Source organism: Lactobacillus sp. ESL0785 (assembly GCF_029395455.1).
Lineage (GTDB): Bacteria > Bacillota > Bacilli > Lactobacillales > Lactobacillaceae > Lactobacillus.
Genome location: NZ_CP113916.1, coordinates 1,383,805 through 1,499,147, shown reverse-complemented (window position 1 = coordinate 1,499,147; position 115,343 = coordinate 1,383,805). Strand labels below are relative to the sequence as shown.

Here is a 115,343-nt window from a genome sequence, read left to right as displayed (position 1 = left end):
TTTCATCTGTATCGTTGCTAATCGGTAATTTAACAATGTTTCCTAGTTTAAAAAAGTACGTTGGTCGGCCTGACTTCAAGTCATTAGCTATTTTGCGCCACCTTAAGCCAGCCTTAGTATTATTTATTCCGCAAGTAGCTTCACAGATATATTGGGTATTGAATAAAACTATGCTGGGGTCATTAAAAAGTGTCCAGGCAGCAGGTTACTTTGATCAGTCAGACAAAATTGTAAAGATGCTTTTAGGAATTGTTACGGCAACGGGAACCGTGATGTTACCGCATGTTGCTAATGCCTTTGCCAATAAAAATTATCACAAAACAAAAGAATACTTATATAAAAGTTTTTCATTTGTTTCCGTAATCTCAGTACCAATGACGTTTGGATTGTTAATAATTGCGCATAAGCTTATTCCGTTATTTTTAACGGCCCAGTTTTCTGATGTAATACCAATTATGATGGTTGAATCTTTTGTGATTTTGCCAATTGCCTGGAGTAATGTGCTTGGTAATCAGTATTTATTGCCAACTAATCAAAATAAAAATTATACTGTTTCGGTTATTTTGGGAGCAATTGTCAACGTGCTTTGCAATATTGTCTTAATAATTTCAAATGGTGCAGTGGGTGCTGCACTGGCAACAGTTATTTCGGAAACGGCAATAACCGGCTATCAACTTTGGGTAATTCGAAGACAAGTGAGTTTTCGTGAGTTATTCTATGAATTTGATAAATATTTACTTGCAGGACTAATTATGTATTTATGTGTCTTAGGGCTTGATCGCGTGGTTGCTACTAGTTGGTCAATGTTAATAGTAGAAGTTATAGTGGGACTTGTTGTTTATTTAACAGTATTATTTGTTTTAAAAGCTTCAATATTGGTAGTCCTTAAAAAGTTAGTTAATTAGATCGTTTAGAAAATAATTTAGCAGCGATTATGATTAACAAGTAGCCAATAATGAAGCCTAAACCATTGGCAATCACGTCATTGATGTCAACCCAGCGGGATGCTAGTGATAAATTGTCTAAAATAAATTGGGTTATTTCAATGAGGCAGCCAATTACAATACCAGTGATCGTTATTAACTTTAATCGCCACTGGTATTTTGTGATTACTGCAATAATTATCCCTAAAGGAACTGTCATTAGAATGTTTAACCAAAATCCTAATTGACCAATTTCTTGAAAGGGAACGTAGGCTACGGGAGCTTTACCGACCATAATATAGGAAATTTGATGACTACCAGCGGGCAGACTAACAGGTAAATTGGGTGAAAAGCATAGATACCCTACTGTTCCTATCAGGATAAGTAGTAGCAGCCAAGCTGCTGTGTAGAAGTACTTTTTCATAAATTTAATCCTTAGATATACATATTATTTATTGTAAAATTTTAACCGTAATATTTTGTTTCTAAACTAAAAACGACTTCCTGTGAGAAGTCGTTTTCTTGATGTGAGAAATTTTACTTTCTATATATAGTTATATTATTTGTTCTACCGAGTTGCAAGCTTTATTTAAAATTATTTAGGTAGAATGTTATTTAAGCTAACAAAACGGCATCGTCTTTTAATTCCGTACCAACGTGTTTTTGGAATAAAGCCATTAACCGTGGCACAGTCATTTTTTTCTTTTCTTCTCCAGCAAGGTTTAAGGCGATTCGTCCTTGATGGAGCATGATTAGACGATTACCGTAGTGAATCGCGTCTTCCATATTGTGAGTTACCATGAAAGCCGTTAGTTTTTGCTCGCTGATTAATTTTTCTGTTAATTGCATAACGATAATTGAAGTCTGCGGGTCAAGAGCCGCCGTATGTTCGTCAAGCAAAATTAGATCAGGACGTTTAAGAGTGGCCATGAGTAATGTAATAGCTTGGCGCTGACCGCCAGAGAGCAGGCCAATTTCAGTTTTTAGGCGATTTTCTAAATTTAGGTCAAGCTGGGCAAGTTGCTTTTTGAAGAATTGTCGATCTTGCTTTTTAACACCAGCGCGAAAAGTGCGATGCTGACCGCGTTTCATTGCGAGAGCGAGATTTTCTTCAACACTCAAACGAACAGCTGTCCCCATTTTGGGGTCTTGAAAAACACGGCTAATACTTTTGGCTCTTTTAGTTACAGATAATTTAGTGATATCTTTTCCATTTAGGATAATTTGTCCTTCCTGAATTGGTAAAGTGCCTGCAATGCTATTGAGTAAAGTTGATTTCCCAGCACCATTACTGCCGATAATAGTAACGAAGTCACCAGCAGCTAGTTTAAGATCAACGCCGCGTAAGACGCGATTTTCATTAACTGTGCCTTGTTCAAAAGTTTGGTGAAGATTTTTAATTTCTAGTACGGGTGACATTTTTGGTTCCTCCATGATGGTGATGTAATAAGTGAAAATTAGGTAGCGCAAGGCAGATAACTAATACCAAAGCTGAGGCCAGCTTAGCGTCAGAAGGCTGAACGTTCATTTGAAAGACTAGGGCTAAAATAATCCGGTAAACAATCGCCCCAAGAACTAAAGTGAGTAAGCGAGCACTAATTCCTAAATTATGTAATAGTACTTCTGCAATGATAATTGAGGCTAGGCCGACAACCAAAGTCCCGACACCAGAGTTCAGGTCAGCAAATCCGTTATTTTGGGCAAGTAAAGCACCAGAAAGAGCAATACAGCCATTAGAAATCATATAACCACAAATTTTCATACTTTGAGTTTTAATCCCATTAGCAGCACTCATCTCAGGATTATCACCAGTTGCTCGCATTGCTAAGCCGATTTCCGTTTTGAAGAAGGCAACCAAAATAATAATTACTAATAAGGCGATAATGAGCCCCATTACAATGACAGCGTTAGTGCGGGCTAAGCCCCAATTTTGGGCAATAGTAAAGATCGTATCTTTGCCTAATAATGAAACATTGGCGGCGTTTTGCATTACACGTGAGGTAATTGAATATAGTCCAGTCATGGTTACAATTCCGGCTAATAAGTCTGGAATTTTCAATTTAGTATTTAGAACGCCCGTAATTAATCCAGCAATCATTCCACCACCAAAAGCCGCAGCTGTAGCTAAAATTGGGTTAATTCCTTTAATTAAGCACATTGTTGTAATTGCTCCGCCAAGTGGAAAACTGCCCTCAGCAGTCATATCTGCGAGGTCTAAAATCCTAAATGTTAGGTATACACCAATGGCCATTAGGGACCAGAGTAGACCCTGTGAAGTTGCTGAAATAAGTAAATCCCCAAAAGTATTCATCATGTTTTACTATCCCCTTTATTTTTTAAATTATTTAGGTGCTTTAATCGCATTCGGATTAATGCCTAATGCTTTGGCCATTTTTTTATTAACTACTAATTTTAAGTTAGCGGCTTTTTCGACAGCCATATCTTCTGGTTTAGCCTGCCCAGCTAAAATTTTAGCGGCCATTTTACCAGTTTGTCTGCCAAGGGCCTCGTAATCAATGCCGATAGTAGCCAAGCCACCAGTTTTGACTTGGTCAACTGAGCCTGCCACTAGCGGAATCTTCTTGTCTTTAACGACCTTGCCAACAAGTGAAGCTGCCGAAGCAAAAGTATTGTCTGTTGGTACGTATATTCCTTGAACCCTATCTGCTAAAGTTTCGGTAACTTGTTGAACGTCATTGGTGGTATTAGCCGTCTTAACGACTGCTTTAATGCCAGCCTTTTTAAGTGCGGCAACTGCGAGGTCAGCTTGGATTTTAGAATTAGCTTCACCGGCATTGTACATAATGCCAATGGTCTTAGCTTTCGGAGTGATTGATAGCAGTAACTTGATTTGTTTATCAATTGAAACCATATCAGTTGTTCCCGTGACATTTCTACCGGGTTTAGCTTGCGAATTAACAAGTTTAGCAGCTTTAAGATCGGTAACGGCTGTTACCACAATGGGAATTTTAGTTGTCGCATTTGCTAAACTTTGTGCGGCTGGTGTGGCAATGCCTAACAACAAGTCAGATTTTTCATTAATTAATTTGTCACTCATACTCTTTAAATTGTCTTGACTGTTTTGGGCGTTTTGATAATCAATTTTAAGGTTTTTGCCTTCAACGTAGCCACCATCTTTGAGTCCTTCTTTAAAACCTTGATAGGCTTTGTCAAGCGAAGGGTGCTGGACAACTTGTAGGACACCAACGTGCTTGACGGCGGTTTTACTAGTTTTATTTTGACTGCAGCCGCCTAGTAATAGTAGACCAGCTAGACTAACGCCCATAATTAATTTTTTAAGATGATAATGCATGATAATTTCCTCCAATAAAAAAATACCCACTTATTTCTAAGCGGGTATCCCAAAATCATCATAAAAATTAATTGCTGCGATTAGCCACTTAGAAGTATGTGACTAATTGCAACCAAATTGCTTTAGCCATCATAGATAAATTCAAACTTGCGTTCCGTTTGAATCCATCTAGATGAATCCAAACACTATCTATAATAGCTAAAGTAAAAACGAGTATTTAACTGTAATCTGTAACATTCTAGTGTGTTCATCAGAATTACCTCCAACTCTCAATGTTAAAATTATAAAATACTTAAAAAATAAAGTCAATATAATTAAGAAATTAGTTTAAAAAATTAGTGTGAATGATTTGCTCGAACTCAGCTAGTCGTTGGTCAAAGGTAGTAAAGGCAGCTTCTAAATAATCCGGCTTAGTCATATCGACACCAGCGTGTTTCATAATTTCGGTAGGATAGTCACTGGATCCAGACTTAAGATAACCAAGATAAGCTTCACGTTGCTTATTTGTACCATGAACAACGTTGTTAGCTAGAGCTGTCGCAGCCGCAAAGCCAGTGGCATATTGATAAACGTAGAAATCATAGTAAAAATGCGGGATTCGAGCCCATTCTTTGGCGATGTCACCACCGGATGCAACACTATCACCGTAATAACGTTGGTTTAATTGACCATAGAATTCGTTAAGGTGGTCAGCAGTCAGAGGTTTACCTTGAGCATCCTGTTCGTGCAACCACTGCTCGAATTCTGCAAATTGGGTTTGTCTGAAAAGTGTTCCTTTGAAAGAATCAAGATAATAGTTGAGGACAAAGGCACGCGTCTTAGGATCAGTAATGTGGTCTAAAAAGTATTCTGTTAGAATATTTTCATTAGTTGTTGAGGCAATTTCGGCAACAAAAATTGGATAATCACCATAAACATAAGGCTGAGTTTCACGGGTGTACATACTATGGACAGAGTGACCAGTTTCGTGAACTAAGGTATAGAGCGAATCGATATTGTCTTCCCAATTAAGCAGTTCATAGGGATCAGTATCGTATGAACCACCAGAGTATGCGCCAGTAACTTTATTTTGCGATTCGACTACGTCAATCACGCGATTGTTAAAAATATAATCAACATGTTTTAAGTAATCACTGCCTAATGGTGCTAGTGCCTGTTTAGCTTCTTGTTTAGCTTCAGCAAAAGTATATGAGATTGCTGGTTTACCGGTTAGAGGCACGTACATGTCCCACATTTGTAATTTATCTAACCCTAAAATTTGTTTTCGGAGGTCAACGTAGCGATGAAGTAAGTCAAGATGAGTGTCAACTTCCTTAATTAAAGTATCGTAAACAACAGTAGGAACGCCATTTTCATGTAAGGCACTGCTGCGAGCAGAATCATAATGATGCACCTTAGCAGTATAGTTGTGTTCTTTGACAACCCCAGAAAGTGTTGAAGCTAGTGAATTTTCAAATTGGCCGTAGGTGGCATACATGACATCAAAAGCATTTTGTCGCACCGAGCGATTTTGCGATTGAATTAACAATGAATATAGACCATCAGAAAGTTGAACCATTTCACCAGCGTCATTTTGGACATAACCGTATTCCATATCGGAATTAGTCAATACGTTAAAGGTGTTTTCTGAAATTCCCATTGCATCACCAGCATCGGCAACTAGCTTTTCTTCTTGGGCTGACAAGGTATGCGTCCGCATTTGGTTAATTTGGTCAAGCCAGTGGCTGTATGCTGTTAATCGCGGCTCTTCTTGCTTAAACTCGGTTAATTTTTCTTCAGAAATACTTAAAATTGCGGGATTAATAAAGGCTGTTGCAGCCGCAAATTGACTAGCTAAAGCTTGAGCCTGAGCAACATAACCTAAATAATGAGCATCTTTTGTATCAACATCACTAGACATGGTTGCATAGACGTAGAGTTTTTCTAGCTTACGGCCAACTGCTAAAATCTGCGTTAAACCAGCATATAACTTTTGACCGGATGTAACAAAGTCTGCTACTAAATTGCTTAAAGTTTGTATTTCATTTTTAACTGTTGTATATTCATGTTCCCAGTCAAGATCAGATTTGAAAACGCGGGTTAAGTCCCATTTTAAATGATCAGGGACATCAGTTCTTTTTGGAATTGCCATTGTAAAATCTCCTTTTATGTATCTAATTAATGTTAATAATGATTATGCGGAAAAGCAAAAAATAAGATATTATTAATTATATTTGATAATATTTTAATTCAAGTTTAAAAGTGTTAAAAATACATTTGGACAGTTATTGAAGGGAATAATTAATAGGAATGAATCCAGATTCTAAACGTAGAGAAACTTACCGTAGAAAACGGTCTTCTGCAAATCTTCATCGTAATCATGCCTTTGCCGCGCCGGCTGCGGCGCTAAAAGGAAATGTTTTTGCCCGCATTTGTGGGATTGTGGCTGTTTTGTGTGTAAGCTTTGGACTTGCTTGGGCAGCACACATGTATTTTGCCTTGCACAGTGCTCTTGATGGTGAAGGGGGCAATTTTGCTACTTCAGCACGGATTGCTAATAAGGAGCCAATTTCGGTTTTGATTTTAGGTGTTGACCAAGGAATTGAAGGACGCCATGATCAGGGTAATTCTGATACTTTGATTTTAGCAACAGCTAATCCTGGTAAAAACAGGGCAACAATGACGTCAATTCCGCGGGATACTTTGGCTAATATTTTAGGTGATCCTAATAATAAATATAATATGTTTCGGGTAAATTCAGCTTATGGTGTTGGTGGCAGCAAAGCATCAATTAAAACAGTGACTGCATTAGTAAATGTACCAATTCATTATTATATTGAGGTAAATATGAAGGCACTTAAGAGTCTTGTTGACGCAGTTGGTGGTGTTGATGTTAAGGTGCCTTTCAGTTTTTCATATGATTGGTGTAATTTTCATAAAGGTAAGCAACACCTAAATGGTCGCCATGCAGTGGCATATGTGCGGATGCGTCATGATGATCCACGGGGAGATTATGGTCGGCAAATGCGGCAGCGACAAATAATTACGTCAGTTGCCCATAAGGCAATGTCAGTTAATACAATTGCTAACTACCATAAATTGGTTAAAATTTTTGATAAATATGTTAAAACCAATCTAACTTTTAATGATATGTTGGCTTTGGCTTTGAATTATCGCGGCTGCATGGATGATCTTGACAGTGGCTATATTCAGGGCCATGATGCCTGGATCAACGGCGCATCAATTCAAGTAGCATCAACTGCTCAGCTGCAAAAAGCTTCAGATTTAATGCGGACAAACTTAGGCTTAGATAAAGAAGTTCTAGATAATGATGAAACTAGACTAAATAAGCTTAATGATGAGCGGAATAATATTAAGTGGAAAGACCCGAATGCATTTACTAATTATCAAATCTATTCGTCAGTAGTTGCGGATGATCCTGGCAGTTCAGATACTACTACTAATTCGACTAATAATAGCAATTAAAAAGAAGGAGGCCAAACGATGCATAAAAAATCACTTTTTCCCATTATTTATGGCATGCTTTCTGCATTAATAGCGTTTATCGCGGTCTTTTTTATCTGCTTGCGCAGTTTTCGCTGGTCGCTGCCAAGTGCAATTTTAGCTGGGGGATTATTTGCTATCTGTTTCTTTGTTCTGTCATGGTTTCGCGGTCATGCTTCAGTAGAAATTAAGCGAATTACCCAGGAATATCATCTATCTGATCAAGATTTGGCTCGTATTACAGGGATGAAAGCAAGTGACTTTCCGGTTTATCAAGATAAATTACAATTGATTTTACCTAAGCGTTATTGGCCTAAAATCTTGGAAGCCTTGCAAAAATACGAGCGTGAGCGTAAACAAGTAGAATTGTAATAATAAATAAAGGTATCTGATTTTTCAGATACCTTTTTTGTTTGTAAAAAAGATAGTTAAATTTATAATTGAATAAATTGTGGGAAAGGTTATCATTGATAATAAAAGGTATTTTTATTATAGGAGGAATTTACTTTGAATTATAGGGGTAGAAAGCAATTAATTAAAGTGTTTTTGAAGAATAAGAAGGCAAGTCGTAATCTACTTGTTGGAACTGCAGCTCTTGGTGGTATCCTTGGCGGCTTGAATATGGCTAATAATCAGGTTCATGCGGCAACTCAAAAAACAACACAAATAAGTGTCCAAAGTGTTAAAGTTGTCGCAAAAGCAGCTAAATTAACAAAAAAATCTTACGTTTATAATGGTAAAGGTAAGAAAATCGGTAAAAAGGCTTTAAAAAAGAATAAGAATATCAAGGTTTACGGTACTAAAACTATCAAGGGTCAAGCTTACTATAATTTAGGTAATGGTAAGTATCTTCCCGCTAAAAAAGTTAAGTTAGCAACGATAGTTATGACGCTTGAGAAGACCAATATTTACAATAGTCAGGGTAAGCTAACTGGTAAAAAGACGTTTAAAAAGGGTAGTAAAATTAAAACTTATGGCATTAAGACAATTAAAGGGAGAACTTATTACAGTTTAGGTAATGGTAAGTATATTTTGGCTAAAAGCATTACACCTGCTGTTCAAAAACCAGCTGCCAATAAAACAAAGACACCTGCAGCTGGATCGGATACCAATAATGCAGGATCGGTAAGTTCTAGTGCGCCAAATAATTCTGCTTCAATGAGCAAGCCAGGTAAGCCAAATTCTGGTAGTCAGGCATCAGCAGGTAATAGTGGTACATCAGTACCAGGTCAAGTGCCGACAAATAACAATAACTCAGCGAATAATTCAAAGCCTAATAAGCCGCATAAACCAACTAATAGTGGTTCTTCAAATGCAGCAACTGGCAATGGAACAGGTTCATCTAATACTTCAAGTGGTTCTGGTTCAACTGCTGATAGTAATCCAGGTACTCCAGTAACGCCGCCGGCAGATAATAGCGGCTCCTCGAGCAGTACTGCGTCTAGTGTGCAAAAGGCAGCAATAAAAATGCCAGCAGGATATAAGCGTGCTGAATTATTAGATGCATATAAGGGACATCCAAGTGCTGACTTTATTGAAGCTTGTAAGCAAGGGATGAAAGATAACGCCTTTGATAAGTCAGATAACGTTGATAGTGCTGGTGATGATACAACAAAAGTCGACCCAACTAATTTAACGTCTGAGCAAGAAAAAGAAATTAGCAGTTTTACTTTGCGCTTAATTAATGAAGCGCGAACAGCCTTAGGTTTAAAACCATGGATTCAAAGTACAGGTACGCAAAAATTGGCTGATGATGTAGCTGCTGAATATACCGAAAACGATAAATCTGGTTTTGAAGGTCACTACGTTGATGGAATTGTTCGTGCGGCTAGAAAAAATGGTTTGAATATTGCTGGACAATATATTGAGGATATGTTTACCGTGTCCGGCTATGATAAACAGATGACGTTGTCTGACCTTAAAAAAGTTATCTATTGTGGTTTAACTGACATGCTTTTTGGTGGGGTTGATGATTCGACTTCTGTTGCTAATTTAGGTAATAGTGAATGGAAACATGCTGGTAATTTGTTAGGTACAGAAACGTATAGTGATGGTACTACTGTTAATGAGGATAATGATGAAGATTACTTTGGCATTAGTAGTACATATGTAAATGGTAAATTTTCAATCCATTATATTCACGTATCTTCTTACTATATCAATGGGGCTTATGGTCAACAACATAATTGTATGTTTGATCCGGGAAAAGATGCTACAGGAGCTGACATTGTTGTACCTAATGCTGGTGATAGTGTTGCAAAAGAATTCTCGCTTAAAGATTTTAAAACAGAAATTTTTAAGGATCTAAATAATGATCGTACAGATAAAGGCTTAGCAGTAATACCTAGGAGTAAAGCCTATAATCAGGCTGTACAACAGTTTGTTAAACAATATACTAATTCGACGGATCAACCTGAACATGATTTGTCATATTATTATGATCAAGCTGGTCTTAAATGGAATGGCTATGCAATGTATACAGGTACTATGGGGACTTCGACAATAGAATTTGCAGATAGAGTATTTGCCAATCTTAAAAATTATATTGCATCCAATGTCACACATGTTGGTATTGGTGCTCAAGTGCTATCTGATGGCGAAATTCTTGTTTATCTAGTCTATACTTGTTAATTACAAAAATTTAATGAATAAATGGCACTTTAAGCGATTATACTTGAAGTGTTTTTTAGAATAGCTTATTTGGTAGCTATTCTAATTCTGCTAATTAAATTAAATATAGCCTATATAGACATGATTTTACAGTTGGACTTGCTTAATTAAACAGCTGAGTTTTGTATTCCTTTAATTGTTCACAATATCCGGCTTAAAATATGTTGATAATTTAAAAGCTTATATTGCATTTTTTAATAAATATTTAAATTAATTATTATTTATGGCTAAAAACTTATATATAGTTAGCTGAAATAATTAAAATATGTCTTCCTGTTGTAAGCGCACTCTTGATTTGTACATAATTAGTATTATCATATAATACATAAGTTTGTATGGTATTTATTATTATTATGGAGGTTTGTAAAAGTGGATTTTAATAATAAACGTAAATTACAAAAAGATGTTGCCAAAGCATTAAAAAATGAGCAGTTTCATAAGACTACTCGTAACTTATTGGTAACAACAATTGCTGCTGGTAGTGTTCTAAGTGGACTAACATTGGTTTCTAAGGTTAATCCTAATCTAACTAGCTCAGTTGTTGAAGCAAGAGCAGTCAACAAAAAGATTGTTAAAGTGCATGCTGAGTCAGCTAGAGTTAAGAAGAATGCAGCTGTTTATAATAAGAATGGCAAGAAAATTGGTTCGTCTCTTAAAAAGGGTAAGGCAATTAAGGTCTATGGTACTAAGATTATTAAGGGTAAAAAGTACTATAATTTAAGTCGTGGCAGATATGTTCTAGTTGCAAACATAACTGTGGCTAAAATTATAACGCTCACGAATAAATCGTATATTTATAATAGTAAGTGTGAACTTGTAAGTAAGAAGCCACTTAATAAAGGTGAAAAAATTAAGGTCTATGGTATTAAAACCATTAAAGGTAAGAAATACTATAATTTAGGAAATGGCAAGTATGTTCCTGTCTTGAAGACAAAGGCACCTGAATCAACAACGCCAAGTAAGCCAAGTAATAGCAATTCAGGTAGTGCAAATAATAGTGGTGCAGCAACGCCAAGTAAGCCAAGTAACAGCAATTCAGGTAGTGCAAATAATAGTGGTGGTGCAACAGCGCCAAGTGCTCCAAGTACTGGTAATTCAGGAAGTACAGGCAATGGTGGTGCAGCAGCGCCAAGTAAGCCAAGTACTGGTAATTCTGACAATACCAACAATAGTGGTGCAACGCCAAGTAAGCCTAATAATGGTAACTCTGACAGTAGTACAACCCCAAGTGAACCGGGTAAAGTCTCTAGAGATATAGCTTCTGTTTTAAAAGCTGTTTATCCAGGAATAAAAAAAGTTAACGATGGTTTAAACAGCTTAGGCGGTAAAATTACTGATCCTAAATATGTACAATTGCAAGCTGATATTGAGCAAACTCTGAAGGATATCAAAGTTTTAGCATCTTATACTGATGTAATTGATTTTCAGAAAAAGCTTGTACCAGTTCATAACGATATGGCTAGGATTAACCAAGAATTAGCAGGAATAGATATTGATCCTGATTTAGTAACTGTTTGGGATGGTATCCGTTCAATAGGTGATAGTCTTAATGATGAGCAAGTTGCTAATTTAAAAGAAATTTATAATACTTTTAGCAATTATAGTGGTGACGATGTCACTTTGAATGAAATTAAAGATCTTATTACTTGTGTGCAGCCGGGAATGCAAAAAATTTGCCTTGCTTTAACTAGTTTAAGTGCTGACTTGAAGACAGGTGAATATGATGCAATTGAGAACGATATTAATACTTTTTTAAATAATCAAGATATAAATAAGCTGCCTGCTATCTATGAAAATTTTTATAAAGATATTCAAGACCTTGCTAACACTGAGAACGGCAAGCATGTTAGTGCGGATATATCAGATCTGTTAGCGGGTATTGCCCTTACTGGACAAAGCTTTGGTACTAATGGTTCTACACAAATTAGTGAGCTTCAAGATATTTATGGTAAATTAGCAGGTTTGAAGGGTAATTCAGATCCAAACTTAGCTGCAATTGGTGACCTTATTCAATTACTGCAACCAGACTTTTTAGCGATTAATCATAGCATTGAAACTATTAAAGCTGATGCAGGTAAGTTACAGATCCCTGAAGAAACAATTCAAGCCAAGATAGATGATATTTTACAAAAAATTAGAAATTTGCCAATTGATGATCCTCAAAATATTATCTCTCATAAAGGAGATTTAGAAGCTATTTATCAAGATCTAGTTGGTATTGTCGCTCCGTTTGAAGATTCAGATATTAAGAATCAACTTGCTAGTATCTTAGGTAGTATTCAAAGTATAAATAATAAACTAACGCCAGATGAGATTGCAAAATTTAAGACTATTTATCTAGCATTAGAGAATAATCAATATACTTGGTTAAATAACATAAAGTAAGGTCTGTGAACTATTAATAGTTGCTAATTTGGACTAAAAAATAGTGCTGGTATAAAAAGCTAGCACTATTTTTTATGCTTTTTTAAAAGCAAATTTGCAACTGCTTTAATCTAAATTAACTTGTCTTCAACTAAGCATTCAGCAATTTCAACCGTGTTCCAGGCTGCACCTTTAAGTAAGTTATCAGCCACAATCCACATATTAAAGGCACCTGGATTTTCCTCATCAGCGCGAATGCGACCAACGTAAGTTGCTCTCTTACCAGCAGCAGTTAATGGTTGTGGATAAAGCTGCTGTTTCGGATCATCTTGAACAATAATTCCAGGCATCTTACTTAATTTTTGGCGTAAGTCAACAGTTGTTGCTTGTTGGTCATTAACTGTAAAGTAGACGGACTCACCATGTCCTAATTCAACGGGAACACGAACGCAAGTTGCCGTTACTTTAATATCAGAACTGTCCATATCATTAAGTAAAATCTTTTTCGTTTCATGAATCATTTTCCATTCTTCATGAGTGTAGCCATTATCTTCAAAAACATCAATTTGTGGCAATAAATTAAAGGCTAATGGGTAGTGGTGGTCAGCGCCTTTAACAGGAGTAATTGCTGCGGTCATTGGTTCGTCATTTAGTCGTTGCTGTGCTTGCTCAAGCATTTCATTCCAAGCAGCTTGTCCAGCTCCAGAAACTGCTTGATAAGTTGAAACGATTACTTGCTTTAACCCAAAAGCATGATAAATTGGCGCTAATGCCATAACCATTTGGATGGTGGAGCAGTTAGGGTTAGCGATGATGCCATGGTGCTGCTTAAGTTGAGCGCGATTAACTTCAGGAATTACTAAGGGTACCTCGGGATCCATTCGAAAAGCGCTAGTATTATCAACACAAACTGCTCCCTCGTTTACAGCAATTGGTAAAAATTTTTGTGAAACACTGCCACCAGCTGAAGCTAAAACTAAGTCGATGTTTTTGAATGAAGCAGGTGTTGTTTCTTCAACTGTTAGTTGTTGGCCGTTAAACGATAAAGTCTTGCCAGCAGATCTTTTAGAAGCCAGCAGCTTTAAGTTCTTCACGGGAATATTTGCTTGTGCCAGCTCACTAATTAAGCGTCCGCCTACGGCACCAGTTGCACCTAAAATTGCGACATTATAACCATTCATTATTATTACTTCCTTTATTTATTTAAAAATTCGGCAATTCTTGAAAGTGCCTCTTGAATATTTGCTTGACTAGCTGCATAAGAAAAGCGAACATGTCCTTCACCGCCAGCACCGAAGGCACTGCCGGGAATACAACCGACACGGGCATCATGAGCTAACAATTGTGCAAATTTAACGTCATCATTACCATATTGACTAGGAATTTTAGCAAATAGATAAAATGCCCCTTCTGGAGGAATGACTTTAAATCCGAGTTTAGTTAGACCAGCACTAATGATTTTTTGCCGTTCAGCGTAAATCTTAACGGCTTCTTTAGGATCGTGATCACCGTGTACAGATAAGGCTTCGGCAGCAGCAGCTTGTGTCATATTAGGTACAGCAGTTACAAGCAATGCGTGAGTAGTCGTAATTGGCTTGATAACTGCTTGTGGTGCTGCAAGGTAGCCTACCCGATAACCAGTCATAGCGTGGGATTTGGATAGACCACTAATTAAAATTGTTCGCTCTGGTAAACACCGCGCAATCGAATAATGCGTTTGACCGTAAATTAATTCACTGTAAATTTCGTCGGATAAGACATAGAGTTGATATTCTTTGAGAATTGCTGCCAACTTCTTAATTAAAGGTTCAGAATATTCTCGTCCTGTTGGGTTGTTGGGATAGTTTAAAATAATGCCTTTTGCTTGTGGATGTTCAGCTAAGGTTTGCTTTAAGCTTTCAGGGGTTAACAAAAAGTTGGTTGCTGCTGTGTTAATCGTAATTGCTTTAATTCCGAAGAGATGCAAGAGTGAAAAGTAGAGTGCGAAAGTTGGGGTTGGAACGATAACTTCATCACCAGGATTAAATAAGGAAACAATTGTGGCTGCAATTGCTTCGGTTGCGCCAACAGTAACAATAATTTCTGTTTCAGGATTATAATCTAAATCTTGTTTCCGCTTTAAATACGTGCTAATTGCTTGGCACAAGCGAGGATCACCCATTTGGCGGCCGTAGTGAGATTCATTATTTGTAATACTTTCAACAGCTGCTTGTTTAACATGTTCGGGAGTATCTAAGTCAGGTTCACCTAAGGTTAACTTAATAATTCCGGGAACTCCGGAAATTTCTTGATCGAATTTTCGAATTGCTGATGGCGTAGTGGTTAATAAGCGTTCGTTTTCAATTTCTTTTAAAGCAGAAAATAATTTTGGCATAAGATGTTCTCCTTATTAAATAATATTTTCTAGGCCAACAACTAGATGGTCTAAGTGTTTAACTTTGGTTAAAGCTAATTTGACGCCGTGCATGAAGGAATCACGGTCAAAGGAATCTTGTCTGATAGTTAGTGCTTCACCAGGACTGCCGAATAAAACTTGTTCATGGGCAAGATAGCCGGGAAGGCGAACAGAATGGACAGGAATACCGTAGCAATCTGCGCCACGGGCAGGATTGTGATTGAAATTGGCATTGATTTTAGACTGACGATTTTGAGCGATTGTTTGTGCTGTTTTAATTGCGGTTCCTGACGGCGCATCTTTTTTATCGGCATGATGCATTTCAATGATTTCTGCATTAGGAAAATAAGCTGCAGCTATTTGCGCAAATTTCATTAGTAAAACCGCTGAAAGTCCGAAGTTAGGGGCGATGATTCCACCGACTTGCTCTTTTTGAGCTAATTTTTGTAATTCTTGGGTCTGCTCATCTGTTAATCCAGAAGTACCAATTACAGGTTGAATTTTGTGAGTGATAGCAAATTTGGTATTAGCGTAAACGGCACTTGGAATAGTAAAATCGAGCCAAATATCATAGTGACCATCAATTTCTTCTAGATTAGTAAAAAGCTTAACGGTTGCATCAAGGTGATAATCACTTGGCCTTAGACTAGATAGGTGGGGTGATAAAACTGCAGCGAGTTGGTAGTCTGGCATTTGGTTGACTAGCTTTACTGCTTTTTTGCCCATGGCGCCGTTAAAACCGGCAATTAATACTTTAAACATGATTTTCTCCTAACTGTAAACTGATGGGCTGACTTAAATCATCATTTGGTAGTGCTAATTGATGTGCCAGCTGCCTTTTTTCATCATCATTTAAGTTGACAATTGGCAGGCGACAATTGCCTGTGTGAAAGCCTTGGGCATTTAAAAGTGCCTTAACTCCAGATGGTGAAGGAAACATGAATAAGGCTGCCATTTTAGGTGTAAGTTTGCGTTGCCATGCGCCAGCTGTGGTGACTTGACCAGCATCTAGAGCAGCATACATTTGTTGCATCTGATCGCCATAAATATGTGAAGCAACCGAAATAATTCCTTGAGCGCCGACTGTCTTAGCTGCTAAACTTTGGGCATCTTCACCACTGAATACTAAGAAATCCTGTGGTGCGTGTTCAACTAAATATTCTAAGTCACTGACTGTTGTACATTGCTTAACGCCGATGATTTGCGGGTTTTTTGCTAGCTCTAAAATCGTTGCGTTGCTCATGGTGACACCTGTTCGTCCGGGGATGTTATAAATAATAATTGGCAAGTTAGTTTGCTGGGCAATTGCAGTAAAGTGGGCCAGCATCCCGCGTTGATTAGGTTTATTATAGTAGGGAACTACAACCAATTGGGCCGTAATTCCCTTAATTTGACCGACTTTTTGACTAAAATTAATTGTGGCCTGCGTATTATTAGAACCAGTGCCTACAATGATTGGCACTCGACCAGCAACAATTGCGACAAACTTACGGTACAATGCTAACTTTTCATTAGCTGTTAGCGTAGCAACTTCACCGGTTGTCCCACCGACGACGAAGCCTTGACTACCGTGTGCAAGTAAGTGATTAATGAGTTCTTCAAGTCCTGAGTAATTGATGGTGCCACCTTCATTAAAGGGAGTAACAATTGCTGTTAAAATTTCTGCATCTTTGAGTAACATATTTATCCTTTCTTAATTAATTTGTTTGCATTCTGGTTTTTAAAAAATCGCTGACAGTTTGGACACCGACCATAATTGCCTGTTCATCGGGGTTGAAAGTGGCTGAATGCAATGATCCATGATCTCCGACCCCCAGCCAAAACATCGCCCCCGGAATTTTGTTGACTAAATAGCCAAAGTCTTCACCGGTCATTGCTGGTGCGGTTTGGACGTAATTAATTTGTGGTGCTTGCTGGAGAAAAGTAATCAGGCTTGCAGTTAATTCTGGATTGTTTTCAACGGGAAAATAACCGCCCTGATTAAAATTTATTTTTACTTGTGCATGATAACTGGTAGCAATGCCAGAAGCAACTTCTTGTAGGCGCTGTTTAATTAACGTAATCATTGGTTGCGTTAAGCCGCGAATAGTTCCTTCAAGGTGAGCTTGCCCGGCAATAGCGTTGCGTACATTGCCAGCTGTCATTTTGCCTAAAGTAATTACGCCGGCCTGCAAAGGATCAATACTGCGTGAAATAATAGTTTGTACTTGTGTAATGAAAGCAGCAGCCGCAACGATCATATCATTGGCTTTTTGTGGGTAAGCTGCATGTCCATCTTGACCATAAAAGTCAACATTAATTTCGGTAGTACCAGCAAAAAGTGTGCCTTGTCTGGTACCAATTGTTCCAACTGGCAGTTCTGGAGTATCATGCAGAGCATAAATTTCAGTTAATGCAAATTGTCCTTGAAATAACTGGTGATCGTAGGCAATTTTAGCGCCACTTTGACTTTCTTCAGCTGGTTGAAAGAAAAAGACTAAATTATCTTGTGGTTGATGAGTTGCAAAGTAACTTAAAACACCAAGTGCCACTGTCATGTGCACGTCATGACCACAAGCATGCATGATACCGGGATGCTTTGATTTGTAAGGCAGATTATTCTTTTCTGCAACTGGTAAGCCGTCAATGTCGGCACGGTAGCCGATTGTTTTGTGTGGTTCGCTACCTTGGACGTGAACCATGATTGCTGTTGGCAGTTCGGAGAAAGTTTTAATTGTTAAGTATTGTGTCGGTAGGCTAGTAATCAACTTGAGCAGCAATTTTTGTGTTGCAAACTCTTGCAGTGCCAACTCAGGAATTTGATGTAATTGTCGCCTGATTGTAATCAGCTCTTGGTTAGTGAAATTCATTGGCTCACAACTTTCGCAAGCTGGCTTCTAGACCAGTTTTACTTTTGGTTTTTTCATCAACTTGCTTGATTACTTTGGCAGGCACACCAGCGACTACAGTATTGGACGCAACATCATTTGTCACAACTGCGCCCGCACCGATTACAGCGCCACTACCAATATGGACACCTTCTAAGACTGCGGCACCAGCACCAATTAGAACATGATCGTCGATTTGTACTGGCTTAGCAGATGCGGGTTCAATGACTCCAGCAATTACGGCATTGGCACCAACATGGACATTTTGACCAATAAGTGCCCGACCCCCGATAATTGTGCCCATGTCAATCATGGTATTAGCACCAATGACGGCCCCGATATTAATCACAGCCCCCATCATAATGACGGCATGCGGACCAATTTTTACTTGATCACGAATAATGGCACCGGGTTCGATCCGAGCATCAATTTGCGTGTAATCAAGCAAAGGTACGGCAGAGTTGCGGGCATTGTTTTCAAGGTGATAGCTGGTAATTTGCGCTTGCTGGGCCTGTAAAAATGGTTGGATATCTGCTAGGTCACCGAACAAAATACCGATTTTGTCATCTAAAAAAGCTTGGATATTTTGTGGTACCTCTAAGTTAGTTAAAGTCCCCTGAAGGTAAACCTTAACGGGGGTCTTTTTTTCTGCATTGCTAATAAAATCAATAATTTCTTGTGCGTTTTGCTTCATTGGTTTTCTCCTTGCTACTTAAGATAATTGAGGTCGAGTCTGGTTAAATCGGCGGTGGTTTCGCGTTTGACAACCAGCTTGGCTTTGCCGTTTTCAGCAAAAACCACAGCAGGTCGGGGTACGCGATTGTAGTTAGACGCCATTGAATACCCATAAGCGCCAGTTGCTAAAACTGCCAAGACATCGCCGGGATTACTGCTTGGTAATGGTTGGTCTTTGACCAGCACATCACCAGATTCGCAATAGCGTCCAGCAATGGTGACTGTTTCTTGTGGTGCAGCTAACGGGTTTTGGGCAAGTACTGCTTGATAATCTGCTTGATAGAGTGCGGGGCGAATGTTGTCGCCCATGCCGCCATCAACGCTAATGTAGGTGCGAACATGAGGGATTTCTTTGCGGGCACCAATTGTGTATAAGCTGTAGCCGCCTTGACCGACGATTGACCGCCCCGGTTCAAGCCAAATTTCAGGCACGGATAATTTAGTTGCTGCAATTTCTTTTTTCAGAGTTGCAACCATGTCTTGTACAAAGACTTGGGGGTCAAGTGGGTGATCAGCATCCGTATATTTAATTCCAAAACCACCGCCGAAATTTAAAACTTGTGGTTCGTAATGATATTTATTTTGCCAAGTTGCTGCTAACTGCACCATTTTTTTAACGAGGGCAGTAAACCCTGCTACTGCCATGATTTGTGAACCAATGTGGGCATGATAGCCTAAAAGATTTAGCTGCGGATTTTTGCGGACTAATTGTAATGCTCTTTCAGCTTGCCCAGATTGGACATCAAAGCCAAATTTACTATCGACTTGACCAGTTTGAATGTAGCGGTGGGTATGAGCAGAAATGCCGGGAGCAATTCGTAACATGACGTTCACTTGGCCTGCTTGCTTAGCCAGTAGCTGATTAAGCAAGTCTAATTCGTAAAAATTGTCGATGATGATGGTGCCAACATGATTATCAAGGGCTAATTTTAATTCTGCCAGTGACTTGTTATTGCCGTGAAAACTAACATCAGCCATAGGAAAGCCCGCTTGTAAGGCGGTTAATAATTCACCTGCAGACACAACATCAAGGTGACCGTGCTCTTGAGCGATAACTTGGTCAATAGCTCTGATAGCAAAAGCTTTGCTAGCATAACTAATCGCATATTTAATTCCAGTATTTTTAAAAGCGTGGTGAAATTGCCGCATTTGCTGTCTAATCTGTCCAACATCGTAGACATACAGCGGTGTTCCAAAGTCGGCTGCGAGTGTAAGTGCGTCACAATCACCAATTGTTAAATGTCCTTGCGAATTTACGTTAACCAAGTCGATCCCTCCAAAAATTAGCTAACAAAAAAGGTTCTTTTGTTTGCGCTGAAACAAAAGAACCTGAATTAATATCTGGTATCAAATTGTCGGAAGCGCTCCGTAGAATTTCTACGACAGTCCATAACTTATTTAGTTATGTCCCAGCTATTAATCCGTACTTACGAATTAATGCTTCGGCAATTTCTCCTTTCAATTAGCTTCATAGTTCAAGTAAAACTCAACTAATTTACTGATAGCAATTGCAACCTCTTCGATTGCATAAATATTATATTATTTTTAGAATTATGTCAATGATTTTAATATAAAAAATAATTTAGATGCCAATATAAAAAATATTTTTCTTGCAGATTACGAAATAAATGCTAGAATTGCAAATAATCTTTCTAAAATTTAAGTTGTATTTTTATTAAAAAAGGATTAACAAAAATGAAAGTAGTGAAGTTTGGCGGCAGCTCATTAGCAGATGGTCCGCATTTTGAGAAGATTATTAAGATTATTATGGCAGACTCAGAGCGTCAGGTAGTAGTCACATCAGCTCCGGGGAAAAGATTTGCAAATGACGATAAAGTCACAGATTTATTGATTGAATACGCAAATAGAGTATTACAACAGCAAGATGTTCAGTCAATTCAGCAGCAAATTTGGACACGGTACCAACAAATTGGTACTTATTTTGAAGTCACAAATACTAAATTAAACCAGCTAAAACAAATTTTAATAGAATTACCAACAAAAACATATAAAAATAATAGTTATTTATTAGCAGCATTTAAAGCACATGGTGAAATATTAAATGCCATGTTATTGACTATGGTTTTACAAAAACTAAACATAAATGCTCACTTTGCTAGCAGTGGTGAACTCGGATTAGTGGTATCTGCTGCACCTCAAGATGCGCAGATTTTGCCGGTCAGTTATCAAAATTTAACTAATTACCAATTACCAAAAGGCCGGTTGATTGTGCCGGGCTTTTATGGCTTAACTAAACAGGGTCAGATTGCTACTTTTTCTCGTGGTGGTTCTGATATTACTGGTGCCGTATTAGCAAATGGTTTTCATGCGCGAGTATATGAAAACTTTACTGATGTTGATGCAATTTATGCTGCTAATCCGGCAATTGTGTCTAATCCCAGACCGATTGCTAAAATGACATATCGGGAGTTGCGGGAATTATCTTATGCTGGCTTTTCGGTCTTTCATGACGAAGCAATTTTACCAGCAATTGCTGGTCAGATTCCGATTAATGTGAGGAACACTAATAAGCCAGAATTAGCGGGTACGATGATTGTCCCCGCTAAAAACTTTCATGCAGATAATGTGATTACTGGTGTCGCAACGTCTGATCATTTTGCGGCACTTTACTTGCATCGTTATTTGTTAAACCGCGAAGTTGGTTTTACTTTGAAATTATTGCATATTTTTTATAAATATCATATTTCTTATGAACATATGCCTTCCGGAATTGATGACTTAACTGTGATTTTTGATAAGCGACAATTTACTAAGGGCGTCAGAGAAAAAATGTGCCAAGACATTCGCTTGCAGCTGCATCCAGATAGTCTAGAGTGGATTGATGATTATGCCATTATCATGGTTGTTGGTGAAGGAATGCGTAACAAAATTGGCGTGATGGAGAAGATTATTGCTCCGTTAGCAGCCCAAAATATTGGGGTGCATATGATTAATCAAGGGGCATCACGAATTTCGATTATGTTGGGGACCAAGAAGAAGGATGCGCCAGCAGCTGTTCGACAAATCTATCATAATTTTTTCATAGCGGGAGATTAAAAATAATGGTGAATATAGAAAAAGTTCATGGCTCACAAAACAGCTTCTTTTTACTTGATCAAACAGAACTAGCAAGACCACTTACAATTAGTGAATTACAACGTTTAGCAGTTGAAATTGCGGATCCGCAAACAGGCTTGCTAGGAGGCAGTGATGGCTTGCTGGTTGTGCAGCCAGCAGACAATACACAAGCATTAGCACAGATGCGTATTTTTAACAAAGATGGTTCGCAAGCATTAATGTGTGGTAACGGGTTACGTACAGTTGCACGTTATCTAGCAGAAAAATATCACCAGCATGAATTCTGGGTACAAACAGCTGCTGCTAACTTGCGCGTTAAGCAATATCCTGCTCTAGGTGCTGGTGTTCCTGCCTTTAGTGTCGAGATTGCGCCAGTGTCGTTTACGCAAGCTTCTGTTGGTTGGCAGCATTTACAGACAAGCAAAATTATTAACCAAAAATTACCACAGTTAAGTGCTGACTTAAAGTTCACTGCCGTTGCTGTACCTAATCCGCATTTGATTAGCTTTGTTACTAATATTCACGCTGCGCATCCAAGTTTGGCATATTTGGGGCGTAAGTTAAATGAGGTTAATCCTTATTTTCCTAATGGAGTGAATGTTAGTTTTGCTCAAATTTTGGGGCCGAATAAATTGTTTGTTGAAACTTATGAACGCGGTGTTGGCTTCACTAATGCTTGTGGAACAGGTATGTCGGCTGCTAGTCTTGCAGGATATCTGGCAGCTCCTGAACAAGTAACTGTGGATAAGTTGTTAACAATTTATAATCCGGGGGGCTTTGTTAAAACTAAAATTCACCATACTAAGACAGATTATTGGTTGGAATTGATTGGCAATGCAACAGTAATAGCAAAGCTGCAAGTACCGGAAGAACTTTTGCACCAAGCACGGTTTAAACAGGAACAGATTAAAGTTATGCCGACAGATGAGCAGGAAGCGTATTTAAAGTTGATTGCCGCTAAGTAATAGTAAATTGCGGTATATTTGCATATAAAAAGTAGCAGCTTAATATTCACTAGAATATTAGGCTGCTACTAAGATAGCTTTAAATTTCGTCGTTAAATTTTGCAGGATTATTGTTATAACCAGCTGCTTGTTCAACGGTAACCGCACTGTCTTCTAGTAGACGAGGATCAGCTGCGCCAGGAAGATGAAAGTCAGCATTATCTGGTGGTATGACTGCTTTAGGTACTTCTTTGGTTACTTGCGGTACCCATTCGTAAGGAATGCGGTAAGCACGGAAGATTAATCCATCACCAAGATTGGGATAGACGTATTCCCAAACGATTTCTTTAGTTGGTGTTACTTCTAAGAAGCGTCCTTCAGTCCCTTCATCAATTAGCGTGTTACCGTTAGGTAATCGTTGGGCGCTGCTAACAAGCGGTGAGTAGAAGTGGTGACGGTGAAAGGGTGTATGACTGTTTGCAATATCAGTTGCGCCAAATGACCAGACAACTTCTAGGGTCACAGGATTAAATTCAATTACACGTGAAGTATCAATCCGACTTGTTTTCATACCAGTTGGTGAAGTTTGATCTGGGGCACCGTAACCTGCCCAGCCGCCGTTATTAAAGACTAAAATATTGCCAGCTCCAGGTAATCCTTGGGGAATCATGTGGGTATGATGCATGCCAATTAGTGGTCCTAACTTTTGTAAAGCAGTACTTGTGGTATAATCTGGGCCAATTTGCCAAACAATTTTGCCAGTTTGATGATCAATAATCCACATGATGTTAGCTTCGCGGGAATCCATGATAATGTTGTCAGGTTTGAAACGCTCATCACCTTCATCGTACCAATGATTTTGTCCTAAGTAACTGGCACAATTAACGTGGAATAGGTCACCTTCACCAGCACCATTGAAGCTGTCTTCATGGGTGTTAGGATCACGAAAAATAGCATTTTTTTGCAGATTAGACAGATTAAATTCGTTAAAATGATCTGTAATATGCCATGACCAGAGTTTTTTTCCGCTACGGTCAACTTCAAGCAAGACTTCTTCAAGTAAAGGCTGTGGTGAAATTCGCGGTTTTTTAAGATTATTATGGGTTAGTAGCAGCACTTTGTTAAAATCGTCTTTGGTAGTTTGTCCGGGTGCAAAATAGCCAACAGGATTACCTGCGATTTGGTAATCATGGTGTTGGCGGGCAACCCAAGTTTTGCCATAATCGCGATCAATTACTTCTTGATTGTGGTTAAAACTCCAGACAATCTGACCATCCCAGTCAACTTCAGTAATGTCAGCGTAATCTTGGTAAGCATCTAGGCGTTTGCGGCATCTAAGTGAACCAAAAATTTTACCGCCGGGAATCATTTTATTAGGAAAGCCTTGCAGTCCACGCCATTGGTGGACGACTTTTCCTGACATATCAATTAAAATCGCACCAACGCCACCAGCATTAAACATGGTGTAGCCACTCCATGTTTTAGCAGGATTATAGGTCACTGTTCCTGTTGGAAAAATATTTCTACCCATTTAAAAATTCTCCTTAAAATTATTATTGTTTATTTATTTTCAAATTTGTTTAGTAATGCCATTGATAGTGGTAAAACAATAAAGCCAACTATCATCATCGCAATTGCGTACCAGTTAATGCCGACAACTTTACCATTAATAATCACGCCAAATTGCACTTTCCAGTTGTATTCGATTAGTAAAAAGCCAACAAGAATAATTGAAATTATCGGAATAACAACATCAGTCCAAACATTCTTAGGAGCGTTTAGGACTTTTTCTTTGTTAGTACCCCGGTAAAACCGGATTACGGCAAGGGGGACAACAACAAATTCAACGAAACTGACCATTGCAGTTAACGTAATTAGGTTGGTCATGTTAAATTGAAAAGCCATCGGAATTAAAATTACCAAAATAATTGAAATAAAAAAACTTCTAATTGGAAAGTTTCGAGCTGTTCTTTTAGTCAGCTTCTTAGATAATTGGCCTTCTTTGGCCATCGCCTCTAAAACCCGCGGAATACTAAAACTTTCAGCGATGTTAACCCCAAGCATTGAAATGAGAGCACCAACAAGAATAAGGTCACGGAGGATATCATTTTTAAAAATTGCACTGATTGCAACAACTTGCTTAGTAGTCATTAAGGCCTTCGGATCAAGCTTTAATGCAACTGCAATAATGCCCATATAGATAAAAGCAATGATAAAAATTGATAGCGGGATTGCCCGCGGTAAATTCTTTTCTGGTTGCTCCATGTCTTCAGCTCCTGAAGCAACTGATTCAAAGCCCATAAAAGAGTAAAAGGCAGAAACAACTGCCATTGCTAAACCGCTAGTAGTTAATGCTGGCACGATTTTATGACCGTTTTGGCGAATTTGGTCAACCTCTGCTAGATGATGAGTTGCTCCCGTGGTAATCATGAGGATAATTGCAGCTACAATAATTAAAATAAGAGCTGCAAGTTTGCCAATGGTGGCCAAGTTCATAACGTATTTGACGACTTTTTGACCAAAAAGGTTGATGATGGTGATGAGGACAACCAGCAGTAAAAGGCCAATTGTTAAGGAAGTGGTGTTATTGGGATTGCCACCGAAAATAGAAATCGTGGATTTGACAACTCCTGTAGCCATAACCGACCAAGTAACGCTAGCCGCAAAGTACCGTAAAATCCCCATGTAAAAGCCTAACTTGTCACCAAAGGCAGCTTTAGAGTAAGCATAAGAAGCCCCAGATTTAACGACATACTTGGCCGCTGATGCTGATGAAATGCCAAAAGCTGCTGCACAAATAGCTGCAATTAGATAAACCCATAATGACATACTGCCGGCTTGATTGACAACACTAGCAGGGGTTAAAAAGATACCCGAGCCAATCGTTGTGTTGATTGCTAAAAAGACAATAGACCAAAAGTCCAATTTATCTCCTAAATTTTTATTTTTCATTTTTCTTCCTCTCAATTTAATTATTAAAAAATGGGCATGCTAGATTAAAAACCTAACATGTCCATTTTGGAACTTGTTATATAGAACATCACAATGTTAATGCACACTTGCTAGGTATTAATCTAGCAGGTTGCAATTAGGCGAGCTAGATACGGTTCATCTTGGTCCGTATCTATGATTAACGGACGTTATTTACCATAATAGGTATAAAAAACGCCTGCATAATATCGCTTAATTGTTGGTAGTAAGTGTTGCATAGTGATTAGTCCTTTCTCTTAATGATATATCAATTAAAGCACAATTTATTTAGCTGTTCAATGTAAAATTGCAAAATCATTAAATTAAAATGAACAATAACTACAATTTAACTTATTACTGGTGCATTATTTTAAAAAGAAGCCTATCTTTTTATCAAGGTCAATGATGCAATCAAAACTAAATAATAGCGAATTTTTAAAACTTTTTTTCAAAAGTTAACTGATATTGATAAAATTATTTACACATTAAACTATGCAATATAAAATTTGAATATAATAAAAATAGATCGATGAATATTCGTGATGATGCATTCTATATTTCGAAGTAGTAATCGTTGTTATCGCTTTCTATAATGTGTAAAATAATGGCGATAAATGAAAATATATTTATAGTTGGAGGTAGCGAAAATGACCCAAGATGTTATTCTTCCTGAATTAATAAGTCTAATTTATTTAATTGAACAGGATGATATTCAAATTAACTTGTGCGATAATCAGGGACCGATTAAGAGATTGGATCAAGATCAGATGGCAGCTTTTCGTGATTATGAAAAACAGGAACGGGAAAATCTGTAATAAAACTAAAATTATTTTTTGATCTATTTATTGTTTTCACGAGTAGCAACTGTTTTTAATTCATAACCACAGACAAAATAAATTAAGCACTAGTCATTAAAATTCTAATTGTTTTTACAAGAAGGGACTCATTTTGAGTTCTTTTTGCTTTGCTGACAATTTTTTACTTGAGCTAAAAAATAAACTTTATTATATACTAGAACAAGTTGTTTTGCGTGAAAGGGATGGACAATGAGTTTATTAACGGTTAAAAATCTGGGACAGAGTTTTGTTGATAAGACTTTATATGAAGATGCAAATTTTGTCCTTAATAAAGAAGATCATATGGGAGTCACGGGACAAAATGGGGTTGGTAAGTCAACGCTGATTAAAATCTTAACGGGAGAAATGCTGCCGGATGAAGGTCAAGTTAAGTGGCAGAATAAAGTTGATGTTGGTTATCTTGATCAGTATGCCAAATTGACGCCTGGTGAAACGATTCGTGGCTTTTTGCGGACAGCATTTGCATCGCTCTATCAAAAAGAGCAAGAATTAAATAAGCTTTACGCCCAATATGCTGAAAGTGGAGCTGATGAGCTATTAGAAAAGGCTGGTAAAGTTCAAACTTACTTAGAAGAGAATAATTTTTATGGTATTGATACTGAAATTGAACGGGTTGCGTCTGGTTTGGGTTTAGCAGAATTAGGTTATGATCATGATGTTGCCCAGCTTTCAGGTGGTCAGCGGTCAAAAATTATTTTAGCTAAATTGTTGCTGCAAAATCCAGATGTTTTGCTGCTTGATGAGCCTACTAATTATCTTGATGTATCTCACATTGATTGGCTAGTTGATTACTTAAATGCATTTACAGGAGCATTTATTGTTGTCAGTCACGATTATGATTTTTTAGGTCGGATTACCAATTGTATTATTGATGTTGATGTCGGTACAATCACGCGCTATACAGGAACGTTAAAGCAGGCAATGCGGCAAAAGGCAGCTAATCGTGAAACCTACCTTAAGGCTTATGCTAATCAACAGCGTAAAATTGCCAAAACTGAAGCATATATTCGTAAAAATAAGGCAGGAACACGGTCTAAGAGTGCTAAATCACGGGAAAAGCAGTTGGCACACATGGAGGTACTTAATCCACCTAAAGCTAATCGACGGGCGCGGTTTGAATTTCCGTATGTTGCGACGGCTTCTAACTTACTGTTGCAGACCCAAGATTTGGTAATTGGGTATGACCATGCCTTAGTCAAGGAAGCCTTTAATTTCTCGGTTGGTGGCAATGAAAAAGTAGCGATTACTGGTTTTAATGGTATTGGTAAGTCGACTTTACTTAAAACTTTACTAAGTCAGCTCAAGCCGATTTTTGGTAATTTTGAGTTATCGACAACGGCTAAGCTTGCTTATTTTAAGCAGGATTTAACTTGGCCCAATAACAATATGACACCACTACAATTTTTGCAGGAAGAATTTGAGCGCCAGAAGCCAAAAGAATTACGTGGTGCGTTAGCCCGATTAGGTGTCACGGCGCAGCAGGCGATGAGTCCGCTGAAGAAACTATCTGGTGGCGAGCAAGAAAAAGTTAAGCTGGCGAAGATGCAGTTTGAGCCAGCCAATTTATTATTTTTGGATGAACCGACTAACCACTTAGATCGTGATACTAAGGATGCTTTGCGGAAGGCAATTATTAACTTTCCCGGTGGCGTGATTATTGTTAGTCATGAGCGAGATTTCTTTCAAGGTGATTGGGTTGATAAGACAATCGATATTGAAACAATGAATCAATAAAAGTTAGATCAGGAAGACTGATCTTTTTTATTAGTTTAAAATTGACCTATGGTCATTTTTGAGTAATAATATTATCTATTAGAGGTAATTATGACAAATATTCACACAACACAACAAAAACAAGAAAAGCGGCAGTTAATTATGCAAGTTGCAATGCAGCTGTTTGCTAAACAAAGCTATATGCAAATTACGATGAAGCAAATTGCTGCTGCTGCTGGAGTCGCTAAAGGAACGATTTTTAATTATTTTACGTCCAAAGAAGACTTATTTATGAGTATTTTGCTTGAAAAATATTGTTCTTTTTTTAATAAGATCATGACAAATATTAACCAAGAGCCAATTATTACGCGACAAGATTTTACTAATTTAATGATTGGGTGGACGCATGAACTAATTACTGATCATGCTGAATTAGTTCGGCTAAATGCTATTCGCGGCCCAATTCTAGAGGGCAAAGCTAATATGGTTGAAACAATTAAGTGGCGTGATCAATTGTATGTAATTAGTTCTGAATTAGGAAAGTTACTAGAAGAAAAAAGCCAGCATTTGTTGACTCAGGGGCAGTTTAGTCACTTATTTATTATTCAAAGCGGGATAATCAGTGGTTTGATGAATATGTCTGCACTTACAAGTTTTAACCACCAGCAAGTAGCCTTAACTTATCCCGATTTTACGATTGATTTGACAAGAGAGGCTGAACAGCAAATCCGTTATTACTTAAACGGTTTTTTTGAGGAGAAGGAGCATCATGAAGCAAGCACAAATTCGTAATTTTGCAATTATTGCCCATATTGATCATGGTAAGTCAACGTTAGCGGATCAGATTATGGCATTAACGCAGACAGTCAGTAAGCGTCAGCAAAGTGCGCAAATGTTGGATGATATGGCAGTGGAGCAGGAACATGGAGTTACGGTTAAAGCGCGGACAGTCCGTAACTTTTATCAAGCTCAAGATGGCAGTGAGTACGAATATAATTTAATTGATACTCCCGGACACGTTGATTTTAATTATGAGGTTGCTAAAAGTCTAGCCGCTGCTGAAGGTGCGCTGCTTTTAGTTGATGCCACACAAGGCGTTCAAGCACAAACGATTGCTAATTATCGTATTGCCAAGAAAAATAATTTAGCATTAATTCCAGTAATTAATAAAGTAGATATTGCTTCAGCTGATGTTGAACGTACTCAGCAGCAGTTGCTAGAACTTGATCAGTCTTTTAAGCCGGAGCAAACGTTATTGATTTCCGCTAAAAGTGGGCAGGGTGTCCCTGAATTACTTGAAGCAATTAAAACTAGGATTCCAGCTCCTACTGGTAATAATGCACAGCCGCTCAAAGCACTGGTCTTTGATTCGGTTTATGATCCTTATCAAGGTGTAATTGTTGCGGTGCGCTTATTTGCAGGCAAGTTAACGGCGACTACTACCTTGCAATTTATGCAAGCTAATTTAACGGTTCGTCCCAAAGAAATTGGTGTATTAACACCTAAGATGCATAGCCAAAAGGAACTACAAGCAGGTGAGGTTGGCTATCTAGTGACGGGTATCAAGGATCCTAAGGAAATTCGGGTTGGTGATACGGTTACAACTAAAGATGCGCCAACTAAAGAGCCATTATCAGGTTATCAACCGGCCAAACAAATGGTGTTTGCGGGAATTTATCCTAAGAATAATGATTTTCTTACGTTAAAGCGGGCAATTAATAAGTTAAGTTTAAATGATACTTCGTTTTCGTTTGCAGAAGAGAAGTCAGAAGCTTTGGGACAAGGTTTTCGTTGTGGCTTTTTAGGCACTTTTCATTTAGAAATTATTCGCGAGCGGCTGCAGGATGAATACGGTATTGCGGTATTGACAACCGCGCCGAATGTGACGTATTTTGTTTACCTTAAAAATGGTCAAAAAATGAAGATTAATAATCCTGCACAATATCCTGCTTTTGGGCTGATTGACCATGTAGTAGAACCGTTTATTAAAGCCGAAATTATGACACCCAATGATACTTTAAACGCTGTTTTAAAATTAATTGAGCAACATAAGGGTACTTTATTAGATTTGGATAATAATGATGCTCAGCTTGTGGTAACTGCAAAAATGCCGTTATCAGAAGTGGCATATCATTTCTTTTCTGAATTAAAATCGGTTTCCCATGGTTATGCGACATTGAATACAGAGTTTTTGGATTATGAAGACGCTGATTTGGTTAAAATTGAAGTAGACATTAATTATGCGTCGGTTGATTCGTTGTCATTTGTAGTTCATCGAGTTGACGCCCCGCAAATGACACAAAAATTGGTAAAAAAACTTAAATATACAGTGCCGCGGCATTTATATCCTACTCCTGTGCAGGCAGTGGTTGAGGGGAAAGCCATTGCTCGAGTTGACGTACCACCATTACGAAAGAATGCAGCTGTTGACGGCAAACAGCATAGTGTTTCTAAAAAAGCTGCTTTGCTAAGGCGGCAAAGTTTGAATAAAAGACGTGCGGCACAAGGAGAAATCAAGTTGCCGCAAGAGGTATTCAATGTCATTTTAGAATTGTAATTAATGATTAAGGGCTGCTTGTTGAAGTTTAACTAGATATTTCTAAGTTGTACTTAATTTTCTAAACCTGTATAATGAAAATTACGAGCCGACAAAAAACGCGAGATGCGTAATTTTGTTATGAGGACACCCGCCTTAACTAGCAGACACGGGAAGTGTTGGCGTTTAGTCTACCTGATGTGAACAGAAGTAACTAACTGTTTTTATGAAAAGCAGCCTCGACTTAAAAGAGCAAGTTCTTAAATGAACTTGCTCTTTTTTTGTTATTTTAGGTATAATGCCTGTTTACCTTGTTGATTATAACTACGTTCCAGATGCCGCCAAGGAATTTTTTCATTTTTGTAACCGAAGGGATCATTAACATATATAATCCGCTCTTTTTTGTTAAAGCCAGTGATAACGCAGGCATGGGATGAAGGGGTCACGTGAACTTTGCCTTGCGCTGTTTGCCAAGTTTGCATGTCATGTACCCGGTTAAAAGTGGTTGTGGTAATAATCATAACCGGATGACCGGTTGAAACTAGCTTCATAACTTGGATAAAATCGTGTCCGGTAAAATTTTGAATTCGATTAGTATACTTTTTAGCCACTCGTTCGAGGGGCTCATTATAAACGCACCAGCCAGCATTGGCTAAACTCATGTAGCCGACAAAGCCAACGTGTGGATTACCACGATCTTGACCATTGTCAGTAAAAGAAGCAACATGGTCAATTTTTTGTGATAAATCAAGTTTGGTTACTTTAATACCAGAATATCGCAGAAGCATACTTAATGAGGTTACTTCACAACCATTAGGCAATTCAGGGTATTGGTTTTCTAAAGGAACATTTAATTTTTGCTCAGATTTTAGGGTAAGCCAATCAAATTGGTCAATTATTTTTTGAGAATTACAGCTGTAAGTTAAGATTCCGATTGCTAGAACGCCAATTAAGAGATATAGCCAAGGATTGCTAAATATTTTTTTCTTATTCATAAGGGTTATTTAATCACAAAAAAACTTTTATAACTAAAAAAGCGCTCATTACGAGCGCTTTTAAAGCAAATTAATTATCAATAATGAGGATTAGTGACGACTTGCACCAGAGAAGACGTCCATCGTGTGATCTTCGCCCTTAACAGCCATACCTTCAACGTCCATACCTGGGCAATAAACTTCGTCCATTGGAACACCTTTTTCTTCAGCAAATGCTTTAGTTAAAGTTTCCATGTCCATCAAATGATATTTCTTGTCTGGATCCTTAGGATCAACAATTTGAATTTGTGCCATCATACCAGCATCTTCGTGTTCAATGATGTGGCAGTGGTACATGAAGACACCAGTGTTTTGGAAGTAAACCTTAATCCGTACAGTTTCCTGAGGAGCAACTTCAACAGTATCCTTGTAAACGCCACGTTCGTTTGGATATGGATCATGACCGTCACGTGATACAACTAAGAAGTGAGCACCGTGAACGTGGAATGGGTGAAGCATACCATTGGTCTTATCATTGGTATTGGTTACATCCCAGTATTCTGCGCTCATCAAAGGTTGCTTCATGTCAATTCTTTGCATTTCGAATTGCTTACCATTGATCTCGTTATGGTTATCCATCGTAACCTTAGGAATTGGTGCATTTGGATTAACAACTGGATCATATGGCTTGAATAAAGTATCAGGGATGACACTGTCATCTTTTTCATACTTATGAATTCTAAATTCAACCAACTTAAAGTCATCAGTGTAAAGGTTAACAACGTCACCTTCCTTGTAGTCGCCGAAGTCAACAACTACTTGTTGCCGTTCACCAGGCCCGATTAAGACTTTAGTTAACTTAACTGGATGTTCCAAGAATGAATCATCACCAGCGATTTGAGTCATTACCAAATCATTTTCAAAGTGTAATCTCCATTCACGACGGTTAGAACCACCTAAGAAGATCAAACGTACTTTTTGGGTAGTAACATCAACGTAAGGTTTGATGACACCATTGATTACAGGGTTATCGCCGTAAACACCCATTGCGTTGTAGTCAGCCTTGTAATCGAATTGGTTATCTTCATGGAATGTCCGGTCTTGCAAGATAAGTGGAAATTCATCTTTACCATAAGTCTTAGGAATTGGTAACTTAGCTTCATTAGCATCAGTAACTACAACACCCATGGCAAGTCCCATCCAAACTTGAGCAGCAGTTGATGGACATGGGTGAGCATGAAGCCAAGTAAGAGCTGCTGGTTGGTTAACGATGAAGTCAATGTGCTTTTCTTCGCCTGGGTAAACTGGTGAGTGACATGCACCATCGTTACCAGGTCCTGAAACTTCCAAACCATGCCAGTGATAAGTAGTCAATTCTGGCAGGCTGTTCTTCAAAGTAACGTGAACGTGTTGACCCTTGGTAAAGACTATGGTCTTACCAAGTACTGGGAAGTTGTAGCCCCAGGTATGAGTCTTCTTGCCTGGTAAATATTGGAATTCACCTTCCTGTGATTCAATTGTGTACCAAACATCGTTGTTTTCGACCTTATCTGGTTCCAAAACTGGTGGAACAATTAATGGTTGGGCTTCAACATTATCAGGGATTGTGAGTTTCTTGTAACCCATACCATGATTCTTGTCAAAGTCATCTGAATTATAGAAATAATCTGTGTAAACTTTATCTGACATATTCGTCTACCTTTCAGTTTAAAATTTTTAATAAAAAATTTGTTACTACTTAAATTTATACTTGTTGAAAACGCTTGTAAAGTGGGTAAACTCATAATTTTGACCCGGGATTATAAAACTTGCCGTTTTTATTTAAATACAGGAATAAATGTTATTTAATTCGAATTTTAAATCGACCTAATGATGCGTGATTAAGCAAAAATGATTAGTATTTTTAAATATAACTTTTGTTTTTTTAAAATAAATGTTTTTTAAAAAATAAAATAAAAAAATTGTTTTTAGATTTATTTTTGAGTATCTTATAGGAAACTGGTAAACTGGTTCTTAATAAAATTGAATGAAAAAGGAATTTTTGGTTTGAAAATTAACTTACAAGATTTAACTAAAAAAATTGAACAAGAAGATTATTTACAAGATTTGATAACCGTTAAGTATGCTGAAATTAGCAAGTCAAAAGCTAAACTAAAAGAAGCAGCATCGAAGATGGTTAAGGAAACTGCCGCGGCAATCAAACATCATTCTCTAAGTCATATTGCTTTAGAAATAACGGGCCAGCGACCGGTTACCTTTGCCTTGGAAACTAATATTATTAATTTGCCGTATAGTAACTACAAAAAAGTGGCTAATTTCTTTGATAATGACAAGGATTATCCTGTATATATTTATTTTGAAACAATTTCAAATTATCTAAATGCCTCTGGTTTTCGTATTGATCAGCTAGCCACTGAAGGGGAAATAGTACAAGATGAAGCTGCAGTAGTCACTAAGTTGCTGGCAGAGCTAGCTGCAAAAATCAAGCAAGTTAGGGAATATGAAAAGCCAGCACCAGCGCCAGTTAAAAAAGCAGCTAAGAAGCCGGCAGCTAAAAAGGTAACTAAGAAAAAAGCAACTAAAGCTGGTAATACCAAAAAGAAGTAACTAAAAATGCAAATTGAATATGAACGTTCAGGGTGTAAACAATTTTTAAAAAAACATAAAAATGAAGTTCAGCTAATTAAGTCCTTGATTGCGAAAGCTTTGACAACCCAGATAAAGACAGGGATGGCTAAAGTTAAGCGAGCTGCAAGTGAGAGAATTAGCGGCCATTGTGTTTACGAATGTCGTGTCAATTTGAAAAAAATGGGGTCGGTTAGAGTTGCGTTTGTTATCATCAGTGATCAACAGGTCATGGTACTGTATTTATCGTCCACACTGCAAAAAGATGAATTTACTCATTTGCTTGAGCATAATTTGAAGGAAAATCGTTATTCTGCTACTTAAAAAGATTGGCACTAGTCAGTCTTTTTTTACTGGAAAACTATTCAAAAGTAATTTTTTACAATATAATGGAATCAATTACAGGAGGGCTTTTATGTTTAGCTGGAATTTACTTGGTGTCTTATTATGGGTCATCATTATTCTTTACTTTGTCTTTGTAATTCAAAATATTCGTAAGCGGCGAATTACGATGATTATTAAAAAACATCAGCGATTTAGCTGGCCTAATTTTTTAGTGGATATTGTGGAAGTTATCTTGCTATTGGTTAGTATTGTTTGGCTCTTTGATAAGACAATGCTGGATAATCCAGATTTAGAAGATACAAGCAAAATTTCATCAAGTGTTGTTTATCAACCATTAGTTATGAATACGGGCACTGGCAATTCAAGCTACGTTACTATTAATTCAAAGAAGAAAAAGATAGGTACGCAGACGTATACTTATTATCGTGCAGGTAAAAAAGTTCAGGTTTCCAGTGGTTTTGCAACGGTTACTTATGGTCGCAATCCATTGGATTTGAATGCAGAACGAATTCCGTATAATGTTCACGAGCTGCAGAAGATGGATAAAAAGTATCAACGGGCCTATGTGGCAATTTATACGGCAACATATAAAAAAATTTGGCAGAACGGAATTGGGATGCATGCTGGTCACACAGCCGTCAACTATTATTTAATTCGAATTCCAGATGCGTCATTTATTAGACAAAAATAGTACTTAAAAGGGCAGCAGTTTCTAAAAGAAGCTACTGCCTTTTTGTATGGTTTTAGTAATGTGTTTGTGTGTGAATTTGACTTAACAAGTTACCCTCAATAAAGGCTAGAATCAAACTAGCAGTTAAAAAATCGAGGACATTGCCCGATGAAAAGGCAGCAAGTAAAACAAATATGCTGGATAACATTAACGAGCTAATCAAATAGGTACGTGCAGCCTTGTATTTGAGCCATTGGTAGCCAGCATAAATTAGAATAGCTAGATAGGGTCCAACAAAGAGCAGCATTCCCAGCCAGCCTAGAGCGTAAATTTGGGCAGCAAAATCACGTTCGAGGTTAAAGATGTTATTTTCACGAGTATACGAAATGCCAAAAAACTTATCTAAATGATTATGATTAGCTTGAACAACTCGCTTAAGCATTGCTTGCTCGATGTGCCGGTTTTGCATTCGCGTTTGTCCGGGTTCATGCATGATTTGCAACCAAAATTCCGGATCATATTGGTAAGGATAGCTTTTGAAGACAAATTTAGGATTGAGGGCATAAGCTTGATAATTGTTTTTGATAAAATCACGTAAAAAATCAGCGCGCTGCTTGCCGTGAGGATATTTTTTAAGGCCAGATGCCAGTTGCCGCTTTTCAGTAGTTAAATCGTGATCGGATTGCTGGGCAAGGTAAATTTCATAATGATAGCGTTGCACAGCTGGGCCAAAAGGTAGAATGATTAGAGCACCAAACTCAATTAAGATGGCAGTAAGAAGAGCTGGGCCACCTTTTTTAACATCTTTAATAAAGTATTTGTGCATTGCAAAGAGCAAGATGCCAATAATAATCCCACCAATTAGACCAATCGCGGCAACTTTGGTGCCAATTTCAATCATGGCTAAAGCTTGGATAACATTTAGCATACCTGTCTGCCAACTAAATTGGGTGAATAAATAATAGAGCATTAATGGCAGTAACATAAACAAGACTGCAGAAATCATGTTAGTAAAGTTAAAGAAACCTTTGGAAGCCATGTGTGAATAACCGATATTGGCATTATTGAACCACATGAAAATATTGGCACTAATCGTTCCGGTTTCATAAGATTTAAGTGAAACGACAAATAAATTAGAGAGGACAATTGTTCCAGAAAAAAGTGCAGAAACTCCTTCAATAACTTGGCGCAGCTGCTTTTGTCCTAATGTAATTTCATTAGTTAGAAATAAAACTGCTAGAGGCAAAGCCATTCTAATTAAATAGAAGATCTCACTGGTAGTAGAATAGCTGTAACCAGTAGGATTGACACTGGTAAAATTTCGAACGTGGATAAGGTGCAAAGCAGAGTAAATAATGAGTAGGAGTAAATAAAAGATTAACCATTTACGCTGCTGTAATTTTTGCCATGATTTTTTTTGACTGAAATAAAGACCTAACAAAGCGCCAATAGCCAAGATACGAATAACTGTCGGTAAAGTAAAAGGGAAAATATTGGCAAGTGTGCCGTGGTAAAACCAATATAAGTCTAAAAATGGTTGGATGAGAATGAACCAGAATAAAATGGTTCTTGCTTTAGCTTTCAATTTCTTTCTCCGTTAAAATAATTATTTTGTTAGTCTAATTTTAGGCAAAAAAGGTGCAAAAAAAAAGAGCGGTAGATTAATCTAACCGCTTCTTAAACAAAAAAATAATTTTTATTTAGCTTTCTTAGCAATATCTTCTTGAGCATCTGTGTTTTCTTGAGCAATTTTTTCAATTTTGACATCGCTTTTTGCTAAGGCTTGAATTTCTTTAACTTTTCGTTTAGGTGCTGCCTTGATGTTTTTGAAGTTAACGACAATTTTTTGATTAAGATCACCAACAGCGGTCTTATCAACTTGGTCGAAATCAATGATGGTTAACATGGCAGAATTTTCGTAGAGCTTTTCAACTTTGCCAATAAAAGGCTGGGTAAGTTCTTCTTCAGATTTTGCGCTGACAATGTCATCTAATTTCACATCTGCTTTTTTCAAAATGATGCTTCCTCTCTCCCACGTTTAGTTTTTAGTTATAATAGAAAGATATTATTATAAAAATCAATTGTTTTCAAGTAAAGGGAGCCTAGATTTTGCAAAAATTAATTTTAATTGCTGGACCAAGTGGTGCGGGCAAGACAACAATTTCAGAATATTTAACTAAAAAGTTTGGCATTCCACGGGTAGTGACGCATACAACCAGGCCAATGCGTGCAAGTGAAAAGCAGCATGAATCTTATCATTTTGAAGATGATGTTTCTTTTAATAAGTTGCATTTTTTTGAGCATGTTAAATATGGCTCATATCAGTATGGTTCTAGTCGTGAGGCTCTTGATGAAGCCTGGCAGAAAAGTGCCGTGGCGTCATTAATTGTTGATATTCATGGTGCGGCATTGTATCTTAAGCAGCTGCAAGACCAAATATATTTTTTGTATGTTACAACAAGTACAAAAGCTGAGCTCAAGCAGCGATTAATTAAGCGTGGGGATGATCTGCGTAAAATTAACGAACGGTTGAGTGGAGATGAATTAAATCTGCTACCTGCAAAGCTGCAACAAGCTGCTCATATTTTGGTTAACGATGATTGGCAGCAAACAGAAAAGCAGTTAAATCTAATTGTTGCCAAGCTATTAGCTAAGTAAGTTGCTTTTTTGACAAAAAAGCAACGGCTGTTAAACTAATTCTTACTGTTTTGTAGTTCATTTGACACAAATGTGTAATATTCAATGGGTATGATAGATGATGTCAGTTACAGGAAACTGAGAATCTTAGAATTATTCATGAAAAATTTACAAGAAATTTGCACAAGGGAGAGCAAGAGCTTTGAGACACAGACATAGTTTAATTAAGTTAATAACAGTTATTTCGTTGTTTTTTGTTGGCAGTAGTACAGTTGTTCAAGTAGCTGCGCCAACTGAAGTTAAGGCTAGTACAGTATCTAAGAAGCGTAATGCAATTGCTAAGCTTGCTAAAATGCAAGTTGGCAAAAGCTATGTTTATGGTGCAACTGGTCCTTATGCGTTTGACTGTTCTGGCTTAGTGCAATATATCTACCGCAAGGCTGGCAAAAAAGTTTTACCAAGGACAACTTACTCCCAAGTGTTAGTTGGTAAAAGAGTTTCAATGGATAAATTGAAAAAGGGTGATCTCCTTTTTTGGGGACCAGCTTCAGCACCATACCATGTTGGCGTTTGTGTTGGTCATAATAAGTTTGTTCATGCTGCGACTCCTGATCAAGGGGTTAAAGAACAGACCATTAGTCCGTATTTCTATCCTTCTGCTGCAAAACGAATTCTTGAATAATTCTCCTGTAAATTAGCAATATTTCTTAATTATTATTTACCATCTTAATTTAAGCCGTTCTGAAATTATAGTTCTTTGGAAGGGCTTTTTTACATACTGGTATTATTTCTGTAACATTTTTGTAACAAAGTGCGAGTAAAATCTATTTTGTAATATAGAAGTAGAAATGTGGCATTGGTTTTTCCACAACCACTTGGTGTAATATTGGGAGAATTTGATTTTGAAGATTAAGAGTAACTTACTTAAATTAACAACAGCTGCAGCTTTAGCTGTAACTGGTGTAACGGCTGTTGGTGCTGCTAAGACAAATTCTACAACTTCCCACGTTGAAGCTGCGACAATTAAAGTTAAAGTTAATTACGTGCCCGGCTATGGCATTAATGTGTGGAATAATTATGAGAACTCTGGCTTTACTGGTAAAAAAATACAGCATGGTACAACAGTTAAGGTTTTGGATACTAAAGTTGATACTAAGGGTAATACTTGGTACAAGGTAGGTAATAAGAAGTGGATTGAAGCTAAATATACTATTAGAGCTTCTAAGGTTTCTAAACCAGTTGCTGTTAAACATGTTAAAAGTGTTGCTAAGCAGGCTAAGAGGATTGTGAAGCTTGCTAAGGCTGAAGTAGGTAAGCCTTATGTTTGGGGTGCAACGGGTCCATCAGCATTTGACTGTTCTGGTTTGGCACAATATGTTTATAGCCAAGCTACTGGTAAAGATATTACGCGGACGACTTATACACAGGTCAAACAAGGTAAGACAGTGTCAATTCAAGACTTAAAGCCTGGAGATTTATTATTCTGGGGATCAGCTAGTGCACCATCACATGTTGGTATTTGGATTGGGAACAATCAGTTCATTCATGCTGCAACTCCTTCACAAGGCGTAATTAAAGGTACTCTGAGTTCATACTTCTATCCGTCAGTTGCTAAGCGCATTCTTGATTAAGAATAATTTTAAAAAAGGCACTTTGAAGAATTTCTTCAGGGTGTCTTTTTAAATAGCCATAGTCTTACTTGATAAAAATTCTCAGGCGACTAAAATAAGATTAAACGTAATTTTTTAATTACTTTTCGCTACCAAAAGGAGAACAATTTGATGAGACGTAATTTCTTTAAAATGGGACTGGCAGCAGCGTTAACACTGACAGGCATTGCTGTAGTTGCGCCACAAAAGCCGGTTAATGCAGCAACAACGAAGGCGCCAATTAAGCGCGTGCAGATTAATTATTTGTCGGGTAAAAGTGTTAAAATTTGGACAAATTATGAGGGTGGCCAATTAATAGCTTTCCGTGCTAAAAATAACACTAAGTGGAATGTAGCAGCAACAGCCGTTGATAGCAAAGGTAATTTGTGGTACAAAGTAGGAATTAATGAATGGCTTGAGGCTAAATATACAGTTGATTTAACTGGCAATACAGCAGCTAAAAAAAGCAAGGTACAACTGAGAACTTTAGTTAAGAAACCTAAAAAATCTTCCCAAATTAGGATTTTAAAGCATAAGCCTACTAAAGCAAAGTCAATTGCTAAGCCTAAGCCAGCTGCAGAAGCCGCTGTACCGGTTAATAGCGGCAATAAGCAAAAAGAACAAGCGGTAGTGGGTCTAGCAAAAAATCAAGTTGGCAAAAGCTATGCATGGGGCAGCAATGGCCCAGATACGTTTGATTGTTCAGGCTTAGTACAATATGTTTATCAACAAGCTGGCGGTGTTAATTTACCGCGAGTTACAACCGATCAGGTTAAAGTGGGGACAACCGTTCAAATGAGTCAATTACAACCAGGTGATTTGCTCTTTTGGGGTTCAACAGCTGCTCCATATCACGTGGCAATCTATGTTGGTAATAAGCAATATGTAAGTGCAGCAACTCCAGATCAAGGCGTAGTGTTGCAGACTCTTAGCTCGTATTTTTATCCTTGTGTTGCTAAACGTGTTTTATAATAATTTTGCAGTCAAAAAACGGTTATTTGATTATTAATCAAGTAGCCGTTTTTAAGTTTGTAAATTTAATTGTTAAATAACATATTGCTGAAAGCGTGCTTGAAGTGCTGGCTCAAGATGTCCTGACACATGAATGCCATCAGTTTGATAACTTTCTTGATTTATTTGTGCATGTTCATGAAGGTAGGCTATTTCCTTGCCAGCAGTTAGTGGCAGTAATAGTTTAACTTCTTCATAATTAGCAAAAATACGTTTGGTAATCAGTTTAGCAAGCATTTCAATTGATACGGGATCAGTAGCTGAATATAAGATATCACTGCCTTCGATTTGGGGGTATTTGCGCTCAGTCTTATCAGCTTTGTTATAGGCTGTTAACATCGGAATATTTTTGACACCAATTTCGGCTAATACATTTTGGGTAGTACGAATCATTTGAATCATATTTGGATCAGCAGCATCAACAACGTTGATTAATAAGTCAGCATCCTTGGCTTCTTGTAATGTTGCCTTAAATGATTCCACTAAATTGTGGGGTAATTTAGAAATAAAGCCAACAGTGTCTGAGAGGATAAAACTAAAGTTATTACCAAGATCAATTCGACGCACACTAGTATCTAGTGTCGCAAACAACATATCTTTAACAAAAACCTGCTTGTCCTTATTTTCAGCAGTGAATTCTTGTAATAAACCGTTCATCGTTGTTGACTTACCGGCATTGGTGTAGCCGACTAGTGCAACCTTCGGAATATGATTTTGATTACGGCGCTTTGCCTTGATTTCCTCTTGCCCAGCAATTGCTTTTAGTTCTTTTTTTATTGCAGAAATTTGTTTACCAATAGTTCTACGATTTATTTCTAGTTTAGATTCACCGGCGCCACGGTTGGCAAACCCACCGCTAGTTGAGCCACCATTACCGCGTTGCTGGTCAAGGTTGTTTTCTGAAGGGTGTAATCTGGGCAGCTCATATTGCAACTGGGCGAGTTGTACTTGTAATTTTGCTTGTTTGGAGCGGGCTCTACTGGCAAAAATTTCTAAAATCAGTTCAGTTCTATCGATAACCCGTAACTTGGTTAACTTTTCTAAATTACGGATCTGGACTGGCGATAATTCATCGTTGATGATGAGCACTTTTGCCTTTAGTCCATGTGCCATGTCCTTAATTTCGTTAATCTTGCCAAGACCAAAGTAAGTTCCAGCAACAACTTGGACTGCATTTTGGTGGGTTTGGCCAACGACTTCCATATTGTTAGCCTGTGTTAGGTTGGCTAATTCAGTCATGTAGTAGTCAAAATTGGGGTCATTTAAGTTAACGCCTGCCAAGTAGGCCTTAATAGTTTGCGGTGTGTTATCAATCATCATAATTTCTTTCTATCTCTAATTTAGTAATTAGCTTAATTGTAGTACAAATAGTGATTGCTGCGAAAGAAACTAATTTATGAAGCATTCAATTTTTAGGATGCTTTTTTGATTTGAAATATTGTAAATTGAATTAGCATAAATTAGGTGTATAATTTGCTTTCATAAGGTACCTAACTAAAATCAACAAGTTGAAAGGATTTGTGAATAAATGACACAGAATTTAAGTTATCAAGCTGATCACAAAGTCCAGCAAAATCGATGGTGGATCCTTGTGGCAGTGGGACTGTTTACCTTCATGTCAACACTAGATGGTACAATTGTTAATATTGCTTTGCCTGTTATTAGTAACGACTTGCGAATTTCAATGAGCCAATCTGAATGGGTCGTATCGCTTTACTTAATTGTAGTTTGTAGTTTTATTCTCTTCTTTGGAAAATTAAGTGACTTACACGGCAAAATTAAAATTTTTCGTTGTGGTGCAATTTTCTTTATTGCTGGATCGCTATTATCTGGTTTTAAAGTTAATTTACTCTTTCTGTTAGTTGCTCGGGCCGTGCAGGCTTTTGGTGCAGCTATGACTATGGCTACTAACAATGGGATTATTACAGAAATTTTTCCACAAACTGAGCGTGGTAAGGCTTTAGGGACAATCGGTTCTTTTGTTGCTTTAGGTTCAATTGCTGGACCGGGACTAGGTGGTGTAATTTTAGCTCGCTTATCTTGGTCGTATATTTTTTGGCTGAATGTGCCGGTTGGGATTATTGCGGCAATTATTGGTGCTATTTTCTTACCGCAAGATATTACTTTTACGCGAGCCCCACTTGATCGTCGTGGCTCTTTTGCCTTTGCTCTTGGTATGATTACGCTATTTGGCGGTATTTTTTTAGGTCAGCAGTTAGGCTTTACTGCCGTACCTGTCTTAGTAATGCTAATTATCGGAGTTATAAGTTTTGTTTGCTTTGTTTTGATTGAAAGGCAAGCTGCTAATCCGTTGCTGCAATTTAGTTTATTTAAAAATCCAGACTTTTCGGTTAGCTTATTGTGTGCATTGTTAATTTTTATTACTAACTTTTTCTTTAATGTGGTAACACCATTTTATTTAGAAAATGCACGGCATCTTGCAACTAGTCAAACGGGACTATTGTTGATGATTTTACCAATTGTGCAACTGTTTACGGCTCCTGTTGCGGGAACAATTTCTGACAAAATTGGTCCTAAATTAATTACCTTTATTGGTTTAGTCTTGTTGCTAATTAGTCAGATTGGCTATTATTTATGTAATTTAAATTCACCTCTGTGGTTGTTTATTGGCAGCATTGCCATTATGGGTTTAGGTAGTGGGATCTTCAGCTCACCAAATAATTCGCTTGTGATGAGTTCTGTCAAGCAAAAGGATCTTGGTGTAGCTGGCAGTATTAATTCACTTTCGCGTAATTTAGGTATGGTTATTGGTATTTCAAGTGCCACGACAATTTTATTTGCGGCTATGAGTGCCAAAAAGGGTGCACACGTAACTGGTTATTTGCCGCAGCAGCCAGAAATCTTTATTTATGGGATGCATTTTGTCTTTTTAATTTCAATTATTATTTGTCTGGTAACCGTGCTTTTAAGTGGCTGGCGTTTATTTAAGAAACAAGCATAATCTTTGATTTTAAGTTGTCTACTATTTTATAAATAACATAAAAATTATTATATAGTTTTGATATCAAGTTCTTAGAAAGTAAATAATACATGATAGGAAAATAATTATTGCGAATGCTGTTGGTGAGTTATGGACAAATGGCTAGGGCTGCTTTAGGTAGTGCAGAATTGAGTATCATTAAGCTAGATAATGGGCTTAGACCAGGGTCCTGATGAGCAAGGCTTAAATAAGCTGCAATTAATTGCGATGGCAAAAGATGGCATTGCAGATGTTAATGAAAGATTAAAATAGTTCGAAAACGACATCAAAAATTAACTAGTGAAGCCGATCATTAATCCGCCGACTTCGACATAAAAAGCACATAGGCCTTTGACTGAACGAATGTTAATCTTGCTGTTAGGATACTTAGCAAGAATATTTTGTTTAAGTGTCGCTGCATCTTTTAAGTTGTTAAAATGGTCAATAATTACTTCACCACCATGAAATCCTGCTTCTTCCATTCGTTTGATTGTATCTTTGAGTGCGCGCTTCATTCCGCGAATTTTGTCAATTGGTTCAAGTTTACCCTCATTACTTGCTTTGGCAACAACATTAATCTTTAGCATTTTAGCAACTTTAGCAATTGCTGGACTAATTCGCCCATTTAATGAGAGATTATGCAAAGATTGCAAAATTGCCAGCAGGTGGGTTTGAGTTTGAAAGTGCGCAATTTTTTGCTCAAAATCGACAAACCGCACATGCTGCTTGGTTAAGCGCTCAATTTCATGCAGAATGAGTGCTAATTCAGGACCGGCTGATTTGGAATCAATCACAATCACGCGGCTTGTTGGGTGCCGCTCTTCGTATATCTTTTTAGCTTGGTAAGCTGAAGAAAAACTACCGCTTAATCTACTGGTTACAGTTAATAAAATTGCCCGTTCACTGCCTGCAAGGGCATTAAGCCAAGCATCAATACTTGGACAAGCTGTTTTGCCCGTTTCTGTATTTGCAGCCATGTTTTTACTTAATTCATTTAAGTCGAGCGTTTCATCATCGACAAAATTTTTTTGATTGATAGTAATAGTTAATGGAACAATTTCAATATTTTTTGCTTTATCTGGCAATTCATTTGAACTGGAATCCAAAATTAATTTAATTTTATTCATAAAAATATTCCTTATTAAAATAATGATAATAAACCCAAAATTTGTTATAGCGAATATTACTCCCTTTTTAGCACAAAAGCTATATTTTTTTAACAAAATATAGCTTTGAATCAAGTGAACTCGTACGATGATTACAAAATCCAATTATTAAATGGCAGTAACTTGTTTAGTTAACTAGGTTTACTCAGGTCTTAAGTGGTGCAATAATTAGGTGTTAACAGAGCAGATTTTTGCTTAAAAATATGATTTAGTTGGCCGGATATTTGTCTAACAGCCTTCTTTGCCCCATAAGAGAGTGTGGAATTAAATGACGAAGATTACCAAAATTGAACAAGAATTAATTAGTCTACCATTGAAAACGCCGTTTACAACAGCAAGACATACGGTAACAGCTGCTCAAGCTGTTAAAGTAAAAATTACTTTAGCTAATGGGCTAGTTGGCATTGGCACGGGAACACCTAATGAAGTTGTTACGGGTGATACATTAGCTAGTTGTCAAGCCGTTTTAAAGGATGTCTTGTTTCCTAGTTTAATTGGCTGTGAATTTGAAAATTGGGAAGAAACTCTGACGACGCTAAAAGATGCTGTTCAATATAATCAACCGGCAAAGGCTGCATTAGAATTTGCCTTGTATGATTTGCGCTGTCAAACTTATCATACAAGTTTAGTCCAGTTGCTTGGTGGTCAAACAGCTGCAGTTACAACGGATATGACTTTAGGAATTAAGCCACTTGAGCAAATGATTAAAGAAGCTAAAGAATTTGTTAAGCAAGGCTTTAGAACCCTGAAGATTAAAGTTGGCTCTAATGGTGTTGTAAATGATATCAATCTAATTAAGGCAATTAGTGAAGCCGTTGGTCCTGAAATTAGTTTGCGACTTGATGCTAATCAAGGTTGGAGCCGCATGGAGGCTGTTCAAGCATTACGGGCACTTGTTGCATCAAAGTTACCAGTGGAATTTATTGAACAACCATTAGTCGCTAATGATCTCGCTGGTTTAAAGGAACTAACACAACTGCATATGTTACCGATTATGGCTGATGAAAGTGCAGTTTCTTATCAAGATGTTATTACTTTATGTAGTAACCATGCAGTTGATTATGTTAATATTAAATTGATGAAAACTGGTGGCTTATCTGAAGCAGAAAAAATCAATGATATCTGTACTGCATCAGGAATTGGTTGCATGATTGGCTGTATGATTGAACCAACTAATAGTATTCAAGCGGCAATTGCATTTGCCAGTGCTCATCAGAATGTGAAATTTGCAGATTTAGATTCAGTTTATATGACTAAAGAGGTACCAGCAGGCTTGGCACTTGTCGGTCCAGAATTGCGGGTAAAGTAGTAATGGTTGATTTTGAACAAGAATTAAATAAATTACAGCCGGATATTGATTTTCAATTATATTTAAATAGCTCTTGGGGACTGCATTATGAAGTTAATACTGACCAAATGTGGGCTACAGCTAGTTTAATTAAATTGGGTATTGCAGCCTATGGGCAACAGTTATTTAGTAAACAACCTAATTTGCTTGAGCAAGAAGTTGTGTTACAGCCGGAAGATATCGTTGCTGGCGCGGGTACATTGCATTTGCTTAGTCCGCGTAAATATGCAATTAAAGACCTATTGCAGTTAATGTTAATCCAATCTGATAATACGGCTACAAATGCTTTATTGACGACTTGGGGCTTGAAAAATATTAATTCTTGGCTGAAGAGAAATTATCCGCACGTATTATTGCAGCGGCGGTTAATGACACCGCCAATAAATGGTGAAAATTTGGCAAATGCTAATAGTTTAGGCCAATTATTAGCTGCTAGTTTTGAAAATGACGACCAATATGCACAGACTGTTCAGTTAAGTTTGCATCAGCAAATGTGTCATGATCGACTTGTTTGGCCAGTAGAAATAGGTTCATATAGTCAAATAAAAACCTATAATAAAACAGGTGAACTGCTCGGATATGATCATGATGCTGCTCGTTTTCAATTGGGGAACAGATGGCTTGATTGTGTTGCAATGACTAAATATGGTGCAAATGAAAGGCCCCAAGCAATCAATTTTTTACAAAATTTGGGTCAATTGTTATGTCAAATATTAATGCAGCAAAGTAAATAAAAAAACTTCCAGAAATATTTTGGCAGGAATTTTTACTCAATTTTTCTTAGCATAAATAGATTATTTCTCACATAAAAATCCCTCAATTCAATTTCGAATTGGGGGATTTTTTGCTTGTTTTATTTAACGTTTAACATGTCTTCTTTGGCATGGATTAAGTTGGTAATGCAGGCACAATACGGTGTTGGCACGCTATACTTTAATCCTTTACGGTAAACAGCACCATTGATGTAATCAATTTCTGTTAGTCGGTGGTTGACAACTAAGTCTTGATACATTGATGGATAGTGATCCATTGTCCAAGTACTTTCAACATGAGCAACTACTTCTTTGCGATCAAGATAAATCCCTTCACGTTCAGCAACATCGGCAAATTCATCAACGATTGTTCGGGTAATGTGATCAGCATTTTTAGCTTTGCCAAAATCAACAGTTGTTCCTTCTAGAAGAGCACAAACTGAGTTAACAACGCCGTTAACACATGCTTTACGCCAGATAGAGTAGAGAACATTTTCACTGTAAACAGTTGCAATTTTAGCTTTATTAAAGACGTCAACAATCTTTTGCACTTCTTCTTGGCCGCTGGCATTGAGACACTGCAGTTCGGTTTGACCATTGCCATCAAATTTAGTTTCTCCGGGGTGTGGCATGCTTGCGGCATTCATTGTGACGCCCATGACGATATGATCTTCGGCAACGTATTTTTTAAGTACATCTTCATGACCTAAGCCGTTAAGCAAACAAAGAATGTAAGTATTTTTACTGATAACTGAGCTAATATTTTTGAGCATTGCTTCTAATCCCATTGATTTGGTAAAGACAATTACTAAATCTGCTTTTTCTACTTGGTTAGAAACTTCATTTGTGTTATAAATTGGTATTTTGGTGTTAATTATTTGGCCGTCAATTTCAGCTTTGACGCCGTCTTGTCTAACAGCGGCGATATTTTTATCCCAACCATCAACTAAAGTAACATCGTTACCTCCAAGTTTGAGTAATAAGCCGAATCGTAAACCCATTGCGCCAGAACCAGCAATCACGATTTTCATTATAAATTCCTCCTAAATGATATGTAATACTTTACCAATTATAATTCTTTTGAATAGTAGGAGCAATTGCCATTAAATAATGATAAAATAATTTAAATTGAAATTAAAAAAGTCATAAATTCATGAGCTATTTTGTCATTTTGGGTATATTATGATATTAAGTACCAGTGTAAAATCAAGGAGGATTCTTAATGGATCATAAAATTGTAACTTATCCGGCAATTTTTAGGCCGCTCGAAAATGACGTCTATGTCATTAGCTTTCCAGATGTTAAAGGCGCGATTACTGAGGGTGAAGGCTTACGGGAATCGCTAAAGATGGCTGCTGATACACTTGCTAGTCGTTTATATAATAAAGAAGTATTACCGGCTGTCAGCAATGAAAATGAAATTGAATTGGCCGATGATGGTTCTTTTGTTGCACCAGTTTCAGCTGACTTGACGGAAGCTTCACGTGATCGGATTAATTACGAAATTTAGCCAAAAAAGGCACCCCAATTTCTTGGAGTGCGCTTTTTTATTAACTTGTTCCAAAAACTAATTTTATTATTCTTGGAAACAAATTTATTATATGTTACTGAACCTAAGATTGCTAATAATATTCAACATTTTTCTTAAGTAATGGTTAAAAGTATGAAGAAATAGAGTTTGGCTTTTAAGTAAAGCGACTGTTTCTTCCATATAATATAATTTATAGAATTTTTTAGTAAATATGTTGGTAAGGCTAGACAGATAAAGTTAAATTGACATGGTGGTTGTTTAAGTGCTATTTTCTAAGAGGGAGAAAGTTTGGAGTGAACTATGCAAACAATTGAAAATTCGCTTTTACGAGTTACTATTGATGAGAAGGGTGCACGAATGGTTAATTTTGTGGCTCAAAATGATCAAGTTGATTATCTCAAAAATAGTACTGATCAGAAGCAGTTAGCAGTTACCTTTAAGAAGGCAGATCAAGAAGAAAATTGGGCAACGCTGTTACCTTGGACAGTGGTTGACAAGGGAGATACAAGAGTCAGCTTAGCTTTGATTGACGATGCGGTCAGCTATAAGAAATTTCCATATCATTTTGAAATTATTTTAACGTATGCACTAGAAGGAAATCGTATAGATATTAAATGTTACGTTAAGAACAATTCACATAAGGAAATGCCATTTTCATTATCACTTACGTTACCTATTTTAGATGAATGGATTAGCAGTGAAAATGTCAATGAAGTTGAATTGACAGATCGTAAAGCAAAACTAAAATTGACTTCAACTAATTTTGCTTTGGCACTTAAGAATGAACAAGTAATCGCTTCAGTTAATGATGTAAAGTTAGCAAGCGATAGCGATGATGAATTTCTAGTAACTATGACACTTAATTAGAGATAGTAATGATTTTAATAAGAAGTTGTGAGCAAACCAGCATTGGTTTGCTTTTTTTGCTATAATACATTCATTGTTGATTAATATTTGGGTAATAGAATTATGGAGCACAATAACAATCACCCGCGTGCAAGTCGGGTCGAATTACATGCAAAAGACTATAAAAAGAAGCGACGGTTGGTAACTTGGCTGTTAAGCATTATGGCGCTGATTGTTACAGCAGCCGTTATTTATTCTGCTTACGTTTTTTATCGTACTAAGACGACAATTGACAATGCATATGATCAGAATAACCAAGTGCAAATTCATGCCGGTGAGTTTAATGGTAAAAAGAAATTTGCCGTTTTATTATTAGGGACTGATACTGGGGCACTTGATCGTACCGAAAAGTTTGGTAATACCGACACAATTATTTTAGCGCTGGTTAATCCGCAGAAGAAGCGGTATACATTGATGTCAATTCCACGGGATACAATGGCGCAAATGGTTGGTACGTCGCAATTTAAGACTGAAAAGATTAACGCAGCCTATTCTTTGGGTGGTGCCAAAATGACGATGGCCAGTGTTGCACAATTGATTAATGTGCCGATTAAATATTATGCACTAGTTAATATGCGCGGTATTATGCGGCTGGTTCGTTATGTTGGCGGAATTTATCTTCGACCAACGCTCAGTTTTGAATACGGCGGCTATGTTTTTAAGAAAAATCAATTAACCCATATGGGTGGCGGTGGTGCTCTTGCTTATTCTAGAATGCGCTATGATGATCCTCAAGGTGACTACGGTCGGCAAAAGCGTCAGCGTCAGGTAATTACTACTTTAATTAAGCGTTCAGTGTCATTAAATACTTTGGCTAAGCTAAATTCGGTTTTAACAGCAATTTCGGGTAATGTTAAGACTAATTTGACCTTCAAGGCTTTAGAAGAAATTGCGCTTAATTATCGAAGTTCAACTAAAACCGTTGAAAACGATTATTTACATGGTCATAACGCGACAATTGATGATGCTTCTTATCAAGTACAATCGACTAAGGAATTACAGCGAGTGTCAGATTACGTACGTGGAGAACTAGGATTATCACTTGAGCCAATTAATAATAATGAAACTTATCAAAATAAACAAAATACGGCACAAGGTTTTAATTTTATGGATCCAGCAACACAAAATTATACAATTGATCCCAATTATCAAAGTCAAAGTTCACAGGAGGAAGATGATAATTAATGGCACGATTGTGGGCACTTTTAATCGGTTATGGTTTAGGCAATTTTTTATTTGCACTAATAATTGGGCATTTTATCTTGCATCAAGATCCGACTAAAGTCGGTTCCGGTAATCCGGGGACTGCTAATGTAGGTGCTGTTTTTGGTAAAAAATGGGGTATAATAACTTGCGCGGGCGACTTAGGCAAAACCGCTGTTGCGCTGCTGGTTGTTCATTATTTTTTACCAGGGGCAATTAATTTGCTTTATGCTGGCTTAGGGTTAACTCTGGGACATTGCTTTCCTTGTTGGAATAATTTTCAAGGTGGTAAAGGAGTAACTGTAGCAGCTCTTTTAGCTGTAATTTATGACTTACGTGCTGGTGCGCTGACTTTACTTCTGGCATTAATTGTTATGATTTTATTACAGAATTTGACGATTCCGCCGTTAGTATTTATGATAATATTTAGTCTGTATGAGTTAATTCGAGTTAGAGAAGCTGGAATATTGTTGTTAGCGATGACGCTGATTATGGCTTTTAAGTTTAGATTTGATCTCCAAGATTTTTTTGCTGGTAAAGGTAAAAAGGTTGATGTTTTATACACGATTAAGCGAAAATTGGGTATAAATATGAAGTAATGGAGAATATTTTTTAGTGAGGATATACTAGAAACATGAGTAAAAATAAGAAAACGTTAAAAGCTGTACAGATTATTTGTCTGTTAGTTGCGACTTTCTTGATGTTAGTTCAGATGTTTAATTTAAAGGGAATAGCGTCTAGAACGCCTTATTCATTTATACGGTTTGTGCCTAATATGCTGAATAATGCGACGATGATTATTGTTCCCATGATCTTTGGGGCGGTTTATAGCAAGAAAAAAGAGCATGCGAGTGAAAGCTTTAAGTTTTGGCTGTTGGGAGTTACAACATTAATTATTTATTACCTGTTGTTTTTCTTTAAGTCACCAGGCAGCTTCAATATGTGGCGTGTTTGGGGAATGCTATTCCCAATTATCACTAGTACATCAGTGCTGTTTGCTGGCTTGTTTTTTAGTTTATTGGTGCAGCCATATTTGTATGATTTGCAGCACAAATTAACTAATAAGCAAAATCTGCTAGTACTGAGTATCATGACACTACTTGGTTTTGCATTAAGTGCCGGAAGTTTGTTGTTCCAATATTCGGTTTACGGTATTTATTTGATTTTATTTTTTGCCTGGGGAATGTTTTTGGCAAATATTACAATTAGTCGCAAAACTTTGCTTTGGTCATTAGTTGCAGGTTTGGTATCATTTTTTGTTGTCTTGATTGGGGTACCAGGTTTTGATGCCGTTTATTGGTCGCAAATAATTTCTGGTAATAATAGTGGTTATTGGAATAGAGAATTTCTGAATAATCAAACATCACCGTTTATGTTTTTGATGGTGTTAGCAGTTTTCTTACTATTCAAAAAGATAATTGTATCCTTTAGCAGCCGGGAGATGTACTACTTTATTCCAGTAATTATGTTTATGGATGCACCGATTTCACATCATTTCATGAACTCATTCAAGATTACTGAATCTTCAACCATCAATAAGTTAATCATGCTTGTAGTGATGATGGTTATTGCTGTTTTGTGGTACCTTCTTTTGGATCGCTACTTGTTTAAGTTTAAGCCAGCAGTACGGGTTATTAATTACTTAGATCATGAGACTAATTTAGCCAAAATTTGTGAAAAGATGTGGGCAGTTGTTACTAGGTGGGTTGTTACTAATAAAATCAACTTACTTACTTGGACATGGTTCTATATCTTAAGTTTTGCTTCTTTCTTAATTGAATCCGATAATTTACGTATTCAAATTAGTACGGCGAAAAATATTAATGCAATTGTTTATTTGCTTGGAACCAAGTTTTTTGCAATTATATTAACGACAATTTTCCTCGATGCGTTATTCTCAGTTCTATACTTTATTACAACGCGTTATTGGACCTCTAATGTTCTAGTTAGTGTAATTGCGATTGGTTGGGCTGTTGCCAACAAGATTAAGTTAACTTTACGTGGTGAGCCAATTTATCCAACTGAGCTAAGTGAAATCGTCAACTGGAAGACGTTATTGCCAATGGTCGGTAAGAACATGGTTATTGCGATTTTAATTGCCCTAGTTCTTGTGATTCTCATTGATGTCTTTTTAGAACGTAAACATCCGATTAAGAAGCGGGGATCATGGAAACGTCGTGGTATCTGGGCACTACTTAGTTTAGTCTTGTTCATGACACCACTACGGTTTAATCACGATGGTGGCTTTATTTCACATGTTAGTCACGGCTTTGATAATAAGCAGAAGTTCAGTAGTCCTGAGCGTGATATTCAGGTTAACGGTCCAGTATTAAACTTTTTGAATTATATTGATTTACAAATTATGAATCAACCAACGGGTTATTCATCTTCAACGATTAATCAATTAGATAAGAAGTATACTAAGGTTGCTGCTAAGATTAATAAGACGCGGAAGAACGATGTAAATAAGCAGACAATTATCTTTAACTTAAGTGAAAGTTTTGTTGATCCGTATACTTTTCCAACAATTAAGATTGATCGCTCGGCACCAAATCCAGTTAAGTTTATTCAATCAATGAAGTCCCGTTCAACGTATGGTACGATGCTTAGTGCTGGTTATGGTGGTGGTACTGCCAATATGGAATGGGAAACTCTAACAGGTTTGAACATGGGGATGTTTAAGTCTAACTTGACACCATATGTTCAGGTTGTGCCAAATTATAGTTTCTATCCAACAATTGGGATGAACTTTGATTACAAATCTGCAATTCACCCATTTATTGGTACTTACTACTCAAGAATGGAAGATTACCATAGATTTAAGTTTGATAAATTTGTTTATCTCGGTTCGGGGTACAAGATTATTGACCAAAAGAAGTTAGGTAGAAGTGGCTATAATTCTGACTTTACAACCTATGCAAATGGCTTAAAACAAGTTAAGGCCCGTAAAGGTGGCCAATTCATTAATTTGATTTCAATTCAAAACCATATGCCGTACAATAACTGGTACCCGAAGAATGAGTACATGGGTAAAATTACCGGTGACTTATTTAAGTCAGCTGCTGATCGTGAGCAGATGGCAACATATGTTAAGGGGACACAGTATACTGATAAGGCTGTGAAGAAGTTTATTCGACAGATTGATAAGATTAGGAAGCCAATTACGTTAGTCTTCTATGGTGATCACTATCCAAGTATTCTGTCACAAAGCTATACGGATAAATATCCAGTGCAAATGCATTCTACACGCTACTTTATTTACTCAAATAAGTATGCACGTGATCATGGTGCTAAGACTAGATTGTCCCGTAAAGCTAATAATTACGTCAATACCAGTGACTTTATTGCAATGATGTTGCAACAGACTGATTCTAAAGTTACGCCATATCAAGCATTATTGACAGAAGTACATAAGAAGTTACCAGCAATTACTATTAACTTTAGTGGTGATAAGGGCTTTAACTTGGTTAACCGTCAAGGTAAAATGGTTGATCCTAAGAAATTGACGAAGAAGCAACAGAAGTTGTTAGCTGATTATGAAATGATTCAGTATGATATGACATCTGGTAAAGCTTATGGCTTAAAAGCACCTGGTTTTTATAAATAATAAAAAACATTGACTAATTAAAAATAAATTAGTATTATCATTTATAATAAAGATTAAGTAGCACTTCGATTCAGTGTTCAGAGAACTAGCGGTTGGTGTAAGCTAGACAGGTCGAAGATTTTTAGCGAAATACGAGTTGGGTGGTTCCCGTAAAGACCATAAAGGTGTTTAATTAGCACAAACGTGGGTGGTACCACGGCTAGAAAATAATTTAGTCGTCCCTAGGTTCTGATGAACCTAGGGACGTTTTTTGTTGGAGGAATAACAATGGCAAATTTTGATATTTTAGAAGATTTGAAATGGCGTGGTGCCATTAATCAAGAAACAGATGAAGCAGGTTTACGGCAATATTTAAAAGATCATGATGACTTGGCTTTGTATTGTGGTACTGACCCAACGGGTGATTCTCTGCATATTGGACATCTCATTCCTTTTATGATCTTGAAGAGATTTCAACTTGCTGGTTATCATCCTGTAATTGTTATTGGTGGTGGTACTGGGACAATTGGTGATCCTTCTGGTCGTAAGTCTGAGCGGACTTTATTAAGTGCAAAGAAGTTACATGAAAATGAAGTTTCATTAACTAAGCAAATGGAGAATTTGTTTGGTACAGAAAACTTTGAAATTGTGAACAACGCTGAATGGCTAGACAAGCTGAGTTTGATTGATTTCTTGCGTGATTATGGTAAGCATTTCCAAGTTAATAACATGTTAAACAAAGATGTTGTTGCTAGTCGGTTAGAAAATGGGATCTCCTTTACTGAATTTTCTTATCAAATTTTGCAAGCCATTGATTTTTATCATCTAAATAAGGACCATGGTGTGCAGATGCAGATTGGTGGTAGTGATCAATGGGGGAATATTACAGCTGGTATTGATCTCATTCATAAGCTGGAAGGCCAAGATAAGCAAGCTTTTGGCTTAACTATTCCGCTAATGCTGAAGGCTGATGGCACTAAGTTTGGTAAGTCTGCTGGTGGTGCTGTGTGGCTTGATCCTGAAAAGACCAGTCCATACGAGTTCTACCAATTCTGGATTAATCAAGATGACCGTGATGTTGTTAAATATTTGAAGTACTTTACTTTCCTCAGTCATGAAGAAATTGATGCTTTGGCTGAAGCAACAGAAAAAGAGCCATGGAAACGGGCAGCACAAAAGAAGCTGGCTGAAGAAGTAACGAAGTTCGTTCATGGTGAAACTGGATTAAAAGAAGCACAAATGATTACTGATGCGCTATTTTCTGGTGACATTAAGAACTTGTCAGTTAAGCAAATTGAAGAAGGTCTAAAGAGTGCACCAGCTGCTGAAGCAGGTTCTGAAAGTAAGAATATTGTTGACTTTTTGGTTGATACTAAGGTTGAGCCTTCTAAGCGGCAAGCTCGTGAAGACATTAAGAATGGCGCAATTTACATTAATGGTGATCGTGAGCAATCGGTTGACTTTGATGTTGATCCAAACAAAGCTTTCGCTGGCAAATATGTCATTGTCCGTAAAGGTAAGAAGAAGTATACTTTAGTGACAATTAAATAATAATTTGTTTTTACTTTATATGGTATTCGTAATTGCCTTGGTAGTCGTCACGGTTAATTAAAAAAGCCCATAATAAATTTTCTAAATATATTTAAAATCTTCAGCTGATAATATATACTTAAAATATATTAGAATATATTTTAGAAGATAATTAATGAGTACAAAGCAAATTTTAGTAACAACGACTGAAAGAATTCCGAATCAGGACTATGAAGTTTTAGGCGAAGTCTTTGGGATGACAACTCAGTCCAAAAATATGTTTAAGGATTTAGGAGCTGGCTTAAAGTCAATGGTTGGCGGTGAAATCCGTAGTTATACTAAAATGTTAGAAAAAGCACGAATCCAAGCATTAGACCGTTTGCGAACAGCAGCCGAAGAAAAAGGAGCTAATGCAGTCGTCATGATGAGGTTTGATTCAGGCTCAATTGGTAGCGATATGCAATCAGTAGTTGCTTATGGTACAGCCGTTAAGTTTTGTTAGATATTAATTCTTTAAAAGCATTCGATCATAACGAATGCTTTTTTGGTACAATAGACTTGCCACTTTAGCTCAGGAGGTAGAGCACCGCCGTGGTAAGGAGGAGGTCCCCAGTTCAAATCTGGGAAGTGGCTTAATATTGAAATTAATAGAAAGGACACTCAAATTGGAGATAACTGAGGTAATCAATTTTGTTAGGAAACAGCTTAAAGATGAAAAAACTGGTCACGACTTTTATCATGGTCAGCGAGTAGCTCACTTAGCTAAAAAAATGTACTTGCAGGATAATTCTAATGCGCACCAAGATAGTCGCATAGTGGCAATTATTGAAGCAGCTGGGTATTTACATGACACAATTGATGAAAAAATTTGTCCGGATCCAGAAATTGTCTTGACCAATATCCAAAAAATTTTGTCACAAGTTGGTTTTACGTCTTTAGAAATGAAGGACATTTTGTTTACGATGCAGCATATGTCATTTTCTAAAAATATTGAACACCATTATCAGTTACCTGTTTCGGGACAATATGTTCAAGATGCTGATCGGATTGAAAGCCTGGGTGCAATTGGAATTGCGCGTGCTTTTACTTATGGTGGTGCTCATGGTAATGTGATTTATGATCCAACAATTAAGCCGCAAAAATTAGTCAGCCATGATCAATATCGTCAGCATCAGGAGACGACAATTAATCACTTTTATGAAAAATTATTTCAGCTTGAAGATTTAATGAATACGGCTGGCGGTAAAAAAGAAGCTCATATTAGAACTGAATATATGCATAATTTTGTTAAAGAATTTATTCAAGAATGGGATGTGTAAGTTGCGAGCTAGGGTTGTGATTTATAATTGCCAAACATAAGCTGTATTACTAATTTACCGTTTAAAGAATGGTTGTGATTATTGGGTGGTCCCAGTTGGCGATGCTAAGGAGCAAGAGTGGTCAAGTTTAGTGAATGTCTGTACTAATTTGGGTAAAATTTAGTAAATTGCCATGGCTTAATTTAATGTCACCACAGGCAAAGTCAAAAATAAGTGAATATTTCAAAAATTAGGTATCAGTCTTGCTGGTGCTTTTTTGTTTTAATTATGATTAATACTGTACAAAATTATTATTAAACTAATATATTATGTTGTATGAATAAAAAGATAGTTAAATAGCTTGAAAAATAATGATGTTGCAATTAATAAAGGGAATTTAAATGCAGCGGTTTAGACAGCTGTTTAAAAGCAGTGTACGCAAATTATTGCTAGATAAGTTAAGGTCTCTCATTCAGTAAACTAATTTTATTAAACGCAAAAAGTATCTATTTCTTTGGTTAATTTTACATAAGTCGATAAATTTCAAAAAATTTTCAAATTCTGCTTTGAAGCATACAAAAATAATGGTGTGACTGTCTTGGGACATGTTCTAGACCAATTATAAGAATCTTGATAAATCAACACTTTATCTTGTGGTGAGCCTTTGACATAACCACTAAATATTGATATTTTAGTAACTGAAAAGATGTTTAGGAGGTTACAACATGAGCATAAAGTTTAAGAAAATTTGGTCAACAGCAGCACTGGTCTTTACAGCCGGTATGGTGTTAACAGCATGTTCTGGTAAAAAGCAGGGTGGCAGTGGTAATAGTAGTGATAGTTCTAAACACTCCATTGCTTTGGTAACAACAGCAGCTGGAGTTAATGATAATTCGTTTAACCAATCAGCGTGGAATGGGTTCAAGGCATATGGCAAGCAACATAATTTACAGCGTGGCAAGAATGGTTACCAGTATTTCCAATCAAGCAGTGATGCTGATTTTGTTCCTAACTTTGATCAGGCCAGTAAAGCCGGGTATCAAACAATTTTTGGCATTGGTTATAACCTAAAAGATGCTGTCAGTGCAGCAGCTAAGAAGAATCCTAAAAAGAACTACGTTATTGTGGATGAGGTAATCAACGGACAAAAGAATGTTGCTTCGGCTAACTTTAAGAGTGAGCAAGCAGCTTACTTAGCAGGAGTTGTCGCTGCTGCTGAAACTAAGACAAACGTAATTGGGTTTATTGGTGGCGTTCACGGCAATATTATTGACCTGTTTGATGCTGGCTTTACTAAGGGCGTTAACGATGAAGCCAAAAGACTGCATAAAAAAGTAACACTTTTAAATCAATATGCTGGTAGTTTTACCAGTGCAGACAAGGGTAAAGCAATTGCCCAATCGATGTATGCGAAAAAAGCAGATATTATCTTCCATGCCTCTGGCTCTACTGGCGATGGACTATTTCAAGAGGCTAAGTCCATTAACCAAAATCGGCCTGCTTCTAAGCGTGTCTGGGCTATCGGTGTTGATGTCGACCAGTCTTACTTGGGTAATTACAAGTCAAAGGATGGTAAAAAAGCGAACTTTGTCTTAACTTCAGTGATCACTGGCGTTAATATTGCTACCCAAGATATCGCTAATCGGGCATATAACGGTAAGTTTCCTGGCGGACAACATCTTGTTTACGGCTTAAAGACCAATGGTGTCTCAATTAAGCGGGGCCAAATTACACCTACTGCTTGGAAAATTGCTCAAGAGGCGCGGTCGCAAATTATTGCTGGGTCAATTAAGGTGCCGATTCACCCAGCTAAATAGTTCGCTATTTAGCGCACGCAAAACTGCTTTAGCCAATAATAAAAAATAATACTGTTGCAATTGCGTATTTTTAAGATAAAATAGATATAAATAGTTCGTTATTTATGGAGGGCAGAAAATTGCAGCGTAAATTTAGTAAGTTATTGGCTTTAGGCACAGTTGTGGCATCAGTTGGTTTGGTTTTGAGTGCGTGCTCTGGCAAAAAGCAAAGTTCGGGAAGTCAAAATAGTAAAGGCAGTGTAGCTTTAATTACTGATAGTAATGGGGTTGATGACCAATCGTTTAATCAAGCTGCTTGGCAGGGCTTTAAGGCGTATGGTAAAGAACACGGGTTTACTCGGGGTAAAGGCTACCAATATTTTCAATCAGATAGTGCATCAGACTTTACTCCTAACTTTAATCAAGCTGCTAAGTCTGGCTACCAAACAATTATTGGTGTTGGCTATATGTTAACGGATTCAGTTAAAGCAGCAGCTAAAAAGAATCCCAAAAAGAATTTTGTCATTATTGATGATGTAGTTACGGGACAAAAGAATGTTGCTTCAGTTACATTCGAAAGTAATCAATCCTCTTATTTGGGTGGGTTAGCAGCAGCTTATACAACCAAGACAAATAAAGTAGGCTTTATCGGAGGTGCTAAATCCAGCATAATTGATAAGTTTGAAGCTGGTTTTAAGCAAGGAGTACAAGACGGAGCTAAGGCACTGCACAAGCAAATTAAGGTTTCAACTGAATATGTTGGCAATTTTTCTTCAACTGACAAGGCTAAGTCAATGGCGCAGTCAATGTATGCTAATAAGACCGATATTATTTTTCAAACGGCAGGTGCTGCTGGTAATGGGGTCTTTCAGGAAGCCAAGGATCGTAATCAAGCACGACCAGCCAATCAAAAAGTTTGGGTAATGGGTGTTGATGTTGATCAAACCAACTTGGGTAATTACAAGGCTAAAGATGGTAAAAAGGGCAACTTTACTTTGACCTCGGTTTTGAAGGGATTAGATGTTGCCTCAAAGTCATTAGCTGATGATGCCTATCATGGTAAATTTCCAGGTGGCAAGCACTTAGTTTATACCTTAAAAGGCAACGGTGTTTCATTGACACACGGTAACTTGTCTGCTAAGACTTGGACCGCAGTCAATCGGGCTAAAGCACAAATTATTGCTGGTAAAATCAAGGTTCAAGAAACGACTAAATAATTAATAATTGAAAACTCTTTGTGTAAACAAAGAGTTTTTTAACAAAAAGGAAATTAATAAGCAAAATGGAAAATGTGACGAACGTAATTGAGATGCGCCATATTGTTAAGGATTTCAACGGCTTTAAGGCTAATGATGATATTAATTTGGTCTTGCATCATGGTGAAATCTTAGCTTTACTTGGTGAAAATGGTGCTGGTAAGTCGACTTTGATGAGTATTTTATCGGGATTGCTAGCACCAACGGCTGGTGAAATCCTGGTGCGTGGTCACCAAGTTGATGTTAAAAATCCAACAGTAGCTAAAGACTTAGGCATTGGGATGGTGCACCAGCACTTTATGTTAATGGATTCATTTACCGTTTTAGAAAATATTATTTTGGGTCACGAGACAACTAAGGGTCCTAAGTTAGATTTAAAAAAGGCCAAGACTCAAGTTGAAGAACTGTCTAAACGTTATGGCCTGAATGTCGACCCTAACAAAAAGGTCGGCGATATTACTGTGGCTCAGCAACAGCGGGTAGAAATCTTAAAAGTGCTGTACCGCGGTGCGGATATTTTGATTTTTGATGAGCCAACGGCAGTGCTGACGCCGCAAGAAATTACAGAATTTATCGAGATTCTTAAGGAACTGGCCAAAGAAGGCAAATCAATTATTTTGATTACACATAAGTTAGAAGAAATCAAAAGAGCAGCTGACCGCGTGACTGTTATTCGCGCTGGTAAAAGTGTCGGCACTTTTAATGTAGCCGATGTTACTGATAATAACTTAGCGGAATTAATGGTTGGTCGCCACGTTGATATGCGACTAACTAAGCCAGCAGTAGAGTTGGGCAAGACTATTCTTGAGGTAATTAATCTTCAGGTTAGAAATAAGCAGGGAGTTGCCGCGCTCAAGGGTCTATCCTTTAACCTGCGTGGCGGTGAGATTTTGGGTGTAGCCGGAATTGACGGCAACGGTCAAGATGAACTAGTAGAAGCAATAACGGGTTTGCGGCACGTTAACGCGGGCAAAATTATGATTAATGATCGCGATTTGACTAACCAGAAGGTACGTAAAATTACGCAAGGCGGCGTAGCTCATATTCCCGCTGACCGCCAAAAATATGGCTTAATTTTGCCATTTTCAGTTGCGGATAACTTAGCTTTGCAGGATTATTATCAAGAACCATTTTCGCGACATCATATCTTGCACCGTGATGTTATTAATCAGCACGCGCAACAGCTGGTGAAAAAGTTTGATATTCGCACCACTGGCATTAATTTACCAGTTAGCGACTTGTCCGGTGGTAACCAACAAAAGGTAATTATTGCTCGGGAACTAGACCGTGACAGCAATTTAATTATTGCGTTTCAACCGACACGGGGACTGGATGTCGGAGCAATTGAATATATTCATAAGCAACTATTAGAGGAGCGAGCAAAGGGCAAGGCTATTTTGCTAGTTTCTTATGAACTAGATGAAATTATGCAATTATCTGACCGAATTATCGTGCTTCACGATGGTAATATTTCTGGTGAAGTTAAACCAGAGGAAACTAGTGATGAAGAATTAGGTCTGTTGATGACCGGAATTAAGAAAGAAGGTACTGCTCTTGCTTAAAGTAACATCTAGAACCAAAAGAATTTTAGTACCAATTATTTCCATTCTTGCTGGCTTTTTAATCGGTGCAGTAATTATGTTAATTTGGAATTATAATCCAATTCAGGCTTATTCCTCAATGTTTGCTAGTGCTCTTGGCAATATGAATGGTATTGGCGAGACTATTCGGGAGGCAACACCGCTAATTTTTACAGCGATTGGCTTTGCGATTGCTTCCAGTGCTGGCTTTTTCAATATTGGCTTACCTGGTCAGGCACAAGCTGGTTGGTTAGCTTCAATTTGGGTCGTGTTAGCTAATCCTAATTTACCCAAAGTTGTCTTACTACCGCTGGCAATAATTACTGGAATTGTTGCTGGAGCAATTGTTGCAGGGATTGCTGGCTGGCTGCGGGCTCAATTTGGGACGAATGAAGTTATTACTACGATTATGCTTAATTATGTAGTGCTTTATTCGTGTCAATATTTAATGCAGCAGGTTATGCCTGGTAGTTTGCGGCTAGATACAGATACGACTAAGACGATTGCCGCTAATGGCAGTTTGAAAATTGGTTGGTTGAGTTCTTTCTTTGGCGATTCGCGGATTAATGCTGGGATATTTCTAGCATTAATTGCAGTTGTGGTCTACTGGTATTTAATGAAGAAGACGACTACTGGCTTTGAAATTCGGTCGGTTGGGACTAACCCTTATGCTAGTCGTTATGCTGGAATGTCTACCAAGAAAAATATAATGTTATCAATGCTTTTGTCAGGAGGATTTGCCGGACTGGGCGGTGTTGTTCAAGGCTTAGGAACCTACCAAAATTACTTTACTCAGACTACGAGTTTGGATATTGGTTGGGACGGGCTATCTGTTGCCTTATTGGGTGGCAGCACAGCTGTTGGTATTTTGCTGGCTGCACTGTTGTTCTCAATTTTAAAAATTGGTGGCTTGGGAATGCAGACAATTGCTGGTATTCCTTATGAAATCGTTTCAATTGTGATTGCCGCAATTATTTTCTTTATTGCTATTCAGTATGTGATTGGTCGCTTGTTTAAAGACAAGCAGAAGCCTGACTTAGCAGCTGCGAAAATAAAAAATCAGGTAGATAACGGGGGGCAAAAATAATGAGTTTGGTAGCGATTCTATCTTTACTAGTGTCATCGACTTTTGTCTATTCGGCACCGCTAATTTTTACCGCATTAGGCGGGGTTTATAGTGAGAACTCTGGTATCACTAACATTGGTCTTGAGGGAATTATGACGATGGGCGCCTTTTCGTCAATTGTGTTTAACCTGACCTTTGCTGGTACTTTGGGAAAGATAACGCCATGGCTAGGTGCCTTAGTTGGCGGAATTGTTGGACTGATCTTTTCACTACTCCATGCAGTAGCGACAATTAATTTTCATGCTGATCATATTATCAGCGGCACGGTACTCAATTTAATGGCACCACCGCTCGGTGTTTTCTTAATTAAGGCTATTTATGATAAAGGCCAAACAGAAAATATCAATCAGAGTTTTGGCTATTTTTCTTTTCCAGGTTTAGCTAATATTCCAGTGATTGGTCCGATTTTCTTTCAAAATACTTCAGCACCAGCTTGGGTAGCAATTATTATGACCATTATTCTTTGGTGGGTTTTATATAAGACACGCTTTGGTTTGCGGTTGCGTTCTTGTGGTGAAAATCCTCAAGCTGCTGATACATTGGGGATTAATGTTTATGGGATGCGTTATGCTGGTGTCTTAATTTCCGGATTTCTTGGCGGCATTGGTGGTGCCGTTTTTGCGGAAGCAATTTCCGGTAACTTTTCTGTTTCCACAATCGTTGGTCAGGGCTTTATGGCTTTGGCAGCGGTAATTTTTGGTAAGTGGAATCCGCTTGGAGCAATGCTAGCCTCATTGTTCTTTGGCTTTGCGCAGAGTATCAGTATTATTGGTAATCAATTGCCATTTTTCAATCATATTCCTGCTGTTTACATGCAGATTGCACCGTATGTGATTACAATTGTAGTGTTAGTATTGTTCTTTGGTAAATCAGTTGCGCCAGCTGCTGATGGTCAAAATTATATCAAGTCAAAATAAGGAGAAAGTATGAAACAAATTTATTTTAACCATGATGGGAACATTGACGATCTGGTCTCGTATTTACTGCTTTTGCAGGCACCTGATATTAAATTATTAGGGGTAGGGGCGATTGATGCTGATGGTTATGTTGATCCAGCAGTTGAGGTTTGTCGGAAGATGACCGACCGCTTTAATCTGCGTGGTGACAAGTTAGAAATCGCCAAGTCAGATTCGCGAGCAGTCAATCAGTTTCCTCAAGAATGGCGGACGGCTTCGTATTCTTTCAATTATTTGCCGCTTCTAAATGAATCTGGCAAAATGGTAACCAAACAGGCAGAGCTGCCAGCTCATTTAGACATGATTGCCAAGCTTAAAAGTGCAACAGAGCCAATTACCTTAGTAATGACAGGACCATTGACAGATTTGGCACGGGCACTTGATGAAGATCCAGCAATTGAAAGAAAAATTTCTAAACTTTATTGGATGGGTGGTTCACTTGATGGCCATGGCAATGTAGTGATGGTTAATGCTGATGGCAGCCAGGAGTGGAATGCCTTTTGGGATCCACAGGCTGTTAGTCGTGTGTTAGCATCGCACATTCCCATGCAAATTGTGGGGCTTGAAAGTAGTGAAGAATTACCGTTGACTGATGAATTACGGATGCATTGGGCAAGCTTACGCAAGTATCCAGCAATGGACTTGGTGGGGCAAGGGTACAGCTTGTTGGTTAATCCACCGGTGCAAACAGCGCAACTATATTTCTGGGATGTTTTGACTACAATTAGTGCTTTATATCCTGAAGTCGTTTCTGAAGTTGAGCAGCGTAAAGTTCGAGTGATTACTTCAGGAATTGCCCAAGGACGAATGGAAGACGCTCCAAATGGCCGTGAAATTACCTTAGTTACTAAAGCCAACAAGGAATTATTCTTCAAGCGGTTTGATGAATTGTTGGAGCAAAGTAAATAGTGCACAGGTCAAGACTTATTGCCTCAATTATGGCAATTGGATTACTTAGTTTCTTAGGAATTGTAATTGAAACTTCGCTGAACATTGCCTTTCCAATGTTAATGCGTGAGTTCAATTTGTCAGCTGGTACAGTCCAATGGTTAACGACTGGTTACATGTTGGTAGCGACAATTTTGATCCCATTTGGTTCTTTTTTGCGTCGTCGCTTTCGCTCACTTAACATTTTTCGCGTAGCAGTAGTTAGTTTCCTATTAGGGACAATATGTGCAAGTCTAGCAGCAGATTTTTCAATGATATTATTTGGTCGTCTACTAGAAGGAATTGCAGATGGGCTTTGTCTGCCTTTAATGTTTTCAATTATTTTAGAACAAGCTCCAAAAAAAGCTGTTGGCACCTTTATGGGAATTGGTAGTTTGGTTATTGCTTTTGCGCCTGCGGTTGGTCCAGTATATGGTGGTCTGGTACTAAAATATTGGTCATGGCACCAGCTGTTTTGGCTAATCATGCCAGTAATCATTTTGACGTGGCTGCTGGGCGAGTTAAGCATTACTCAAGTTAAAAAACCAGAACAGATTCAGTTTGACTTGCAAGGCGGATTACTATTGGCCGTTTTATTAACTGCTACATTATTGTTAGTGGTCAGTGTAACTTCAAACGGATCAAATTGGTTATGGCAATTAGTGCTGTTAATCATTGCGATAATTAGTTTGATTTTGTTTATAAAATGTGAACAGCACAAATCAATTAAGCTGCTAGATTTATCATTATTCCAAAAGAAAAATTTTGTAACTTTTTTGAGTGCATTCTTTTTACTTCAGCTGTTGTCATTGGCGATGTCTTACCTAATACCGAATGTTTTGCAACTGGCGTTTAAAGAATCAACGGCTACAACTGGACTGCTAGTTTTGCCGGCTGCGGTCACTGATGCAGTGATGTCAGCGATTGCTGGTCTTATTTATGATCATATTAGTCATAAGTTACCAATAATTATTGGTACGGGAATGATCGTTTTAATTTTTGGAGTGGCTAATTTGTTAATTCCTAGTGTTACATTGCTGGCAGCGATGTATATTATATTTATGATCGGCTTGGGGTTAAGTTACAGTAATATTATGACCTTAAGTTTAGCCCAGTTGTCAGAATCGGTGGTGGATGATGGCAATGCTATTTATATGACAGCTCAAAGTTATTCAGGAGCAGTTGGTACGGCACTTGCGGCTTCGCTGTTGGCTGTAATGCAAAAAGGGAATACAGTAATTGTAGTGGGGACACTGCAGGGACTGAAACTTAATTTAGTGGTCTTTCTAGCATTGGCACTAATTGCATTTTTCATGTGTAGTTGGTCATTATCTAAATTGAAAAATTAAATCAATAAAAAACGAGGTTCGCTTTTCGAATCTCGTTTTTTAAGTATATTAAAGCTAAAATTGCGTTTTAAGCTAAAGTATCCCAAACTGGCAGATCAGTGGTTGGACCTTCAGCCAAAGCAACTTGTTCAGGTGTTAGGTACTTCTTGTGGACAACAACTTCATAAGTATATTGCTTAAACCAGTCGTTAGTCATTACGAAGAAGCCCTTGTAGCCGTTCTTTTCACCCCAGGAATTTTCAACTTTCCATTGGCGAATATGACCGTTATCTTCATCAACACCAACTAAAGTCATGGCATGGGTTGAAGCGGCAGTGCCAGTACGCAGCTGATCGGCCTTAGACATCTTAGAGTTAATGCCAAACAAGTCATCTAATTGATACAGGTTGGTATCGAGATAACCTTGTTTACGGTCACTTTGCTCGCCAACATCGTTACCAAACCAAACAGCTTCGCCATCTTTTAATTGAGCAACAGCGGCTTGCTCAAGATATTCCATTGGTACGTTCAAGAATTTAACCCGATAGGAACCTTCAACATTGTCTTCAAATGGTAGTCCGTATAATTTGTCATACTCATGGTCAGGAGCATTAGTTAAGACGACATAGTCATCAAAGTCAACATCATCAAGATATTTATGTAAAAATTCAAGTGGCGTTAAATCTTTGTCCAAGTGATACTTCTTATCATCATCACGGTATTCCAAGTCAAATTTTTTAGGTGGTTCACCGACAGCGATTGCTGTCATTTGGTACACTTCACTTAAAAATTGTTGCCGTGTTTCCTCAATTTTTTTATCCTTGCCAGTCTGCTTTAATTCTCGCAATACTAATGCGTCCTTGCGCATTTTATCGCCCAAGGCTTTTGCAAAAGCATTCGTATTATTGGTGTTGAAATTTTCTGGCATGGCGTAAGTTGGCACAACCCCATATTTTGCAACTAAGGCTGCTGCCATGTGGAATTGACCGCCATCTTCGCCGGCATCGCGCAAATATGCTCTGACAGTCCGTGAGTCAAGTGGCTCATCGGCACTAGCTAAAATATTGTCGTAAAAAATATTGGCGCGTTCAATTTTATCCCAGAAAAAGTTGTAACTTTGTGAGAAGGTAAAGTTTTTAACATGGTATTTTTGTCCAAAATTGTGTCGCAAAATGTTTAACGTTGCAAATTCCCAGCAGCGACCAGATTGTTGCTGGTTAGTAACGTTTTCTGTGTCTAATTCTGTTGAAAAAACGCGTGTCAATTCACCTTGTACACGTTCATTATATGAAGCCATAAGAACACCGCTCTTTTGAGCAGCTCGAGCAACAACTTGATTTTGGGGATTCTCGTTAAACTTGTCAGCGAACTGTTCAAGTTCTTGTACGGTTAATTTGTGTCCCATATCGTATCTCCTTTTTAATCTTTTTTGAATTACTCTCTAATTTTAAGCTAAAAGAAAACCGAGTTCAATTACTGAACTCGGTTTTTTTATTGCTAGCCTAATGGATCCCAAACGGGTAAATCTTCAGCAATTGGACCTTCAGCTAAGGCAACTTGCTCTGGTGTCAAATATTTTTTATGAACGGCAACTTCGTAAACATAGTCGTTGAACCAATCATTGCTCATGACGAAGTAACCATTTTCTCCAACTTGATCGCCCCAGGAATTTTCAACTTTCCAGCGGCGAACTTGACCACGATCTTCATCAACACCAACTAAAGTCATAGCGTGTGAAAAGTTGGCCTCGCCTGTTCGTAAACGGTCAGCTTTGGACATTTTTAGGTCAACATCAAACAAGCTATCCATTTGGTATAAATTAGAATCAAGATAGCCTTTAGGTCGGTCAAGTTGCTGGAGCACATCGTTACCAAACCAAACGGCTTCGCCGTCTTTTAACTGTTTGATTGCAGCAGTGGTTAAGTATTCCATTGGTACGTTGAGTAGTTTAATTTCACAAAGTCCGGCAATGTTGTTGTCAGCAGAATAGCCATAAAGTTTACCATATTCATGGTTAGGTGAATTGGTTAAAACAACATAATCATTTACATCAAGGTCACCCAGATATTTGTGCAAGAAAGTTTGCGGCGTTAACTCTTTATCTAAATAATATTTGCCATGATCATCGCGGAATTCAAGATCAAATTTCTTAGGTGGTTCGCCAACGGCAATAGCGGTCATACGGTAAATCTCACTCAAAAATTGTTCTTGAGCTTGAGCAACTTCATCGTCTTGACCAGCCTGCTTTAATTTACGTAAAACGAGGGCATCCTTACGCATCTTTTTACCAAGAGCCATTTGTAAACCATCAGTATTATTAGCGTTAAAACTTTCTGGCATGGCATAACTTGGTACCACACCATATTTTTGAACAAGTGCTGCGGCTAATTGCCAGTGTCCACCATCTTGACCAGCACTAGCAAGATATTTGCGAACTGTACGTGAATCTAGTGATTGGTCGGCAGTTGCGATGATATGGTTATAAAAAATGTTGGCCCGCTCAATTTTATCCCAGAAAAAATTATAACTTTGTGAAAAAGTAAAATCCTTAATCTGATACTTGCGGGCAAAATAATGCCGTAGAACATTCAATGCTGCAAATTCCCAGCAACGTCCTGAATGTTTCTGTGCTGTGACTTTACCGATATTTAATTCAGTTGAAAAGACACGGTTTAAATCGTTAGCAACTTGCTGGTCGTTATATGAAGCAGCAAAAATACCACTTTTTTGGGTTGCTCGGGCAATAACTTGATTTTTAGGTTCTTGATTGAAAGCAGCAGCATATTTTTCTAATTCTTGAGTTGTAAGTTGATGACTCATTGCGTAATTCTCCCTTTTTAATTTTTGTTTAATAAATATTTTATCCCAAAAGAAAAACGAGTTCAATAGCTGAACTCGTTTTAGAGAATTACTTGTATTGGCAACTTATCTGAGACTTCCTGCAAGTATAATAATAAGTTAATCGATTTGAATCGAGTTATCACTGGTCTTAGCAGTTTGCTTTGGCAGAGTGATAGTCAATACACCATTATCATACTTTGCATGAATCTCACTTGCAACTACATTTGGTAATCTAAAGCTGCGGGAAATGTGACCTACACTTCTTTCACGGTGGATAATGCTGCTATCTTTTGATAAATCTTTAAATGATTTTCTTGAGCCGGAAACGCTCAAAACCCCATTATTATAGTTTAAATTAATCTTTTCTTTATCCATGCCAGGCATATCAACCTTGACAACATAGTTCTTGTCGTTTTCAACAACATCAGCCTGCATTAATTTTGCCATTTCGTTATTATCAAAAAATTTCTGTGGAAGGTCAAACCAATCATTCATTGCGTCAAATAAGTCATTACGACGATTCGTTAAATCTTGTGCCATAGTAAAAACTTCCTTTCAAAAATTAAATTATTTGTAGAGAAGACTTTCATTTCTTCCTTACACTGATTATTATAGTAGGCATATTTGAAAAAATAAAATATTTAGCACTCTTAATTTTAGAGTGCTAATTTAGAGAAGAAAATGTTGCTGTTATCAGTGATTTTGCTTGTGGATAATTTTAGCAAAAAATATGAGGGAGACAATTAACGATGGTTTATTATCAAAAAATGACACCAAAAGGTTATCAGAAAATTAAGGATGAAATTGCACAATTGAAAAAAGAGCGCCCGCGGCGAATTAAAATTTTGCAGGAAGCACGAAGTATGGGTGATTTATCTGAGAATACCGAGTATACAGAGGCCAAACGTGATTTGGGTCATTTACAAAGTCGCTTGCGTTATCTTGATAAGCAATTAAAGTATGCGGAAATTGTTAAAAAGCAGGATGACGGCAAGGTCGACTTAGGCAACCGAGTGACATTGAAGTTTGCCGATGATGAGATAACTGAAGAATATCAGATTGTTGGCCGAATGGAAGCTGATTTGGCAAGAGGCAAGGTAGCGTTTGATTCTCCATTAGGACAAGCAATTATGAAAAAGCAGGTTGGAACTCAAGTCACGGTGGCAGCTCCTGCAGGTAATTATCAGGTAACAATTATTAAAATTGAATAATCAGTGAAGCAATATGCAAGTGCTGATAAATCCGCAAAAAATATTGCTTGTGCGCCAAAATAGTTAAATTTAGATATTCTCAATCTTTTGCAAGTGCTATCGTTAAATCTAAAATAAGAGAGGAGAATTATTTATGCTTAAATGGATTTTAGCGCGACCAGATTCAGATAAACGGGTACCGCAAGAAAAAATTGCCAGTACTTATAAATGGCGGCAATTAGGTGTTTTGCTTGCAACATGTATTGGCTATATTGGGTATTACATTATTAGGCTAGTGTTTACAACTGAGCAAAACGATATTATGAAAGCTTACCACTTTACCACTGCTGACGTTGGCTTGATTTTGTCCTGCTTTGGCATAGGATATGGTGTTGCCAAACTATTTATGGGTGCATTGGCTGATAAGTGTGATGCTAACCGTTATCTGATGTTAGGCTTGTTACTATCGGCAATTTTAAATATCTTTTTGGGCAGTAGCCGTAATTTATATATTATGATGCTGTTGATGTTTTTGATTGCCGTAACTCAAGGAATGGGTGCTGCTGCCTGTCAACGGATGATCCAGTTATGGTGGGGGCCTAGAATGCGGGGCACCATGTATTCAATTTGGTCTTCAGCACATAATGCAGGTTCGTTTATCTGTGTTGCAGTAGTTCAGTTAGCGAGTTTTTTGTTTGCTGGCTCATTAGCAGCTGTCTTTTATACAGCTTCGGTAGTGTCCTTTATTATTTGCGTTTTGATCTTATTGTTAGGTGCTGATCGTCCAGCAGTTGTTGGGCTGCCTGATATTTCAACTTATACTGGTGATAAGGTAGTCTTGGATAATGGTCAGACAGTGACTTCTGATTCAACGCAGTTAAGTATCATGCAAATCTTCGTTAAGTATATTTTAAAAAATAAACTTGTTTGGGCTGTTACCTTAACGTCGATGTCACTATATTTAGTACGTTATGGTATTCAAAGTTGGATTCCATCATATTTAGTTCAAACTAAGGGTTTTGATCCTAGTGTTGCTAAGTGGGTAATCGGAATTTTTGAATTAGCGTCTGTTCCGGGAGTAATCATCATCGGGGCAATCTCTGATTTGCTTAAAGGCCGGCGGGCTCAAGTTTCAATTGCTTGTGTTATCGGTGTACTGCTATGTTTGACAGTTTATTTCTTTACTAATAATCATACTTTGATTATTACGGCCTTGATTATTATGGGTAATTTGATTTATGCGCCACTGACTTTAGTGGGATTAATGATTAATGAAGTTGTACCAAAGTTTGCAGTTGGTGCCTCAACTGGGTTTATGGGCTTTTTCCAATATATCTTTGGTGAAACACTGGCAACAGCTCTTATTGGGGTTTTGGTTAACCAGTTTGGTTGGATTGCCAGCAATACAATCTTGTACTTAGCTTCAGGCTTGGCCATTATCTTTTTACTTTATACGGCAAGAAGTGAAAAAAAGATGCGGCAAGAAGCGGTAGCTAAGTTATAAGGTAGTGTCAATTGCTTTAACTGATATTAGGATGGTAGAAATAGATTAGAAAAAATTTGTTGATGTTTCATAAAATTGCTTTTTTTTGCTATAATATGGGATTTGTAGGGTATACAAATAGATAGAGGTAATTTGTCGTGAATACACCAGCATCAAGAGAGGGCAACCTAATCCGCTACATCATCTACTTTATTGCATATTTAATGGTTGCCGGCGTGGTTAAATTGGTAACCATTAATTCACCAATTCATATCTGGGATTTGATTTTATTTGCATTAATTTCTTTGATGGTTTTACTATTTTTTATTTATCGGTTTAATCGTGAGCAGCGCTTTTTTGATCGCAGCTTTTCTGGCTCGTGGCTTGGTAATTTTGGCCTGACTATTGGCTTGACTTTGGTTGTTACCGCCTTACGGATTAGTGTTTCTTGGCTGCAAGCTTATGGTAAGGTGCGAATGTATGGTTTTCAAACGGTTTATCTGCATCATGAGTCTAATTCGACTTACTGGTTTTTGCTGATTGCGCTGGGGATAGTTTTGCCAGTCCTGCAAGAATTTCTGATTACTGGCTTTTTATTCAACTATACTTTTCGGCGTAATACAATGTTTACCGCTGTTTTGGGTATAATGACGTCGGGTATCCTGTTTAGTATCTTGAATTGGCAGAGTTCAATACCGCTTCTCGTAATTAATGCACTATTTGGAATGTTGTTTGCCTGGTCGTATCTCTACACACAGACATTGTGGATGCCAATTTATTTGGCGATTGTTAACGGTGTGATTTTGTTAATTATGACGTAAAAATAAAAAGAGCAATGATTGAAAAATCATTGCTCTTTTTTATTAAAGCGGATAGCGTGAATCGAACCCGCATCTTCAGCTTGGGAAGCTAACATTCTACCGTTAAACTATACCCGCATTACTAAAACAGTTTATCATGTTTTGTTGATAAAACCAAGTATTGATTAAAAATAATTACTGTAATATTATTTATGTAAGCGTTTATATAATAATGAAGGAGTAAACAATGGTAAGACAGATAAAAAAATGGTTATTAGCCTTGATTACTGTGACAGTAGTTATTGGCCTTGCAGCTACGCAATCAGTTCAAGCTAAATCAAGTAAGAAATTTGAATTAGGAATTGAAGTCCTAATGAAGCAAAAGCAAGGATTATTAAAAGGTAAGAGAGTAGGGTTAGTTACTAATCCAACAGGAGTTGACCAGCAGCTACGTAGTGATGTTGACTTGTTATACAATGATCCTAAAATTAATCTAACGGCATTGTACGGTCCTGAACATGGGGTAAGAGGAAGTTCACCAGCAGGTGGGTATGTTGAATCATATACTGATCCTGAAACAAAATTGCCAGTTTATAGTCTTTATGGCAAAACACAAAAGCCAACAGCAGATATGCTGAAGAATGTTGATGTATTATTGTTTGATATTCAAGATGCTGGTGTAACATATTATACATATGTATGGACATTGTATTACGTTTTACAGGCAGCAGCTGAAAATCATAAGCAGGTAATTGTTTTAGATCGTCCTAATCCCTTAGGTGGTACTAGAGTTGAAGGACCAGTAACCGTTGAAGCGGGTAATTCATCCTTTGTTGGATTAAAAGATTTAGCACTAGTTCACGGAATGACTTTTGGGGAAATCGCGGAATATTTTAATAAAGAATATAATTTAAATGCTGATTTATCAGTGATTAAAATGAAAAATTATGATCGGCGTAAACGTTATGCTGATTTGAAAATTCCGTTTGTTATGCCATCACCTAATATGCCAACAACAGATACGATTAATGTTTATCCAATGACTGGTTTTTATGAAACTTTTGCGAATGTTTCAGAAGGTAGAGGTACAACCAAGCCATTTCAGCTAGTAGGTGCAGATTTTGTTGATGGTACTGCTTATGCTAAACAATTAAATGATTTACACTTAACTGGAGTTAAATTTAGAGCAGCAGCCTTTACACCTGATCCAGGTCAAAAAGATGCCGGCAAATTAACTCAAGGAGTAGAGGTTTACGTTACCGATCCAAATAAGTATGATCCAATTTATGATGGCTTATCAATGATGAAAGTTCTCAATGATGACTATAGTGATAAGGTTGAGTGGCGAAAAGATAATTGGCTGGCTAAGTTAACAGGTAAATCTTATATTGAAAAAGATTTGCGTGCAGGAGTTCCAGTAAAACAAATTGTTGCCAAGTGGCAGCCTGAATTGAAGAAATTCAAGCAAGTGAGAAAACATTATTTGCTGTATAAAATTCCTGGCAAAAAATAGTTCAATATTAAAAAACGTTAGTTGTAAAATGCTAACGTTTTTTATGTTAGCTTTATTTTCTTTCCGGCATCTTAGTAGCCGTCAGGGGCATCTGGCTGCGGTCAATTAAGCTGGAAAAGTTTTGAAAAAGCCAGCGGCGTAATTCACTAGATGCAATAACTAGCGGCATCCGGTCGTGAATTGGAGCCATAACTGGGTTGGGCTTAGTAGTCACCATTGAAAAATGGTCATCTTGATAAATATCAGCAATTAAAGTTAATGGCGCATTGGGATTATGAAAAGAATAACGTTCATGATATTTGTGACCATTGGCAGAATAGGTGTTGCATCCTGATTCAAAAAAATTTCGTACGATAATCAGACACCGTGAACGTGCAAATGAAGTATCCCACATTGAATTCTTTTGTTCATAAAAGCGTTCAATGCGGGCATTGAAAATCACTTTTTTGCTGTCAATTGGGCTGGGATAGCCCCAAGACTTCGGTAATAGTTGCAATTGTTTCTTATGATAAAGTAAAACTGGTGCTTGACCTTTAGGGAAGACATTTTGATTTTGCGGTAAGTTATTTGCTGGTTCAATTAGGGGCAAGTTGAGGTCACTAACAAGGTATTGTTTAATTTCTGCTAAAGTAGGCAGTTGGAATTGATTGCACATTGTTCCTCCAGGTTTAATCATTGCTTAATTTTTGGTAAAATTAAGTATTCAATACTGCATAAATAGGATTTTTATTTTTAAAGAAGGCAAAAGATAAATGGAAAAGAAAGTTATTTTAACAGGTGATCGACCAACAGGTAAGTTGCACATTGGTCATTATATTGGTTCGTTGAAAAACCGTGTTAAGCTGCAGAATTCAGGCGCGTATCACCCATTCATCATGATTGCGGACACGCAGGCATTAACCGACAATGCTCGTAATCCAGAAAAGATTCGCAATAGTCTAATTCAAGTGGCGCTTGACTATTTGGCTGTTGGCATTGATCCGCAAATTTCCACGATTTTTGTACAATCACAAATTCCCGCCTTGTTTGAATTGACGGCTTATTACATGGACTTAGTTACAGTTAGTCGGTTGGAGCGTAATCCAACAGTTAAAACTGAGATTAAGCAAAAGGGATTTAACGATTCGCTTCCAGTGGGCTTTTTAAATTATCCTGTTTCGCAGGCTGCTGATATTACAGCATTTAAGGCAACATTGGTTCCAGCAGGTGACGATCAAGAGCCGATGATTGAGCAGGCACGTGAAATTGTGCGTACCTTTAATCGCGTTTATGATTGCGATGTGCTGGTTGAGCCTCAAGGTTACTTTCCTGAAGAGGGGAGTGGTCGTTTACCCGGACTTGACGGTAACGCTAAAATGTCGAAATCGCTGGGCAACGCTATTTATTTGGCTGATGATGCCAAAACTGTCCAAAAGAAAGTCATGTCAATGTATACTGATCCTAATCACATTCATGTTGAAGATCCAGGTAAAATTGAGGGGAATACCGTTTTTACCTACCTTGATGTTTTTGATCCTAATAAAGATAAGGTAGCAGAATTAAAGGCAAATTACCAAAAAGGTGGCTTAGGTGATGTCAAAATTAAACGTTACTTGAATCAGGTTTTGGAAGCAGAATTAGCGCCAATTCGACAGCGCCGTGAAAAATTTGCTCAAGATGAAGATGCAGTTTATGAAATGCTTCAAGAAGGTTCCAAGAAGGCTAATGAAGTTGCTAATGAAACCTTGCGTGAAGTGCGGGCAGCAATTGGCTTGAACTACTTTGACAAGAGGTAAAAAATGCGTGATCGAATTCCGTGGAAGCAATATTTTATGATGCAAGCTTTAGTTATTGCACAGAGATCTACTTGTGATCGGGCTCTTGTTGGTAATGTCCTAGTTAAGGATAATCGCATTATCGGGACAGGCTATAATGGTTCAGTTACGGGGGCATCACACTGCGATGATGTTGGCCACCAATTGGTTGATGGCCATTGTGTGCGCACAATTCATTCCGAAATGAATTCGCTGATTCAATGCGCTAAAAATGGCGTTTCAACTGATAATACGGAAATTTATGTAACGCATTTTCCTTGTTATAATTGTGCTAAGGCGTTAGTTCAAGCTGGAGTTAAGAAAATTAATTATTACTTTGATTATCATGATAATCCACTGGTAATTGCACTTTTTGAAGATTGTGGGGTTCCCTATGAGCAAATTAAGATTGACCGTAAATACGTCGAACAATTGGCACATAAATTGGAGGATGCTGAAAACTAAGTTGGTACTGATTGCCAGTTTGTGTGGGTTATTTTGGACAATGACAGGGATGACAAATCCTAATATTCAAGATAATAGTCATTTGTTAGACCACGAGACTAATAAATTAATTATTGCCAAAAATGATCGTTATTGGCAGACGGGTGAACAGCCACAGATTATTGTCCGAACGATTAATCGCATTGAACAACTAACACCTAAAAATTTGAGTAAAGCTAAGCATACTGTGTATATCATTGTTGGAACTAAAGGAAAAAAACATAATGTGCAGATCTATTCAAGTAAAGATTTGCATGCGGCATTCACAGCCGATATCCGCAGTAATATTATTCGCTCACAGTCAGATAAATTGCGTAGTAGTAGTAAAAAGCAATTTAATCAGGGATTGCGTTTTGTATTTAGAGCTTGTGCAACAACAATTGACCAGCAATACCAATATTCGTTTGACAAGTATGACTTAACTAATGATGAACGGTCGCAGATTGTGCACCCACACCGTTTAGCTTTGCCAATTGCACTAGCATTAGTAATTGTAGTTGCTGGCTTGTATTACTTTTTCAAACGTAATTTACAGCTCCGAAGTGCAAATAAAAATAAGTAAATTGGTTGACTTGGTGTGTGGTTATGGATTACACTCACCATGTAATTAAATAAAACAAAACAAATAAACTGTTAGGTGAGACTCCTACGTGAACACACGCTATCGCCCAGAAACATCTAGAGATGCCAACGAGTTAAATAGGTGTCGTCGATTTAAGGCGAGATCCAGATAGCTAGCATGTGCTTACGTCACGTAGTGTTAAAGCTGAACGACGAGTATATTATTTATGATACCTTGTTTAAAAAGGTCGCCTGCAGCTTTTGCATGCGGCCTTTTTTGGTTTGTTTGAGTTTTTTTAAAATAAGGAGTGGTGAGAATGCTGAAAAAACCAAGTGATCAAACTGAAAGCAAGGACCTGCAGCTAGTCAGGACAATTGCTAAGGAATCACGAGCCGAAACATTGGCACGGTTGCATGCCAGCAGCAACGGTTTGTCAACTAAGCAAGCAAAAAAGAACCGAGAAGAGTATGGTTCAAATAAAATTGCCTCAAACAAACATGATTCGAAGTTACGCTTTTTAGCCGAAGCGTTTATCACGCCATTCACATTAGTTCTGTTGGTACTAGCGACTTTGTCTTTGTGTACTGATTATCTTTTTGTTCCCGCTGGGCAAAAGGATCTGAGTACAGTAATCATCATGCTGACAATGGTCATAATTTCTGGTATTACTAGTTTTGTGCAAAATGTTAAGTCATCAAATGCAGTTAATTCTCTGCTAAAGATGGTGTCGGTTACAACTGATATTATCCGTGACGGTAAGGATCAAGAAATTGCTACTGACAAGGTAGTTGTTGGCGATGTAATCAGACTAGCAGCTGGTGATATGGTGCCGGCTGATATGCGGCTGCTTTCTAGTAAAGACCTTTTTTGTTCGTCAAGTTCACTCAATGGTGAATCAAGTCCAGTGGAAAAAATGGCGACAAAAAAGCCCGGAATTGGTCAAGATCGTGATTATTTGGATTACCCAAATATTTTATATGAAGGGACAACGATTGTTTCTGGTGCGGGTTTAGGCGTTGTCTTTGCAACAGGCTCTCATACCATGTTTGGTAAATTAGCTCACGATATTGCTAGAAATGATGTTAAGAATACCACTTTCGATGTGGGCATTAAAAATATTTCTAAGCTGTTAATTACTATGACTGCAATTATTGCACCATTAGTATTTATTATCAATGGGTTGACTAAAGGTAATTGGGTTGATGCGTTAATCTTTGCCATCGCAACAGCCGTCGGCTTAACTCCAGAAATGTTACCAGTAATTGTTACAACGAACTTAGTTAAAGGTTCAGTTGAAATGTCAAAGCATGGCACAATTGTAAAGAAGATGAATTCCATTCAGAATTTTGGCTCGGCTGATGTTCTTTGTACAGATAAGACAGGAACACTAACGCAGGATAAAGTTGTGCTTGAGCGTCATTACGACTTAAATTTACGTGAAACTTCTAAAATTTTGGAATTAGGCTATCTTAATTCTTATTACCAAACAGGGATGAAGAACCTGATTGATAAGGCAATTATTGAAGCTGCTGGTGATGAGCTTGATGTTAATGAAATCCAGCGTGATTACAATAAAATTGATGAAATTCCGTTTGATTTTTCTAGACGGCGCATGAGTGTTGTAGTTGAAAATTCTGACCGTGAACACGGCGAGCATCTGTTGGTAACTAAGGGAGCTGCTGAGGAAATGTTAGCCGTGTCTACTAAAGTTGAGGTGGATGGGCAGATTTTACCATTAACGCCAGAACGCAGGCAGAAAGTGCTGGCTAAAATTAATGATATGAACGATGATGGCTTGCGCGTAATTATGCTTGGTTATAAGCGGAATCCTGCTCCTGTCGGGGAATTTTCGGCTAAGGATGAAAGTGATTTGATCTTATGTGGCTTTTTAGCTTTTCTTGATCCACCGAAGGAAAGTGCGAAGAATGCTTTGGCTAAGCTAGCGCGTGATGGTATCACTGTTAAAATCTTGACAGGAGATAATGAAGCCGTTACAAGAACCGTTGGTTTACAAGTAGGGTTGAATGTTGATAATGTCTATTCTGGCTCTGACTTAGATGGTAAGAGTCCAGAAGAATTAGCTAAGATGGTTGAAGAATGTAATATCTTTGTAAAACTTTCACCAGAAGATAAGACTAAAATTATTAATCTTTTGAAGCAAAATGGTCATACTGTCGGTTACATGGGCGATGGCATTAATGATGCGCCAGCAATGAAAGCAGCCGATGTCTCGATTTCAGTGGATACTGCAGTGGATATTGCTAAGGAATCAGCTGACATTATTTTGCTGCACAAGGACTTAAATGTCCTCGAAAAGGGTGTCAGAATTGGCCGGAAAGTCTTTGGCAATACGATGAAGTATATTAAAATTACCTTATCGTCAAACTTTGGTAATATTTTATCAATTTTGGTTGCCTCATCATTTTTGCCATTTTTGCCAATGCTGCCGCTGCAATTACTGATTCTAGATTTACTTTACGGGACAAGTTGTCTATCGTTACCATTTGATACGATGTCAGACAGTTATTTGAAACAGCCACGGACATGGTCAACGAAAAAATTACCGAAGTTTATGTTTTACTTTGGGCCAACTTCATCGGTATTTGATATTGTTACCTTTGGTTTGTTATACTTTCTAATTTGTCCGCATTTGGTTGGTGGTGCATACAATGCCATTTCACCAGCACAAAAGGTAGCGTTTGTAGCCTTGTTCCACACTGGTTGGTTTATTGAGTCACTGTGGACGCAAGAAATGGTTATCCATGCTTTGCGTGACCGGCATTTGCCATTTATCAAGCAGCATGCAACTTATGCGGTTATCTTGGCAACCTTTGGTGCAGGAATTATTGGTACTTTACTACCGTTCTCTTTTGCTGCAGGTGCGTTGAAGTTTGGTCCGATGCCGCTTGACTATATGTGGGTAATACTCGGAATTTTAATTCTGTATATTTTATTGACAACAGTGGTTAAGCACTTTTACTTAAAGCAAGAAAAATTTTTGATTTAAATATTAATGCAAAAATTATCTGAGAAAAATAGGCTTCTTAGACACTCAAAAATAGATCAAGTATTCCTGTTGGGAAAACTTGATCTATATTTTTTTGCTTGACACGGTTATCTTATGCTGCAATCTGGTTTTTGTTAACAAAGTTGTGAAAGCTCGGGCGAATAATTAAATCGAGTGGCTAATAGACAGGTATATAATTGTTACTAATAAAAATATTTAATATAAGTCTTTTTGAGGTAAATGATAAAATAAAAAATCGAAAATTAGTGTTGTTATTTGCAGTAGTTACATTTGCTGTCGCACCAACATAAACTTATTATATTTTTTACTGCAAAATGTATCTATAATAATAACAATGTTTAGCTTTTACTGAGATAAAAATTAAAATATCAAGCAAAAATCCTCATAATGCAATTTTTACGCTCTTTTAGTGTAGTATAATGAACTGAAAACAGTAAAATCCTAAGGAGAAACAAATATGGCTGATAAAAAAACTTTTTATGTTACAACACCAATCTATTATCCATCCGGCCGTTTAACGATCGGGAATGCGTATACTACAATTGCGGCTGATACCATTGCGCGTTACAAGCGCAGCCAAGGTTATGATACCTTCTTTTTAACCGGGACTGACGAGCACGGCTTAAAAATTGAACAAAAGGCTGAGAAGCAAGGCATCAAGCCGCAAGAGTTTGTAGACAAGATGGTTGTGATGTATAAGAAATTATGGAAGAGCCTTGATATTTCTTATGACAAATTTATCCGGACAACGGACGAGGAGCACGTTAAGAGTGTACAGAAGATTTTTGAAAAGTTATTAAAGCAAGGCGACATTTACCTTGGTGAATACACTGGTTGGTATTCAGTTGAAGATGAAGAATACTTTACTGAGTCACAGCTTGCTGAAGTCTATAAGGACGATGCTGGTAACGTAATCGGCGGCAAGGCTCCATCCGGTCATGAAGTGCAGTTAGTTAAGGAGCCGTCATACTTCTTCAAGATGAGTAAGTACGCTGACCGTTTGCAGCAATACTACAAGGATCATCCTGACTTTATCTTGCCGCACTCTCGGGAAAAAGAAATGGTTAATAACTTCTTAAAGCCAGGTCTTGAAGACTTATCAGTTACACGGACAACGGTTTCTTGGGGGATTCCTGTGCCAAGTGATCCTAAACACGTGGTTTATGTCTGGATTGACGCTTTATCAAACTATATTACAGCACTAGGTTATGGCTCTGACGATGATTCCTTATTTAAGAAATACTGGCCAGCTGATGTTCATTTGGTTGGTAAGGAAATTGTGCGCTTCCATACCATTTATTGGCCAATTATGTTAATGGCACTAGACTTGCCGCTTCCAGAACACGTTATTGGTCACGGTTGGGTATTGATGAAGGACGGTAAGATGTCTAAGTCCAAAGGTAACGCTGTTTATCCGGAATCAATTACAAGCCGTTATGGTGTTGATGCTTTGCGTTACTATTTAATGCGGGCATTGCCATTTGGCTCAGATGGTGTCTTTACGCCAGAGGACTTTGTTGAGAGAGTTAACTATGATTTGGCAAATGACCTGGGCAACTTGCTTAACCGGACTGTTTCGATGATTAACCAATATCAAGATGGTCATGTTGCACCAGTTGCTTCAGAGCAAGATGAATTAGGCAAGCAATTGGCTGCTGTTGCAGAAGAAACGATTGCCGACTACAAGAAGAACATGGATAAGCTTTACTTTACTCAAGCAATTGAAGGAATTTGGAAGTTTATTGGTCGTGCCAACAAGTATATTGACGAAACAACACCTTGGGCTTTGAACAAGGCGGGCAAGAAGGAAGAATTGTCTTTGGTAATGTCCAACTTAGCTGAAAGTTTACGAATTGTTGCCCTACTAATTGCGCCAATTATGACTAGAACACCAGTAGAGATGTTTAGACAACTTGGCTTAGATTGGGAAAATGCTGCCCAAAAGAAATTAGCCTTTGGCGACTGCACTTGGGATGTTAAGGTAACAGAGAAGCCAACCCCAATTTATCCTCGTTTAAAGCCGGAAGAAGAAATTAAGTACATTAAAGACGAGATGGCTAAGGCTAAGCCAAAGAAGCAGAGCCGTAGTGAACAAGGCAAAGATCCAGAAATTACCATTGATGATTTTGATAAGGTTAAGATTAAAGTTGGTAAAATTTTGTCAGTTGAGCCAGTTCAAGGATCAAGCAAGTTGTTGAAATTCCAGCTGGACTTTGGTAATGGTGATGAACGGCAAATCTTGAGCGGAATCCGTAAGTATTATCCAAATGCTAGTGAATTACTTGACCGTAAAGTCTTAGCCGTAACTAACTTGAAGCCGCGTAAGATGGTCGGTCAAATGAGTCAAGGCATGTTATTATCAAGTGAAAAAGGCGGTCAAGTTAAGCTGGCCCTAGTTGGTGATGAACACGAAGTTGGAGCCGAATTAGGTTAATGGAATTAATTGATAACCATACACATCTGCAGGATGAACCGTTTCGTGGCAAAGAAGCATTTTACGTTGACCGGGCCAAAGAGCTGGGTGTTACAAAGATGATTTGCGCGGGGCAAGATCCAGATTTTAATAAGCGGGCAATTGACCTTAGCCAGCGTTTTGATAACGTTTATGCCATGGTTGGTTATTGCCCTGATGTTGCTAAGGATTATGACCAGCAAGCAGAAGATTTGCTAATTGAACAGCTGCAAACTCCCGGTGTGGTTGCCATGGGTGAGATTGGACTTGATTATTATTGGGATGAATCTCCAAGAGATAAGCAGCGGGCAGTAATGAAGCGTCAGATTGAAGTGGCTCACGAGTTGCATTTGCCAGTTGATATTCATACGAGGGATGCTTTTAGTGACTGCTATGATATTTTACGCAGCAGTAACCTTGAATACGGTGCAATTCTGCACAGTTTCAATGGTGACTCTGCTTGGCTCAAAAAGTTCATGGAGCTAAATGTTTGTTTTTCTTACTCTGGTGTAGTTTCCTTTACTAAGGCAACTGAAGTCCATGAGTCTGCCAGACAAACACCGCTTGACCGCTTGTTGATTGAAACGGATGCACCGTTTTTGACGCCGAAACCGTATCGCGGTAAACAAAACGAGCCAGGTAACGTTTACTATGTGGCTCAGGCAATTGCCGAACTGAAAGATATTCCAATAGAAAAAGTTGCTGCGGCAACTTATGCAAATACTGTGAGAGTTTATGGTCTTAACTAAAAAACAATTTAATGCGGTTGTGGTCGTTGAGGGAAAAGACGACACAATTCGGCTGAAACAATTTTTCCCGGGAATTGAAACAATTGAGACTAACGGTTCAGATGTGCCGCAAACCGTCTTGACAGAGTTAAAAGAACTGATTAAAACGCGGGATGTCATTGTTCTGACTGATCCTGATCTCAATGGTGAGCGAATTCGCCGATTAGTGACACAAGCAGTCCCGCAAGCTAAGCAAGCATTTATTACGCGTAAAGAAGGAGTCCCACAAAAACGTGGTAATTCTTTGGGCGTTGAACATGCATCAAAAGAGGCCTTAACGCGGGCTTTGAGCGCTTTACATGAAGTTAAGCTTGAGCAAAGCGATTTGACTAAAGAGGCTTATCAAAAGTTAGGTCTAGCTAGTGGTCAGGGTTCACGCCAATTACGTGAACGCGTTGGTATTAAGTTGCGGGTCGGTTATGGTAATGCCAAGCAATTTTATAAACGGCTGCACACTTTTGGCATAACTCGAGAAAAATTAACGCAGGCTGTTGAGGAGGCAAAGCATGAATAACGAAATTCCTATTGGATCGCCAGTTAGAACGCAGGCAATTATTAATCGTTATTTTGTCAAGGCCAAGAAAAATTTAGGTCAGAATTTTCTGGTTGATCTGAATGCAATTCAAGGAATTGTGCAGGCGGCAGATATTCGGCCGGGTGACCAAGTAATCGAAATTGGCCCGGGGATTGGCTCTTTAACTGAACAGCTTTTGTATGCGGGAGCGAAAGTTTTTGCTTATGAAGTCGATGACGCGTTGCCGGAAATTTTAAATAATGAATTGCCACGGCAAATTGCCGGGGTGCCAATTAAAGATCGTTTTGAATTAATGATGAAGGACATCTTAAAGGCAAACTTCAAGGCAGATTTGCAGGACTTTTTTGACTTGACTAAGCCAATTAAGGTTGTTGCCAACTTGCCCTATTACATTACAACACCGATTATTTTTTTCTTGAACGAATCAGAATTGGACTTTGCTAGTTTAACCTTAATGATGCAAAAAGAAGTTGCCGACCGGTTAAGTGCTGTGCCGGGCAACAAGGAATATGGTCCGCTTTCGATTGCCGTACAGATTGAAATGAAGGTAACGTCAGCTTTAACTGTTAAAAATACATCGTTTATTCCTAAGCCGCGAGTTGATTCTAGTGTTGTTGTGTTAACGCCATTAGTGCAAAAGCCAGATGTTGGTGAGATTAAGCACTTTAATTGGGTAGTGAAAATGTGTTTTGCACAAAGACGCAAGACGCTAAATAACAATTTGAAGAATTTGGTGCCAGAAGCTGATAAGCGAGCAGAGTTGATTAAAGCCTTAGGTGTAGATCCACGGATTCGTCCTGAACAATTGACAATTGCGCAGTTTGCCCAAATTGCACGGGCTATTCCAGTGCAAAAGTAATATTTGCTCGGATTTTTACAATTACTAAAAAATAATTGAAATATTTGTCACAATATGGTAAAATAGCTCCTAAAGGAGTTGTTTTTAGTGCCAACATCAATTATTACCATTAAACATAAATTAGATTCACATTTAGGTGATCCTTTAACAGTAGTTGCAAGAGCCGGACGTAAGAAGGTAACGAAGAGACATGGAATTTTGAAAGAAACATTCCCTGCTGTCTTCGTTGTTGACTTAGATCAAGATCAGAATAATTTTGAGCATGTCTCTTATAGTTATACGGATTTGTTAACCAAAAATATTACATTGAAATTTAATGATGAAGCCGAAGAAGCTGAAGCATAATTTAGAAAAAATGAGTTTTTTGGCATTGACATTTTGGAAAATGTTGGTGCCTTTTTTTATGGCTTAAGGTATAGTAATTATTAATAAAAAAGCAAACATTAGGAAGGAGATACTATGAAACGTTCAGAGAGATTAGTTGATATGACCAAACGCTTAATGGAGCGACCACACGAATTAATTCCGTTGCCATTTTTTGCTAAACAATATGGTGCTGCTAAGTCGTCGATTTCCGAAGATTTGTCTATCCTAAAACACACTTTGGCAGCTAATCAAGATGGTATTTTGGAAACGGTGGCTGGTGCTGCTGGAGGCGTTCGTTATGTTCCGTTTTGGGGGAAGAAGCACGCTCAGAATTATTTGACAGATTTGGCTGCGCGAATTGAAGATCCAGAGCGGATCTTGGCTGGTGGCTTTGTTTATTTATCCGATATTTTAGGAAACCCACAGGACTTAGAAAAGATTGGTAAGCTGGTTGCTACGCGCTACGCCTACTCTAATATTGATGTCGTTATGACAATTGAAACTAAAGGAATTGCACTTGCTCAGGCAGTTGCTCGTTACCTTAATGTCCCGTTTATTATTGCACGCAAGCGTTCGAAGGTGACGGAGGGAGCAACAGTTTCTGTCAATTATATTTCTTCTTCACTTGATCGAGTATCCAAAATGGAATTGCCAACACGAGTTTTGAATGAAAATTCTAATGTTTTACTCGTGGATGATTTTATGATGGCTGGTGGAACTCTAACAGGAATGCAGCAGTTAGTTAAGGAATTTAACAGTAATATTGCTGGTGTTTGTGTGCTTTGTGAAGCTGATTTTGATGATGTGAAGTTGATTGAGGGTCACTTGTCATTGGTCAAGATTAAGAAAGTAGATCCAGCTAAACGAGTTATCTTGGCAGAACCGGGCAACTTTGTGGTACATACCGATTTTAACCGCTTTTAAAATTAAATGATATACTGGAATTTAGTTGCAATTTAAAAATAAAACGAGGTTAAAATTAATGAAAAAGTTTGTAGTTGTCCTTGCCGCAGGTAAGGGTACACGAATGAAGTCTAAGTTGTACAAGGTGCTGCATCAAGTATGTGGTAAGCCAATGGTTGAGCATGTTGTGGAAGCTGCGGAAGCAATTAATCCTGACAAGATTGTAACCGTTGTTGGTAACGGGGCTGATGAAGTAGAAAAAGTACTTGCTGGCAAGTCAGAATTTGTTTTGCAAGAAAAGCAATTGGGAACAGGAGATGCTGTTCTTACTGCCCAAACAGAATTAGCTGATCAAGTAGGTGCTACCTTAGTAATTACAGGTGACACTCCGCTTTTTACTAGTCAAACTTTTCAAAATTTGTTTGATTACCATCAAAAAAAGGGTAATGCAGCAACGGTTTTGACAGCCCAAGCACCTAATCCTTACGGGTATGGTCGGATTATTCGTGATGAACAAGGTAATGTCTTGCGAATTGTCGAACAAAAGGACGGCAATACTGAAGAATTGCAGGTTAATGAAATCAATACTGGCGTTTTTTGCTTCGATAATCAGAAGCTTTTTGCTGCATTGAAGCATGTTACTAATAATAATGCTCAAGGTGAGTATTACTTAACTGATGTGCTGGAGATATTACGTAATCATGGTGAACATGTTGGTGCCTATAAGATGCCTGATTTTAGTGAAAGTCTTGGTGTTAATGATCGCATTGCCTTGGCCCAAGCAACTAAAATTATGCAGAAGCGAATTAATGAAGAACACATGCGTAATGGCGTTTCGTTTGTTGATCCAGCCACTGCTTACATTGATGCTGACGTTGAGATTGGCTGTGATACGGTTATTGAGGCTAATGTGGTTATCAAGGGTAAAACCGTGATTGGTAATGATTGTTTGATTACCACGGGTTCTAGAATTGTTGATACTAAAATAGGTAATCATGTGACAGTTACTTCATCAACACTAGAAAATGCTACAATGGCTGATCATACGGATATTGGCCCTAATTCTCATTTGCGACCTAATGCGGTAATCTGTTCAGGTGCTCATGTTGGTAATTTTGTTGAAATTAAAAATGCTACAATTGGTGAGAATTCTAAAGTTGGTCATCTGACTTATGTGGGTGATGCTACTTTGGGTAAAGATGTTAACGTTGGTTGTGGGACCATTTTTGCTAACTATGATGGTGTGCAAAAAGATCATACAACTGTGGGTGATAAGTCCTTTATTGGTTCAGGTGCGACCTTGGTTGCGCCAGTTAATGTTGCTGATCATGCCTTTGTTGCTGCTGATTCCACAATTACTAAAGACGTTGCTAGGTATGATATGGCAATTGCCCGTGGTCGACAAGTTAATAAACCAGATTATTGGCATAAACTGGCTTTATCAAAGAGTGAAGACTGGCAATAATTAAATTGGTTAAATTTATAAAGGGTTTTCTAATGATAGAAAGCTCTTTTTTACTTTAATTAAGTTAATTTGTGTTAAGAATCAATAACAACTTGGTAACGTTGCTTTACACGGGCATTTTTTAGGTTACAATATGAAATAATAAATTAAAACAAAAATTTGATGTGAGGTAAAAAAAGATATGAAATTAAGTCATAAGTTGCTGATGGTATCAGCTGCGGCATTACTTGAAGTGAGTCCGGTGTTAGCTGGTCAAGTATCATCAGTTCAAGCAGCTGATAAGACTACGGCTAAAGCTGCAGTTAATAAAAAAGATAAAAAAGCAACAACTGTCAAAACAGCAGCTAAGAAGACTACACCAGCCAAGGCTACTAGCTCTAAAAAAGGCACGATTAAATTAAGCCGTAATGCATATGTCTTTGACAAAGATGGTAAAAGGTTAAAGGAATACATGGGCAGTAGTAAGTACACGACAATTGCTAAAGGAATAACGCTTAACTACAACGGTAAGAAGACAATTAACGGTAAGAATTATTATTCTATTGGTAATGGTGCTTTTATCAAAGCAGCTAATGTTGGTTATGTTGATGGTAAAAAAGTTAGCCAGACCAACACAATTACGGCCACAATTAAGCATAATGCTTATATTTATAATGGTCAGGGTAAAACAGATAAGAAAAAGGTAAAGAAGGGGCAGCAAGTAACAGTTGATCAATTGAAATACATTGGCAGTAAGCTATTTTACCGGCTTGGCGGACAAAGTGATCAATTTGTTAAGGCAACGAATGTTGGTTCAACTTCAAGTAAATTGAAGCCAGTTAACAAGCGGCCCAAGAAAAATAAATCCCAAGCTAAGCCAAGCGATAATCAAAATGATCCGACAGTGATCACATTGAATCATAATTCATACATTTATGATGGTCAGGGTAACACTAGTAAAAAGAAGGTCATGCAAGGACAGCAAATTACTGTTGATGATCTGCAATATATTGGTGGAAAACTATACTACCACGTTAATGATGATAAATTTCCAGGTCAAGATCAGTGGATTAAAAAGAGTAACGTTGGCGTTATTACCGGTAAACAATTGAAGCCATCCAACTCTGCTCCAGATGATGATCAATCAGCAACTTTAATTACTTTGGGTCAAGATGCTTATGTTTATAACGATAAGGGAATTGCGCAAACAACTAAAACTTTTGCTAAAGGACATACTGCGCGGGTAACTGAATTACGTTATATTTGGGTAGCAGCTGACAATAAGGCAGAATTGTTCTATAAACTGCAAAGTGACAAGAATGGTTATATCAGAGATGTAGATGTTAGTGCCATTAGTGGCGCCAAGCTGACTGTTGTTAATACGCCACAAGATGCTCAAGATGGAATTACAGTTGCCACTGTAAGTGATAAAAGTGACTTGCAGATTGAATTAAATCAGGTAACAACTGTCAAGGCAAGTGATGCTTATAAGTTGGCTGCTAAGTCGTTGCGTGATACTTATGACAGTGCAATTACTGCGGGCATGCAAGTAAATAATGGTACGTCAACTATTAGTGAAGTTAAGGCTGCTTTGAGTAAAATCAAGGCAGCTAGGGCAGCACTTAATGGTAAGAAGATCGTGGTTAATGATCTGAATAATTTATCAGCAGCTGAAGCTAATCAAATTGTCCAATTAGCAGCTAGTGCTAACAATGTTGATCAAGGTGCGGTTCAATTTAGTAATAACAACACAACGTTAATGATTAATGGTGCTAATGGCTTCCAGCAAGCATTAAATATCAGTGATTACGCCACAACTACTAAGTAAATTATCTGTAATATAAAAGCGTTTGTTAATTTTAACAGCGCTTTTTATTATGTCCAAAAATATGTTAATATGAATTAAATAGAAAACGCTTTATTGTATAAAAAAGAGGGAAAAATGATTGGTTTTTCAATGTATCTTGGTCATGATTTAACGTCACAAGATTATAATTATTTGTTGGCAATGCGTAATGCCGGTTTTAGTACGGTTTTTACATCACTGCATATTCCAGAAGATGATTCACAAGTTGTATTGTCGCGGTTGGGTGAGTTAAGTAAATGGTGCCATAATTTGGATCTGGACTTGATTGCCGATGTATCTAAGACTGGTTTGCAAAAGTTGGGGATAGCAATTGATGACTTGGAGCAGGTTAAAAGTCTGCATTTGACAGGACTGCGGATTGATGATGGAGTCGATTTTCGTTTAGTAGCTAAGCTGTCAAAAGAAATGCCACTGATGCTTAATGCTAGTACGTTAGATACAAACGATATTACGGCTTTGCGTGAATACGGTGCAAATTTTGCTCACCTGCAAGCATGGCATAATTATTATCCACGACCTGAAACGGGACTTGATGCGGATTTGCTGCAGCGTAAGAATAGATGGCTGCACAAAAATAATCTTCAAACAATGGCTTTTGTGGCTGGTGATAGTAACAGGCGTGGACCAATTAAGCGTGGGCTGCCAACATTAGAAATGCATCGGGATGAGAATCCTTTAGCGGCGCTGCTAGAGTTGCGACAGTTTGGTTGTGATCGCGTCTTTATTGGTGATCCTGCTTTACGACAAGAGACAATTGCGAGTTTTACTAATTATGTGAAGCATGGTGCTTTGACGCTGCACCTTGAAGAACCTGTACCAGCTTTAGTTGGTCTTGAATGGCACAACCGCATTGATGTGGCGCGGGATGTTGTGCGTCTAGTTGAGGGCCGAACCAGACAGCTATTTGATACGACGCCGCTGTCAAACATTGAACCGCGGCCACGGGGAACAATTACTTGTGATAATCGGCGCTATTTGCGTTATCAGGGTGAGTTGCAGATTACCAAGCGTGATTTGCCAGCTGATGAAAAAGTGAATGTGCTGGGACATATTATTAACGCTGATTTACCAATCTTAAAGCAGATTAAGTCTGGCAGTAAAATAGTCTTTGAATTGGCAGAAAAATAACGGTCAATCAAAATAAATTTTTGACACATATTATTAGGCAATTTTTGAAAAATAAATACAAAATTTGTAAATAAGATTGAAAAGTTATTTTATTGGCATTATAATGAAATCGCATTCAAAAATGAAAGCGATTAAAATGACACTATCGTAAAATATTATCTGGCTGTTTTTAGACTGAAAAATACTTGTTGAGGTCATTTTAATCATTCATTTAATTTGTAATATGGGAGGTAATTTATTATGAATAAAAGAATGGGTGTTAGAAAATGTGCGTTGTTGCTTTCTCTAGTAACCCTTGCTAGTGTTGTTCCAGCAACATCATTTTTAAAACCGCAGACATTGTTTGCAGCGCAATCATCTAATTCGACGTCGACACAGGATAAATTTCAGATTGATCAGAAATTTCCAATTGATGAAAAAGATGATAATCCTGATTTTGATACTTGGTCGCTATTGAACAATGTTACACGGAAGTTTTATGGCTTTGCAGGCCAGGGCTATCTGTACGTTTATTCAAATAATGCCAGTAAATTTGGCTTGTACGTTAATGGGAAAAAGGTTGCTTTAAAAGCCGTTAAGCCTAATAGTTGGACCAAGATTAATATTGCCCGCGTCACTAAGAATGGGAATAATTCTTTGCAGATTGCACGTAAGGGCACGTCGGCTAGTGATACTTTGCAAATCAAAGTGCCATATCCTACTTTAGTTAACCAAGCTAAAGAAAAAAAGAATTTGCAAAATAATTCTTTTAAATTAATGGATACACTTATTAAGCAGGAGATAAAGCATGGCTTTAGTTCCGCTCAAATTGCAATTGTGCATAATGGAAAAATTATTAAACAAAGTTCTTATGGTCTACTTGATAGTTACTCGGAAAGTGGAGAACGGTTGACAACAGGTCCAAAAGTTAATAATTCCACGCTTTACGATTTAGCTTCGAATACCAAGATGTATGCGACTAACTTTGCGATTCAAAAGCTGGTTTCTGAAGGCAAGTTAGATATTAATGCCAAGGTTTCCAGTATTTTCCCTGATTTTCAGGATAAGGCAGATGATAAGATTAAAGGTAAGTCTAATCTAACCATCCGAGATATTTTAATGCACCAAGCAGGTTTCCCAGCAGATCCGCAATATCATAATAATAATTATGATCCAACTAATCCTAGTGTGAATAAAGCGAATGCTAATCCTGTATATACTCAGGATCGTAGTCAGGCTTTGAATAAAATTATTGCTACTCCACTGAATTATGTTCCAGGTACTAAAACCATCTATTCGGATGTTGATTACATGCTCTTAGGGCTAATTGTTGAAAAAATAACAGGTCAAAGAGAAGATGATTATGTTGAACATAATATTTATCAACCTTTGGGATTAACACATACGTTATATAATCCACTGCAAAAAGGTTTCACTAAAAATCAAATTACTGCTGCAGAATTGAATGGTAATACGCGTGACCATACGATTAGCTTCAATAATGTTCGCACTCATACACTTCAAGGTGAAGTACATGATGAAAAGGCATTTTATACAATGAAAGGTGTCAGTGGTCATGCTGGTTTGTTTAGCAATGCCAGTGATTTAGCAGTTTTAGCACAGACAGTAATTAATCGTGGTGGTTATGGTAAGCACCGAATTTTTGATGAAGATACATTGGATGAGTTTATTAAACCCAAGTCAACGGATCCTTCCTATGGTTTAGGCTGGCGCAGACAGGCGAGTGGTAAATATGCTTGGGCCTTTTCTAATTTTGCTGATGAAAGTACCGTTGGTCATACTGGTTGGACAGGGACTTTGACAGTGGTTGATCCTAAGGAAAATACAGCAGTTATTTTATTAACTAACTGCCGTAATACACCGATTATTAATGCTAAGCAAACGCCAAATGACTTTGCTGGCAGTCATTATCGCCTTGCGAAGTATGGTGACATTGTTGGTCTCGCATTTGCTGGTATTAATCATGACTCTAAAAACGCTAATAATCAAAAATTAATTAGTTTAGTAACACAACGCTATAATGAAATTGTCAAAAATAAAGGTGATCAAACATTTGCTGATAAGAATGATCTTGCTGCATTGTATGGTTCACTTAAGAGCCGGAGAAAGCATGGCAATAATGTTGATAAATTTATGAAGTCACATTTAGGAGTGACGATCAAGAAATTCATCGAATAACAAATTAAATATGAAATAAACCTAATGATTATATTTTGGATTGAATTATATTTTTTGAGAATCTATAATTAAATTATATTTAAATAAAATATTAGGTACAAAAGATGAATTTTAAAAATCGAGTAGAAGCTACACGTAGATATTTAACTGCGTCGGAAGTGAAGATAGCAGACTATATTTTGGGGCATCCCCAAGAAGCAGTTAAGATGAGTATTAGCGAATTAGCTGTAGCTTCAAGCACAAGTGCAGCAACAGTTTCACGGTTGGTTAAAAGTCTACAAATTGATTCTTATACAGCAATGAAAGTAATGATTTCGGTTGATTTGGCAGAGCAAAAAAATGAAAAAGATGATGTCAAATTAGATATCACTGCTGATGAACCATTTGAACTTATTTGCAATAAATTAATCAAAAATGAAGTAGAAAATATAACACAGACAAAAGATCTATTAGATAAGAAAATATGTCAAAAAGTAGTTGATAGGTTGACGCAAACACAGACAATTTATGTTTTTGGTGTTGGCGCTTCTGCGCTGTCTGCTAAAAATATTTATCAAAAGTGGACGCGGGTTGGTTATAATGTAATATGGGAAGAAGATCTGAATGTCTTATTAGCTCAGTTATGTTCCGCATCTGAGCATGATACTCTGTGGTTAGTTTCTAATTCTGGTGAAACGCCGGAATGTTTATACTTGGCCAACTATGCAAAGCAACACGGATTGTTTGTAATTTCGTTGACTATGTTTGGTATGAATAGTCTGGTAAAAAAAGCAAATTTGTCATTAACTACTTGTAAGCCAATCGAACCTGATTTTAGGGTTGGGGCAACAAATTCGCTTACAGGGCAGTTTTATGTGATTGATGTTATTTTTTATTTGTTCTTTAGCCGGAACTTTAAGCAAAGCTTTAAAGCGGTAGATGCTTCGCGAGTAGCTTTGAAAGATTACCGTAATTTTTTAAAAAATAGGTAATCAGTTATTAAATATTGTTTTAATTTTAGGAGGAAAAGATGAGTTCTGATAAATATGCTGAAATGGGCAAAGAAATATATGCTCATATTGGCGGAATGACAAATGTCGAAACCTTGTATCATTGTATGACAAGGTTGCGCATTTCAATTAGAGACAATTCCAAGGTTGATATTGACGGCTTGAAAAAAATTGATGGCGTCTTAGGGGTTGTTGAGAGTGAAACATTAGAAATTGTTTTGGGACCTGGTGTTAATACTAAAGTTGCTCAAAGCATGGTTGATGCTGCCGGTGTCAAGGAAAATGATATCTTTCCAACAAGTAATTCACAGACTGCTGGCTCTTATGAGCAAGATAAAAATGATGTAATGGCGAAAGCCGACGCAGTTCATGCAGCTCACAAGGCAAGTTTGAAGAAAACTTGGTGGCGTGCTGCTTTACAGCATATTTCGGCTATCTTTATTCCTTTAATTCCTGCGTTTATTGGTGCCGGGTTAATTTCAGGATTATCTGGTATTCTGAAAAATATGTTAGTGGCTAAAATGCTGCCGGCAAGTTGGACATTAGCAATTACTGTTTTGGGCGTTTTGTCCAGTGGGTTATTTTCCTACTTAAATATCTTTGTCGGGATTAATGCTGCTAAAGAATTCGGTGCTACTCCCGGTCTTGGTGGGATCATCGGTGGTATTGTTCTGCTGCCAGGTGTTTTGCCACCAGTAACTATTCCGAATATCTTTGATAAGCAGCCATTAGCTGCTGGTCAAGGTGGGATTATTGGTGTATTGTTCTCTGTTTGGCTATTGTCTTACGTTGAAAAATTCTTCCATAAGCATATTGCTGATTCAGTTGACATTATTTTTACACCATTTTTGACACTGCTCATTATGGGATTGTTTACAATCTTTATTACGATGCCTATTGCGGGTTGGATTTCTAACTCACTTGTTGGTGGTATTAACTGGGTTCTAGCTGTTGGTGGACCAGTTGCTGGCTTTATTCTTGGTTTAGCTTTCTTACCAATGGTTATGCTGGGATTACACCAGATTTTGACACCAATTCACTTACAAATGATTCAAAAGATGGGTTACACACCACTTCTGCCAATTTTAGCAATGGCCGGTGGTGGTCAAGTCGGTACCGCGATTGCTTTATGGGTTAAATGCCGTAAGAATAAGCAATTGACTAAATTGATTAAAGGTGCTCTGCCAGTAGGTATTTTGGGTGTTGGTGAACCACTAATCTATGGTGTTTCTCTTCCTTTAGGACGGCCATTTATTACCGCATGTATTGGTGGTGGTATTGGTGGTGCCGTTTTGGGCGCATTTGGTAATGTTGGTTCAATTGCAATTGGTACTTCTGGTATTGCTTTAATTCCATTAATTGCTAACCATATGTGGATTAAATATTGTGTTGGTTTGCTTGCAGCTTATCTTGGTGGTTTTATCGTAACTTATTTCTTTGGTGTTCCTAAGAGTGCAATGGTTGCTAAGAATGAAGATGGTTCTTTAGTTGAAACAACCGCAGCACCAACTCAAACAACTGTAGCAGCTCCTAAGACTACTGCAACTAAGGCCGTTTCTGTTAATTTAGTAAGTCCTGTTAGCGGTGAGCTTGAATCTTTAACTGCTGTTAAGGATGATGTCTTTTCACAAAAGATGGTTGGCGATGGTTTTGCCGTTGTTCCTAACGATGGTAAGATTGTTGCGCCAGTTGATGGTAAAATTGTTACAGTAATGACAACCAAGCATGCAATTACAATGACATCTGCTCAAGGTAATTTGGAAATTTTATTACACTTTGGAATTGATACAGTTGATCTTAAGGGTGAACCATTTGATGTTAAGGTAGTAGAAGGACAAACTATTAAGCGTGGTGAAGTAATTGCTCAAATGAATATTGCAGCAATTAAAGAAGCTGGTAAGGATCCGGTGGTAATGACAATTGTAACTAATATGGATCATGTCGATCAGATATCTACGTTAACACCTGGTGCGATTACTGCAGATCAAAATGTTATTACAGTAAAAGTTAAGTAGGTAATTATGGAAATTAAGAATTTGGTAACTGAAACACGTAATCCAGCAACCATGCATATTGATACGATGTCAACCATTGAGATGGTACAGACAATTAATAATGAAGATAAAAAAGTTGCTATTGCCGTGGGAACGCAAGTTGAGCAAATTGCGCAAGTTATTGATGAAGCAGCTAAAAGATACAGTCAGGGCGGACGCTTAATTTATGTTGGTGCTGGTACTAGCGGCAGATTGGGTGTTCTTGATGCTGCAGAATTGGTGCCGACTTATGGAATCAAGCCTGAACGAGCCGTTGGTCTAATTGCTGGCGGTAAAACTGCAATGTATCGAGCAGTTGAAGGTGCAGAAGATTCTGTAAAACTTGGCGAGCAAGATTTACGTGATTTGCAATTGACAGCTAATGATACGGTTTTGGGCTTAGCAGCTAGCGGCAGAACGCCTTACGTTGTTGGCTGTTTAGATTATGCCGAAAAAGTGGGTGCTTTGCCTGTCTCAATTGCCTGCGTTTCAGATTCTGTAATTGGGAAACACGCTGAAATTGTAATTGAAGCTGTAGTCGGCCCTGAAGTAGTCACTGGTTCAACACGGATGAAATCTGGAACTGCTCAAAAGATGATTTTAAACATGATCTCAACTGGTGTGATGATCCGTCAGGGCAAGGTTTATCAAAATGTGATGATTGATGTCCAACCGACTAATTCCAAGTTAGTTGATCGTGCCTGTCGGATTATTAATATTACAACTGGTGCTACAACTGCTGCAGCACTAGCAACATTAAAAGAAACAAATAACGATGTTTCTTTGGCAATTGTGATGATTAAGACAGGTAAAAATAAGACAGAAGCAGCCCAGTTGTTATCGCAGCATCATGGCAATGTTGGTCAAGTTTTAGAAGATAGTTAAGTTAAAAGTCGTAAATTCAAAATGAGTTTGCGACTTTTTATTTGGTTAATTTAGTAAATCTGGGTTATTTTTGCGACTTTTTAGATAAAAAATAAGCAGAAATTTTAAGTTAAGCGCTATTCTGGTAATAGGGACTTGAATGTCGCTGATTAAAGTTGAATAATAAAGTATAGATAGTCACTTTTTCAGACAGCTTTTGGTAAAATAATAAGTTGTTAGCATGTTTTTACGGAGGAAATTATGTCTTATAAAGACAATATGATGTTGTTTGCCCTTAATTCGAATGTCCCACTTGCTGAAAAAATTGCGGAGCGTGTTGGTGTACCATTAAGTAAGTCAAGCGTGCAGCGCTTCAGTGATGGTGAAATTCAAATTAACATTGATGAATCTGTTCGTGGCAAGGATGTGTATTTAATTCAATCAACTAGTGCCCCAGTTAATGATAACTTGATGGAATTGTTGATTATGATTGATGCTGTTCGCCGGGCTAGTGCACAGACAATTAATATCGTCATGCCGTACTACGGTTACGCACGTCAAGACCGTAAAACTCGGCCGCGGGAGCCAATTACAGCCAAGTTAGTTGCAGATATGTTGCAAGTAGCAGGAGCAACAAGAGTATTGTCGCTTGACCTGCATGCACCACAAATTCAAGGCTTTTTTGATATCCCAGTTGATAATTTGATGGGTGCACCACTACTTGCTGATTACTTCTTAAGCAATCACTTGGAGAAAGATGCAGTTGTTGTTTCGCCTGATCATGGTGGTGTTACGCGAGCACGGAAATTAGCCGAATTTTTGGGTACGCCAATTGCGATTGTTGATAAACGGCGCCCACGTGCCAATGTGGCTGAAGTAATGAACATCATTGGCAACGTTAAGGGCAAGCGTGCGATTATCATTGACGATATGATTGATACTGCTGGAACGATTACACTAGCTGCTCAAGCTTTAATTGATGCTGGGGCAACAGAAGTTTATGCTAGTGCTACTCATGCTGTGTTGTCGGGTCCAGCAATTAAACGGTTGAATGATTCACCAATTAAGAACTTAGTTTTGACTGATTCAATTAACCAACCGGTAGAAAAGAAATTAGACAAGACCTTGCTCGTTTCAGTTGGCCCATTGATAGGGGATGCCATTAAGTGTATTCAACGTCATGAGCCATTAAGTCCGTTGTTTAATACGAGATATCAAGAAAATAAATAGAGCTGAAAAAAGGCTGTTTCAATTGAAACAGCCTTTTTTTATTTAGTTATATTCACCCACTTAGATGGTGCGGTGTATTTTTCTAATTCTGTTAGCGTTAATTTGATTGCCGAATTGGGTAAACCTGCTGCAGGATAAATGATGTCGTGTTGTTTAAGACTTTCGTCAAGATAAACTTTAACCTCGGGTTTAAGTGCAAATGGACAAACACCACCAGCAGGATGGCCGATAGTTGTTTCTAATTCATCAAATTTAACCATTTTTGCTTTTTGACCAAAAGTTGCTTTATATTTAGCATTGGCGATTTTGGCATTACCGGCTGTGACAATCACAATTGGACCAGTTTTAAGCATTAAGGCCATTGTTTTAGCAATCTGACTAGCATCGATACCTAGCACGTTAGCTGCTTCTGCTACTGTTGCCGTAGAGGCATTAAAAATGTGGATTCGCTGTTCTAGATGATATTTTTTAAAATAATTAACGACATTTTCGTAAGACATAAAGACCTCCTAAATTTATTACTAATATTAAATTATTATGAGGCATTATTTAATTTAAGTAAAATGATTTATTAAAAAAATTTAAGTATCGTATAGTTATAAAAAAACTTGTACTATTATCTAGCACAAGTTCTCGTTAATTTATATTATTTTTCGTTTCTTTTGGGTCGACGTAAATAGCGTAATTCGCCATTTTTAACGTAGCGCTGAAATTGCTGATACAAGGGATCGAAAATCTGTGGTTCGGCACTGTTTGACATCATTGTCTTAGGAAAGAAAAAGCGTTCGTCACCTTGCAATGTTCCATTAAGCGCACGCACAAGAGGACTTAATTGTGATAATTCAATCAGTTGACCGTCATTTTGCATAATTTCAATTTGACTGTTAGCGTTCTTGCCTGAAGGCTTATAAGCATCATACGGCTCATCAAAAGCGGAATTGGTGGCAGTGTAGTAGGTAGGATCGAAACCAGCTTGTTTGATTAGATCTTTTAACTTAGGTAACAAGTTTTTGGTTTCTTGATTAATCCGGACACTTGCTAACGGTTTACGATAAAGATAGCGGTTTGCTAGGTCTGCAAGCATGGGATCACCTGACTTAGTCCAAAGCGAAAAGTTAGTTTCCATTACACCATCATCAAGCTTTAAGTAGTCGTCTAAGGTCCAATTGCCAGCCAGAAATCTAGCTAGGCTTGGTGTTACTTGCAGATGACCCTGCTGATAAATAATTTTGGCCCGTTCAAGTAAATGTTGTAGGAGAACTTCCATTGAACGACCAACGCGGTGAAAGTAAACCTGCTGGTACATTTGGTAGCGCGAAGCAATATAGTCTTCAACAGCATGCATACCGCTCATGGTAAAGCAAATCCCGTCTTGGTAGGGCCGAATTTCTTGTAAAATCCGTGACAAATCAAATTCGCCGTAAGTTACACCGGTAAAGTAGGCATCGCGTTCAAGGTAATCCATACGATCAGCGTCAGCTTGACTAGAAATGAGTTTGACCACTTGTGGATTAGGATAAGTTTTAGCAATTACGCTGGCAACAAGTTCAGGAAAATTGGGAGCAATCTTTTTTAACGCATGATTAATCTCTGTATTAGGATCAGTAATGATCTTTTGCCCGATTTTTTCGTGGTTGGTACCAAAAAGATGCTCAAAGGTATGTGAATAAGGGCCGTGGCCAATGTCATGCAGCATCCCAGCACATTCTACCAATAAGCGGTTATGGTCGTCCCAGAGACCATCTCCCAATTTTTGGGTAGGGTATTTTTTGGCAAAAATATTACAGATCCGTCTAGTTAATTCATAGACGCCGAGATTATGTTCGAAGCGGGTATGAGTTGCTCCGGGGAAAACAAAGGCAATGGGACCTAATTGTTTAATTCGGCGCATCCGCTGAAATTCTTTGGTTTTTAACAAATCAAAAATAACCTGATCTTCAATATGCACATAGCCGTGGACAGGGTCGCGCAAGACAACTTCTTTAGCTAATTTTTTACTATTAAATCTTACCATTACAAAATTCCTCAAAGCGACTATTAATCTGTTTAAATATCGTTTAAAATAGTTTTAACTAATTATAGCAAAGTTTGTGGAATGTTTTAAATGGATGGAGTTTAGCAAGATGGCTAAAGTAACGGTTAAGTTTACGAGTACGATTAGGCAAGAAAATGAACAAGAGTCTTTTGCTAAACAGGCAGTTGGTGAATTGAAGCAGGCTGGCGCGATTACGCGGGTTTCATATCTTGAAGATGACCAAATTCCAGTTAAAATTTTAATTAAAGATAATGATGTTATTATTCGCCGGCAAACTGATGAGCAAAATTATTCGCAGCTGCATTTTCGTTTGGGCGAGCAGCAAGCTTGTCGGTATGTTGCTGCTGGCTACCAGATGGATTTAACTAGTACAACTAATTTTCTTAAATTTTCTACTAAAAATAATGGTTCTCAAGAACTTCGAATTGAATATGACCTCTTTAGTGGTCTATACTTAATAGGTAATTATACTGTCACGTTGATTTTTACTTAAACGCCTAGTAAAATAATAAAGATTGGTAAAAGAGAGGAATGCAATTGTGGGATTAAACGACTTTAAAGACAAAAATCGTAACGAACTATCAATGATTGAAGTTGCTCGCGCAATTTTGGAAGATAATAATAAGAGAATGGCTTTTGCAGATATTGTGAATGCTGTTCAGAAGTTCTTGGGTGATAGCGACGAAGAGATTCGGGAACGCTTGCCGCAATTTTATACGGATATGAATACTAATGGTGAATTCATTTCAATGGGTGAAAATGTTTGGGCATTAAGATCATGGTTCCCATACGAATCCGTTGATGAAGAAGTTAATCACCCAGAAGATGAGGATGAAGAAGATACTCGTTCGCATCACCAGAAGGTTAATGCCTTTTTGGCTAGTGCTACTGGTAGTGATGATATTATCGATTATAACAATGATGATCCAGAAGACGAAGATTTAGATGCCACAGCAGCTGATGACACTGATGACTTTAGCAATGATGATGACTTCAGTGATGCAACTGATGATGACGAAGAAGAATTACCAGATGGAATTGAAGGCCAATTGTCAGAACTTGACGATGATGACGACGAAGAAGACGAATAATTTTCTTGACATCTTTAATCAAAATAGATAGTATTTTATTTGGGCACCTTATGTGCGTTTATGCTCCCTTAGTTGGGAGCTTTTTTATTTTTTAATTATTTTTTTGATTATTTGCTTAAAAAGGAGTTTGTAATGACAAAATATATCTTCGTTACTGGTGGTGTTGTTTCTTCATTGGGAAAAGGAATTACCGCTTCAAGTCTCGGTCGTCTACTTAAAAATCGTGGCTTAAAAGTGACTATGCAAAAATTTGACCCATACATTAACATTGATCCGGGAACAATGAATCCGTACCAACACGGTGAAGTCTTTGTTACTGATGATGGTACAGAAGCCGATCTTGACTTGGGTCACTATGAACGTATTGTTGACGTCCGGACAAGTAAATATTCTAATGTAACAACTGGTAAAATCTACAAGGAAGTTTTGGAAAAAGAACGCCGTGGAGATTATCATGGCGCAACTGTTCAAGTAATTCCGCACATTACTGATATGATTAAGGAAAAGATCATGCGTGCAGGCTTAACAACTGATTCGGATGTTGTTATTTCTGAAATCGGTGGGACTGTCGGTGATATTGAATCAAGACCATTTATGGAAGCAGTTCGGCAAATGCGCCGCGAAGTTGGTGAAGAAAATGTTATGTATATTCACTGTACATTAGTTCCTTATTTGCATGCAGCTCAAGAAATGAAGACTAAGCCAACACAACATTCAGTTGCAGAATTGCGTAGTATTGGTATTCAACCAAATATGCTTGTTTTACGGGCTGAAATGCCAATCGATCAAGAACATAAGGATAAAATTTCAAACTTTACTGATGTTCCAGTTGACTGCATTATTGAATCAGTTAATGCGCCATCACTTTTTGATTTGCCACTTGCTTTCCAAGAACAAGGAATGGATCAAAAAGTCTGTGATTTCTTACATTTAGAAAGCCCTAAGAAAGAAGCAGACATGGTTGAATGGACCAAGCTTGATGAACGGGCTAAAAATCTGAAGCATACAACTAAGATTACCTTAGTTGGTAAGTATGTTGAATTAGAGGATGCTTACATTTCTGTAACTGATGCCTTGCAACATGCTGGTTACTTGTACAATAGTAAAATTGAAATCAATAAGGTACAGGCCGAAGACATTACTGAAGACAATATTGCTGACTTTATGAAGGACTCAGATGGTTTAATTGTACCTGGTGGTTTTGGGACACGTGGACTTGAAGGAATGATTACTTCAATTAAGTACGCTCGTGAAAATGATATTCCGTTCTTGGGTGTTTGCTTAGGAATGCAAATGGCCACAGTTGAATTTGCACGGGATGTTCTTGATATTAAGGATGCTAACACAGGTGAAGTAACTCCTAACGGTAAGCATAACGTAATCGATATTATGGCTGATAAGCGCGATGAAGAAAACATTGGCGGTACTTTGCGTTTGGGCCTTTATCCAGCAACTTTGAAAAAGGGAACAAAGACAGCAGCTGCTTATGACAATCAAGATGTTATTCAAGAGCGTCACCGTCACCGTTATGAATTTAACAACGAGTATCGTGAAGCCTTTGAAAAGGCCGGCATGATTTTCTCCGGTGTATCACCTGATAATCACTTAGTTGAAATTGTTGAAATTCCGAAGAACAAATTCTTTATTGCTGCACAATATCACCCAGAATTCTTAAGTAGACCGCAGAGACCTGAAGGTCTTTACCAAGCTTTCATTGGTGCTGCTAGTGGTTTGCCAGCAGAAAAATTTTAATCAGTTTGAATAATACAAAAATTTGATTTTTGGACAGGGAAGACAGAGGTCTTCTCTTGTTTTTTCTGTAAACTTCCTTTAACATTAATATGATTAAACGAATAGAAAAGGATTTTTTCGCCAATGAAGCAAATGATAATTCATGGTGGAAAGCCCCTGCAGGGTGATGTCTGGATTGGCGGTGCCAAAAATTCAACCGTGGCACTAATTCCGGCATCGATTTTGTCACGTACACCAGTAACTTTAGAAGGCGTTCCGAGGATTGCTGATGTTGACAACTTGATGGATCTTTTGAGTGAAATGGATGTTGGTAGTGATTTTCATGAGACAACGTTGCAGATTAACCCTGAGAACATTAAGATGAGCCCATTGCCAAGTGGTAAGATCAAGAGTTTGCGTGCATCCTATTATTTTATGGGGGCACTTCTTGGTCGGTTTGGTAAGGCTGTTGTGGGCTTCCCTGGTGGGGATGATATTGGGCCGCGCCCCATCGACCAACATATTAAAGGCTTTGAAGCCTTAGGCGCATGTGTAAAAAATGAAAATGATCAAATAATAATTACGGCTCCTTCAGAAGGCCTTCATGGTACAGTAATTCACCTAAAGATGCCATCAGTTGGAGCAACAATGAACATTATTATGGCTAGTGTGACAGCACGGGGCCAAACAATTATTGAAAATGCTGCTAAAGAACCAGAAATTATTGATTTAGCGACTTTTCTCAATAATATGGGAGCAACTATCCGTGGTGCTGGTACCGATTCAATTAGAATTGAAGGTGTTAAAGAGCTGCGGGCACAGGCACCACATACGATTATTCCGGATCGAATTGAAGCAGGGACATATATTTCTCTTGCTGGTTGTATCGGTAATGGGATTCGGATTCACAATATTATTGAGGAGCACCTTGATTCTTATCTTGCTAAGGTTGAGGAAATGGGTGTTGTGATTGATGCTGATGAAGATTCTTTGTTTGTTTATCCGGCAGGAGAACTCAAGATGACGCAAATTAAGACGGGTGCTTATCCCGGATTTGCGACTGATTTGCAGCAGCCGGTGACGCCGCTCTTGTTAACAGCTAAAAATGGTGAAGGTGTAATTATTGATCGAATTTATCCTAAGCGGATTGGTCATATTGAGCAATTACAAAAAATGGGAGCCGATATTAAAGCTGAGGATGGCATTATTTTAGTTCATCCAACGGAGCAGCTTCATGGGGCAACTGTTGCTGCCGGTGAAATTCGCGCTGGTGCTTGTTTAATGATTGCCGGTTTAATGGCAGATGGCACAACTGTGATTAATAATGCAGGCAATATTTTGCGTGGTTATGACCGTGTTCAAGAAAAATTACGTTTACTTGGTGCAGATGTTACCATTCAAGATGTGCCAGAAAAATAAATTAGCAAAAAAAGCTTGGGGCATTTTTAAATGCTCCAAGCTTTTTTCGTATAAATAATTAACTTCTAATCAAGTAAATCGTATTTTAAAGTCATTAAGCTGTGGCCTTCATCAACCATGTTGCCCAGAAGTTCAATCGTGTTGTTGTAAACCTGATCGGCCATTTCTTGGTTGGCACTCATTAGAGCATCTTCCAATTGTTGTCCAGATAACTCTTCAGCCTTCTTGTCCGTTTGGTGTTGAATCATGTGACATTCAGCCTGTGACTTTTGCTCAAAGTCAGTTTCTAATTCACCATAAACCTTAAAGTTAGTATCGCCGAGTTGTGCTGTTAGCTTATTCAGCCAGAAAATCTTGTTCAGATCAAATTTTGGTCCAGTTTGAAAACTTGCAGGCGTGGTAGCAACGTTAGTGTAGAATGGCACCATACAATTGAATGAGTTGGGACCAAAGGCTAACCATTGTACGCCAGCAATAGCTTCAGGAACATCATTTCTGACTTGCAAAATATGGGTTTCAAAGTTACGGTTCAAGGCAATTGAACGGTAAGTCTTCTTTTCAGCAGCTGTACCCGTACCGTATGGGTCATAAGGCGTATCTTGGTAGTGTGAACTTTCAACCCATTCAATATCTTCAATGCTAATTTTACGGTTAGCGTGGCAAATAAATGGTTGGTCTTGATCAGTTGGTTCGCCGCCAAATTCAGGATCAAAATAGTTGTGAACAAACCAAGCCCGTGGATTGTTGTAATGCGCGTCTTTAATAGATGAACTACCAAAAATGTGACGCATATTGTAGCCTTCACGGTCAGGATTTAAGTGATATGTGGCAATTAAATCTTCTAAATCAGCGGAAGCCATAAAGTCATCTTGACCAAAATGGAATTCATCGATATTTAACCGGTTAGGGGCAATAACATAGGCATCATCGGGGATACGGCGTGCAATCCAGTGGTGGCCGCCGATTGTTTCAAGGTACCAAACGTTGTCTTTGTCAGCAAAAGCCATGCCGTTCATTTCGTAAGTACCATATTTTTCTAATAAGTAACTTACACGCTTAACACCGTCAAGGGCTGAGTGCAAATATGGCAAGGTTAAAGTAACAAAGTCTTCTTCACCTAAGCCGCCTTTAGTTGTTAACGGGTCAATTCCTTGAATTCGCGAATTAGTGGTGATTGTCTCCGTAGCAGTCATTGCCACGTTGGCAGCGTTGATACCAGCCGCTGCCCAAATGCCGCTTTCACCAGAAACATCAGGGGCACTGGTGTAACGTAATGGGTTAGCCAGCAGGTCTTCATCGTCAATCTTTTGGTGGCTAATGACGCTCTCGTAGTGCTGAGGTTGCTTGTCAGGGGTAATAACTTCAAATCCTTCAGGGATAATGGTTCTACCGCCGTCTTCGCTACGTGCGATCATGGTTGAACCATCAAGTGAAGCATTTTTACCGACTAAAATTGTAGTACATTCTGCTTTATTCATAAGTAAGTCCTTTCTGTATACTATAACTTCTATTGTATTAAAAATAGTGGGTGAATAGCAATCTAAATAAGTTTAAATTAGCAAAATAACAGGTTAATATATTATTGCTTGAGGTTGTCATATTTTTAGCCACTCCGTAAGGGGCAGAATTTTTATAGAAATGTTGCTGATAACTTAATTAAATCTGTGCAAAAATAAATTTACGCAAGAATAAGCCAAAAAACATTTTCTCAAGCAAAATAAAAAGCATTACTAAGTTAGTAATGCTTTTTTTGATTAATTTTTAATTAGCTAGAGTTTTCTCTAATGCCATTTACTGATGATTTTGCTAGAAGGTTAAATATTGCTTTGCAGGTACACTTCAAGTTCATGACTGTACGCGTCCATGCCCATTAGTTTAATTGTCTTAATGATTGATTGGCTGTTTTCTAAATAAGACTCTTGCGGATTTTTATGATATTCAATGATGTTTTTAGATATGAGGATACCCATTTTGTAGAAAAAATTATCGGGTCTAGTTTTAATTTTATCGGCACTTGCGATGAAATAAGCGGCGTCTTGATAATCTTTACTTTCAACACATAGGAAGATAATATTAGCTAAAATTACTATTAATGAAGCTTGAATATCAATTTCATTAATATTCAAAAACTTATTAAGAATTTTTTTGACAATGGCAATATTTTGATCAAGTTCAAATAGGGGGGAGTAGGTTGCGATAAATAGTTAAGTAGTCCTTACTCAGAAATTTCGTGTTTAAGAATTTTTCTTTCAAATAATTACGACTTTTTTCATTTAAGCTATCAAAGTCATGGTTCATTAGCGCGATGTAAGCATTAATCAAGGCTAGTTGCTCTTCTTGATTAGGATAATTATTGGTGACGATTGTATCTTTAATTTGTTCTAATTCAGCTTTTGAATTTTGATAATAAGCATTAGTAATCAATGTTTTTAACTGGTTTTCTTGGTGGTGCTGCGAACACTCAGCTTCATTTAGTTTGGTAAAAAAATCAACGGTTGGAATGTGATTGTAATGAAGTAGGTCGAGTAAATCATTGGCTGATAAGTGGCTTTTTCCTTGTTCTACTTTAGTATAAAATGAACGACTAACGATATTACCAACCCAATTTTGTTGGGACTTATGTTGAATAAGGCGATACTTTTTTAGTAATTCATTGATTTCCATTGATAGACTCTTTCTAATTATTTGTAAACGGTTTATATATAAATTTTAAACTATTACTTCTTTTTTGAAAAATAAAAATTTCATGTTTGAATGTGAAAATATGAACCATTGAACAATAATTGAAAAAGATTTGCTATAACAAGATTAAAGAATAAAAGCGCTCTTAATTCTTTAGTTGATAATGTAATAATTTTATAGAAAGGGTGACTAATATTCATATTGCGTTGTTAGGTTTGTTATATATTTTGCTATAGAACGTTTAGGTATGCCTAGTAATGTAGCAAGTTTTGTAACTAATACTATTACATTATTTATCTAAATTAAATTTTAAATAATATGTCGAGTGTTAAATTTGATAAGAGCTATCAAGTCTACTATTTTCTTTTAAATTCATTTTTCTAAATATATTAGATTATCTATAAACAAAAAAATTATTAAGAAATGGTGAATTCAATAGATAAGTTACTTATTGTCATAATTATTTTATGAGTAGGTGAAATAAATTAGAATTTAAAATTAAATTTTTGGAGTAAGCAATGAAAAGGAAACTTGAAAAATTATTTTTAACCATTGTTGGTGGTGTATTATTAATTGTTTCAGTACGCGATTTTTCTATTTGGCGTAGTATTTCAGAAATAATAACAGCACTATTAATGCTAGTAGTTGCAATGTGTTTAGAATCAACAGATGAAACAGGGAATATATCTAAATCTAATTATGTAATAGACCATAAAGTAACACTTTATACTGAACGCATGCTACTAATAGCATTTTTAGTTTTTATGATTTTCTACTATATAGATAAAAAGAATATTTTGCTAGGTATTTTATCTTTATATTCATTTATTATTTGGCAAATACAACAATTGATGATAATAATTTTAGGATTTATAAAATATAAATAAACTTAACAGCTAATCGCTATCATCATAAAGGGACATACTAAAGAAATCGATTAGGAGAAAATATTTATGGGTTTTTGGATAATGATAATTTCTTGTTTGATAGGTTTAATTTTTATTATTTTGAGTCGATCAAAAAAGTTATCGAAAAAAGTTAAATACTTATTATTAGTTTGTGGCATTGTATTTATATTGTTTGCAATATTTTTAGCTACTCCGCAAGGTGCGGATTTTTGTAATAGGCTAAATTGGATAGGATTCTAGCTGAATCAATTTGCCCAACGATTTGTGACTGAGTAAAAGCTTGGACATCAAGTGCCAACATACTACGAAGAGTTTCTAGTTTAAATGATGAAGCTGCCAGTTTTGTTTAAGGCGTCAAGCATCTATCAGTGCAAGCGTCAAAAAACTCTATGACATATTAACTTCAACTAGATTAGTATGTTTTGTATATTTGAAAAACTCTAACAAAAGTAAGGTATTATATCTTGACTTACAAAAAGTAAGTGATATTATTTAGAAATGCTTACAAAAAGTAAGTTGTGGAATGAATTCAAAGAATGGAGTTTTGATAATAAGATGATGGCAGGTCAAGCACTTGCAAAAGTATTAGAAAAGTGGAATATTGACCATGTTTACGGTATTACTGCTGATTCAATTAATAATACAGTTGACGGCTTATACCAAGAACGTGACCAAATTAAGTATATTCAAGTACGTCATGAGGAAGTTGGTGCTTTGGCAGCAGCTGCTGATGCCAAGCTAACTGGTAAGATTGGAGTTGCTTTTGGGTCTGCCGGTCCTGGATCAGTCCATATGTTAAACGGTCTTTACGATGCGAAGATGGATCATGTACCAGTGCTAGCTTTAGTTGGTCAGACTTCAACGGCTTTTATGAATACTAATTTCTTCCAAGAATTGAATCAAGATCCGATTTATGCCGATGTCGCACAATTTCATAAGTTAGCTGCTAATGCTGAGCAAATCCCTAGTCTAATTGATGAGGCAATTCGTTCAGCTTATGCAACTAAGTCAGTATCAGTTGTCGTATTGCCTGATGATCTTTCAGGACAAGAAATTGAATATGTAGCAACTAAGACAGCTGCATTAAGTACAACTAATAATGAAATTGCAGCTAAGGAAGCTGATGTGACTGCTGTTTCTGCCGCAATTAAGAATGCCAAGAAGCCAGTGATGTGGCTAGGTCAGGGTGCACGTGGCAGTCGTGATGCCGCAGTTCAAGTTGCTGATAAGTTTGGATTACCAGTTTTGACTACTGCACCAGCGGTCGATGTCTTTCCTACCGATCACCCTAACTACATGGGTGCACGTGGACGTTTGGGAACTAAGCCTGCCTTTGATGTTTCTCAAGACAGTGACTTAATTTTGTATGTTGGTACTAATTATCCGTTTGCTCGCTTTTTGCCAAATGACAAGACAATTATTCAAGTTAACAACAATTTGGCTGATTTGGGTAAGCAATATGACGCTGATATTACTGTTTTGGCTGATGCGAAAGACTTTTTAGAAAAATTAGCTGCGGTAGATTATCAAGCAGAATCAACTGCATTTTTAAAGGCAGCTCAACAAGACCGCGCTTTATGGGTAAATTGGTTAGAAAAGCTTGCTGCTGATGATCATGATGGTTTGCGTGCTGAAAGTGTAATTCAAGCAATTAAGAATAATTCAGCAAAGGATGCTGTCTTTGGACTGGATGTCGGCAATAATACTGAATGGGCTTTACGGCAATTGCCATTTGATCAGGAGCAGAAATACGCAATGTCAGCTTGGTACGGTACAATGGGCTTTGGTCTGCCAGCAGGTCTTGCTGCTAAGTTATCATTTACTGACCGTCAGGTTTGGACAATTTCTGGTGATGGCGGGTACTCAATGGTAATGCCAGACTTGTTAACGGAAGTTAAGTATCACTTGCCTGTTGTTAACGTGGTTTTGGAGAACAAGTCATTTGGCTTTATCGGTCATGAAAAATTGCAAGCAGGACAGGCACCTTATGGTATTGACTTAGTTGGTGCAGATTGGGCCAAAGCTGAGAGTATGGGTGCAATTGGCTTAACTGCAACTAATTTAGTGGAATTAAACCAGGCAATGGCTAAGATCAAGCAGCTGCAAGTTAATGGCAATGATTTGCCAATTGTTTTGGATGCTAAGATTTTAGATATTGATCCAATTGATACTAACGTTGTCATGACTGATGAGAATGTGTTTGGCACAGAAGCCATAGCTGACTATCGTAAGACCTATGAGTTAGATGCAGCAGATCAACCAGCATTTAGTGAATTGTTAGCTGCCGCAAACAAGTAATAGAACAAATATAAAAACATCTTCAGTTAAATCTGAAGATGTTTTTTGGTGGAATAATAATTAGTTAGTTACACGTTCTTGGTGCCAAGCAAGAACTACCCTGACGATGGCATTAAGCAAAAGAGAATTCATGGGATAAATTAACAGTTTTTAAAGAGCCAACGGATAAATTAATGTCATGTGAAAATAATTGTAACAATCTTGTTATAATATAACGATTGTTATTGATCTATAATATCTGGTGAAGATGATATTTATTTTAGATAAAAGGAGAATTTAAATGAAGCATTCAAATTTATTAGCTTTACTTGCAGTGGCAACACTTGCGAGTGCAGCTGGAGTAAATACAACTGTCCAAGCTCAAACTATTAAACCAGTTAAGTCTGTTACCCAAAAAGTTACCAGTACTTATTCTTTCCCTAAAAAATGGCGCGGTAAATGGTATAGTAGCAATATTTTAACTCCTAAACCATTAATTATTAAGTTAGGCAGCTATACATCACCTAAAACTGGTCAGACTGTTAAAATGACCAGTGTTGCTAGCGCACCAACTACTGGTAAATTAACCTCAGAAATAACCAGTGTTAGTCAGGATCAAGATTCTGCCAAGCTTGCGGCATTAGCAACTGGTTCAAGTAAAAAGATTAATCATATTACTTGGTCGCTTGTGACACCAACAAGCAAAGATGCAGAAAGTGCAGCTTATTCAATGAAAGTTGAAAAGCTCGATGGTAAGAAAGTTCAAGTATTATTTGAAGCACAACCAGATACTGGTAAAGTTTATAACCAATACTTTAAGTCAAAGAAATTAGCTAAAAAATACGGTAATCATCATTTCAAGAAGATTAGTTATACGGAATATAATTATCGTTAACAAAAAAGAGTCGAATTTGATTTTGTCATGAACCCTGAAATTAGTTGTCCTAATTTTAAGGTTCACATCACATGCGACTCTTTTTTTTACTTAAAGGTAAGTGTATAAAGAATTTAACTGGTGTTTTGTTAGGCAGAAAGAATAAAAATATTGCTTTTGTCACAACTGTGATTGCGAATAAGTATGATAAAAGCAGTATATTATTATTAAAATAAAAGGAACTACTTCAAATTGAAGCAGTTCCTTTTTAGGTGCAAGTAAGTATTCTCAAGGGCAGGAAAACTTACTTACATAATAGAAAATTATTGTTTTGCAGTACCTCCTTTAAGCAGCAAGTTGAGAATGGTTGCTGCTAGACTGGTAATTACAATTCCGTTGGATAAGAATAATTGGATAGTTGCTGGCAAATTATGGAAAATTTGTGGATAAATGGTAACCTCAAGACCTAAGCCAATTGAGATGGCAATAATTAAAATGTTATTATTGTTGTTTAAATCAACCTTAGTTAAGGTTTTAATTCCCTAAACAGCAATCATCGTGAATATCACTAGCATGGCTCCACCTAAAACAGGGGTGGGAATGATGGTAATAATCGCGCTGTACATATCATTGATTGAAAATTTCTTACCAATCATTTGCAAAGGAGCAACGGCTTGAACGGCATAACCTAGAATAACGGGAAAGCCAATCCAAAAAAAATGTTGCTTATTAGCTGCAGAAGTGTGGCAAGACCACACATGAAAATGTCGATAAAAACAAGGTGAGTCATCTGTCTGGCATTAAATTTTAATGCACTGCCAATTAGTAGTGGCACAGCTACGGCGCTAGAATACATAGCTAAGAGATGCTGGAAACCAAGTACTGCTGCTTTTTGGTGACTAACTTCTTGTTTGAGCATTATTCTTCACCTGCAAAGTGAACTGCGCCATCAGCTAGGCTAGTGATATTAGCCAGAGCTTCTAAGCGATAATTGTGGTCGCTAATCCAATCACTGCCGCCTTGGAAAGTTTTGGCAACGACAACACCAACGCCGGCAATTTTGGCGTGAGCCTGTTCAGCAATATTAATCATGCCCTTAACAGCTTCGCCATGAGCTAAAAAGTCATCGATAATTAGTAGCGTGTCATCTTCATGCAGGAATTTTTGTTCAACACAGATTTTGTTAGTGACCTTTTTGGTATAAGAAAAAACATCGGCCCAGTAAACTGCATCGTTAAGCGTTGACGGCTTCTTCTTGCGGGCAAAAATCATGGGCACGCGCAATTCAAACGCTGCCATAATGCCTGGTGCAATGCCAGAAGCCTCACAAGTTAAGACCTTGGTAATGTCACTATTTTGAAAGCGGCGGGCAAACTCCTGTCCGCAGGCAATCATCAATTCTGGATCAACTTGATGATTCAAAAATGAGTTGATTTTCAGGACATTTCCAGGTAAAACTTCACCATCACGTCTAATGCGATCTTCTAGTAACTTCACGTTTTCCTCCTTGAAAAAAATAGGGACCTCTTCTACCAAAACTATGGTAAAAGAGGTCCCTAAAAGGGGTCAGTGTGACCGCTAAAAGTTGCTGCTTAATCCATAGTTCAGAATTTTGGTTCTGAGTAGAAACTGTCGACCTGATTACGACAATATATAGATTAATATTTATGTATTGAATGAATTCTAACAGAGTTAGTTGGGGCATGCAAGAATAAATTTTGTTTTAAAAGCGAATTATTTTTTGCATATATAGGATATAATTCGCCTTTAAAAATATTCTGCGAAGAAAATGGTTGACCACAATCATAATTCCTAGTATGGTTTAACTAATTTACAGTGTAGCTTTACAAAAGGTTGGGGATGGCCGTGAAGAAAAAAATCAGTGACTTTGATGAAATTATTGTTTTAGATTTTGGCAGTCAATATAATCAATTAATAACGCGCCGGCTGCGTGATTTTGGTATTTATTCAGAATTATTGCCACACGACATTAGTATGGCAGAAATTAAAAAGATTAATCCTAAGGGCATTATTTTTTCTGGTGGACCAAATAGTATTTACGCAGAAGATGCGCTAAAAGTTGATCCTGAAATTTTTAAGTTGGGGATTCCGATTTTAGGAATTTGTTACGGGATGCAGCTGATGTCGTACTACTTGGGCGGCAAGGTTGAGCCGGCGAATAATTCAGAATATGGTCGTGCTGATATCAAGGTGGAGGACCCAAGTGCTGTTTTGTTTAGTGATCTGCCAGCAGAAGAATATGTCTGGATGAGTCATGGTGATTTAGTTACACAAGCACCCGATGGCTTCACAACAGTTGCTTCAAGTAAGAATTGTCCAATTTCTGCAATTGCCAATAATTCGGCTAAATTTTATGGTATACAGTTCCATGCCGAAGTGCGCAATACACAATATGGTCTTGATATCTTGAAAAACTTTGCCTTCAAGGTTTGCGGAGCTAAGGCTGATTGGTCAATGACCGACTTTATTGAAATGAAAATTGCTGATATTCATGCAGAAGTTGGCGATAAAAAAGTGATTCTGGGCCTGTCTGGCGGCGTTGACTCTAGTGTGACTGCGACACTACTCCACAAGGCAATTGGTGACCAAATGACTGCAATTTTTGTTGATCATGGCATGCTGCGCAAAAACGAGGGCGACGAGGTCATGGCAGCTCTTAACCGTGACTTAGGGGTGAATATCGTTCGTGTTAACGCTAAAGACCGCTTCTTAAATAAGCTCAAAGGTGTTACTGATCCTGAACAAAAGCGCAAAATCATTGGTAAGGAGTTCATTGAAGTCTTCAATGAAGAAGCACAAAAAATCCCTGATGCTGACTTTTTGGCTCAGGGAACTTTATATACTGATGTGATTGAGAGTGGGACTAATACTGCACAAACAATAAAGTCACACCATAATGTCGGCGGCTTGCCGGAAGATATGCACTTTAAATTAATTGAGCCTTTGCGTAAGTTATTTAAGGACGAGGTGCGTGACTTAGGTGAAAAATTAGGTATTCCGCATGATCTAGTTTGGCGGCAGCCATTTCCGGGTCCAGGACTGAGCATTCGCGTTTTGGGTGAAGTAACTGAAGATAAGCTGGCATTAGTGCGCGATAGTGATGCCATTTTACGGGACGAAATCAAAAAAGCTGGACTGCAAGAAAAGGTCTGGCAATACTTTACTGTTCTGCCAGGCATCAAGTCAGTTGGTGTAATGGGCGATGGTCGAACTTATGACTATACAATTGGTATTCGAGCTGTAGCTTCAATTGATGGCATGACGGCGGATTTTGCGCGTTTGCCGTGGAATGTCTTACAGAAGATTTCTACCCGCATTGTTGATGAAGTTCCTAATATTAATCGCGTGGTCTACGATGTCACGAGTAAGCCACCTTCAACAATTGAATGGGAATAATTAACTAATGTTTGTTAGAATTGGAATACCGATATATCAGACTTTAATAGGACATAAGTTTACTCAAAAAGGGATAAATTGACATAGAAGTATGCCAAAAGTATGCCAAAAAAGAAGCGTCTAGTTTATTTGAACTGGGCGTTTTTTGTAGTGTGATTTGAGATATAATTAGATTATTGATAAAAAAGAAAAGGTGAAGGCAATGGCTGTTGAATCAAAAGCAAAGGATCATATCAGAAAAGTATTAGAACAATTTGGTAATAAGTATTTTACTGCTGATGGTGCTTTAAAACGGAATAATGTTATTGAAGATCTGGATAAGTATGATAAAGATTTAATGACCGCTTTACTAAGCGATGAGTTGTTGCATAAAACATATACTTCTAAAATTGCAGGCGTAGAAATTTTTGAAATTAATAAATTTGTAGATATGCTGAAGTATAAGGAATATTGGGCAGATAGTTTTACGAAGTTTGACACAAAGATTGGCTTAGCCGTTGGTGATAGATATATTGCAGATTCATCTGATGTTGTTTTGGATTTTCCATATAAGGATACTGTACTTAAAGCAGGTATGACCAAGGAAGATGTTGATAGTGGAAATGCAAACGAGCCATTTTTAAATGAAATTTTGGCTAAGTCTGAAATTGATGAACTTAAAGAGCCCAAAATATTTGTAAATACTAAAAAGTATGATCAAAATGGTGAACATAAAGTTTTTCATTTTGATAATCAAGATAATTTGATTATTAAGGGGAATAATTTAATAGCTTTATATAGCTTAGAAGAAAAATATGCAGGAAAGATAAATACTATTTACATTGACCCTCCGTTTAATACGGGAAATGACTCATTTAAGTATAATGATCATTTCAACGAATCAAGTTGGCTTGCATTTATGAAAAATAGAATTGAAATAGCAAGGAAATTATTGAGAGAAGATGGAAATTTATTTATACATATAGATATAAATGAAGATCATTCTTTGAAAGTATTGGCTGATAGTGTTTTTTTTTAAAAAAACTTTGTTGAGGAAATAGTTTGGGCCTATGGTTCAGCTTCAGGAGGTCGTGCAGCCGGTGCAAAACCTGTAAATATACACGATTATATTCTACATTATGCAAAAAAATATTCTGAGAGAAAGCAATTTAAATTATATACACCATATTCTGCTAAGTATATTAAAGATTGGTTCAAGTTTGAAGATGCTGATGGCAGAAAGTATCAGAGAAGACAGAGAGGTAAGGATAAAGATGGTAAACCAATTTGGCATAAGCAATATCTAGATGAATCAAATGGTGTACCATTAACAACTGTTTGGTCAGATATAAAACAAATATATGCAAATCCACAGGCATATAAGAAAGCTAATATAGAGTCGTCTGAAATTGAGCTTGAATTTGGGAATTCAGGACAAAAACCAGAAAAATTATTGAAGAGAATTTTGAATATGACTACTGAAAAAGGAGATATAGTCTTAGACTTTTTTGGTGGTTCTGGCACAACTATGACGGCAGCATTAAAAATGAAA

The 115,343-nt window shown here is 37.6% G+C and carries 97 protein-coding genes, 2 tRNA genes, 2 pseudogenes and 3 riboswitches (2 of these 104 only partly in view); of the genes and pseudogenes, 68 read left to right on the top strand and 33 right to left on the bottom strand.

The genetic code is table 11. The features are described from left to right. Window positions 1–905, top strand: the 3' portion of a protein-coding gene (locus OZY43_RS07160) for a flippase (RefSeq protein ID WP_277164461.1). It extends 508 nt beyond the left edge of the window; 905 of the gene's 1,413 nt are visible here — the last part of the coding sequence; its start codon lies beyond the left edge, outside the window; the stop codon is at window positions 903–905. On the opposite strand, the gene OZY43_RS07155 is transcribed toward OZY43_RS07160, so the two are convergent. The 5 genes from OZY43_RS07155 to pepF all read right to left on the bottom strand — a co-directional run bounded on the left by OZY43_RS07155 (window position 898) and on the right by pepF (window position 6,367). Continuing rightward, the gene (locus OZY43_RS07155) at window positions 898–1,347 is read right to left on the bottom strand and encodes a VanZ family protein (RefSeq protein WP_277164459.1); all 450 of its coding nucleotides are present in this window, start codon (window positions 1,345–1,347) and stop codon (window positions 898–900) included. The two genes, OZY43_RS07160 and OZY43_RS07155, sit on opposite strands and share 8 nt — an antisense overlap. Window positions 1,348–1,538: 191 nt before the next feature. Next, window positions 1,539–2,342 (bottom strand): ABC transporter ATP-binding protein, encoded by an 804-nt coding sequence (locus OZY43_RS07150; protein ID WP_277164458.1) that lies wholly within the window; start codon window positions 2,340–2,342, stop codon window positions 1,539–1,541. Next, complete coding sequence (locus tag OZY43_RS07145) at window positions 2,320–3,237, bottom strand: ABC transporter permease (RefSeq protein WP_277164456.1); 918 nt, start codon at window positions 3,235–3,237, stop codon at window positions 2,320–2,322. Before OZY43_RS07145 ends, OZY43_RS07150 begins: the two co-directional genes overlap by 23 nt. Window positions 3,238–3,264: 27 nt before the next feature. Beyond that, on the bottom strand, window positions 3,265–4,236 hold the full coding sequence (locus OZY43_RS07140; RefSeq protein ID WP_277164454.1) for an ABC transporter substrate-binding protein: 972 nt from the start codon (window positions 4,234–4,236) through the stop codon (window positions 3,265–3,267). Window positions 4,237–4,558: 322 nt separating this feature from the next. Next, window positions 4,559–6,367, bottom strand: coding sequence for an oligoendopeptidase F (gene pepF, locus OZY43_RS07135; protein ID WP_277164452.1), 1,809 nt, complete (start codon window positions 6,365–6,367; stop codon window positions 4,559–4,561). 158 nt (window positions 6,368–6,525) lie between these two features. Here pepF and OZY43_RS07130 point away from each other — a divergent pair, with 158 nt between their 5' ends. The 4 genes from OZY43_RS07130 (at window position 6,526) to OZY43_RS07115 (ending at window position 12,774) form a co-directional block, all read left to right on the top strand. Continuing rightward, on the top strand, window positions 6,526–7,701 hold the full coding sequence (locus OZY43_RS07130; protein ID WP_277164450.1) for an LCP family protein: 1,176 nt from the start codon (window positions 6,526–6,528) through the stop codon (window positions 7,699–7,701). Between the two features lie 18 nt (window positions 7,702–7,719). Further along, window positions 7,720–8,091, top strand: coding sequence for a hypothetical protein (locus OZY43_RS07125; protein ID WP_277164448.1), 372 nt, complete (start codon window positions 7,720–7,722; stop codon window positions 8,089–8,091). Window positions 8,092–8,226: 135 nt separating this feature from the next. After that, window positions 8,227–10,350, top strand: a complete 2,124-nt coding sequence (locus OZY43_RS07120) for an SEC10/PgrA surface exclusion domain-containing protein (RefSeq protein WP_277164446.1) — start codon at window positions 8,227–8,229, stop codon at window positions 10,348–10,350. A 408-nt stretch (window positions 10,351–10,758) separates the two neighbouring features. Continuing rightward, window positions 10,759–12,774: an SLAP domain-containing protein gene (locus tag OZY43_RS07115; protein WP_277164444.1), complete on the top strand. Its 2,016-nt coding sequence runs from the start codon at window positions 10,759–10,761 to the stop codon at window positions 12,772–12,774. 110 nt (window positions 12,775–12,884) lie between these two features. On the opposite strand, the gene OZY43_RS07110 is transcribed toward OZY43_RS07115, so the two are convergent. Genes OZY43_RS07110 through lysA form a run of 7 tightly spaced genes read right to left on the bottom strand, consistent with a single transcriptional unit; the run spans window position 12,885 to window position 20,016 of the window. Further along, the gene (locus OZY43_RS07110) at window positions 12,885–13,937 is read right to left on the bottom strand and encodes an aspartate-semialdehyde dehydrogenase (RefSeq protein ID WP_277166387.1); all 1,053 of its coding nucleotides are present in this window, start codon (window positions 13,935–13,937) and stop codon (window positions 12,885–12,887) included. A gap of 11 nt (window positions 13,938–13,948) precedes the next feature. After that, window positions 13,949–15,127 (bottom strand): aminotransferase class I/II-fold pyridoxal phosphate-dependent enzyme, encoded by a 1,179-nt coding sequence (locus tag OZY43_RS07105; RefSeq protein ID WP_277164442.1) that lies wholly within the window; start codon window positions 15,125–15,127, stop codon window positions 13,949–13,951. A gap of 15 nt (window positions 15,128–15,142) precedes the next feature. Beyond that, complete coding sequence (gene dapB, locus OZY43_RS07100) at window positions 15,143–15,913, bottom strand: 4-hydroxy-tetrahydrodipicolinate reductase (RefSeq protein ID WP_277166385.1); 771 nt, start codon at window positions 15,911–15,913, stop codon at window positions 15,143–15,145. Further along, window positions 15,903–16,829: a 4-hydroxy-tetrahydrodipicolinate synthase gene (dapA, locus tag OZY43_RS07095; protein WP_277164440.1), complete on the bottom strand. Its 927-nt coding sequence runs from the start codon at window positions 16,827–16,829 to the stop codon at window positions 15,903–15,905. Before dapA ends, dapB begins: the two co-directional genes overlap by 11 nt. Window positions 16,830–16,845: 16 nt before the next feature. Then, window positions 16,846–17,997: an N-acetyldiaminopimelate deacetylase gene (locus tag OZY43_RS07090; RefSeq protein WP_277164438.1), complete on the bottom strand. Its 1,152-nt coding sequence runs from the start codon at window positions 17,995–17,997 to the stop codon at window positions 16,846–16,848. Between the two features lie 4 nt (window positions 17,998–18,001). After that, window positions 18,002–18,709 carry a 2,3,4,5-tetrahydropyridine-2,6-dicarboxylate N-acetyltransferase gene (gene dapD / locus OZY43_RS07085; protein WP_277164436.1) on the bottom strand — a complete coding sequence of 236 codons (708 nt, stop codon included), beginning with the start codon at window positions 18,707–18,709 and terminating at the stop codon, window positions 18,002–18,004. A 14-nt stretch (window positions 18,710–18,723) separates the two neighbouring features. Beyond that, the gene (gene lysA / locus OZY43_RS07080) at window positions 18,724–20,016 is read right to left on the bottom strand and encodes a diaminopimelate decarboxylase (protein WP_277164434.1); all 1,293 of its coding nucleotides are present in this window, start codon (window positions 20,014–20,016) and stop codon (window positions 18,724–18,726) included. Window positions 20,017–20,101: 85 nt separating this feature from the next. After that, window positions 20,102–20,278: riboswitch (Lysine riboswitch) on the bottom strand. Window positions 20,279–20,445: 167 nt separating this feature from the next. Here lysA and OZY43_RS07075 point away from each other — a divergent pair. Next, window positions 20,446–21,807, top strand: coding sequence for an aspartate kinase (locus OZY43_RS07075; protein WP_277164432.1), 1,362 nt, complete (start codon window positions 20,446–20,448; stop codon window positions 21,805–21,807). A gap of 5 nt (window positions 21,808–21,812) precedes the next feature. Continuing rightward, complete coding sequence (gene dapF, locus OZY43_RS07070; RefSeq protein ID WP_277164430.1) at window positions 21,813–22,793, top strand: diaminopimelate epimerase; 981 nt, start codon at window positions 21,813–21,815, stop codon at window positions 22,791–22,793. Window positions 22,794–22,872: 79 nt separating this feature from the next. Here the strand turns inward: dapF and OZY43_RS07065 are convergent, their stop codons facing one another. Continuing rightward, window positions 22,873–24,303 (bottom strand): aryl-sulfate sulfotransferase, encoded by a 1,431-nt coding sequence (locus OZY43_RS07065; RefSeq protein ID WP_277164428.1) that lies wholly within the window; start codon window positions 24,301–24,303, stop codon window positions 22,873–22,875. Between the two features lie 29 nt (window positions 24,304–24,332). After that, on the bottom strand, window positions 24,333–25,724 hold the full coding sequence (locus tag OZY43_RS07060) for an APC family permease (protein WP_277164426.1): 1,392 nt from the start codon (window positions 25,722–25,724) through the stop codon (window positions 24,333–24,335). Window positions 25,725–26,389: 665 nt separating this feature from the next. Here OZY43_RS07060 and OZY43_RS07055 point away from each other — a divergent pair. The 4 genes from OZY43_RS07055 to lepA all read left to right on the top strand — a co-directional run bounded on the left by OZY43_RS07055 (window position 26,390) and on the right by lepA (window position 30,869). Continuing rightward, complete coding sequence (locus tag OZY43_RS07055) at window positions 26,390–26,557, top strand: hypothetical protein (protein WP_277164424.1); 168 nt, start codon at window positions 26,390–26,392, stop codon at window positions 26,555–26,557. Window positions 26,558–26,788: 231 nt separating this feature from the next. Continuing rightward, entirely contained in the window at window positions 26,789–28,333 is a 1,545-nt protein-coding gene (gene abc-f / locus OZY43_RS07050) for a ribosomal protection-like ABC-F family protein (RefSeq protein ID WP_277164422.1), read from the top strand. A 90-nt stretch (window positions 28,334–28,423) separates the two neighbouring features. Continuing rightward, a complete protein-coding gene (locus OZY43_RS07045; RefSeq protein WP_277164419.1) occupies window positions 28,424–29,104 on the top strand; it encodes a TetR/AcrR family transcriptional regulator in 681 nt (226 codons plus the stop codon). Further along, on the top strand, window positions 29,082–30,869 hold the full coding sequence (gene lepA / locus OZY43_RS07040; RefSeq protein ID WP_277164417.1) for a translation elongation factor 4: 1,788 nt from the start codon (window positions 29,082–29,084) through the stop codon (window positions 30,867–30,869). Before OZY43_RS07045 ends, lepA begins: the two co-directional genes overlap by 23 nt. 263 nt (window positions 30,870–31,132) lie before the next feature. On the opposite strand, the gene OZY43_RS07035 is transcribed toward lepA, so the two are convergent. Beyond that, a complete protein-coding gene (locus tag OZY43_RS07035) occupies window positions 31,133–31,843 on the bottom strand; it encodes a C39 family peptidase (protein WP_277164415.1) in 711 nt (236 codons plus the stop codon). A 90-nt stretch (window positions 31,844–31,933) separates the two neighbouring features. Further along, entirely contained in the window at window positions 31,934–33,511 is a 1,578-nt protein-coding gene (locus tag OZY43_RS07030; protein ID WP_277164413.1) for a multicopper oxidase domain-containing protein, read from the bottom strand. A 357-nt stretch (window positions 33,512–33,868) separates the two neighbouring features. Here OZY43_RS07030 and OZY43_RS07025 point away from each other — a divergent pair, with 357 nt between their 5' ends. The 3 genes from OZY43_RS07025 to OZY43_RS07015 all read left to right on the top strand — a co-directional run bounded on the left by OZY43_RS07025 (window position 33,869) and on the right by OZY43_RS07015 (window position 35,483). Further along, window positions 33,869–34,429 carry a hypothetical protein gene (locus OZY43_RS07025; protein ID WP_277164411.1) on the top strand — a complete coding sequence of 187 codons (561 nt, stop codon included), beginning with the start codon at window positions 33,869–33,871 and terminating at the stop codon, window positions 34,427–34,429. Window positions 34,430–34,435: 6 nt separating this feature from the next. Then, window positions 34,436–34,771 carry a hypothetical protein gene (locus OZY43_RS07020; RefSeq protein ID WP_277164409.1) on the top strand — a complete coding sequence of 112 codons (336 nt, stop codon included), beginning with the start codon at window positions 34,436–34,438 and terminating at the stop codon, window positions 34,769–34,771. Window positions 34,772–34,862: 91 nt separating this feature from the next. Further along, a complete protein-coding gene (locus OZY43_RS07015; RefSeq protein ID WP_277164407.1) occupies window positions 34,863–35,483 on the top strand; it encodes an LVIS_2131 family protein in 621 nt (206 codons plus the stop codon). 52 nt (window positions 35,484–35,535) lie between these two features. On the opposite strand, the gene OZY43_RS07010 is transcribed toward OZY43_RS07015, so the two are convergent. After that, window positions 35,536–37,047 (bottom strand): O-antigen ligase family protein, encoded by a 1,512-nt coding sequence (locus OZY43_RS07010; RefSeq protein WP_277164405.1) that lies wholly within the window; start codon window positions 37,045–37,047, stop codon window positions 35,536–35,538. 111 nt (window positions 37,048–37,158) lie between these two features. Continuing rightward, window positions 37,159–37,476 carry a DUF2187 domain-containing protein gene (locus OZY43_RS07005; RefSeq protein ID WP_277164403.1) on the bottom strand — a complete coding sequence of 106 codons (318 nt, stop codon included), beginning with the start codon at window positions 37,474–37,476 and terminating at the stop codon, window positions 37,159–37,161. Between the two features lie 95 nt (window positions 37,477–37,571). Between OZY43_RS07005 and OZY43_RS07000 the strand changes: the two genes are divergently transcribed. The 4 genes from OZY43_RS07000 to OZY43_RS06985 all read left to right on the top strand — a co-directional run bounded on the left by OZY43_RS07000 (window position 37,572) and on the right by OZY43_RS06985 (window position 40,720). Then, on the top strand, window positions 37,572–38,120 hold the full coding sequence (locus OZY43_RS07000; RefSeq protein ID WP_277164401.1) for an AAA family ATPase: 549 nt from the start codon (window positions 37,572–37,574) through the stop codon (window positions 38,118–38,120). A gap of 181 nt (window positions 38,121–38,301) precedes the next feature. Next, the gene (locus tag OZY43_RS06995; protein ID WP_277164399.1) at window positions 38,302–38,781 is read left to right on the top strand and encodes a C40 family peptidase; all 480 of its coding nucleotides are present in this window, start codon (window positions 38,302–38,304) and stop codon (window positions 38,779–38,781) included. 220 nt (window positions 38,782–39,001) lie between these two features. Beyond that, window positions 39,002–39,730, top strand: a complete 729-nt coding sequence (locus OZY43_RS06990; RefSeq protein WP_277164397.1) for a C40 family peptidase — start codon at window positions 39,002–39,004, stop codon at window positions 39,728–39,730. Window positions 39,731–39,880: 150 nt separating this feature from the next. Further along, the gene (locus tag OZY43_RS06985) at window positions 39,881–40,720 is read left to right on the top strand and encodes a C40 family peptidase (protein WP_277164395.1); all 840 of its coding nucleotides are present in this window, start codon (window positions 39,881–39,883) and stop codon (window positions 40,718–40,720) included. Window positions 40,721–40,792: 72 nt separating this feature from the next. On the opposite strand, the gene hflX is transcribed toward OZY43_RS06985, so the two are convergent. Then, window positions 40,793–42,076 (bottom strand): GTPase HflX, encoded by a 1,284-nt coding sequence (gene hflX / locus OZY43_RS06980; RefSeq protein WP_277166383.1) that lies wholly within the window; start codon window positions 42,074–42,076, stop codon window positions 40,793–40,795. 211 nt (window positions 42,077–42,287) lie between these two features. Between hflX and OZY43_RS06975 the strand changes: the two genes are divergently transcribed. Further along, entirely contained in the window at window positions 42,288–43,721 is a 1,434-nt protein-coding gene (locus OZY43_RS06975; protein WP_277164393.1) for an MFS transporter, read from the top strand. Between the two features lie 311 nt (window positions 43,722–44,032). Here the strand turns inward: OZY43_RS06975 and OZY43_RS06970 are convergent, their stop codons facing one another. Next, complete coding sequence (locus OZY43_RS06970; RefSeq protein ID WP_277164391.1) at window positions 44,033–44,866, bottom strand: DegV family protein; 834 nt, start codon at window positions 44,864–44,866, stop codon at window positions 44,033–44,035. Between the two features lie 307 nt (window positions 44,867–45,173). On the opposite strand from OZY43_RS06970, the gene OZY43_RS06965 reads away from it, so the two are divergent. Both OZY43_RS06965 and OZY43_RS06960 read left to right on the top strand, forming a co-directional pair. After that, window positions 45,174–46,214, top strand: coding sequence for a dipeptide epimerase (locus tag OZY43_RS06965; protein WP_277164389.1), 1,041 nt, complete (start codon window positions 45,174–45,176; stop codon window positions 46,212–46,214). A 2-nt stretch (window positions 46,215–46,216) separates the two neighbouring features. Further along, window positions 46,217–46,987, top strand: a complete 771-nt coding sequence (locus OZY43_RS06960) for a serine hydrolase (RefSeq protein ID WP_277164387.1) — start codon at window positions 46,217–46,219, stop codon at window positions 46,985–46,987. A gap of 119 nt (window positions 46,988–47,106) precedes the next feature. On the opposite strand, the gene OZY43_RS06955 is transcribed toward OZY43_RS06960, so the two are convergent. Further along, window positions 47,107–48,036, bottom strand: coding sequence for a 2-dehydropantoate 2-reductase (locus tag OZY43_RS06955; RefSeq protein WP_277164386.1), 930 nt, complete (start codon window positions 48,034–48,036; stop codon window positions 47,107–47,109). 191 nt (window positions 48,037–48,227) lie between these two features. On the opposite strand from OZY43_RS06955, the gene OZY43_RS06950 reads away from it, so the two are divergent. From OZY43_RS06950 to OZY43_RS06875, 16 genes are all read left to right on the top strand, one after another. Beyond that, complete coding sequence (locus tag OZY43_RS06950) at window positions 48,228–48,515, top strand: type II toxin-antitoxin system HicB family antitoxin (RefSeq protein ID WP_277164384.1); 288 nt, start codon at window positions 48,228–48,230, stop codon at window positions 48,513–48,515. A gap of 321 nt (window positions 48,516–48,836) precedes the next feature. Next, window positions 48,837–49,403, top strand: a complete 567-nt coding sequence (locus OZY43_RS06945; RefSeq protein WP_277164382.1) for an aldose epimerase — start codon at window positions 48,837–48,839, stop codon at window positions 49,401–49,403. Between the two features lie 102 nt (window positions 49,404–49,505). Beyond that, a complete protein-coding gene (locus OZY43_RS06940) occupies window positions 49,506–50,627 on the top strand; it encodes an LCP family protein (RefSeq protein ID WP_277164380.1) in 1,122 nt (373 codons plus the stop codon). Then, window positions 50,627–51,244 carry a glycerol-3-phosphate acyltransferase gene (locus OZY43_RS06935; protein ID WP_277164378.1) on the top strand — a complete coding sequence of 206 codons (618 nt, stop codon included), beginning with the start codon at window positions 50,627–50,629 and terminating at the stop codon, window positions 51,242–51,244. The genes OZY43_RS06940 and OZY43_RS06935 overlap by 1 nt, the downstream gene beginning before the upstream one ends. 35 nt (window positions 51,245–51,279) lie before the next feature. Further along, entirely contained in the window at window positions 51,280–54,252 is a 2,973-nt protein-coding gene (locus OZY43_RS06930; protein ID WP_277164376.1) for an LTA synthase family protein, read from the top strand. A gap of 267 nt (window positions 54,253–54,519) precedes the next feature. After that, window positions 54,520–55,782: a tyrosine--tRNA ligase gene (gene tyrS, locus OZY43_RS06925; RefSeq protein WP_277164374.1), complete on the top strand. Its 1,263-nt coding sequence runs from the start codon at window positions 54,520–54,522 to the stop codon at window positions 55,780–55,782. A gap of 154 nt (window positions 55,783–55,936) precedes the next feature. Next, window positions 55,937–56,263, top strand: a complete 327-nt coding sequence (locus tag OZY43_RS06920; protein WP_277164372.1) for a heavy metal-binding domain-containing protein — start codon at window positions 55,937–55,939, stop codon at window positions 56,261–56,263. A gap of 58 nt (window positions 56,264–56,321) precedes the next feature. Beyond that, window positions 56,322–56,394: transfer RNA gene (locus OZY43_RS06915), tRNA-Thr, on the top strand. Between the two features lie 32 nt (window positions 56,395–56,426). Beyond that, window positions 56,427–57,080, top strand: a complete 654-nt coding sequence (locus OZY43_RS06910; protein WP_277164370.1) for an HD domain-containing protein — start codon at window positions 56,427–56,429, stop codon at window positions 57,078–57,080. Window positions 57,081–57,784: 704 nt separating this feature from the next. Then, window positions 57,785–58,876, top strand: coding sequence for a BMP family protein (locus OZY43_RS06905; RefSeq protein ID WP_277164368.1), 1,092 nt, complete (start codon window positions 57,785–57,787; stop codon window positions 58,874–58,876). Window positions 58,877–58,995: 119 nt separating this feature from the next. Further along, window positions 58,996–60,072 (top strand): BMP family protein, encoded by a 1,077-nt coding sequence (locus tag OZY43_RS06900; RefSeq protein WP_277164366.1) that lies wholly within the window; start codon window positions 58,996–58,998, stop codon window positions 60,070–60,072. 65 nt (window positions 60,073–60,137) lie between these two features. After that, window positions 60,138–61,673, top strand: a complete 1,536-nt coding sequence (locus tag OZY43_RS06895) for an ABC transporter ATP-binding protein (protein ID WP_277164364.1) — start codon at window positions 60,138–60,140, stop codon at window positions 61,671–61,673. Further along, window positions 61,666–62,778 carry an ABC transporter permease gene (locus OZY43_RS06890; protein ID WP_277164362.1) on the top strand — a complete coding sequence of 371 codons (1,113 nt, stop codon included), beginning with the start codon at window positions 61,666–61,668 and terminating at the stop codon, window positions 62,776–62,778. Before OZY43_RS06895 ends, OZY43_RS06890 begins: the two co-directional genes overlap by 8 nt. Then, window positions 62,778–63,734: an ABC transporter permease gene (locus tag OZY43_RS06885; protein ID WP_277164360.1), complete on the top strand. Its 957-nt coding sequence runs from the start codon at window positions 62,778–62,780 to the stop codon at window positions 63,732–63,734. Before OZY43_RS06890 ends, OZY43_RS06885 begins: the two co-directional genes overlap by 1 nt. 9 nt (window positions 63,735–63,743) lie before the next feature. Beyond that, window positions 63,744–64,682: a nucleoside hydrolase gene (locus OZY43_RS06880; protein ID WP_277164358.1), complete on the top strand. Its 939-nt coding sequence runs from the start codon at window positions 63,744–63,746 to the stop codon at window positions 64,680–64,682. Continuing rightward, a complete protein-coding gene (locus OZY43_RS06875) occupies window positions 64,682–66,049 on the top strand; it encodes an MFS transporter (protein WP_277164356.1) in 1,368 nt (455 codons plus the stop codon). The genes OZY43_RS06880 and OZY43_RS06875 overlap by 1 nt, the downstream gene beginning before the upstream one ends. 67 nt (window positions 66,050–66,116) lie before the next feature. Here the strand turns inward: OZY43_RS06875 and OZY43_RS06870 are convergent, their stop codons facing one another. The 3 genes from OZY43_RS06870 to OZY43_RS06860 all read right to left on the bottom strand — a co-directional run bounded on the left by OZY43_RS06870 (window position 66,117) and on the right by OZY43_RS06860 (window position 69,409). Continuing rightward, a complete protein-coding gene (locus OZY43_RS06870; RefSeq protein ID WP_277164354.1) occupies window positions 66,117–67,433 on the bottom strand; it encodes a C1 family peptidase in 1,317 nt (438 codons plus the stop codon). 92 nt (window positions 67,434–67,525) lie between these two features. Next, window positions 67,526–68,848, bottom strand: a complete 1,323-nt coding sequence (locus OZY43_RS06865) for a C1 family peptidase (RefSeq protein WP_277164352.1) — start codon at window positions 68,846–68,848, stop codon at window positions 67,526–67,528. Between the two features lie 138 nt (window positions 68,849–68,986). Beyond that, on the bottom strand, window positions 68,987–69,409 hold the full coding sequence (locus tag OZY43_RS06860) for an Hsp20/alpha crystallin family protein (protein ID WP_277164350.1): 423 nt from the start codon (window positions 69,407–69,409) through the stop codon (window positions 68,987–68,989). Between the two features lie 209 nt (window positions 69,410–69,618). Between OZY43_RS06860 and greA the strand changes: the two genes are divergently transcribed. The 3 genes from greA to OZY43_RS06845 all read left to right on the top strand — a co-directional run bounded on the left by greA (window position 69,619) and on the right by OZY43_RS06845 (window position 72,363). Beyond that, window positions 69,619–70,080: a transcription elongation factor GreA gene (gene greA, locus OZY43_RS06855; RefSeq protein WP_277164348.1), complete on the top strand. Its 462-nt coding sequence runs from the start codon at window positions 69,619–69,621 to the stop codon at window positions 70,078–70,080. Between the two features lie 133 nt (window positions 70,081–70,213). Then, the gene (locus OZY43_RS06850; RefSeq protein ID WP_277164346.1) at window positions 70,214–71,563 is read left to right on the top strand and encodes an MFS transporter; all 1,350 of its coding nucleotides are present in this window, start codon (window positions 70,214–70,216) and stop codon (window positions 71,561–71,563) included. Between the two features lie 137 nt (window positions 71,564–71,700). Then, a complete protein-coding gene (locus OZY43_RS06845) occupies window positions 71,701–72,363 on the top strand; it encodes a type II CAAX endopeptidase family protein (protein WP_277164344.1) in 663 nt (220 codons plus the stop codon). Between the two features lie 46 nt (window positions 72,364–72,409). Here OZY43_RS06845 and OZY43_RS06840 read toward each other — a convergent pair. Further along, window positions 72,410–72,480: transfer RNA gene (locus OZY43_RS06840), tRNA-Gly, on the bottom strand. Between the two features lie 109 nt (window positions 72,481–72,589). On the opposite strand from OZY43_RS06840, the gene OZY43_RS06835 reads away from it, so the two are divergent. Next, complete coding sequence (locus OZY43_RS06835; RefSeq protein ID WP_277164342.1) at window positions 72,590–73,855, top strand: DUF1343 domain-containing protein; 1,266 nt, start codon at window positions 72,590–72,592, stop codon at window positions 73,853–73,855. Between the two features lie 52 nt (window positions 73,856–73,907). On the opposite strand, the gene OZY43_RS06830 is transcribed toward OZY43_RS06835, so the two are convergent. After that, the gene (locus tag OZY43_RS06830; protein WP_277164340.1) at window positions 73,908–74,510 is read right to left on the bottom strand and encodes an SOS response-associated peptidase family protein; all 603 of its coding nucleotides are present in this window, start codon (window positions 74,508–74,510) and stop codon (window positions 73,908–73,910) included. Between the two features lie 97 nt (window positions 74,511–74,607). On the opposite strand from OZY43_RS06830, the gene trpS reads away from it, so the two are divergent. From trpS to OZY43_RS06740, 18 genes are all read left to right on the top strand, one after another. After that, the gene (gene trpS / locus OZY43_RS06825) at window positions 74,608–75,630 is read left to right on the top strand and encodes a tryptophan--tRNA ligase (protein WP_277164338.1); all 1,023 of its coding nucleotides are present in this window, start codon (window positions 74,608–74,610) and stop codon (window positions 75,628–75,630) included. 3 nt (window positions 75,631–75,633) lie between these two features. Continuing rightward, window positions 75,634–76,113, top strand: coding sequence for a deaminase (locus OZY43_RS06820; RefSeq protein ID WP_277164336.1), 480 nt, complete (start codon window positions 75,634–75,636; stop codon window positions 76,111–76,113). After that, complete coding sequence (locus OZY43_RS06815) at window positions 76,100–76,714, top strand: TPM domain-containing protein (RefSeq protein WP_277164334.1); 615 nt, start codon at window positions 76,100–76,102, stop codon at window positions 76,712–76,714. Before OZY43_RS06820 ends, OZY43_RS06815 begins: the two co-directional genes overlap by 14 nt. 60 nt (window positions 76,715–76,774) lie before the next feature. Next, window positions 76,775–76,938: riboswitch (M-box (ykoK) riboswitch) on the top strand. 92 nt (window positions 76,939–77,030) lie between these two features. Continuing rightward, window positions 77,031–79,721, top strand: a complete 2,691-nt coding sequence (gene mgtA / locus OZY43_RS06810) for a magnesium-translocating P-type ATPase (protein WP_277164332.1) — start codon at window positions 77,031–77,033, stop codon at window positions 79,719–79,721. Between the two features lie 478 nt (window positions 79,722–80,199). Further along, window positions 80,200–82,176, top strand: a complete 1,977-nt coding sequence (gene metG / locus OZY43_RS06805; protein ID WP_277164330.1) for a methionine--tRNA ligase — start codon at window positions 80,200–80,202, stop codon at window positions 82,174–82,176. After that, entirely contained in the window at window positions 82,176–82,943 is a 768-nt protein-coding gene (locus OZY43_RS06800) for a TatD family hydrolase (protein WP_277164328.1), read from the top strand. The genes metG and OZY43_RS06800 overlap by 1 nt, the downstream gene beginning before the upstream one ends. Further along, window positions 82,930–83,496: a ribonuclease M5 gene (rnmV, locus tag OZY43_RS06795; RefSeq protein ID WP_277164325.1), complete on the top strand. Its 567-nt coding sequence runs from the start codon at window positions 82,930–82,932 to the stop codon at window positions 83,494–83,496. The genes OZY43_RS06800 and rnmV overlap by 14 nt, the downstream gene beginning before the upstream one ends. Then, a complete protein-coding gene (rsmA, locus tag OZY43_RS06790; RefSeq protein ID WP_277164323.1) occupies window positions 83,489–84,376 on the top strand; it encodes a 16S rRNA (adenine(1518)-N(6)/adenine(1519)-N(6))-dimethyltransferase RsmA in 888 nt (295 codons plus the stop codon). The genes rnmV and rsmA overlap by 8 nt, the downstream gene beginning before the upstream one ends. 87 nt (window positions 84,377–84,463) lie before the next feature. Continuing rightward, complete coding sequence (locus OZY43_RS06785; RefSeq protein ID WP_277164321.1) at window positions 84,464–84,721, top strand: Veg family protein; 258 nt, start codon at window positions 84,464–84,466, stop codon at window positions 84,719–84,721. A 114-nt stretch (window positions 84,722–84,835) separates the two neighbouring features. Continuing rightward, window positions 84,836–85,666, top strand: a complete 831-nt coding sequence (gene purR / locus OZY43_RS06780; protein WP_277164319.1) for a pur operon repressor — start codon at window positions 84,836–84,838, stop codon at window positions 85,664–85,666. A gap of 58 nt (window positions 85,667–85,724) precedes the next feature. Beyond that, entirely contained in the window at window positions 85,725–87,110 is a 1,386-nt protein-coding gene (gene glmU / locus OZY43_RS06775; RefSeq protein WP_277164317.1) for a bifunctional UDP-N-acetylglucosamine diphosphorylase/glucosamine-1-phosphate N-acetyltransferase GlmU, read from the top strand. Between the two features lie 181 nt (window positions 87,111–87,291). Continuing rightward, window positions 87,292–88,917, top strand: a complete 1,626-nt coding sequence (locus OZY43_RS06770) for an SLAP domain-containing protein (protein WP_277164315.1) — start codon at window positions 87,292–87,294, stop codon at window positions 88,915–88,917. A 114-nt stretch (window positions 88,918–89,031) separates the two neighbouring features. Then, window positions 89,032–90,084, top strand: coding sequence for a MupG family TIM beta-alpha barrel fold protein (locus OZY43_RS06765; protein WP_277164313.1), 1,053 nt, complete (start codon window positions 89,032–89,034; stop codon window positions 90,082–90,084). A gap of 240 nt (window positions 90,085–90,324) precedes the next feature. Further along, entirely contained in the window at window positions 90,325–92,262 is a 1,938-nt protein-coding gene (pbp4b, locus tag OZY43_RS06760) for a penicillin binding protein PBP4B (RefSeq protein ID WP_277164311.1), read from the top strand. Between the two features lie 104 nt (window positions 92,263–92,366). Next, the gene (locus OZY43_RS06755; RefSeq protein ID WP_277164309.1) at window positions 92,367–93,233 is read left to right on the top strand and encodes a MurR/RpiR family transcriptional regulator; all 867 of its coding nucleotides are present in this window, start codon (window positions 92,367–92,369) and stop codon (window positions 93,231–93,233) included. 38 nt (window positions 93,234–93,271) lie between these two features. Continuing rightward, window positions 93,272–95,266 (top strand): glucose PTS transporter subunit IIA, encoded by a 1,995-nt coding sequence (locus OZY43_RS06750; RefSeq protein ID WP_277164307.1) that lies wholly within the window; start codon window positions 93,272–93,274, stop codon window positions 95,264–95,266. A gap of 6 nt (window positions 95,267–95,272) precedes the next feature. Beyond that, entirely contained in the window at window positions 95,273–96,169 is an 897-nt protein-coding gene (gene murQ / locus OZY43_RS06745) for an N-acetylmuramic acid 6-phosphate etherase (protein WP_277164305.1), read from the top strand. A 240-nt stretch (window positions 96,170–96,409) separates the two neighbouring features. Continuing rightward, window positions 96,410–97,378 (top strand): ribose-phosphate diphosphokinase, encoded by a 969-nt coding sequence (locus OZY43_RS06740; RefSeq protein WP_277164303.1) that lies wholly within the window; start codon window positions 96,410–96,412, stop codon window positions 97,376–97,378. Between the two features lie 38 nt (window positions 97,379–97,416). On the opposite strand, the gene OZY43_RS06735 is transcribed toward OZY43_RS06740, so the two are convergent. Next, a complete protein-coding gene (locus OZY43_RS06735) occupies window positions 97,417–97,878 on the bottom strand; it encodes a YbaK/EbsC family protein (RefSeq protein ID WP_277164301.1) in 462 nt (153 codons plus the stop codon). A gap of 146 nt (window positions 97,879–98,024) precedes the next feature. Beyond that, window positions 98,025–99,392 carry an HD domain-containing protein gene (locus OZY43_RS06730; RefSeq protein WP_277164299.1) on the bottom strand — a complete coding sequence of 456 codons (1,368 nt, stop codon included), beginning with the start codon at window positions 99,390–99,392 and terminating at the stop codon, window positions 98,025–98,027. A gap of 109 nt (window positions 99,393–99,501) precedes the next feature. On the opposite strand from OZY43_RS06730, the gene OZY43_RS06725 reads away from it, so the two are divergent. From OZY43_RS06725 to OZY43_RS06710, 4 genes are all read left to right on the top strand, one after another. Next, window positions 99,502–99,906 carry a DUF1934 domain-containing protein gene (locus tag OZY43_RS06725; protein WP_277164297.1) on the top strand — a complete coding sequence of 135 codons (405 nt, stop codon included), beginning with the start codon at window positions 99,502–99,504 and terminating at the stop codon, window positions 99,904–99,906. Window positions 99,907–99,952: 46 nt separating this feature from the next. Continuing rightward, window positions 99,953–100,504, top strand: coding sequence for a DNA-directed RNA polymerase subunit delta (gene rpoE, locus OZY43_RS06720; protein ID WP_277164295.1), 552 nt, complete (start codon window positions 99,953–99,955; stop codon window positions 100,502–100,504). A gap of 132 nt (window positions 100,505–100,636) precedes the next feature. Beyond that, a complete protein-coding gene (locus tag OZY43_RS06715) occupies window positions 100,637–102,256 on the top strand; it encodes a CTP synthase (protein WP_277164293.1) in 1,620 nt (539 codons plus the stop codon). Between the two features lie 123 nt (window positions 102,257–102,379). After that, the gene (locus OZY43_RS06710; protein WP_277164291.1) at window positions 102,380–103,654 is read left to right on the top strand and encodes a UDP-N-acetylglucosamine 1-carboxyvinyltransferase; all 1,275 of its coding nucleotides are present in this window, start codon (window positions 102,380–102,382) and stop codon (window positions 103,652–103,654) included. Between the two features lie 65 nt (window positions 103,655–103,719). Here the strand turns inward: OZY43_RS06710 and OZY43_RS06705 are convergent, their stop codons facing one another. The 3 genes from OZY43_RS06705 to OZY43_RS06695 form a co-directional block, all read right to left on the bottom strand. After that, a complete protein-coding gene (locus OZY43_RS06705) occupies window positions 103,720–105,132 on the bottom strand; it encodes a C69 family dipeptidase (protein ID WP_277164290.1) in 1,413 nt (470 codons plus the stop codon). 336 nt (window positions 105,133–105,468) lie between these two features. Continuing rightward, entirely contained in the window at window positions 105,469–105,780 is a 312-nt protein-coding gene (locus OZY43_RS06700; protein ID WP_277164288.1) for a hypothetical protein, read from the bottom strand. Between the two features lie 46 nt (window positions 105,781–105,826). Continuing rightward, window positions 105,827–106,318 carry a hypothetical protein gene (locus tag OZY43_RS06695; RefSeq protein ID WP_277164286.1) on the bottom strand — a complete coding sequence of 164 codons (492 nt, stop codon included), beginning with the start codon at window positions 106,316–106,318 and terminating at the stop codon, window positions 105,827–105,829. A gap of 536 nt (window positions 106,319–106,854) precedes the next feature. Between OZY43_RS06695 and OZY43_RS06690 the strand changes: the two genes are divergently transcribed. The 3 genes from OZY43_RS06690 (at window position 106,855) to OZY43_RS06680 (ending at window position 110,416) form a co-directional block, all read left to right on the top strand. Beyond that, window positions 106,855–107,223, top strand: a complete 369-nt coding sequence (locus tag OZY43_RS06690; protein WP_277164284.1) for a hypothetical protein — start codon at window positions 106,855–106,857, stop codon at window positions 107,221–107,223. Window positions 107,224–107,742: 519 nt separating this feature from the next. Next, a complete protein-coding gene (locus OZY43_RS06685) occupies window positions 107,743–109,542 on the top strand; it encodes a thiamine pyrophosphate-binding protein (protein ID WP_277164282.1) in 1,800 nt (599 codons plus the stop codon). Window positions 109,543–109,822: 280 nt separating this feature from the next. Next, window positions 109,823–110,416: a hypothetical protein gene (locus OZY43_RS06680; protein ID WP_277164280.1), complete on the top strand. Its 594-nt coding sequence runs from the start codon at window positions 109,823–109,825 to the stop codon at window positions 110,414–110,416. Between the two features lie 302 nt (window positions 110,417–110,718). Here the strand turns inward: OZY43_RS06680 and OZY43_RS06675 are convergent. Then, window positions 110,719–111,314: pseudogene (locus tag OZY43_RS06675) on the bottom strand (solute carrier family 23 protein). Beyond that, window positions 111,314–111,892: a xanthine phosphoribosyltransferase gene (locus tag OZY43_RS06670; RefSeq protein ID WP_277164278.1), complete on the bottom strand. Its 579-nt coding sequence runs from the start codon at window positions 111,890–111,892 to the stop codon at window positions 111,314–111,316. Before OZY43_RS06670 ends, OZY43_RS06675 begins: the two are co-directional and overlap by 1 nt. Before the next feature lie 83 nt (window positions 111,893–111,975). After that, window positions 111,976–112,072: riboswitch (purine riboswitch) on the bottom strand. Window positions 112,073–112,255: 183 nt separating this feature from the next. Between OZY43_RS06670 and guaA the strand changes: the two genes are divergently transcribed. Together guaA and OZY43_RS06655 are read left to right on the top strand one after the other, a co-directional pair. Beyond that, a complete protein-coding gene (guaA, locus tag OZY43_RS06665; RefSeq protein WP_280927706.1) occupies window positions 112,256–113,812 on the top strand; it encodes a glutamine-hydrolyzing GMP synthase in 1,557 nt (518 codons plus the stop codon). Window positions 113,813–114,014: 202 nt separating this feature from the next. Continuing rightward, window positions 114,015–115,343 (top strand): annotated as a pseudogene (locus OZY43_RS06655) (site-specific DNA-methyltransferase) (it continues 459 nt past the right edge of the window).

Coding starts and splice junctions, on each gene's coding strand:
- OZY43_RS07155 (WP_277164459.1), bottom strand. CDS start 1,347: ATGAAAAAGTACTTCTACACAGCAGCTTGGCTGCTACTACTTATCCTG.
- OZY43_RS07150 (WP_277164458.1), bottom strand. CDS start 2,342: ATGTCACCCGTACTAGAAATTAAAAATCTTCACCAAACTTTTGAACAA.
- OZY43_RS07145 (WP_277164456.1), bottom strand. CDS start 3,237: ATGATGAATACTTTTGGGGATTTACTTATTTCAGCAACTTCACAGGGT.
- OZY43_RS07140 (WP_277164454.1), bottom strand. CDS start 4,236: ATGCATTATCATCTTAAAAAATTAATTATGGGCGTTAGTCTAGCTGGT.
- pepF (WP_277164452.1), bottom strand. CDS start 6,367: ATGGCAATTCCAAAAAGAACTGATGTCCCTGATCATTTAAAATGGGAC.
- OZY43_RS07130 (WP_277164450.1), top strand. CDS start 6,526: ATGAATCCAGATTCTAAACGTAGAGAAACTTACCGTAGAAAACGGTCT.
- OZY43_RS07125 (WP_277164448.1), top strand. CDS start 7,720: ATGCATAAAAAATCACTTTTTCCCATTATTTATGGCATGCTTTCTGCA.
- OZY43_RS07105 (WP_277164442.1), bottom strand. CDS start 15,127: ATGCCAAAATTATTTTCTGCTTTAAAAGAAATTGAAAACGAACGCTTA.
- dapA (WP_277164440.1), bottom strand. CDS start 16,829: ATGTTACTCAAAGATGCAGAAATTTTAACAGCAATTGTTACTCCCTTT.
- OZY43_RS07090 (WP_277164438.1), bottom strand. CDS start 17,997: ATGAATTTCACTAACCAAGAGCTGATTACAATCAGGCGACAATTACAT.
- dapD (WP_277164436.1), bottom strand. CDS start 18,709: ATGAAGCAAAACGCACAAGAAATTATTGATTTTATTAGCAATGCAGAA.
- OZY43_RS07075 (WP_277164432.1), top strand. CDS start 20,446: ATGAAAGTAGTGAAGTTTGGCGGCAGCTCATTAGCAGATGGTCCGCAT.
- dapF (WP_277164430.1), top strand. CDS start 21,813: ATGGTGAATATAGAAAAAGTTCATGGCTCACAAAACAGCTTCTTTTTA.
- OZY43_RS07065 (WP_277164428.1), bottom strand. CDS start 24,303: ATGGGTAGAAATATTTTTCCAACAGGAACAGTGACCTATAATCCTGCT.
- OZY43_RS07060 (WP_277164426.1), bottom strand. CDS start 25,724: ATGAAAAATAAAAATTTAGGAGATAAATTGGACTTTTGGTCTATTGTC.
- OZY43_RS07055 (WP_277164424.1), top strand. CDS start 26,390: ATGACCCAAGATGTTATTCTTCCTGAATTAATAAGTCTAATTTATTTA.
- abc-f (WP_277164422.1), top strand. CDS start 26,789: ATGAGTTTATTAACGGTTAAAAATCTGGGACAGAGTTTTGTTGATAAG.
- OZY43_RS07045 (WP_277164419.1), top strand. CDS start 28,424: ATGACAAATATTCACACAACACAACAAAAACAAGAAAAGCGGCAGTTA.
- lepA (WP_277164417.1), top strand. CDS start 29,082: ATGAAGCAAGCACAAATTCGTAATTTTGCAATTATTGCCCATATTGAT.
- OZY43_RS07035 (WP_277164415.1), bottom strand. CDS start 31,843: ATGAATAAGAAAAAAATATTTAGCAATCCTTGGCTATATCTCTTAATT.
- OZY43_RS07030 (WP_277164413.1), bottom strand. CDS start 33,511: ATGTCAGATAAAGTTTACACAGATTATTTCTATAATTCAGATGACTTT.
- OZY43_RS07020 (WP_277164409.1), top strand. CDS start 34,436: ATGCAAATTGAATATGAACGTTCAGGGTGTAAACAATTTTTAAAAAAA.
- OZY43_RS07015 (WP_277164407.1), top strand. CDS start 34,863: ATGTTTAGCTGGAATTTACTTGGTGTCTTATTATGGGTCATCATTATT.
- OZY43_RS06985 (WP_277164395.1), top strand. CDS start 39,881: ATGAGACGTAATTTCTTTAAAATGGGACTGGCAGCAGCGTTAACACTG.
- hflX (WP_277166383.1), bottom strand. CDS start 42,076: ATGATTGATAACACACCGCAAACTATTAAGGCCTACTTGGCAGGCGTT.
- OZY43_RS06975 (WP_277164393.1), top strand. CDS start 42,288: ATGACACAGAATTTAAGTTATCAAGCTGATCACAAAGTCCAGCAAAAT.
- OZY43_RS06970 (WP_277164391.1), bottom strand. CDS start 44,866: ATGAATAAAATTAAATTAATTTTGGATTCCAGTTCAAATGAATTGCCA.
- OZY43_RS06965 (WP_277164389.1), top strand. CDS start 45,174: ATGACGAAGATTACCAAAATTGAACAAGAATTAATTAGTCTACCATTG.
- OZY43_RS06960 (WP_277164387.1), top strand. CDS start 46,217: ATGGTTGATTTTGAACAAGAATTAAATAAATTACAGCCGGATATTGAT.
- OZY43_RS06955 (WP_277164386.1), bottom strand. CDS start 48,036: ATGAAAATCGTGATTGCTGGTTCTGGCGCAATGGGTTTACGATTCGGC.
- OZY43_RS06950 (WP_277164384.1), top strand. CDS start 48,228: ATGGATCATAAAATTGTAACTTATCCGGCAATTTTTAGGCCGCTCGAA.
- OZY43_RS06945 (WP_277164382.1), top strand. CDS start 48,837: ATGCAAACAATTGAAAATTCGCTTTTACGAGTTACTATTGATGAGAAG.
- OZY43_RS06940 (WP_277164380.1), top strand. CDS start 49,506: ATGGAGCACAATAACAATCACCCGCGTGCAAGTCGGGTCGAATTACAT.
- OZY43_RS06935 (WP_277164378.1), top strand. CDS start 50,627: ATGGCACGATTGTGGGCACTTTTAATCGGTTATGGTTTAGGCAATTTT.
- OZY43_RS06930 (WP_277164376.1), top strand. CDS start 51,280: ATGAGTAAAAATAAGAAAACGTTAAAAGCTGTACAGATTATTTGTCTG.
- tyrS (WP_277164374.1), top strand. CDS start 54,520: ATGGCAAATTTTGATATTTTAGAAGATTTGAAATGGCGTGGTGCCATT.
- OZY43_RS06920 (WP_277164372.1), top strand. CDS start 55,937: ATGAGTACAAAGCAAATTTTAGTAACAACGACTGAAAGAATTCCGAAT.
- OZY43_RS06905 (WP_277164368.1), top strand. CDS start 57,785: ATGAGCATAAAGTTTAAGAAAATTTGGTCAACAGCAGCACTGGTCTTT.
- OZY43_RS06895 (WP_277164364.1), top strand. CDS start 60,138: ATGGAAAATGTGACGAACGTAATTGAGATGCGCCATATTGTTAAGGAT.
- OZY43_RS06885 (WP_277164360.1), top strand. CDS start 62,778: ATGAGTTTGGTAGCGATTCTATCTTTACTAGTGTCATCGACTTTTGTC.
- OZY43_RS06880 (WP_277164358.1), top strand. CDS start 63,744: ATGAAACAAATTTATTTTAACCATGATGGGAACATTGACGATCTGGTC.
- OZY43_RS06870 (WP_277164354.1), bottom strand. CDS start 67,433: ATGGGACACAAATTAACCGTACAAGAACTTGAACAGTTCGCTGACAAG.
- OZY43_RS06865 (WP_277164352.1), bottom strand. CDS start 68,848: ATGAGTCATCAACTTACAACTCAAGAATTAGAAAAATATGCTGCTGCT.
- OZY43_RS06860 (WP_277164350.1), bottom strand. CDS start 69,409: ATGGCACAAGATTTAACGAATCGTCGTAATGACTTATTTGACGCAATG.
- greA (WP_277164348.1), top strand. CDS start 69,619: ATGGTTTATTATCAAAAAATGACACCAAAAGGTTATCAGAAAATTAAG.
- OZY43_RS06850 (WP_277164346.1), top strand. CDS start 70,214: ATGCTTAAATGGATTTTAGCGCGACCAGATTCAGATAAACGGGTACCG.
- OZY43_RS06835 (WP_277164342.1), top strand. CDS start 72,590: ATGGTAAGACAGATAAAAAAATGGTTATTAGCCTTGATTACTGTGACA.
- OZY43_RS06830 (WP_277164340.1), bottom strand. CDS start 74,510: ATGTGCAATCAATTCCAACTGCCTACTTTAGCAGAAATTAAACAATAC.
- trpS (WP_277164338.1), top strand. CDS start 74,608: ATGGAAAAGAAAGTTATTTTAACAGGTGATCGACCAACAGGTAAGTTG.
- OZY43_RS06820 (WP_277164336.1), top strand. CDS start 75,634: ATGCGTGATCGAATTCCGTGGAAGCAATATTTTATGATGCAAGCTTTA.
- OZY43_RS06815 (WP_277164334.1), top strand. CDS start 76,100: ATGCTGAAAACTAAGTTGGTACTGATTGCCAGTTTGTGTGGGTTATTT.
- mgtA (WP_277164332.1), top strand. CDS start 77,031: ATGCTGAAAAAACCAAGTGATCAAACTGAAAGCAAGGACCTGCAGCTA.
- metG (WP_277164330.1), top strand. CDS start 80,200: ATGGCTGATAAAAAAACTTTTTATGTTACAACACCAATCTATTATCCA.
- OZY43_RS06800 (WP_277164328.1), top strand. CDS start 82,176: ATGGAATTAATTGATAACCATACACATCTGCAGGATGAACCGTTTCGT.
- rnmV (WP_277164325.1), top strand. CDS start 82,930: ATGGTCTTAACTAAAAAACAATTTAATGCGGTTGTGGTCGTTGAGGGA.
- rsmA (WP_277164323.1), top strand. CDS start 83,489: ATGAATAACGAAATTCCTATTGGATCGCCAGTTAGAACGCAGGCAATT.
- purR (WP_277164319.1), top strand. CDS start 84,836: ATGAAACGTTCAGAGAGATTAGTTGATATGACCAAACGCTTAATGGAG.
- glmU (WP_277164317.1), top strand. CDS start 85,725: ATGAAAAAGTTTGTAGTTGTCCTTGCCGCAGGTAAGGGTACACGAATG.
- OZY43_RS06770 (WP_277164315.1), top strand. CDS start 87,292: ATGAAATTAAGTCATAAGTTGCTGATGGTATCAGCTGCGGCATTACTT.
- OZY43_RS06765 (WP_277164313.1), top strand. CDS start 89,032: ATGATTGGTTTTTCAATGTATCTTGGTCATGATTTAACGTCACAAGAT.
- pbp4b (WP_277164311.1), top strand. CDS start 90,325: ATGAATAAAAGAATGGGTGTTAGAAAATGTGCGTTGTTGCTTTCTCTA.
- OZY43_RS06755 (WP_277164309.1), top strand. CDS start 92,367: ATGAATTTTAAAAATCGAGTAGAAGCTACACGTAGATATTTAACTGCG.
- OZY43_RS06750 (WP_277164307.1), top strand. CDS start 93,272: ATGAGTTCTGATAAATATGCTGAAATGGGCAAAGAAATATATGCTCAT.
- murQ (WP_277164305.1), top strand. CDS start 95,273: ATGGAAATTAAGAATTTGGTAACTGAAACACGTAATCCAGCAACCATG.
- OZY43_RS06740 (WP_277164303.1), top strand. CDS start 96,410: ATGTCTTATAAAGACAATATGATGTTGTTTGCCCTTAATTCGAATGTC.
- OZY43_RS06735 (WP_277164301.1), bottom strand. CDS start 97,878: ATGTCTTACGAAAATGTCGTTAATTATTTTAAAAAATATCATCTAGAA.
- OZY43_RS06730 (WP_277164299.1), bottom strand. CDS start 99,392: ATGGTAAGATTTAATAGTAAAAAATTAGCTAAAGAAGTTGTCTTGCGC.
- OZY43_RS06725 (WP_277164297.1), top strand. CDS start 99,502: ATGGCTAAAGTAACGGTTAAGTTTACGAGTACGATTAGGCAAGAAAAT.
- OZY43_RS06715 (WP_277164293.1), top strand. CDS start 100,637: ATGACAAAATATATCTTCGTTACTGGTGGTGTTGTTTCTTCATTGGGA.
- OZY43_RS06710 (WP_277164291.1), top strand. CDS start 102,380: ATGAAGCAAATGATAATTCATGGTGGAAAGCCCCTGCAGGGTGATGTC.
- OZY43_RS06705 (WP_277164290.1), bottom strand. CDS start 105,132: ATGAATAAAGCAGAATGTACTACAATTTTAGTCGGTAAAAATGCTTCA.
- OZY43_RS06695 (WP_277164286.1), bottom strand. CDS start 106,318: ATGGAAATCAATGAATTACTAAAAAAGTATCGCCTTATTCAACATAAG.
- OZY43_RS06690 (WP_277164284.1), top strand. CDS start 106,855: ATGAAAAGGAAACTTGAAAAATTATTTTTAACCATTGTTGGTGGTGTA.
- OZY43_RS06685 (WP_277164282.1), top strand. CDS start 107,743: ATGCTTACAAAAAGTAAGTTGTGGAATGAATTCAAAGAATGGAGTTTT.
- OZY43_RS06680 (WP_277164280.1), top strand. CDS start 109,823: ATGAAGCATTCAAATTTATTAGCTTTACTTGCAGTGGCAACACTTGCG.
- guaA (WP_280927706.1), top strand. CDS start 112,256: ATGGCCGTGAAGAAAAAAATCAGTGACTTTGATGAAATTATTGTTTTA.